Consider the following 115,343-nt stretch of genomic DNA (forward strand, 5'->3'; position numbering starts at 1 on the left):
CGTGTAGCCGGAGAACTTGTAGAAGATGACAGAAGAGAAGCAAGACAGTCTATGCTCGATGCTTATCCATCTTTACAGAATATGTACTCAGCAGATGATGGAAATACCGAGGTATTCTATTTTAAAAATGCGACAGCTACATTTTCATCATTTACAAATGAGCCGGAAGTAGTGAAGTTTTAATGACTAAGGATGAATGGTACAGACAGTTATTTGAGCGACTGGATAATTCCAAGTTCCGAAGCAGTTTCCATCTGAAGCAGAAAGATATTGATTACATAAATGAAAAGGGACTTGATGTTATCAGACAACATGCAAAGGATTTCATTGCAAAGAGAGAAGCTCCAGCATATATAGCAAATGATGGTAAACAGACACCAATGCGTGGTCATCCTGTATTTATTGCCCAGCATGCAACGGCAACATGCTGCAGGGAGTGCATCCGAAAGTGGCATAAAATTCAGCCGGGAAAGGAACTAAGTCAGGTACAGCAGGATTACCTTGTAGATGTAATTATGACATGGATTCAACGAGAAATGGAGAGGCAGGAACATATAATATGAGTTTGAAAAATGTATTGATTATTGTTGATAACATTGACGAATCAATTGATTTTTATGAAGAATTATTTGGATTGTGTGTGATTACAAGGATGGAAGGAAATGTGATAATGTCTGAGGGGCTTGTATTACAGGATGTAGATGTATGGTATGACAGTACAAAAATACCTACAACTCCACATAACAATATGACAGAACTTTATTTTGAAGATAATGATATAGAAGGTATTATTGAAAAACTGGAGTCTGGCAAGTATGTTGTGAGTTATGTTACGGAATTAATGGAACTTGAAGGTGGACAGAAGCTTGTAAGATTTTATGATCCATCAGGAAATCTTATAGAAGTACGAACACCAGTTAGTTACAACTGAAGAAAGCGGATTTGAAGAAAAATGCAGATATTTGTAGATGCAGATGCGTGTCCGGTAGTGGACATTGTTGAGACAATAGCAGAGAAATACAATATTTCTACCACCTTGTTGTGTGATACGAATCATATTTTGTATTCTGATTACAGCGAAGTGATTGTAGTAGGTGCAGGAGCAGATGCAGTGGACTATAAACTGATCAGCATTTGTCATAAAGGGGATGTAGTAGTATCGCAGGATTATGGTGTCGCTGCTATGGCACTTGGGAAAGGTGCATATGCTATTCACCAATCAGGCAAGTGGTACACGAATGAGAATATAGATCAGATGCTTATGGAGAGGCATCTTAACAAGAAGGCAAGACGAAGCTCTCATAAGTGCCATATTAAGGGACCGAGAAAGCGTACAGAAGATGATGATGTATGCTTTGCACAGTCCTTTGAAAAACTTATACTGATGGCAAAGTCAAAAGAAGGTGCTCAAAGTGGGACTATTTAGAAAAAAGACAGTTACAAAGACATATGATAAAGAGAATAAGAAACCAGTTATCAAGGCGAGCATATGTAATGGCGAGCAGGTTGCAGACTTTAAGGACATTCATACAGGTAAGATAGAAGAGGTTATGCTGATTAAGAACCAGGCAGACCTTGATGCATTCAAGAAAATGTATGGAATAGATGGCGAGATAGAGAAGGAATATTAAACAATGTATTTGATTAAGACGATAAAAGGTGACATAACGAATGTAACAGATGTGCAGGCAATTGTGAATGCAGCAAACAATTCCCTTCTTGGCGGAGGTGGTGTAGATGGTGCGATTCACAGAGCAGCAGGACCAGAGCTATTAGCGGAGTGCAGGACGCTTCACGGATGTGAAACTGGCGAAGCAAAGATTACAAAAGCATATAATCTGCCTTGTGATTATGTAATACATACAGTTGGACCGATATGGTATGGAGGTAGGGATAAGGAAGAGGAACTTTTGGCAAGCTGTTATTTTAATTCGATGAAACTTGCATTAGAGAATGGAATCAGAAAAATTGCATTTCCATCTATATCAACTGGTGTGTATGCATTTCCTGTAGAACTGGCAGCAAAGGTTGCAGTAAAGATAGTTAATAGATTCCTGCAAGATAATCCGGACAGCTTTGATTTAGTCGAGTGGGTGTTGTTTGATGCTCATACTGAGGCGGTATATGAGGCTGAGGTGGATAAGATATATGAATAATAGAAACGAAATGTCTAGTATATCTGTTGATGATTTTGTTTTTGTCGATATAATATATTGTGAGAAATGAAGAAAAGGAGATTAACCAAATGGATAACAATGAAGTAGTAGTAGCAGAAGAAGTGGCAGCAGTTGCTGAAAATAATACAGGTATTGAAATTGAGCCTTTATTTGAAGAGTAGGTTGATTTTGATACATTTTCAAAGTCAGATTTTCGTGTTGTAAAGGTGAAGAATTGTGAAGCAGTTCCAAAGAGCAAGAAGCTTCTTAGATTTACGCTTGATGATGGAACTGAGAATGAGAGAACGATTCTTTCAGGAGTACATGCTTTTTATGAGCCAGAGGAACTTGTTGGAAAGACATTATTGGCAATCGTAAATCTTCCACCACGTTCTATGGTGGGAATAGATTCATGTGGTATGCTTCTTTCTGCAATTCACAATGTAAATGGAGAAGAAAAACTGAATCTGGTAATGTTAGATGATGCAATTCCAGCAGGTGCAAAATTGTATTAAGAGTATAAATGTCACATGGTTGTTAATAATTGTGTGGCATTTTATCGTTGTTGTTGATAAGAATGTGAAAAGCAGGAGGAACTACGGAGAGAGGTAAAACATATAAGGTTATTATGTGACTTTGATGATAAAGTAGCATATATCATTGGTTATGTTACATACAAATGAGGTTGCAGATATTAGTGAAAGAATGATTGAGTAGAATAAATTATTAGTATTTTATTAGAAAGGTGGAATATATATGAAACAAGATACTTTAGAGGGCAAAGCAAAAACAAAAAATGGGGTAAAACGGCTGTGTTTTTCCATAATCTGCATTCTTCTGGAAGTGATTTTTATTATTACTATCGTAAAACGCTTGAATGAATATGCAGAAATCATAAATTTATTTACAAGGATTTTGAGTGGAATCTTGGTTTTGGGATTGTACGCATCAAATAAGACATCCTCTATGAAAATGCCTTGGGTCATCTTAATTCTAATTTTCCCAATTATGGGTGTAGGCCTGTATTTGTTGATTGGTTTGAATGGTGGCACACATAAAATGCGTGAGCGATATGCAGAAATTGATAGCAAATTGTTACCAATGCTTCCGGACAGTCAGGAGTGTTTGAGCAGAATAAAAGAAACAATTCCGAAAGCAGGAAATATAGCAAGTTACATACAAAGAAATTCGCAGTATCCAATCTATCAGAATACGGATATTGTGTATTTTGATGAAGCAGTGAAAGGATTAGAGGCACAGCTTAAGGATTTGGAGAAAGCACAGAAGTTTATCTTTATGGAATATCATGCGATAGAAGACGCTGAAGCATGGCATAAGATTCAAGATGTTCTGGAAGAGCGAGTAAAAGCAGGTGTGGAAGTTAGAGTATTCTACGATGATATGGGTTCTATAGGCTTTATTAACACAGATTTTGTGAAAAAGATGGAGGCAATAGGAATTCATTGCCGTGTATTCAATCCGTTTATGCCAGGTTTAAATCTGTTTTTGAACAATCGTGATCATAGAAAAATAACAGTTATTGATGGAAAAGTCGGATTTACAGGTGGATATAATCTAGCAAACGAATATTTTAATTACACACACCCGTATGGACAGTGGAAAGATACAGGTATTCGTTTAGAAGGAGATGCTGTTCAGTCGCTTACGGTGACATTTTTGGAAATGTGGAATGCAGTAAGTGATAAGGATGCTAATGATTCTGATTTTAGTAAATACCTTTTCCACTATGATTATACGGCACAGCAAACTGGGTTTGTTCAACCTTATGCAGACAGCCCTATGGATAATGAGCAAGTAGGAGAAGAAGTTTATATCAGTATGATAAATAAAGCTGAAAAATATTGTTGGTTTATGACTCCATATCTAATCATAACAGATGAAATGACGCATGCGTTATGTCTGGCAGCTAAGCGAGGGGTAGACGTAAGAATTATCACACCTGGTATCCCTGATAAAAAATTCATTTATAATATAACTCGTTCTTTTTATCATGGATTAGTTAAACATGGTGTTCGTGTTTATGAATGGACTCCTGGTTTCTGTCATGCAAAAATGAGTGTGGCAGATGACTGTATGGCAACTTGTGGAACAATTAATCTGGATTATCGAAGTTTATATCACCATTTTGAAAACGGCTGTTTTATGGCAGATTGTCAGGCAGTTGTGGAAATAAAAAATGATCTGATAAGAACGATGGGAGAATGTCGTGATGTGACAGACCAATATCAAACCGGACGAAGTGCATATTTGCGACTGGGACAATTATTTATGAGATTATTTGCTGGATTGCTATAAGAATCTGATGAAACGACCTTTCAAAAAACAGTTGATTTAGAAGTTAACTGTTTTTGAAAGGCCGTTTTTGCTATATCTAACAGTCTGTTGTACAAAGAAGATTTTGCATGGATGAAAAAACAAACCTTGTTGAGGTTAAATTGAGATTGACTTTGTATTGTATAAGTATGAAATAAAAAGGAATCAGGTGATGTACAATGATAAAGCATAAAATATGTAAAATCCTTCTTGTTATACTGGCAATTTTTTTATGTGTGGCTTTTTATGAATTGCTCGGAATCTGCGTTGCATATAAAAAGCAGCCGGAAGTGTCCAATACAACCAAAAAAGAAACAAAAAATGGGTCATGGAACGAATGCAGTGAAAATACAGAACGGGCAGTAATCATAGAAAAGAATCCAGAAGCGCTTTTACAAAGAGTGCGTTTGATCAAGAATGCAAAAAAGGAAATTATTCTTTCTACTTTTGCATTTCAATCCGATGAAAGTGGAAAATTGATTTTAGGAGCACTGCATGATGCGGCAGACAGAGGTGTACATATTCGTCTGTTAGTAGATGGAATGGAGAGCTGGATTGATATGGAAGGAAATCCGTATTTCTATGGATTATCTTCCCATGAGAATGTTGAAATTAAACTATATAATAAGGCCAATCCGTTGAAACCATGGAAGATGATGGGTAGAATGCATGATAAATATTTGATTGCAGATGGAAAGAGATATATTCTTGGGGGAAGAAATACACACAATTATTTCCTGGGTGATTTTCCGGGACATAAGAACTATGACAGAGACGTGTTAGTGGTTTGCGATGAACCTGAGAAAGAAAATTCAGTTAACCAGTTGTTAGAGTATTTTGAAACCATATGGAATCAGGAAGACAGTGGTTATTTTCATGACAATAAAAAACTGGCAAATAGAAAATCTGTAAAGAACGCAGTTTTAGAGTTGCAGAACGGCTATCAGAAATATTTTGAAGAGAATAAGGAAAGAATCTGCGATACCGATTACACGGACGAAACTTTTGAGACAGAAAAGATTGCATTAGTGTCAAATCCTATTCACACAGGTTCCAAAGAACCAGTAGTGTGGTATCAGTTGGGAGAATTGATGAAAAATGCAAAAAATCGTGTGAAGATCCACACGCCATATATTATCTGTAATGATAAGATGTATAATACATGGGAGGAGATTGCAGAGAACGTTTCAGATTTTTCTATCATGACAAATTCAGTTGCGAATAATGGGAATCCATTTGGGGCTGCCGATTATGCGAAAAACAGAAATAGAATCTTAAGTACAGGAATTAATATCTGGGAATATGAAGGCGGTTATTCATACCACGGAAAAAGTATTCTGATTGACGATGATCTGTCTGTAATCGGTTCCTTTAATATGGACATGAGAAGTGCATATCTGGATACGGAACTGATGCTTGTAATTCGCAGTAAAGATATTAATAAACAGTTGGAAGAGGGCATGATGGAATATGAAAGAGTGTCCCGCCAGGTATTGGAAGATGGAACCTATCGTGATCCATATCATGTAGAGCCAATCGAATTAACAAAGAAACGTCAGAGAAAAATATTTTTGGTACAGCATCTGCTTGGATGGGCAAGGTATCTGTTTTAATAAGGAGGAAGGAAAACGTGTTTCAAATATTGATTGTAGAAGATGATAAAGAATTAAGCCAGCTATTCCAAAAAGTGCTTGAGAAGAATGGATATCAGGTCAAAAGTGCATCGGATGGAGCACAGGCATTAGAAGTATTGGATAAGGAATATATTGATCTGATCATTTCTGATATTATGATGCCGGTTATGGATGGCTATGAACTGGTGTCAGAACTTCGTTCAGCAGGATATCAGATACCAGTGCTTATGATCACTGCGAAAGGTTCCTTTGATGATATGCGTCAGGGATTTCTTTCGGGAAGTGACGATTATATGGTAAAACCGGTAAATGTGAATGAAATGGTTTTAAGAGTTGGAGCACTGCTTCGCCGTGCACAGATACTGAATGAACACAAAATTGTGATCGGTTCAACAGAGTTTGATTATGATGCAATGACGGTTACAACTGATAAGGAAAGTCTTGTTTTGCCTAAAAAAGAATTCCTGCTTTTATATAAGCTTGCAGCTTCGCCAGGCAGAACATTTACAAAACAACAGTTGATGGATGAAGTATGGGGATACGAGACGGAGGCAGACCCACATACGATAGAGGTACATATAGGAAGAATCAGAGAGCGTTTTAAAGATAACCCTGATTTTGAAATCGTAACAATGCGTGGAATTGGATACAAGGTGGTGAAAAAATAATGGAACAAAAGAAAGAAAAAGGATTGCGGATCCGATCCTGTCTGACTGGTGCAATCTGGCTGGCACTTGTATTTTCAACAGTCATATCTGCTTTATTATTTGCTTTTTTGAATCATTTTTTTAATCTGCCGGGCAGCATACCTGTGCTTGGCTGGCTTTTGATTTTCAATACATTGATTGCAGGGCTGATCACTTCCTTTATTAATGCAAAGTTACTGGAACCAATTACCAGACTTAGTAAAGCAATGAAGGAAGTTTCTCGGGGAGATTTTGAACAGCATTTGGAAACGAACAGCCGTATAGCAGAAGTTGGAGAATCTTATCAGAGTTTTAATGTGATGACAAAAGAACTTCGTGCAACAGAGGTGCTGCAGATGGATTTTGTATCTAATGTTTCTCATGAGTTTAAGACCCCGATTAATGCCATTGAAGGATATACAATGCTGCTTCAGGGAGAAGAACTGTCTCTGGATCAAGAGGAATATGTAGAAAAAATCTTATTTAACACCCAAAGACTTTCCGGATTGGTTGGAAATATTTTGCTGTTATCCAAGTTAGAGAATCAGAACATACCAATGAAAAAAACAGAATATCGTTTGGATGAACAGATCCGTCAGGCATTTCTTTCCCTGGAGACAAAATGGACAGAAAAAGAAATTGGTTTCCAGGTAGAGCTGGAGGAAGTTAAATATACTGGGAATGAAGGACTTTTTATGCATATATGGATGAATCTTTTAGATAATGCGATTAAGTTCAGTCCTGCAAAGGGGACAATTATGATGTTTCTGAAGCAGGAAAAGGATTCTGTAATGTTTATTCTGGAAGATGAAGGACCGGGAATAGAGGATGATGTGAAAACCAGAATATTTGATAAATTTTATCAGGCAGACGGTTCTCACAAAGCAGAAGGAAATGGTCTTGGCCTTGCACTTGTGAAACGGATCGTAGATAGTGCTGGCGGGACAATCAAGGCAGAAAACCGGGAATATGGTGGATGCAGATTTGTTGTAGAGCTTCCAATACAGAAAGATGAGGCCATATAAGTTTAAGAAAAACAGATAGAGGAGGAATTACATGACATTTTATCAGGAATTGCAGTTAAATCAGGCAGGTTCTAAAAATCTGTTGAAAAAGAGTGAAACAGTGAAAGAAAAATCATATCATATACTGGTATATTTGGTAAAGATAGCTGTTACAATGGCATTTTGTTTTTTATTTGTTACTATTTTCAGTATCTTATTTGGAAATGAGAATAGTATTGTGGGTGTAGTAGTTTTATTATGCCTTATGGTATTTCGGAATGCGGATCTGGGGATCCACACCGGACAATCTACGATGCTTTTGGCTTTGTTCTTTGTAATTATGACTGTATGTCCGCATTTAGCAAATCAGTTTTCACCGGTATTGGGAATGCTGTTAAATATTGCGGCACTGGCTGTGTTGATTCTGTTCGGATGCCATAATCCATTCATGTTTAATCAATCTACATTGGTTCTTGGGTATCTACTGCTATATGGTTATGATGTTACGGGAAAAAGCTATCAGATGCGATTAGTCGGAATGGCTTTAGGTGCGGCACTTACCTGCTTCGTATTTTATCGAAATCATAAAAACAGAACTTATAAAAGAAATCTGAAAGATCTGATACATGAATTTGATATCACTTCTTCCAGAACAAAATGGCAGATATGTCAGATTTTATGCGTACCGATTGTCCTTTGCATTGCAGAACTTTGTAATATGCCACGTGCAATGTGGGCTGGTATTGCGGCCATGTCCGTGATTTTGCCGTTTATGGAAGATATGCACTACAGAGTCCGTAAAAGGATTGTCGGAAATATTGTAGGTGTTATATGTTTTACAGTATTATATTTTCTGCTTCCTTCGTCAATCTATGCATATATAGGAATTCTTGGTGGAATCGGTGTAGGATTTTCAGCACAATATGGCTGGCAGGCAGTATTTAACACATTTGGTGCTTTAGCCATTGCTGCAGAGACTTATGGACTACAAGGAGCGGTTAGTCTTAGAGTGATTCAAAATGTTTTTGGTGTTGTGTTTGCTTTAGCATTTTGTGTTATATTTTATTGGTTTATGTCTAAAAAAAAGGAAAGTGAGGTGACCGTACATGCAGAGTGAAGTGAATCAGGAAGAAAATTTGAATAGAATTATTACGATTCCTAATCTTCTTTCTTTTTTTCGGTTTTGTCTGATTCCGGTAATTATATGGAGTTATTGTGTAAAGAAAAATCCTCTGTTAGCTGGTGAAATCTTATTGCTGTCTGGTCTTACGGATCTTGCTGATGGATATATCGCAAGAAGATTCCATAGGATTAGTAATTTAGGAAAAATACTTGATCCGGTGGCTGATAAGCTGACACAGGCAGCGATGTTAATCTGTCTGTTTACTCGCTTTCCGCATGTGCTTCTTTTAATCGTAATAATGGCAGGTAAGGAGCTGTATATGGTAGTCAGTGGATGTCTTGTGATACGAAAGACAGGAAAAGTACATGGTGCAGACTGGCATGGAAAGATAGTAACCTTTTTATTATATGGAACTGCAGCGGTGCATATTATATGGTTCCACATTACACCGATGGTATCAGATCTGTTGATTGGTTTGTGCGCTATAATGATGGTCATATCGGTCGCTCTGTATATTATCCAGAATACCAGGACTCTTAAGGGAGAGACTGTATAAGCAATTTTATATTGCAATGACTAGAAAAACATTTAGGAGAAGATAGATATAAACAGTAAGTCAAACACACAAACTATGGAGTCTTTAGTAGGTTTAATAAAATTTTAGATAGAAAATAAATCATTCAATTTCATTTAGATAAGGTTTTTTATGACAAAAAGACAGATTACTTATCTGCCTTATAATGGTAACGAGATTTATGCAACCCGATACATGAAATCCCTATTTTTCTTTGGACGGAGGTGGATAGGATATTTTCGATTGTACCTGACAGGTGTCAGATACTTTTGTATGAGAAGCATGGACTCTGTTTCGTTACCACCGTGTTTGAGATATGCCCTGCATATGTTTACTGCATTTGAAACGGATTTACTCTGCATCTGGAGCATAAACTGAATATACTCGCGGAAAGAAAGTTTGCGGTTCCTGGTAAAATCACTTTCCGGATTACGGCAGAACATGGAGTGAATTTCATCAAGTTCTGTGATGCAGTTGTCGAGTGTGGATTTTAAATTAGATAAGAAAAAATCAGCCATAATGAGCCTCCTTGAAATATGTTTATAATCAAGGCTTGCACAACATATATTGGCTTACTTGTCAACTGTTTTTTGTAATATTTTTAAAGTTTTTAGGCATAAAAACAGTGGCTTTCTATGACAGAAAACCACTAAAATGATGCTTAACTGAATGGCATTGCTTTATCACCACTTTAAAAATGGTTGTTTTATGGCAGATAGACAAGCTAAATGCACTTGTGGGGAAATATGTGAATCTGGAATATCAACTGCCAAACGGACAAAAAGTGAAATTCCTTGATGATCAGAAAACCTATCTGGGGAATCAACTGGGATCTGAATTCGGAGGAGACAGATGTTTTGGCATTCTGGCAGGCATGGATTTTATTCTGGTATGTACATATGAGAAGGATGGGGAAAATCCGGAGCTGTTGCTTTATAAAAAGAGATAGTATAAGCAAAAAGAAAAACCTTGACAAATAAACGACCGTTTACTATCATTAAGATGTAAACGGTCGTTTATTTGTCGTGGAGGGAATGTGCATGGGTAATAGGAAAGAGGAAATATTAATTGTGGCACTGCATCTGTTCGCCAGAGATGGTTACGAGGCTGTCTCAGTCAGCCAGATAGCAGGAGAACTTGATATGACAAAAGGGGCATTGTACCGTCATTACAAAAGCAAAAGAGATATTTTTGACTGTATTGTGCAGCGTATGGAGCAGCAGGATGGTGAACAGGCAACAGAATATGATATGCCACAAGAGAATAAAGAGAAAATGCCTGAAAAGTATGAGGAAGTATCATTTGATGATTTTGTGGGATACAGCAAGTCTATGTTTGAATACTGGACAGAGGATGATTTTGCATCATCGTTTCGGAAGATGCTGACAATAGAGCAATTTCGCAGTGAAGAGATGCAGAATTTATATCAGCAATATCTGGTATCCGGACCGGCAGAATACGTGAAGGATCTGTTCAAAAATATGGGAATAAAAAATCCGGAAGAGAAGGCAGTTAAATTTTATGCAAATATGTTTTTCTATTATAGCATGTATGATGGAGCAGCAGACAAGACGAAGGCAAAAAGGCAGTTTGAACAGATGGTGGATAAAATTGCAGAGGAAATAAAACAGTAACATAAGAGAGGATATAAAAGAAGTGGAAAACAGTAATATTAGAGTAATTATGGTTGTGAATTATCTAAAATGTATATGGAGGTTAGCTGATATGGTTTTGTGAGGAAAATGCTGTATGATAAAGAAAAAGAATTTATTGAATTATTGTGGATTACTTGGAGCAGATGATAAGAGCTGGGTGGTAAAGCTTCTGGAAGAACATATGGATCATTTCCTACAGGAAATGCAGGCAGGCTGAGAGAATGAAGCATTGTGAATGATGTATCAAGGCAATTACAAAGGAGGTAAATACGGACATGGGTACATTTGAACATGATCTTACAAAAGGGAATATATGGAAACAGCTTGTGAAGTTTGCTGTGCCATTCTTTATTAGTAATTTGATCCAGTCTTTATATAGTCTGGTTGACCTGATCATTTTAGGACATTTTGGTGGAACAAATTCTATATCAGCAGCAAATATTGGAGGACAGGTACTTGTGATTCTGACAAATCTGGCAGCAGGTTTGGCAGGAGGGGGAACGGTGATGATCGGAAATTATCTGGGCTCTAAGCAAAAAGATAAAATTAATGGGACAATTAGTACATTACTTATTACATTGATGGTTATGGCAGCAGTATTTATGGTTTTGTTATTTATATTTGAACACCCCTTACTGCGTCTGCTGGATACTCCGGATGAAGCGTATGGTCAGGCAGGGCAATATATGTTTATTTGTTCTATCGGTCTATTGTTTATTTATGGATATAATGCATTGAGTGCAATTATGCGTGGACTTGGCGACAGTCGTACTCCGATGATATTTGTTATAATTGCCTGTGCGATCAACATTATACTGGATCTGGTTTTAGTGGCCGGATTTCATATGGGAGCAGGTGGTGCGGCATTTGCAACTATATTTGCACAAGGCTGCTCGATGCTGTTTTGTATCCTATATTTGAAAAGGCATGATTTCATGTTTGATTTCAGAGCTTCATCGTTTCATTTTGTAAAAGAAGAATTTCATACTTTGCTTCGTTGCGGCCTTCCGCTTAGTATTCAGATGGTAGGAACCAATTTTTCGTTCCTGATTCTGACAACATTTATTAACAGGGCAGGAGGTGTAGATGCATCAGCAGCTGCCGGAATTGTTAATAATTTCAATGGATTTGCAATTTTGCCACAAGCAGCATTTAGTTCTGCTGCGGCAGCAATGATCGCCCAAAACATGGGAAAGGGAGATATAAAACGATCGGAAAAGACTATGCATTGTTGTCTGGTACTCTGCCTTGGCGTATCGGTAATTGTTTTTGCATTGATGCACATCTTTCCAGAGCAGATATTTTATCTGTTTGGTGTAAAAGCTGATGTTCTGGCTTATGGTCTGCCATATATTTATGCTTTTTCATTTGAATATATCGGATTGCCATTTATCATGTCATTTAATACAGTATCAACTGCAACCGGAAATGGGTGGATTACACTGGTTGCCAATTTGACATCAGCATTTTTAGTTCGTATTCCGCTAGCATATTTTCTGGCGTTCGTGAGGGGATATGGTGTAAGCGGAATAGCAGCAGCCATACCGTTGGCTACAATTGTCGGGGCAATAATTTCATTTGTATTTTATTTGAGCGGCATTTGGCGAAAACATGTCATGTTATGAAAAAATACTGGAAGAAGCTTTGCATGGATATTACGAAAGCTGTATTGCTACAATTGAGGATAATCAGATTGAGATCACAGTATAATTTGAAATGCAGGCATTTGAAAGGACAAAAACATGGCTTCAAGCAAAGAATATTTACATTTTATATTAGAGCATTTATCTGATTTGGAAGAAATTAATTATCGTGCAATGATGGGAGAGAAGGCGCTGAAGGCGGTAATAGTTCCCAAATAAATGAAAACTTTTCCAAAATGTTCTTTAATATTATAAAATTAAAGAACGATATTTACAAATGTTCTTTTGAATGATAAAATTAAAGAACGCTTTGAGAAAGGCAGGTGATAGATATGGATTATTATATTGATCATATTAAGTTACTTATTGAACAAAATGGTGGAATTGTTTCTGCACAGGATATTCAAAATGCAGGAATAGACAGAGCTTTGATTTATGACAGTCTGGCTAAAGGAATTATTTTGAAAGAATCTCATGGAAATTATGTATTGGCAGCTGATAAACCTGATGAGTTTAGAATTATTCAGAGTAGATCTGATAAGCTTATTTTCTCGCATGGAACAGCACTGTTTTTACATGGAATGTCTGATCGTGTTCCTCATATATTGGATATAACTGTGCCTCAAGGTGACAATGTGTCGAGGATAAAGAAAAACTATGAGCATACTAAGTTTCATTATTGCAAAAAAGAATTATGGAATTTGGGAATTGTTACGATAAAGACTCCTCAAGGCTATGATGTAAAAGCCTATGATTTGGAAAGGTGCATATGTGATTTAATCAGAGATAAAAAAGGCATTGATGCACAGATTTATACGCAGGCATTGAAAGAGTATTTTGGTGGTAAGTGTAATCCAAGAAAAATAATTAAATATGCCAGACAATTTAATTTGGAGCCAAAGGTAAGGACATATATGGAGGTGTTAGGATGAAAGAGAGAACTCCAGAGCAGTTGAAAGGACAGATACGTAGCTTTGCTGTAAAACGTAATCTGCAATCGCAGGAAGTGCTACAGATGTTTTTGCTGGAACGTGTGTTGGATAGGTTATCCAAATCGAAATACAAAGACAATTTTATCTTAAAGGGTGGACTGCTTATTTCCTCAATGATAGGAATTACTGAAAGAACAACCATGGATATGGATACTACAGTAATTGGAATCAATATGGAGGAGACGGAAATTGAAAAAATTATTCGTGAGATTTTATTGATTGATGTATTTGATGGAATAGAGTTTACATTTGAAAAGCTTGAGCCTATCCGAGAAGACGATGATTATAATAATTTCAGAGCATACTTTGTTGCACATTACGGTAAGATCGCAAATAAGATGAAGATTGATATCACAACTGGAGATGAGATTACACCTGGAGCGATTCGGTATTCTTATAAGACCATTTTGGATGATGATGAAATTGGAGTAATGGCATACAATATAGAAACTATTATTGCTGAAAAGTATGAGACCATCATCCGTAGAAATATTGGAACCTCAAGAGCAAGAGATTTCTATGACCTTCATGTGTTCTATAATCTGTATAAAGACTCAATTAATTTGGAAATTTTGAAACTTGCAGTGACTAGGACTGCAAAGAAAAGAGAGTCGTTAGACACAATGGCTGAGTGGAAAGAAATCATTGAGGACATGAAAATGGATACAGCGATTAAGGAGCTTTGGAAAAATTATTGTGAGAACAATACATATGCGTCTGAAGTTAGTTTTGAAAATGTAATGGAAACAACCTTACATATAGCTGAAATGCTGGGATTCTAATTATTATGTAACTATATGTCACTATTAGTCAGTGCGCATAGTGTGATACTATAATATTAACAATAGAACAGCAGGTGCAATCTTATGTAGATGCAGGAAGGACATAGTATATATTCAAAAAGGTATTCTCGTTTGGCCAAAAGTGGGATAAGAAGGAGTCAAGATGAGTTTGTTCGTTTTGCAAATCATACGTTTTGATGTTTGTCGTAAAACATGATCTCATCAGCTGGAGGAAGATCAAAATGAATATTCACAAAAATAAGATGCTATGGTATAATGCAAGGTATTGTATTAGGGCTTCTTATGAGAGAAGCCAAAGTATGGAATACTGTTGCAGTGCAAAGGAGTGGCGTATCGGAGAGCCAAAGAGTAAATCAGGTTACCGTACGATACCCTCAACAGAAGAAGCGGTTACTATACTAAAAAAAGAAAAGAATAAGAAGATTTCAGAAATTTCAACAGGATGGGAAGGATTTGTGTTTCTGTGTCTAAAAGGAACACCGGTCAAGAACAGTACATATGATATAACGCTGTTTAAAATCTGTGATAAAGCAAAACTCCAGGATTTTCGATGCATATCCCGAGACATACTTTTGCTGCCAGATGTATTGAAGCAGGAATGAACCCCAAAACACTTAAAAATAAGTATGCTGAAATCCCTTGAAATCAAAGGATTTATAGGAGGAAATATATAAAAATGAAATTAGGAATCGTAGGACTCCCTAACGTAGGAAAAAGTACATTGTTCAATTCCATAACAAAGGCAGGAGCAGAGTCAGCCAACTATCCATTCTGTACAATAGAGCCAAACGTAGGTGTTGTGGCAGTGCCGGATGAGAGACTTGAGAAGCTTACAGAGATGTATAACTCAGCCAAGACAACTCCGGCAGTTATAGAATTTGTTGACATAGCAGGACTTGTTAAGGGCGCATCGAAGGGCGAGGGACTTGGAAATCAGTTCCTTGCAAATATCAGAGAGGTGGACGCCATAGTCCACGTGGTAAGATGTTTCGAGGATCCTAACGTAATACATGTAGATGGTTCTGTAGATCCTATAAGAGATATTGAGACTATAAATATAGAGCTTATCTTCTCAGACCTTGAGGTTCTTGAGAGGAGAATCGCCAAGACTGTAAGAGGGGCCAGAAATGATAAGACTCTTGCCAAGGAGCTTGATCTTCAGGAGCGAATTAAGGCACATCTTGAAGCAGGAAAGCTTGCCAAGACATTTGTTACAGATGATGAGGATGAGCTGGCATGGCTTAAGGAGTACAACTTGCTCACATATAAGCCGGTTATCTTCGCTGCCAATGTAAGTGAGGACGATATTGCAGATGATGGAGCAGGTAATGAATATGTTCAAAAGGTAAGAGAGTATGCAAAGGATTTCGACGCAGAGGTATTTGCACTTTGTGCCCAGATAGAGCAGGAACTTGCGGAGCTTGAGGATGACGAGAAGATGGCATTCCTTGAGGAGCTTGGTGCCAAGGAATCAGGACTTGATAAGCTGATCAAGGCAAGCTACTCACTTCTTGGGCTTATAAGCTACCTGACCTCAGGACCTGACGAGACAAGAGCATGGACCATCACCAAGGGAACAAAGGCACCTCAGGCAGCAGGTAAGATCCACACAGATTTTGAACGTGGATTTATCAAGGCAGAGGTTGTTGCCTACAAGGATCTTATGGAGTGTGGCAGCATGGTGGCAGCTAAGGAAAAGGGACTTGTAAGACAGGAAGGAAAAGAATACGTGGTTGAGGATGGAGACGTTATCCTCTTTAAATTCAACGTATAATCGTATCCGGTATTTTGAGATATAAATGCAGCCCGGTATTTTGACATACGAGTGGAGCTTCGCTGGTAAGTGGGCTTCAGTGGGTTGAAATACAAAGTGGCGCCCGGTGGGTAATAAGGGCATTAAAGTGGCATTTAGTGCCTGATATATATAAAATATAGGGAAAATAAGTGGGAACGATAGGCCTTAAGTGGTTATCGCTCCCACTTTTTGCTTATTGTAATGATGTCTGAGACATCGTTACACTGCAGCAACCCTCGCCGTAGGCGATTTCTAATGGTTGCTGCTCAACTGATCTTTAATATGAAAAAATCTGGGATTTGCCTCCACCAAATATTTACATTGATTATGTAAACTATAAATAGCCTATATTTTGTGCTTTATTAAATAAAGATACAAGGTATAGGTTATTATTTTTTTGCTGAAAACGGCATAAATACAATGAAAAATGCATATAAATCCAGTGAATATAAAATAATTAAAAGTATTTCAATAAATAGCCATTAAGGGGTTGCATTTTAAATACTTGTAAGCTAAAATAAGCGTATGTGGCGACAAAATGGTGATTTGTGAAACTAAGTGGGACGATGTGGGGATCACCGGGAAATTCATTCGAAGGAGGGAAAAGCAATGGCAAGATGTCTTACAGGCGAATATGAACATAAGCTTGATGCTAAGGGCAGATTAATAATGCCATTGAAACTCCGTGAAGAATTAGGATGCACATTTATGGTCACAAAGGGTCTTGATGATTGTCTTTTCGTTTATCCAAATGACGAATGGGAGAGATTCGCAGCAGAGCTCAATGAGCTGCCTTTACTTAATACCAAGGCAAGAGCATTGAAGAGACGTTTCAATTCAGGTGCTGTCAAGTGTGATACCGACAGCCAGGGAAGAATACTCCTTCCACAGACATTAAGGGATTTTGCAGGGATAGATAAGGAAGTAGTCATAATAGGAAACGGAGAGAGAGCCGAGATCTGGAGCAAGGAGAGCTGGGAAGCAGTAAATTGCGATGAAGGAATAGATATGGACGCAATAGCTGCAGAGCTTGATACACTTGGCTTCAAATTATAGGAGATGAGCAAAGCTCAAAAATGGTAGTTTAAATGGAATTTGTACATAAGTCAGTTTTACTTAATGAGACAATAGAAAATCTGAACATAAAACCTGATGGGATATATGTTGATGGCACCCTTGGGGGAGCCGGTCATTCTTATGAGATATGTAAGAGGTTGTCAGACCGGGGAAGACTGATCGGTATAGATCAGGATAAGGACGCCATAGCGGCGGCAACGGAGAGGCTGAAGCCGTTTTCCGACAGAGTTACTATTGTAAGGAACAACTACTGTAATTTTAAAAGTATATTAGACGAGCTAAATATAAGTGCAGTGGACGGAATGCTCCTGGATTTGGGAGTGTCCTCCTATCAGCTCGATAATGTGGATAGGGGATTTACATATCGGGCTGATGCACCACTGGACATGAGAATGGATGACAGGCAGGATAAGACGGCAAAGGATATCGTAAATGGTTATTCTGAGAGGGAATTGTTCAGGATTATACATGAATTTGGCGAGGACAAGTATGCTAAGAGCATTGCCTATCATATCTGCCGATACAGAGAGAACAAGACGATAGAGACAACAGAGGAGCTTAACGATATAATCAGAGGCTCCATACCGGCAAAGGCGAGAAACGGAAAGGGACATCCTTCAAAGCAGACCTTTCAGGCAATAAGGATAGAGCTTAACAAGGAGCTTGAGGTACTGACCAATTCCATAGACGATATGATAAAGAGCCTTAAACCGGGTGGCAGATTATGTATAATCACGTTCCATTCCCTTGAGGACAGGATAGTGAAAAATGCATTCAGAAAGAATGAAAATCCATGTATATGCCCTCCAAACTTTCCGGTATGTACATGTGGAAGAGTTTCCCTTGGACATGTTGTCACAAGGAAGCCGATAGTTCCGGGAGAAGAGGAGCTGGAGGAGAATTCAAGAGCCAAGAGCTCAAAGTTAAGAGTATTTGAAAGAGTATAGTTGATAACTGATAAATAGCAGCGTGAGGTGATTTTATGGCAGCAAACAGAAGATACTACATTGATGGTAGTACAGTAAGAAAAATTGAAGATATGCCAGAAAAGCAGGTAAGGAGAACTTCAGATGAAGTGAGGGGCAATACCGTAAGAAAAGCATCTGCATTACCGGCTGAACCTGAACGCAGGAAACCTGTTCGCAAGGCAAGACCGAAGACAAGAAAGAAGAGGAGCAGGCTTTTCAGAAGAAACCAGGATGTGTCCTTTAGACGCGAACTTGGATACAGCGTATTTTCATTGGTGATAGTTGGAATAATGGTATTGGCAGGATACAATTATCTCAGCCTGGCAGCAGATGTGCGTGCAGATAAGAGTGAGATATCCGCATTGCAGAAGGAACTTACCAATCAGAAGAACGCCAATTCTGAATATAAGTCAAGACTTGAAGCGTCAGTAGATCTTGATGAAATATATAAGATTGCTACACAGGAACTTGGAATGGTTTACTCAAAGCCGGGACAGACGGTTTACTATTCAAAGAACAGTGAAGACTATGTAGTGCAGTACAAGGATATTCCTGAGACTAAGTAGGCCTCAGGAATAACTTTTATTAATGGTTATAATATTTTTTATACGGAGAAGAGATAGATATGTCGAGACAGAGAAAGCGTTTTCTTGAGAGAATGAAGAAAAAACTATTTGTGGTGTTCCTTATAGCAATGCTTGGATTTGTAGCACTGATCATAAGAGTTGCCTATCTGGAGATTGCCAAGGGTAAGAATTACTCCGAGCAGGTTCTGTCACAGAAGCAGTACGAGAGCCTGGAGATTCCTTATGAGCGAGGCGAGATCGTAGACAGGAACGGTAATGTGCTTGCCACAAATGAAAAGGTATACAATCTCATAATAGAGCCTAAGAATATATTAAGCTCAGACAAAGGAAGAGAAGCAACATATACAGCTCTCAATAAATTCTTTGGGATAGACAAGGAAACCTATGATTCGTATATGCAGAGAAATGATTCTCTCTATTGTCTGGTAAAGAAGGAGATCGCTTATGCAGATGTCCAGGCATTCAGAGAGTACTGCGATACAAATGCAGGAAAGGATGTTGTAGGTGTATGGTTCGAGGATCAGTATAAGAGAACCTATCCTAATAACAGTCTTGCATGTCATATACTTGGTTACACCGTAAGTGGTAACGTGGGACAGGGTGGTATCGAGGGATATTACAACAGCTACCTTAATGGTACAAACGGTAAGACCTACGGATACCTGACAAATGACAACACAGTTCAGTCGGTAACTGTTCCGGCTGTGGACGGTTATACGGTAGTATCCACAATAGATCTGAACATTCAGAAAATAGTTGAAGATAATATAAAGCAGTACATGCAGGAGACCGGTGCCAAGAAGATCGGTGTTGTAGCCATGGATCCTGACAACGGAGAAGTTCTTGCCATGGCTTCATCATATTCATATGATCCGAATGATCCTATGGATACGTCAAAGCTTAGGAACATGACAGTTAATGTCTCAAATCCTGCGAAGCGTCAGGATACCACAGAGGAGGCATCCACAGAGGACGCGTCTACGGAAGATGGCAGTACTGAGGAAGAAAGCTCGGAGGAGACCTCGGAGGAGACCTCTGAGGAAGATACATCAGAGGATGGAAGCACTGAGGAAGCTTCCACAGAAGAAATACCGGAAGAGCTGGAATATGATTTCTCACAGATGACAGATGCAGAGTTCAAGAGTACGCTGGACAGCTTTGACAGCACCCAGTTGTATGAGGCTTTGAATTCTCTCTGGAGAAATTTTTGTATAAGTGATAACTTTGAGCCGGGTTCAACTTTTAAGCCGTTTACCGTTGCGGGAGCCATTGAAGATGATGTGGTACAGGACGGGGATACATTTTACTGCGATGGATACCAGCAGATTGGAGAGGACAGGATCTATTGCCATAACAGAAGCGGTGATGGTATGCTGACAGTAAGACAGGCCCTTGAGCAGTCCTGTAATGATGGCCTTATGCAGATTGCAGCCAAGGAGGGAGCAAGCACATTTGACAAATATCAGGAGCTGTTCGGAATAGGAAGCTACACAGGTATTGATCTGTATGGTGAGTCGGTTGGCGCCAAGTTTGACGCAGATAAGCTTAATCCCACAGAGCTTGCAACTTCATCATTCGGACAGGGTGTTAATGTTACAATGATACAGATGGCAGCGGGCTTCTGCTCAATAATAAACGGTGGAAATTATTACACACCACATGTGGCAAAACAGATCCTTGATAATGACGGAAGCATAATTGAGGCGGTGGAGCCTGAGCTTGTGAGAAAGACTATTTCCAAGAGTACATCAGATCTTCTCAAGAGTTATCTTGCAGGAGTTGTAACAGACGGTACAGGTAAGAGGGCAGCAGTTGACGGCTACACCATCGGTGGTAAGACGGGTACGGCAGAGAAGCTTCCGAGAGGAACAGGAAGATACATTCTTTCGTTCATAGGATTTTCGCCGGTTGAACATCCCCAGATCATGGTTTATGTAGTGGTTGATGAACCGGATGTGGAGAGTCAGTCAACATCGGGTGCAGGTGCATTACTGTTCCACGCTATCATGGAGGATCTTCTTCCATATATGAACGTGTATCAGAGTAGTGATGAGACAATAGTTCCGGACGGAAATGATGAGCCTATCGGTTCTGCCTTTGACGAGACAGGGGATACAACCGGTACGGGTGATGGTACAGAACCTGGAAGCGAGGCGGGAACAGATACCACCACAGAAACTACCACAGAGGCAGGCACAGGTGATGGGACAGGCAATTACGTTGATCCTGTAACTGGGCTTGACGAGTAATTAAAAATGAATAAAGATATTTTCAATTTAATATAATGTATGGATAAAATATTAAGGGATGACTGATGTTTTTCCATAGCTATAATAGACGTAAGACAGCAGGGATACTAGTATTCCTGCTGTGTCTGATGTTAGTGTGTATTTGCAGGCTGGGATATCTGATGCTATATAAGGGAGAGTATTACACGGACATTGCTGACGCTCTTCATGAAAGGGAGAGGGAGGTTAAAGCACCAAGGGGCAAGATTCTTGACAGAAATGGAAATGTACTGGCGGATAACCAGATTGTATGCCAGGTGTCGGTGGTACACAGCCAGATCGAGGACGAGGCTGCTGCAGTGGAGGCATTGGTCCGGTACACAGGCGCTGATGAGGCAAAGATAAGAAAATCCGTAGAGAAGAATTCTTCCAGGGAGATCATTAAAAAAAATCTGGACAAAGAGTCCGGAGAAAAGCTTGAAGCCCTTGGAATAAAGGGAATAAAGGTTGACTGGGATTATAAAAGGTATTATCCTTATGGAAGCCTTTTATCGAAGGTTATGGGATTTGCCGGAAGTGATAACCAGGGAGTCCTGGGACTTGAGGTCACATATGATGATGTGCTTAAGGGCATCAACGGAAGTGTTAATGAAGTTACCGACGCCAAGGGAAATGAGCTTTCGGAGTCACCGGAGACCATTACGGAATCCATACCCGGCAATAATCTTGTAACTACAATAGATATAAATATACAGAAGTATGCAGAGAGAACCGCTGATAAGATCCTTGAGGAAAAGAATGCCAAGAGGGTAAGTATCATTGTCATGAATCCTAAAAACGGTGAGATTTATGCAATGGTGGATGCTCCGGAATATGATCTGAACAATCCCTATGAATACATAGGAAATGATGCTATAACCTCTGAAAACGAAACTGAATTACTGAACCGTATGTGGAGAAACTACCTTATAAGTGACACCTATGAGCCGGGTTCCATCTGCAAGATAATAACTGCCTCGGCTGCCATAGAAAAGGGCGTTGTGTCGGATTCGGATATGTTTTACTGTCCCGGATACAGGATTGTGGAGGACAGAAGGATAAGGTGCCATAAGACCACAGGTCATGGCAGTGAAACCTTTGAACAGGCATTGATGAATTCCTGCAATCCTGCATTTATGGATATCGGCAGCAGGGTAGGGGCAGAATATATGCTCACCTATTATGAACAGCTTGGACTGTACAGTAAAACAGGTATTGATCTTCCCGGAGAGGGAAACTCCATCATGCATAAGCTTCAGGATATCGGAGAGGTAGAGCTTGCTACCATGTCATTTGGCCAGTCCTTTCAGATTACACCAATACAGTTTGTGACTGCCATTGCCACAGTTATAAACGGCGGCAGCAGGATTACTCCTCATATTGGTATGGAAATTACAGATAATTGTGGTAATATAGTGATGGATTGCCAATATAAGGCTGAAAATGGTATTATATCCCCGGAAACCTCCGAGAAAATGCGGCAGATGCTTGAGAAGGTCGTGTCTGAGGGCGGTGGAAACAAAGCGTACATAGAAGGCTACAGGATTGGCGGCAAAACAGCCACCAGCGAGAAGTTCCCCAGAGGAACAGGAAAATATATAGCTTCATTTATGGGATTTGCCCCGGCTGATGATCCACAGGTAATGGCAATGATCCTCATAGATGAACCGGAAGGTGCATACTACGGTGGAGTTATAGCGGCACCGGTTATAAAGGATCTTTTTCTTAATATCCTGCCGTATCTTAATATTCCTGCCGTTCAATAATAAACTGCCTGAACATCAGGCTGATAAGGAGTAATAATATGAATACTGGTAATTTACAAATCATCACACCTGTTTTTATTGCCTTCGCAATAAGTGTAGTTCTTTGTCCGATACTTATCCCATTACTTAAGAGATTGAAGTTCGGACAGGAGGTAAGAGATGACGGACCTAAGACTCATCTTAAGAAAGAGGGAACACCTACAATGGGTGGCGTTGTCATCCTCATTGCCATTGCTGTAACATGTCTCTTCTATATGAAGGATTATCCGGAGATACTTCCGATACTTTTCGTAACCATCGGCTTTGGTCTTATCGGTTTCCTTGATGACTTCATCAAGATAGTCATGAAGCGTTCGCTGGGACTGCGTGCATGGCAGAAGATGTTATTACAGATAGTGGTTGCAGGGGTATTTGCGTACTATGTTGTAAATTACACAGATCTTAATAATGAAATAATCATTCCGTTTACAGGTAAGATAGTGACACTTAGCAACTGGGCATATGTGCTGCTTCTTATGTTTGTTGTGGTTGGTACTGTAAACGGTTCTAATTTCACAGACGGACTTGATGGTCTTGCGTCATCGGTAACTGCCCTTATTGCAACATTCTTCACAGTAGTAGCAATAGGAACAGGCTCGGGAGTTGCTCCTGTTACCTGTGCAGCCGTAGGCGCGTTGCTTGGATTCCTTGTGTTTAATGTATATCCTGCCAAGGTGTTCATGGGAGACACAGGCTCACTGGCACTGGGAGGTTTTGTGGCAGCAACAGCATATATGCTTAAAATGCCACTGTTTATAGTTATAGTTGCTTTCATATATCTTGCAGAGGTTCTTTCTGTTATAATCCAGGTTGTATCATTTAAGACAACAGGCAAGAGAGTATTTAAGATGGCACCTATACACCATCATTTTGAATTGTGTGGATGGCCTGAGAGCAAGGTCGTTGCCATATTTGATATAGTTACAGCTTTATTGTGTGTATTAGGTCTTATAGCACTGTAATGCTGCGATAGTGGAATGGAGGAAGATCCGAGATGGAAATTAAAAATGCAATAGTAGCAGGAACAGGAAAAAGCGGAATAAGTGCTGCTAATCTTCTCACAAAGCATGAAGTAAATGTAGTTCTATTCGATGAGAACGAGAAGAGGGATGTGCAGCAGGTAAAGGAGAAGTTACATAATCCGGAGCTGGTGGATATCGAACTTGGAAAGCTTTCAGACAAGGCATATTCTGAGGCTGAGCTTATGGTTATAAGCCCTGGAATACCCGTTGACGAACCATTTGTAGATGAGGTGAGAGCCCATGATATACCGGTGTGGAGCGAGATAGAACTTGCATATAATTATGGTAAGGGAATGATTGCAGCCATTACGGGGACGAATGGCAAGACTACCACAACTGCACTGGTCGGAGAGATCGCAAAGGCGTACAATGACAGCACTATAGTCGTTGGAAATATAGGAATACCATATACAGAGTTAGCAGATACAACAACAGACGACAGCTTCACAGTGGCTGAGATAAGCAGCTTTCAGCTTGAGACTATCATTGATTTCCATCCACATGTAAGTGCAGTGCTTAACCTTACACCGGATCATCTCAACAGACATTATACATTTGAGAATTACGGAAATGTCAAGAAATCAATAGCAAAGAACCAGACAGCAGATGATTATATGGTCCTTAACTATGATGATGAGTATACAAAAAAGATGGCAGAGGGCTACGCTGTTAAGCCTATATTCTTCAGCAGAAAGGAAAAGCCTGCAGGAGGCGTATATGTTGAGGACGGAAGCATAGTACTTGAGGATAAGGGTGAGAAGCTACATATACTTGATCTCAAGGATCTTATACTTCTTGGAGACCATAACGTAGAGAATGTTCTTGCGGCATGTGCCATTTCATATTATATGGGAATACCGGTACCTGTTATAGAGAAGGTTGCCACATCATTTAAGGCAGTGGAACATAGAATAGAATATGTGGACACCATTGACGGAGTTGACTATTACAATGACTCAAAGGGTACTAATCCGGACGCTGCAATAAAGGGTATTAAGGCTATGGTTAAGCCTACTTACCTTATAGGCGGAGGCTATGACAAGGGCTCTGAGTATGATGAATGGATAAATGCTTTTGATGGTAAGGTTAAGGAACTTATACTTATAGGCCAGACTGCAGATAAGATAGAAGCCTGTGCACATAAGCTTGGATTTATGAATACAGTAAAATTAGATAATCTTGAAGAAGCAGTTAAGCATTGCCATGATAAAGCTGAAAACGGAGATGCGGTGCTTCTTTCACCGGCATGTGCCAGCTGGGGACAGTTCGACAATTACGAACAGCGAGGCAGAATGTTTAAGGAGTATGTATTAAGCTTTAAGGAGTGATGCCGTTGAGTAATAGCACAACCCAGGTTGTTTCAGGAAAACAAAAGAAGAAAAAAACGGATTTTGTATTGATCACAGCACTGGTATTGATACTTGCCATAGGCTTTGTTATGGTATACAGTACCAGCTCCTATAAAGCAGTGGAGATGTATGGCGACAGCTTTTATTTCCTAAAGAGACAGTTGATATTTTCACTGGTGGGAATGGTCATCATGTTTATTATTGCAAAAAAAGATTATGAGGTGCTGTATGAGTACTCAAGAGTTATACTCATAGTATCAATGGCGCTTCTGTGTCTTGTGTACATAATCGGAAGTGCCAGCCATGGTTCTTCCAGATGGCTCAATATAGGTCCTTTCAGATTTCAGCCGTCAGAATTTGCCAAGCTTGCGCTTATTATCTATACAGCGGCCGTATGTACTGCGAAGACAAAGGAACTGGCGAAGTTTAAGAGCTTTCTTAAGGCTATGATACTGCCTTTTACGGCTATCGTTTTGATCGCCATAGAAAACCTGAGCACAGCAATCATATGTCTTGTTATTGTTGCGGCAGTAACTTTTGTGGCAAGCCCTAAGAACTGGTATTTTGTGGTTCTTGGATTGATGGTGGTGGTGTTCTGCGTGCTGTTTATTGCATTTGCAGGCTACAGAGCCCAGAGGATAAAGGTGTGGCTTCACCCGGAGCAGTATGATAACGGATATCAGACCCTGCAGTCCTTATATGCCATCGGTTCCGGAGGCCTGTTCGGAAGAGGACTTTTTAAGAGCATACAGAAGATGGGATTCATACCTGAGTCACATAACGATATGATCTTCTCTGTAATATGTGAGGAGCTTGGATTCATAGGAGCGGTGATGATAATAGCTCTGTTTGTGATAATAATAAAGAGATGTGCGGTGGTGGCAATGAACAGCCGTGACCGTTTCGGAGGCCTGTTGGTAGTGGGCGTAATGGCACATATAGCTATTCAGGTGCTTATAAATATATGTGTGGTTACCAATACTATACCGCCTACAGGGGTACCGCTTCCGTTTATCAGCTACGGAGGAAGTTCTATGGTATGCACGCTTATGGAACTTGGAATAGTATTTTCCGTGGCATCACACAGGGAGCAGATGACTCCCGACATGGAAGACAAGAAGAATGCCAACTGATTATAGGTGACAGATATGGATAGAGAAGAGAAGTTAAGGGAAAAGAAAAATACGAAAACTTCATCAGAACGACAGGAGACTGCAGAAAGAAAAAGGGAGAAGAAAAAGATCCCTTTCTTCCTTAAGGTGGTACTTATAGTGCTGGCAGTGATTCTTGTTTTATGTATCGGAGTGGTGGTTTATATCCAGTCAAATTACAAGCTGGATAAGGTACAGGTGGTGGGGAATGTCCATTACACCGAGGAGCAGATAATAGACATTTTCTCCAAGGAAAAAAACATGAACAATACAGTTGTGTTTTATTTTGAGAACAAATGGCATCCTGTTGAAAATGTCACTTTCATAGACAAGTTTGAAATCGAGATGATAGACAAGAATACCGTTACCATTACCGTGTATGAGAAATCCATGGCGGGCTGTGTAATGTATATGGATGAGTATGTTTACTTTGACGATAATGGCGTGGTGCTCGAAACGTCTTCGGAGAAGTTGAGCGATGTTCCCTGCATACAGGGGCTTAATTTCAAGAGGATAGTGCTGGGAGAGAAGCTTCCGGTGACAAATGATGATATGTTCAAACGTATTCTTACCATGACCCAGCTTATAGACAAAAATGATCTTCTTATAGATGAGATACGTTTTAATAAGGATAAGGAGATTATCTTAAGGAAGGATAATATAAAAATTCAGCTGGGCTCAGGAACAAATCTTGAAGATAAGCTCATGAACCTTGGTAACATTCTGGAAAAGATACAAGGAAAAAAAGGTACTCTGGATATGTCAGATTATACTGCAGAAAGTGGAAATGCCATTTTTAAGGAAAATTAAAGAAAATAACTGTTGAAATTTTCAAGGAAAAATCGTATTATGTTAATACGAATGCACTATAGGGGTATAATGCATTTGTATCAAATGATAATCAGACAGTTAGTAAAATAATAAATTAATTAAGGAGGACGTAACCTTGCTCGAAATAAAATCAAACGATGAAAAAACACCAGCAAGAATTCTTGTCATAGGAGTTGGAGGAGCTGGAAATAATGCAGTTAACAGAATGATTGATGAAAATGTTGAAGGTGTGGAGCTTATTGCCATCAATACAGATAAGCAGGCACTTTCATTAAGTAGAGCTACAACAAAGATCCAGATAGGCGAGAAGCTTACAAAGGGTCTTGGTGCCGGCGCAAAGCCTGAGATTGGTGCCAGTGCAGTGGAAGAAAATAGAGAAGAGATTTCAGACATTATCAAGGATGCCAACATGGTATTTGTAACATGCGGTATGGGCGGTGGTACCGGCACAGGTGCTGCTCCTGTAGTTGCAGAGATGGCAAGAAATCTTGGTATACTTACAGTCGGTGTTGTAACAAAGCCTTTCAGCTTTGAAGGTAAGCCTCGTATGAAGAATGCTCTCGAAGGTATAGAGAGACTTAAGCAGAATGTAGATACACTTATTGTTATCCCTAACGATAAGCTTCTTCAGATTTGTGATAAGAGAACAAGTATTCCTGAAGCCCTTAAGAAGGCAGATCAGGTTCTTCAGCAGGGTGTCCAGGGTGTTACAGACCTTATTAACAAGCCTGGTCTTATCAACCTTGACTTTGCTGATATCCAGACAGTAATGAGAGATAAGGGTATTGCCCATATCGGTATCGGTTCGGCCAGTGGTGAGAACAAGGCTGTTGATGCTATCAAGGAAGCCATGGATTCACCATTACTTGAGACAACTGTTTCAGGTGCTTCAGATATCATTGTCAACTTCTCAGGTAACATTGGTATTGTTGAAGCCTATGACGCTGTTACATATCTTACAGAACAGGCAGGAGACGGAGTTAATATCATCTTCGGTACAGTTGATAATGATAACATGGGTGAGGAGATCAGCATTACAATTATTGCCACAGGTCTTGAGAGATCTTCATCAGCTATTCCTGTATCGGTTGCCCAGACATATGTAGAGCCTGCACACAAGGCTGCTGAGACAGTAAGTCCTGCACCTACATACAACGGTCAGAGACTTGGCTCAGGCATTACAAAGCCATCGTTTATGACAGATACTGCAACATCACAGGCAGCAGTTAAGCCTGCACAGACAACTGCTCCACAGACAGTAGCTGCCAAGCCTGCCGCAACACAGCCGGTAAGACCTACAGTCCAGCCTAATAATGACGGAATAAAGATCCCTGATTTCCTTAAGAAGAGATAAATTCTACATTGGAATATCGGAGATCAGGTTTATAATATTTAATAAAAAGCGGAACACGGATTTTTTCCTGTTCCGCTTTTTTTACTTGCCATACTGTAAAAAAACATATAAACTTATAGATGGATTTTTCTGTAAAAAAATTATCTTTTATGATGATAATATAAAAAGGCAGGAAATACGGATAAGCGGATAATAAGCCATATAGATGAGTGATATGGAGAGGCACAAGTCCGTGTATGAAAGGTTATTTGGAATGGATAAAGATGAAAAGGTAGAACAGGTTGAACAATCAGAGCTTTATGATTACTATAAAGAGATGATGTCCGATGCCCATAAACATATACTGATAGGAACAGACAGTGTTCTGGGAACCAGAGATAACCAGGAGGACGCTGTCATATTTGACTGTGAAGATGATCGCTGCATGGCGGTACTTTGTGATGGCATGGGTGGATTGAATAAGGGTGAGGTGGCCAGTAACACCACTGTAAGTACTTTACTTGAGGACTACAAGGGTGCCCGGCCTATAGAGAATTACCCGGAATTTTTTTATAATGAAGCGGTTAAAATTGACAATATAGTACATTCTCTAACAGATGAACAGGGAGAGCGACTGGAGTGCGGTTCCACAATGGTTGCCGTTGCTATAGATGGCGACAGGCTGTATTGGTTGAGCGTTGGCGACAGCAGGATATATATTATCAGAAACGAGCAGATCATGGTTGTGAACGAAGAACACAATTATGAAACAAAGCTCAATAAGCTTCTTATGGCAGGTCAGATAGACATGGAGATCTACAGCACGGAGATGAAGCGGGGGGCAGCCCTTACAAGCTTTATAGGAATAGGAAATATAAGTCTTATGGATATAAATAATGATCCTTATATCCTTGAGGATGGAGATATAATATTGCTTGCCAGTGATGGTTTGTACAGAAAAGTGAGTGAGGATATCATATTGGATGTGCTTGATAATTCGGGAGCAGATCTTAAACTTGCAGCCACAAGGCTTACATCAAAGGCAACAGAACTTACGGTGAAAAGCCAGGATAACACAACAGTGGCATTGATACTGTATAAGAAGTAGATGAAAACGATATATAACTATTAAGCATGTAGCTTCAGCCCTTTGCCGGAGGAAGCACCAAGTGTCGAAGACACACTTTAAATGGTGCTGACGAACTGCCGCCGAGAGATTGTGCCCATGCGTTTAAAACGCATATTGGCGTTACCTGTAATGCGAGGCGGCAATACCAGGCAGGCAAATTTTAAATGGGCTGATGTTCAATGGATGTGTCAGGTTTTAAAAAAACCTGACATGTAGCTTCAGCCCTTTGCCGAAGGCAAATTTTAAATGGGCTGATGTTCAATAGGAGCGGGGATAAATATGAAATTAGTAAAATGTTCAAATGGTCATTTCTATGATGCCGAAGCAAATGTTACATGTCCTTATTGTGATGATATGGACAAAGATAATAAAACAGTACAGGATGATTCATCAATGATATATGGTGAAAGACATAATGCAATTCCGGGACGGACAGGAATGCCGCAAATGCCAAAGCCGGGTCAGGCATCACAAATGTCTGCTATGCCACAGCCGCCGGTAATGAACAATGTACCGCCGGTACCACCGAATATGCCACATCCGCTGGTAATGAACAATGTACCGCCGGTGCCACCGAATATGCCACAGCCGCCGGTGATGAACAATGTACCGCCGGTACCACCGAATATGCCGCAGCCGCCGGTGATGAACAATGTACCGCCGGTACCACCGAATATGCCGCAGCCGCCGGTGATGAACAATGTACCGCCGGTACCTCCATATATGACCGGGATGACCCAGGCAGCACCGGTTACCCACGCACAGATGGGAAATATATCGAATATGCCGCAGACACCGGTAATGAACAATATACCGAATATGCCGCAGACACCGGTAATGAACAATATACCGAATGTGCCGCAGACACCGGTAATGAACAACGTACCGAATATGCCGCAGACACCGGTAATGAATAACGTGTCGAATGTGCCGCAGACACCGGTAATGAACAACGTACCGAATATGCCGCAGACACCAATGATGAACAATGCGTTGCCGGCAGTTCATCAGACCGCGGAGATTCCCGGCATGCCTGTTACAGGATGGCTGGTATGTATCTGCGGGGAAGCAAAAGGGAAGAGCTACAATATAGTCAGTGGTCTTAACTATGTGGGTAGAAGAAAAGATATGGATATCTGTATTGAAGGCGATATAAGCATATCCAGATACAGACATGCTGTAGTAGAGTACAGTGAAGAGAGAAAAGAATTTTTGCTCAGACTCGGTGAATCAAAGGAAAAGATATATATTACCAGAGACCGGCAGAAGAGAATACTTGAGGGAACCATAAAGCTTGAAGTCTATGATGTGATTACTCTCGGAAGGACAGAGCTGATGTTTGTGCCTTTCTGTGGCGACAGGTTTACATGGTGATATTTGCATATACTAACGTGCATTACAGGAGAGAAAGATCATAATGCAGATTTGTCTTAATTGTTTAAATACATATGAAGAGGGTGTGAAGGTATGCCCTCACTGCGGTCTTGGAAACTGGAAGTATCAGGCTGCAGAGAAGACACTTGAGCTCGGTACAATGTTAAAGAGCAGATATAAGATCGGCACAGTTATCGGTGACGGTGGCTTTGGAATAACCTACAGGGCGGTGGATATGAACACAGGCAAGGGTGTTGCCGTTAAGGAGTTTTATCCAAGAGAGGTGGTTGCCAGAAGCAGTATGGACCATACCACGGTGAAGCTGGTGAACAGGGATAATACAGCACAGTTCCAGAAGGGACTTAATAGCTTTCTGGAGGAGGCAAATGGACTTGCAAGATTTAACAACACCGATAAGATTGTAAATGTATATGACTTTTTTGAGCAGAACGGCACAGCTTACATAGTTATGGAGTATCTTAGGGGAAAACCATTATCCAGATACGCCAAGGATCACGGTGGAAAGATCAGTGTAAGTGCAGCCATTAACGTGATAATGAAAATGTGTGAGGCACTGTCCTATGTTCATGGTGCCGGTATGGTACACAGGGATATAAGCCCGGACAATATATTTGTTGAGAAGACAGGTAAGATAAAGCTTATAGATTTCGGTGCCGCCAGAGAAAGCTATGGTAACGAGGAGAAAACATTATCAATTGTTTTAAAGCCTAATTATGCGCCCCCGGAGCAGTTTCGTAAGAAAAGTCGTCAGGGTCCATGGACAGATGTATATGCTCTTGGTGCCACAGTATACAAGCTTCTTACAGGCAGAACACCCGATCAGGCGATAGACAGGATAATGGAAGATGAAATGCAGGTTCCTTCCAGGTATAATCCGGAGGTTCCATTGTTTCTTGACCGGATCGTTATGAAGATGATGGCACCTAAGATAGAGGACAGATTTCAGAATTGCGATGAAGTAAGAAGAGAGATGCTCAAGCATGTCACATATAATCCTAATGCTGCTTTAGATTATGGACGCAGCAGGGGCGGTGGGGCTTCAGACACCACATCTGTAACAGGAAATTCATACAGCACCGGACAGGTGTCCATGAACAGAAGCTATCAGGCAAACAGTACCGGTAGTAGAAATTATACCGGCCAGAACGGTATGAGTGGCAGCAGGGCTTATACCGGCCAGAATGGTATGAGCGGCAGTAGGGCTTATACCGGCCAGAACGGTATGAACGGCAGCAGGGCTTATACCGGCCAGAACGGTATGAACGGCAGCAGGGCTTATACCGGCCAGAATGGTATGAACGGCAGCAGGGCTTATACCGGCCAGAACAGTATGAACGGCAGCAGGGCTTATACCGGCCAGAACAGTATGAACGGCAGCAGGGCTTATACCGGCCAGAACAGTATGAAAGGCAGCAGAAATTACGCCGCTTCGAATAATGCGAATGGTAACAGGAACTACGTCGGCGGTAATGTGAGAAGCCGGAAAAAAAGCAAATCAAGAAACATTATACTTGGAATTGTTTCCTTTGTGGTGACGGCAGTCCTGGTATTTGTAATAGTTACTGTTATAAGGAATGGCGGTAACAATTCTGGAAGCAGCGGAAGTAAGAAGGGCACCGCAGGAAATACAACATCTACCACAGGTGCAGACACTGAGATGGCATCAACTGAAGCTCCGGCATCAACCGTTGATTATGGAAGATATATTTATGACGAGGACGGGATTTTCTATGTTGATCCTGATATCTTCTATAAGAGCGGCAGCTATGTAACCGGAAACGCGGATGTTACATATGAGGTCGATACTTCAAACCCTGATAACAGCAAGGAGTATCTTGCTTTCATCGACCATGAAAACTTTAACTGTATAGATATTACCGAGGACAGCACAGGTATAAATGAGGTCATGTTTGTGGGAGACTACAGCACCGGCTTTAAGGATAAAGTCTATGCCGCTCTGACAGAAAAATATGGCGAGTATCCGGAAAGTATTGATTCGGGATATTCATGGAATACAGGGAAGATGATTGCTTACATGCTGTATGATGAGACCGATGGATATGTCTCCATATTCTATAGTATTAGTTAGGGAAAATAAAAAAACGATAAAAGAACCTGTAGGGCAGATGACAGGTTTTGTTAAATAAGTTCTGTGAAAGAGGAAATTTATGACACATTGTTTAAATTGTATGAAGGTATATGAGGGAAATTCAGAGTCGTGTCCGTACTGCGGTTACAGATACGGTACGCCGCCTAAGGCAGCATACCATATCACACCGGGAAAGCTGCTACATGAGAGATACGAGATGGGGACAGTTATCGGCGCAGGCGGCTTTGGCATAACATACCACGCATGGGATACATATCAGAATATTCCTGTTGCTATAAAGGAATATTACCCTGTGGGAACTGCCCAGAGAGCAGATAACACACTTTCTATAAGAACCTGTGAGCAGGACAAGGAAAAGGATTATGAGAAGGCTATAGAGAGCTTTCTTAATGAGGGTAGAAGCCTCATGGAGTTTAATAACGAGCCGGGGATAGTTCATGTACACGATTTCTTTGAGGAGAATAACACTGCATATATAATAATGGAGTATCTTGAGGGAAATAATCTCAGTGAGTTTCTCAGACAGCATGACAATTACGTACCGGATGACTTCGCCCTTAAGGTTATGATGTCTTTAATAAGGGCATTGGAAGCCATACATTCCAAGGGAATGATACATAGAGATATAAGTCTTGATAATATCTTTGTGTGTAAAGACTCAATCATAAAGCTTATAGATTTTGGGGCTGCCAAGAGCATGGCATTTGCCTCGGGAAAATCCATATCTGTGGTAGTGAAGCCGAATTATGCACCACCGGAGCAGTTCAACAGCAGAGGAAGTCTGGGACCATGGAGTGATATCTATGCCCTTGGTGCTACCATGTATCGTCTTGTGACAGGAACAATGCCTGTTGAGGCAATATCAAGGCTTATGGGAGATACGCTTGAACCTCCTGTAAGGATTAAGAATGGCGTGAATCCTGTGCTGAGCGATGTGATTATGAAGTGTATGGATCTGAACATAGAGAACAGATATGCTACAGTGATGGATATGAAGCGTGAGCTTATCATGGGCTTGTATGGTGCGTATAACACAGATACCTTAAGACACAGCGAGACCTATGCTGATATTCCTATTGAGCTTATATATAAAATGGGACTAAACTACAACCACCAGAACAGTGCAGCTGCAGTACAGCAGAACCGGAATATACAGCAAAACCAGGGCATGTATCAAAACCAGGGCATGTATCAAAACCAGGGCATGCAGCAAAACCAGGGCATGTATCAAAACCAGGGCATGTATCAAAACCAGAGCATGAGTCAGAATCAGCGAAGGGATCAATCGCCCTTCAGGCTTAAGGGCAGCCAGGGGGCAAATACCAACTCAATGCCGAAGTACAGCCAGCTCAGCGTGAGATTAAACAGCAGTAACGGAAACACGGGAAATAATCCAATGGGAGCAGGCGGCACTGCCATAGTAAACAACAACGGCAGTGGAAATAAGCCCGGCGGACTTTTTGAACGTATGCAGACAAATTATAAACCCAGGCCTAAAAATTCAAATGATGTATGGCCGGTGCATATGAAACCTGATAAAAACATGCAGAACATGGAGGGCAATATGAACACACAGGATAACGACGTAAGACTCTCTCCTGAAGAGATCAGGGAAATGCAGGAAAGAGAGAAAAAGGAAAGAGCCATAAAAGAGGCAAAGGAAAAGAAAATGAGGCTGATCCAGTACTACAGTGCGGCTATTGGCTTTATTGAGAATGCCAAGACTGAGACAGAGCTTGATCAGGCAATAAGGCTGCTTGAGAAATGTGGAGATTACAAGGATTCAAAGCAGCTTATAGACATGGCTCAGGATATGAGAAAAGAATATATGAGCCAGGTCAAGAACTATCGTAAATATATTGAGGATCACAAGGATCTTCTTGAGGCAAGGAAGCGTAATGAGGAGATAAAAAGGCAGGATCGTGAGTATATAGGCGGTATTCTTGCAGAGAAGAGCAAGCTTCTTGATGAGATAAGCAAGGGTGATACATGGGGCAAGAGTCCGGAACGCCATATGAGGAGGATCAGGGAAATAGATAACGAGGTCGCAATGATAAAGGCTAAGTATAAGCAGTAATTTCATATGCGAAAGATTATATAGATCCATTAAAATGAGGACCGGAAGATACCGGTACAGGAGGAAGAAAGAGAAAATGGCAGAATTGGCACACAAGAGCAAAAGGGGAAGTCTCATCATCATGATGAATGGCGAGATCATTACTAAGAAGCTCATAAAGGATAAGACATTTATAGGAAGGATAACCAATTCTCCGGATATTGATATTCAGTTAGACAGCCCGGTTTTGTCCAAGGCTCACGGAGTTATATTCCGGGAGAATGGAAAGTACTACTATGGTGACAACAACAGCACCAACGGATCTATAGTGGACGGGCAGTATATCAAGAACGGGGTAGCTCCGTTAAATGAAAGCTCCGTCATAGAGATAAAGAGCCATAACGAGAATTTTGGAGTGCTTATATTATTCTCAATGTTTGATTATTCAAGACAGAAGTGGCAGTCAAGAAATCTGTATGACGGTTCATCAGATCCTATATATATTGGACGTATGGTAGGACAAAATGACATATCTATACCATCCGTACAGATATCAAGGCAGCACGGTGTATTTACAAGAAACGGAAATGACTGGATATATCAGGATCTCAACAGTAAGAACGGTACATTCATTAACCGTAAGCTGGTGGTGAAGCCTACAGTACTTAGGGAGAATGACATAATCCAGATCGTGAACGTAAAGCTCATATTTGCAAGGGGAATGTTGATATATAATCTTCCGAATGCAGGCTGTGAGTTAAAGGTTGATAACATATCTAAGATGGTCAAATGCCCTAAGACAGATCCGTCATACAAGAAATCACCGAACCATAAGAAGTGCATCCTTGACAGGGTGAATGTAACCATTGAACCGTCAGAGTTTGTTGCAGTGCTTGGAGGCTCCGGTGCAGGAAAGACAACCTTCCTTAACTGCATAAACGGATACGAGGAGGCTACCAGCGGAGCAGTTTATATGGATGGTATCAATCTTTACGAGCACAAGGATTCCTTAAAGAAGCAGATAGGATATGTTCCTCAGGAGGATCTCTTAAGAAATGGCATAAGCGTAAGACAGACTCTTAGATATATCGCCAAGATGAGACTGCCTAAGGACGTTGACAAAAAGGAAAGAGAGAAGAGGATCGACCATACCTTCGACATGCTGGGGCTTGATGCAAAGTGTCAGGCAAGTGATGTGAAGAAGGTCAGCGGTGGACAGAGAAAGAGAGTAAGCATTGCCTCTGAGCTGGTTTCGGATCCGCCTATCCTGTTCCTTGACGAGCCTACCTCAGGTCTCGATCCTGAGACAGAGACCAATCTGATAAAGTCATTACAGGAGCTCGCCCATACTCATGAGAAGACTGTAATAGTTATCACTCATACACTTAAGAATATTGATCTGTTTGACAAGGTGCTGTTCTTCGCACCGGGAGGCAAGTTATGCTTTGCCGGTCCACCGGAGGAGGCATACGAGCTGTTCAAAGTAAGTGACATGACAGATGTATATAAGATCGTCCGTGAGTACACAGATGAATTTGATGCATATTACAGACAGACAAATAATTAAGAAGTTGAGGACAGGATAAATGGGAAAGAAAAATGAAGTGGGTGGTTTCCGTCAGATGAACATCATGATGGCGAGAAATTTCAATCTGATGTTTAACAACAAGATAAAAATGGGAATGATAGTCATATTCCCTGTGGCAATAGGCTTCCTTCTTTCGTATGTTATGAAGAAGAATACCTTTGAGTGCTTCGAGAATACATCATCAGCATTCTTCTCAATAACGAGTGCTGCGGTGTATATAGGAATGTTCAATTCTTTAACTGAGATATGTAAGGAGAGAAGTGTAGTAAAGAGAGAGTACATGACCAATATGAAGATACCTTCATACATAATGTCAATAATGCTGGTACAGGGTATTGTATGTCTCTTCCAGAGTGCCATAATGACGGCAATCTGTTACAAATGTCTCAAGTTCCCTGCATCAGATCTGTTGTTTAAGGGACATTCATTTGTGAAGTATTACATAACTATGTTTCTGATAATGTACGCTGCTGACGCCATGGGTGTGCTTATATCGTCAATAGTAAAGACAAATGAGCTTGCAAATCTCATAGCACCTATTATAATTATAGTTCAGTTAGTATTGTCAGGTGTGCTTTTTGAGCTTAAAGGTGCAGCCGAGAAGGTTTCGTACCTTACCATAAGCCATTGGGGAATGTCAGCCTTCGGTCGTCTGTCAGGGATAAATGATAAGGTTCCGAGAGCGGTATTCGAGGATACAAAGGGTATGCTCACAGCAGATATGCTTCCTGACATTTCAAAGAAATGCTATGAGGCAACAGCTTCGGGACTTGTATCTGTATGGCTGATACTTCTTGGATTTGTTGTAGTATTTGCAATCTTATCAATGCTGTTCTTAAGAAGGATAGAGAAGGATGCGAGATAATATGGAATATCTTGTTACAGCCTGTGAAATGCAGGAGATAGACAGAATAACAATAAACGAGACCGGGATACCCGGTCTTGTACTTATGGAAAGAGCGGCTTACGCTCTTTCGCAGTATATAAAGGAAAAAATAAGCAGGAATGACCGGATACTGTTTGTGGTGGAGACAGGAAATAACGGCGGAGACGGAGTTGCGGCTGCAAGGATCCTGACGCTGCAGGATTATATGGCAGACATATATGTGATCGGCGGATTAAAGAAGGAGACAGACAGCTTCATGACCCAGAGACACATTGCCGAAAATCTTGGCTTAAACTTTCTTACAGAGCTGCCGGAGAACGGATATGATGTTATAGTTGACGGCATATTCGGCGTGGGGCTTAAGAGACCTGTTGAGGGCATATGGAGAAAGGCCATAGAGACCATAAACAACATGGACGGCATGAAGATCGCCATAGACATCCCATCAGGGATAAATGGTGACAACGGTCAGGTTATGGGCTGCGCAGTAAAGGCAGATCACACAGTGACCTTTGGCAATAAAAAGCTTGGAATGGTACTGTATCCGGGAAGCGACTATTGTGGGCACATAGAGGTGTGTGATATTGGATTTCCGGAGTGTAACGTCAAGAAGGTGAGACCTAAGTACTATACTTTAGGTGAGGAGTGCATATCCTACCTTCCGGAAAGGTCAGACAGTGCCAATAAGGGAACCTGCGGCAAGCTTGCCATCATAGCAGGAAGTGCCGACATGGCCGGGGCGGCAGTGTTCTCGGTAAATGCAGCCTACAGAATGGGAGCAGGGCTTGTTAAGCTTGTGACCCATGAAAATAACAGGAACATTGTGGGAAGCCTGGCGCCTGAAGCAGTGGTTTCATATTACAATGACGAGGCATCCGCTGTTTCGGAAGCTGCGGCAGTGATCACCTGGGCAGACGCAGTTCTGGTGGGTCCCGGCATATCAACGGATGATACGGCGGAAGCTCTCATAAGATATGTTATGGCAAATGCCACATGTCCGGTGATAATAGATGCCGATGGCATAAACATCATTGCAAAAGACCGGGATATATTAAAAGACCATAAAGTGCCTGTGATAATAACTCCTCATATGATGGAAATGTCAAGACTTACAGGACGTACCATAGAAGAGCTAAAAGAAAATCAGATTTCCTGTGCAAGTGAGTGTGCAAAGGATTATAATGTTACATGTGTATTAAAGGACGCCAGAACGGTGGTGGCAGGAAGCCTTGAACGGGTATTTGTCAATACAAGGGGAAATAACGGAATGGCAACTGCCGGTTCGGGAGATGTGCTTGCCGGTATCATATCCGGTATAGTGGCAGCGGGGGTGTCAGACGATGCACTGGACTATCAGGACATGGCAGCCTTTGGAGTTACCATACATGCCCTGGCAGGAGACGAGGCAGAGGAAAGACTCGGAGTAAGGAGTCTTATGGCAAGGAACATAGTAGAATCCATAGGGAATGTTCTTAAATGCAGATAATTTGGAGGCATAAAGCAAATGGATAAGGTAAACAGAGTAGAGGCTGATATCAACCTCGATAATATACGGGATAATGTGAAGATGATGAAGGCATGTGTAAGGGAGGATATGAAGCTTCTGGCAGTTATCAAGGCTGACGGATACGGACATGGGGCTGTTACCCTTGCAAGGGCTCTTGATGATCTTGCAGACTTCTATGCAGTGGCATGTATCGATGAGGGAGTGGAGCTTAGAAAAGCCGGAATAGAAAAGCCGATACTCATACTTGGTTATACAGATCCTACATCCTACGAGGACCTTATTAAGAATGACATAAGGACAGCATTTTACGATGTGGACAGGGCGAAGAAATTGAGTCTTGTTGCACAGAAGCTTAATATGACCGCGAAGATCCATATTAAGATTGACACAGGAATGGGAAGGATAGGCTTCCCGTGTGACGAAGCTGGCATGAAGGAGATCCTTGAGATATCAAAACTCCCTAATATAGAGTGCGAGGGAATATTCACCCATTATGCCAAGGCTGATGAATATGACAAGACCTCTGCAAATGAACAGCTTAAGAAATTCAGATGGATGATAGCCCGTCTTAAGGAAAATGGCCTTGATATACCTGTAAAGCATATAGCTAACAGTGCCGGAATAATGGAGATGGACAATGAAGGCTTTGACATGGTAAGGGCAGGAATTGTAATATACGGACTCTACCCGTCAGAGGAGGTAGACAAGAATATTGCGAAGCTTAAGCCTGCCATGGAATTTGTATCAAGAGTCATCCATGTAAAGGATGTGGAGCCGGGAACAGGAATAGGCTACGGCTGGTCATTTATAGCAGACCACCCCATGAAGATAGCCACAGTGTCCTGCGGTTATGCAGACGGATATCCAAGGGCACAGTCCAATATCGGAAGAGTCATAATCCATGACAGATATGCCCCTATAACAGGAAGGGTATGTATGGACCAGTTTATGATAGACGTTACCCACATACCGGATGTTAAGGTGGGAGATGAGGTTGTCCTCTTTGGAAGAAGGGGAGACTGTGAGATCTCTGTGGAAGAAGTGGCAGAGCCTGCCGCAAGCTTTAATTACGAGCTTGTATGTAATATAGGAAGACGTGTTCCAAGGGTATACATAGAAAACGGCAGGAAGACATCCACAGTAAATTATCTCCTGTAGATAAAGTGCACACAACTGAATAAATCTCATTTCGGTGGAGATACTTTTTATAGCGACATACATAAAATATATAAATGCCGCATGATTATGTAATATGAGGTGAGTTTTATTTGGTGATCAGACGAGGAGATATATATTATGCCGACCTAAGTCCCGTAGTGGGTTCCGAGCAAGGGGGAGTCAGACCGGTACTTATAATACAGAATGAAGTAGGAAACAGACACAGCTCAACAGTGATAGTTGCAGCCATAACCAGTAAGATGAAGCCAAAGCTTCCAACTCATGTGGAGCTTCTGGCAAGAAGCAACGAGCTTACAAGGGATTCGGTTATACTGTTGGAGCAGCTCCGTACCATAGATAAGGCAAGACTTAAGGAAAAGGTGTGCCACATAAACGAGGATATACTTAAGAGGGTTGATTCGGCTCTTAAGATAAGTCTTGAATTGATGTAGAAAATACGCTATCTTATATATTTAAAGGAAGGTGATTGGTAAGACAGAAATGTCAGTTATATGAAGATATTTAACAGAAAAGCAGAAGAAGAAAAAGTAGAGGAAGAAATTATTTCCATGGTTAATGAGGGAAATGAACAAGGGCTTATTGAGGATGATGAGAAAGAGATGATAACGAATATCTTTGAGTTCTCTGAGAAGGAAGCCAGGGATGTTATGACACCTCGTACCAATGTGGTTGCATTTGACAAGAGCTGCAGACTTGTTGACATTATGGATGATATGCTGGAGTACAATTATTCAAGATATCCGGTGTATGATGGTGATATAGATAATATTGTGGGAATCGTTTATTTCAAGGATTTTGTCAGAGAGTATCTTAAGCACAAGGAGAGTCTTGTAGAGTCGGTCATGGTGGAGCCTTATTTCGTTCATCCAACCCGAAATATATCCAAGCTGTTTAAACAGATGCAGAATGACAAGATACATATGGCAATCATCACTGATGAATACGGACAGACAGATGGAGTTATCTCCATGGAGGATATTCTGGAAGAGATAGTGGGAAATATATTTGACGAATACGACGACGAGGAAGATGAGGTCAGGCGTGTGGGAAATGACTATGTGGTTGATGGTACTGCGGAGCTTGATGAGATATCAGAGCTTCTGGGCATTGAATTTCCGGATGAGGATTTCCAGACTATCAATGGCTTTCTTTTGTATGAGCTGGGAAGACTTCCCTTTGAACACGAGGATATACAGATAGAGTATCAGGGATACAGGTTCATCACCACAGGTCACAAAAATAAGATGATAGATAAGGTGAGGATTACTAAGGTTGAAAAATCTTCTGTATAGTGTTAATATAGTGGACGGTTGTATTTTATAGCGACATATATATGAGAAAAATAAGAAACATTACAGACAAGTGAGGAGTAATAAAGATGTCAGGACATTCAAAATTTGCAAACATCAAACATAAGAAAGAGAAGAATGACGCAGCAAAGGGAAAGATATTCACAATCATAGGTAAGGAAATCGTTATTGCAGTAAAAGAGGGGGGAGCTAACCCTGAGAATAATAGCAAGCTCCGTGATGTTATAGCAAAGGCAAAGGCCAACAACATGCCTAACGATACCATCAAGAGAGGTATCGAGCGTGCAGCAGGAGATGCCAATTCAGTAAACTACGTTACATGTACATATGAAGGATATGGTCCTAACGGAACAGCCATTATTGTAGATGCACTTACAGATAACAAGAACAGAACAGCGGCGAATGTCCGTAACTGCTTCACAAAAGGCGGCGGAAATGTAGGAACAACAGGCTGTGTATCATACATGTTCGACCAGATGGGACAGATCATCATTGCCAAGGAAGAGTGCGATATGGACGCAGATGACCTTATGATGGCCGCTCTTGACGCAGGTGCAGAGGACGTTGTGGAGGATGACGACAGCTTTGAGGTGCTCACAACACCTGAGAATTTCTCAGAGGTAAGAGAAGCACTTGAGAAGCAGGGAATACCGATGGCTGAGGCAGAGGTTACAATGATACCTCAGAATTATGTAGATCTTACAGATCCTGAGGCAGTGAAGAAGTTCACAAGGATCATTGATATGCTTGACGATGACGATGATGTACAGGCAGTATATCACAATGCAAATCTTCCTGAGGAAGAATAATCGGTATCAGGCGTTTTTACACTGTTTTTTACGTATACGGCTGGTGTTTGTGCCGCTTGGAATATGTTTTGTTGAAGGGCGTTTATGTACGCCCTTTAACGCATTTATATACAAAAAACAGATTATGGAAAAAATACGTACAGGCAAATTTTAAATAGCTGGATTTAAATGGGCTGATGTTTGGGGCATGAGAGGAAAGTAAATGAAGAAGGTTTTATCGTATTTAAAGGGATATGGAAAGGAAACGGTTCTGGCACCCCTGTTTAAGATGTTGGAGGCGTGCTTTGAACTATTTGTCCCTCTTGTTATGGCGAAGATAATTGATGTTGGTATATACAATAAGGATATGGGCTATGTCCTCAGGATGTGTCTTGTTATGGTGCTCCTTGGTGTTATAGGTCTTACCTGTTCATTGACAGCCCAGTACTTCTCGGCCAAGGCAGCAACAGGCTTTGGTACAGGGCTCAGAAGTGCATTGTTTAAGCACATAACTTCATTATCATACACTGAGATAGATACAATAGGAACATCAACATTACTTACACGAATGACCAGTGATATCAACCAGATACAGACAGGTGTCAATCTGGTGCTGAGATTGTTTTTAAGATCGCCGTTTATAGTGTTTGGTGCAATGATAATGGCATTTACCATAGACGTGAAGTCAGCCATGACCTTCGTTGTCACAATACCGGCACTTTCAGTGGTGGTATTCGGTATAATGCTCATTACAATCCCGCTGTTTAAGAAGGTACAGAACAGGCTTGACAGAGTTACCCTTTTAACCAGAGAGAACCTTTCCGGTGCAAGAGTGATAAGGGCCTTTAACAGGGAAGAGAAGGAATTTGCCGAGTTTGACGGAGCTACAGATGAGCTCATGAAGGTGCAGCTATTTGTAGGAAAGATATCAGCCTTCTTAAATCCTGTTACTTACGTGATCATAAACCTTGCCACTGTTGCCATCATATGGATAGCAGGTGGCCAGGCCAATAAGGGTATCATTACCCAGGGGCAGGTTGTAGCTCTTGTGAACTATATGTCACAGATACTTGTGGAGCTGGTTAAGCTTGCAAATCTCATCATAAACATTACCAAGTCCATTGCCTGCGGCAAGCGTATCAGTGCGGTGTTTGACACTGAGCCTTCTATTGTATCAGGAAAAAACGCCACAGAAAATACCTTGGCGGCAGGAAACGGCAAGGAAAACACCGGGGCAGAAGCTACAGACTGCGTAACCTTTAAGAATGTAAACCTTAAGTATAAGGGTTCGGGAGCCGACTCCCTTACAGGTCTTGACTTCACTGTGAGGCATGGAGAGACTGTAGGTATCATAGGCGGTACCGGTTCAGGAAAGAGCTCCCTTGTAAATCTTATTCCGAGATTTTACGATGCCACAGAGGGACAGGTTCTTGTGGATGGAGTAGATGTAAAGGATTATGACCTTAAGGATTTAAGAGCCAGAGTTGGTGTGGTTCCCCAGAAGGCAGTTTTATTTGCAGGAACCATAGCAGAGAACATGAGATACGGCAGGAATGACGCCACAGATGAGGAGATCATGGAAGCTCTTGATATCGCTCAGGCAAAGGAGTTTGTAGAAAGCAAGGATGGCGGCATAGAGTTTAAGATTACCCAGGGAGGTAAGAACCTTTCAGGTGGACAGAAGCAGAGACTTACAATAGCAAGAGCTGTTGTGAAGAAGCCTGAGATACTTATCCTTGACGACAGTGCATCTGCCCTTGACTTCGCAACAGACGCAGCCCTAAGAAAGGCAATATCAACAAGGATAAAGGAAAGTACAGTATTTATCGTATCCCAGAGAGCGTCAACCATAATGGCAGCAGATAAGATCATTGTTCTTGACGATGGTGAGGTGTGTGGAATAGGTACACATAAGGAACTCATAGATCAGTGTGAGGTATACAAAGAGATTTGTATGTCACAGCTTTCAGAAAAAGAGATGGGAAGGTGATACTATGAGCAGCAGAAAATTAGCAAAGCTTGAGAATAAAGATCAGAATAAACAGACACTTAAGAGGATACTTAAGTGCATTAAGAAGTATTCGGTGCTGGTGGTATTTTCGCTGATATGTGCAGCCGTTTCAGTTGTACTTACATTGTATGCGCCTATCCTTATGGGAAATGGTGTGGACAAGATAGTCGGAGCAGGCAACGTTGATTTCGACGGATTAAAGGCGGTGCTTGTGAAGCTGGTGGTGGTAGTTGCCATCACAGCCATTGCCCAGTGGCTCATGAACATAATCAACAACAGGATAACCTACAAGGTTGTAAATGATGTAAGGACAATGGCATTTGACAAGCTGTCAAGGTTGCCGCTTTCATATGTGGACTCACATACTCACGGAGATATCGTCAGCAGGATAATAGCAGACGTAGATCAGTTCTCAGACGGACTCTTAATGGGCTTCACCCAGTTATTTACAGGTGTAATGACCATAGTGGGAACACTGGTGTTCATGCTTTCAATCAACAGGATAATCACAGTGGTTGTAGTAGTTATAACTCCTGTATCATTATTTGCAGCGTCATTTATAGCAAAAAAGACTTACAACATGTTCAAGAAGCAGTCGGAGATAAAGGGTGAACTTACCTCCATAGTAAATGAAATGGTGGAAAACCAGAAGGTTGTAACAGCCTTCTCTATGGAAGATAAGGTAAATGACAGGTTTAACGAGGTAAATGACAGACTTAATGTGGCAGGACTTAAGGCTACGTTCTTCTCGTCAACAACCAATCCTGTAACAAGATTTGTAAACAGCCTTGTGTATACGGGTGTTGGTATAATAGGTGCTGTAATGGCAATAAAGGGACGTATAACAGTAGGTCAGTTATCAAGCTTCTTAAGTTATGCGAACCAATATACAAAGCCATTTAACGAGATCTCAGGCGTCGTTACGGAGCTTCAGAACGCTATGGCGTCAGCAGCCAGAGTATTTGAGCTTATTGACGAGGAGGCAGAGATAGCAGACAAGAGCGATGCGGTAGTACTTAAGGATGTGTCGGGAAGTGTTAAGCTTACAGATGTTGATTTCTCATATGATAAGAGTAAGGAGCTTATCAAGGATCTTAATCTTGACGTTAAGCCGGGAGCAAGGATAGCCATAGTAGGACCTACAGGTTGTGGTAAGAGTACAGTAATAAATCTTCTTATGAGATTTTATGATGTGGATTCGGGAAGCATAGCTGTAAGCGGCCATGATATAAAGGATGTTACAAGGCACAGCCTTAGGGAGAATTACGGAATGGTGCTCCAGGAGACATGGCTTAAGTCAGGTACTATAAAAGAAAATATTGCATATGGAAGACCGGATGCCACAGATGAAGAGATCATAGAGGCAGCGAAGCAGTCCCATGCCCATAGCTTTATAAAGAGGCTTCCGAAGGGATATGATACGGTGATAACGGAGGACGGAGGAAATCTCTCCCAGGGACAGAAGCAGCTTCTCTGTATCACAAGGGTAATGCTTGATCTTCCGCCTATGCTTATTCTTGATGAGGCAACCTCATCCATAGACACAAGAACAGAGATAAGGATTCAGAGAGCATTTAACAAGATGATGAAGGGTAGGACAAGCTTCGTGGTTGCCCACAGACTTTCTACCATTAAGGAGTCTGATGTTATCCTTGTTATGAAGGACGGACATATCATAGAGCAGGGAAATCACGAAACATTGCTTGCAATGAACGGCTTCTATACGAATTTGTATAATTCACAGTTCGCCCATTAATATGCACAGCCTGCAATTAACATGCATGGCTTGATTATTGATCCGCAGGGCTTGATCATTAATCTGTGGAAGTTATGATATAAAATATTAAATTAAAAAACATAAAATGCAAAATTGCAATATAAAAACAAAAAATGTAAAAACAATATGTCAAGGAGGAACAGTCAATGAAGGTCAGTGACACAGGATATACAAGAGAAGAGCTTTTAGAGATGGCGGACACCTATCTTACAGAGAAAACAAGAAGATGGGAGTTCATTGAGGAACAGGGAGACGGCATGTATGTATACGCAGAAAACGGAGACCGTTATCTGGACTTCTTCGGAGGAATTGCGGTAAACAGCACAGGTAACTGTAACAAGAAGGTGGCAGAGGCCATTGCTACCCAGTGTAAGCAGGTAATACATGCTTCAAATTATGCCTATACACTTCCTATGCTCCTTCTTGCCAAGAAAGTGTGCGACACTATCGGAATGGAGAAGATCGTATTCCAGAACTCAGGTACAGAGGCAAATGAAGCTATGATAAAGCTTGCCAGAAAGTACGGAACAGACAACTACGGTCCTGACCGTTACCATATCGTAACAGCAAAGAACAGCTTCCACGGCAGAACCTACGGGGCACTTTCAGCTACAGGCCAGCCTGACAATGCATGTCAGATAGGCTTCAAGCCGATGCTTCCGGGCTTCACATATGCAGAGTACAACAATCTTGAGGACTTCAAGAGTAAGTGTACAAAGGATACAATAGCCATCATGGTTGAGCCTGTCCAGGGCGAGGGCGGCGTATATCCTGCCACAAAGGAATTCCTCCAGGGCTTAAGAAAGTTCTGTGATGAGAACGATATGCTCTTATTATTTGACGAGGTACAGACCGGATGGGGACGTACAGGCGATATAATGGCATATATGGAGTATGGTGTTAAGCCTGACGCAGTATCAATGGCAAAAGCTATCGGCGGCGGTATGCCGATAGGTGCCATGTGTACAACAGAAAAGTTCGCCAGTGCATTTACCCCGGGTGCCCACGGTTCAACATATGCAGCCAATCCTGTATGCTGTGCGGCAGCCCTTGCAGAGATAGAGGAGATCATGGACAACAATCTTGCGGCAAATGCGAAAGAAGTAGGAGCCTACTTCATGGAGCAGCTTAAGGCTCTTCCATGCGTAAAGGAGATAAGAGGTAAAGGCCTTTTGGTAGGTGTTGAATTCAGAGAACCTATTGCCTTTGAGGTGAAGCACCAGGCGGTTGAGAACAGACTTCTCATAACAGCTGTAAGAGACAACATCATCAGACTCGCACCACCGCTTATAGCCAATAAGGAGCAGTGTGACGAGGCAGTCAAGATACTTATCAAGTGTGTTTCGGCAGCTCTTGTGAAGTAGTATGGAGGTTCGTATGAGCAGAGATAAGAGTGAGATGGGAGATATCAGTCTCCTTGGAAATAAAAATGTAGCATACAAGACAGATTACTGTCCTGAGGTTCTTGAGACTTTTATAAATAAGCACCAGGAAAATGATTACTTTGTTAAGTTTAACTGCCCTGAGTTCACAAGTCTCTGTCCTATAACAGGACAGCCGGACTTCGCAACAGTATATATATCTTATGTACCGGATGTGAAGATGGTTGAGAGCAAATCATTGAAGCTGTATCTGTTCAGCTTCAGAAATCATGGAGATTTCCATGAGGACTGCATGAATGTTATTATGAAGGATCTTATAAAGCTTATGGATCCAAAGTATATAGAGGTGTGGGGCAAATTCACTCCAAGGGGAGGAATATCAATAGACCCATATTGTAACTACGGAAGACCGGGAACAAAGTGGGAAGAGGTAGCCTGGAACAGGCTTTCAAACCATGACCTGTATCCTGAGAAGGTAGATAACAGATAATAAATGGCAGGTAAAAAGCAATGCTCAGTTACGAAGAAGCAGTAAAATATATACTTGATATACCCATGTTTGCACAGAAGATTGGCAGGGAGAACCTTGCCGGTCTTCTTGCTCGTTTAGGAAATCCCGAGAAACATCCCCACATAATACATGTGGCGGGAACCAACGGAAAGGGAAGCACCTGTAAAATGCTGGCAACTCTTTTAATGAAGTCGGGCTGCCGGGTAGGATTATTCACATCCCCTCATCTGGTGAAGATAAATGAGAGGATAAGGATAAATGATGAGATAATTTCAGACGAAGATTTTGCCAGAGTGTTCTGCCGGGTGAAGGAAAAGTTCACCGTGCATCCATCCTTCTTTGAAGTAATGTTCGCCATGGCTGCGGTTTACTTTAATGAGCAGAAGGTTGATTATATAATATATGAAACCGGCATGGGAGGAAGACTTGACGCCACCAACATAGTGGAGCCGGAGCTTACCATCATAACCTCCATAGGCTATGACCATATGGAATATCTCGGGGATACACTGGAGAAGATCGCGGCAGAGAAGGCAGGTATCATAAAGCCGGGTGTGCCTGTCATTTATTTCGACAGGGATCCACAGGTGAAGGCGGTAATAGAAAAACAGGCAGAAAGCCGGGGGGCAGCCTTCTATCCGGTCGAAAAAACCAACTATATAATAAACAGTTTGGGACACAAAACCATTGATTTTTCATTTCATAATGGATATTATAAGTATGTTCATCTGAAACTTGGAGCAACGGCACTGTACCAGGTTGAGAATGCCTGTCTGGCAGTTGTTGCATACAGCTTACTGATGAAGAATATAGGTGAAAGAGAGCTTCAGATATTATCTGAAGGGCTGCTTTCCTTTTATTGGGAGGGCAGAATGGAGGAGATACTTCCGGGAGTGTATGTAGACGGAGCTCATAATGTTGAGGCTGTTACATCCTATTGCGATACAATGGAGCGTATGTACAGAGGAGACAGGAAGCTGCTGGTATTCGCTGTAGTTAAGGATAAGGAATACGAAAGTATGATAGATATACTTACAGGCAGGCTGTCCTTTGAACACATTATAGTGACAAATGTATCCGAGCATCGGAAGGCGGATATCCACACCATAGCAGAGCTGTTTAAAAGCAGGACAGAGACCGGGGTTACGGAGGCCGCGGATGTAGCCGGTGCCATGGAGATGGCAATGGATATAAAGGAAAAAAGCGGCTGCAACGTGTATTGTGTAGGATCCCTTTACCTTGTAGGAGAGGTTAAGAAATGGCTTGATAAATGGAGCAGAGTGCATAGGATATAATGATAAAATAACAGGAAGGAAACATGGATCATGATAAATTTTGATGAAGAAGTCAAGAAGTTTCGCCCGATACTTGAGTTAGATCAGGCGGAAGATGCTATATATAACAATGACCTTAAGGATTTCACTGACATCATGCAGGAAATGATGAGAGTCACCAAGGAGAAAGAGGAATAGTATGGCAGATGTTTTATACTGTAAGAGATGTGGCGGACAGATACTTGTTACAGGATACTGCAGTCAGTGTGGCTTAAAGAGCGAGTATGTCAACAAGGCTATCAATACATCTAAATTTTATTACAATATAGGGCTTGATAAAGCAAAGGTCAGAGATATGACAGGGGCGGCAGCAGCACTTACCGTTTCCCTTAAATATGACAAGATGAACATTGACGCCAGAAACCTTCTGGGACTTGTATATTACGAAACAGGTAAAGTGGTTGAGGCTTTAAACGAATGGGTCATCAGCGTCAATCTCTTTGACGGAAGAAATGTTGCCAAGAGATACATAAAGGAAGTAAAGGCAAATCCTCACAAGCTTGAGGCAACCAATAATGTGGCAAGAAAGTACAATCAGGCACTTAACTATGCAAGACAGGGAAGCAAGGATCTTGCATTTATACAGCTTAGGAAGGTGCTTTCGGATAATGGAAAGTTTGTAGATGGGTATCTGTTATTTGCCCTGCTTAACATTGACGCCGGAAGGTATGACAAGGCGAAGAAGGCCTTAAAGAGGGTAATAAAGATAGACAGGACAAATCCTCTTGCGGTAAGGTACTTTAACGAAATGGGAGTGCCGGATTCCGATGTGATGGATTACAGGGATTTTCCTGAAGACGATTATGATGCAGACATTCTTTTCACTACAGACGAGCCTCATGCATATGTGGAGACCGGTAAGCCTCTTGCCAAGGCTGATGACAGTGTAGTTCCTGTGGGACACTATAAGGATATTAATTTCTACAAATACTCCATGGCCTACGTTATTGCCGGAATAGTACTTGGCGTGGCAGTGATGTTTTTTCTCGTAATGCCTCAGAGGCAGAAGAGTAATGACAATACCAGCAAGGAATTGAAGATAACCTTCAGTGAGCAGATAGCTGATAAGAATGTTAAGATCTCGTCTCTTGAGAATGAGGTTAAGTCTATACAGTCTGAGCTTGACCAGGCAAATGCCACCATAGATGACTACAAGGCAAACAGCAAGATACTTTCAAATGAAGATAAGGTAAGTATGCAGCTTGCCGTCAAGAAGTATATAGATGGTGACTATGAGGGGGCTCTTACATCATTTGAGAAGCTTATGGAGACAAATGAGAACTATGACGAGCTTCTGTTCTATGCAGGACTCTGTTATGAGAAGCTCGGACAGTATGAGAATGCAGTTACTGCATTTACAAATCTGACAACTAACTGTCCGGACTCCATATACTACACAGTGGCGTCCACAAAGGCAAAGACCAACAATGCCGCAGGTGACGGAGTTACGGATACTACCACCGAAAACCCTTATTCTGAAGGCGGTACAGGTGATGGCACCGACACGGGAATCGGAGATGGAACCGGTGCCGGAGACGGCGATTCAGTAATACCGGATGATGGATCCGTTGGATAGAGAGAATACAGATGCTGAAAATCAAATATAGATATTGGATTGACAATATCAACGATACTAAGGACAAATGATCAATTTCATTTGTCCTTTTCTTATTATTTACGATCAAAAAAGAAGGGGGAAAAGCAGGTATCATGAATAATTGTGAAAAAATTGGAGATACTGTAATAATAAGACTGCCTTCAGAGGTGGATGATTATGTAGCCACCGGCATTATAGAAAATACCAGGGAGGTGTTCTCAGATAAAAGGGTAAAATACGTGATCTTTGATTTTGAACATACAAGGATGATGGACAGCTCGGGCATAGGGCTTATAACCAGGCGGTTCAGGGATGTCTATGATCGGAAAGGACTAGTTTACATAATTAATGAATCAGAACAGATGAAGAAGATACTTACAATGTCAGGGATATACAGGATCGTGAACCGGGCGGCAGATATTGAGGAGGCATACGCCAAGGCTCACGGCAGTTTTGTTTACCAGACCTGATATGTTTATTTTATTTGGCAAAATCCTTTGAAAAGGAATAAGAAATCTGTAAAAAATATGGATTGGGGAATATGTGAAGTCTATGAATAGAAATGAAATGAGTTTAGAAATAGAAAGTGATCCAAGAAACGAGAGCTTTGCAAGGGTGGTTGTGGCATCGTTTATGACCAGAATCAACCCGACACTTGAAGAGGTGGCAGATGTTAAGACAGCGGTATCAGAGGCTGTTACTAACGCCATTGTACACGGATATGATGAAGGGGAAGGCAGGATAATCATAAAAGCGGTTACAGATGTGGAGGAGCGTACTCTTGAGGTTTGGATAATCGATTGCGGCAAGGGTATAGAAGATATAAAAAAGGCAATGGAGCCAATGTACACCAGCAAGCCGGACAAGGGAAGAAGCGGTATGGGATTTTCATTTATGGAGGCATTCATGGATGAGCTGGCAGTAGAATCAGAACCGGGTAAGGGAACCACGGTAAAAATGAAAAAGAAAGTGGGAAACTCAGACAGGGAGACAGATGGAGAATAATTTGGAATTGTTAGTCAGAGCAAAAGAAGGTGACAAAGATTCCAAAGACAAGCTTGTTATGGGCAACATGGGGCTTGTGTGGAGCATTGCAAGGAGATTTACAGGAAGAGGCTGTGAGCTTGAGGATATAGTATCCATAGGAACAATAGGCCTCATAAAGGCCATAGACAGATTTGACATGAAATACGAAGTGGAGTTTTCTACCTATGCGGTGCCCATGATAACCGGAGAAATCAAAAGATTTTTCAGGGATTCCGGCACCATAAAGGTGAGCCGCAGCCTGAAGGAAATATATGGGAAGATATATGCATACAGGGATACATACATTAAACAAAAGGGCAGGGAGCCGGAGCTGTCGGAGATAGCCGAAGCCCTGAACATAGAGCCTGAGGAGATAACCATGGCTATGGAAGCCGCGAGACCTGTGGAGTCCTTTGACAATCCCGGTGTCATGGAAGTAAAAGGCGAAGACCGGGAAGAGAAGCTTATGGATAAGTTATTGGTAGATGAGCTTATGGCGAACCTTTCAGAGGAGGAATACAGGCTTATAGAACTCCGGTATTTCAGGGAAATGTCCCAGTCAGATACCGGAAGGCGGCTGGGCTTTTCCCAGGTGCAGGTAAGCAGGTATGAGAAAAAAATAATAGAGAAATTAAGAAATATGGTATAAGCCAAAAGAATAAAAATCGGGATCATACAGATAATAAACCTTAATGAAAGATATAGTGATTTAAAATAAAAATCTTCAGAGAGGAAAATTAATATTATGGCTGATCTACTTTATATAAAACCTAAACAGAGCGTAAAAGTAAACGAGAGAAAGGTACTTCTAAAGGACATGGCGGAGATATATTCGGATAATCCAGATATAGCATTTGCCGCAGACAAGATAGAGGTATACAAATTTAAAGAAAAAGGAAAAAAACAACATATAATATCAATTCTTGATGTGGTCACAACCCTCACCTCAATGTTTGCTGATGTAGACATAATCAATCTGGGCGAGCCTGATACCATCATTTATTATGAGGCTTCCGATTCAAATGTGAACGTAAAGGAGATCCTCAAATTCATCGGATTATGTTTCATTGCCTTCTTCGGAGCGGCATTCTCCATAATGTCCTATAACTCTGACGTAAATCTTGTGGGGCAGCTTGAGCTTATGCAGGATCTCTTTGTAGGAGGCGATGAAGCAGGAATATCCATCGCAGGAATGTTCTATTCAATAGGCCTGTTTCTCGGGATAATCATTTTCTTCAACCATGGTGCAGCCAAGAAGTTCACAGACGAACCAACGCCTCTCCAGGTGCAGTTAAGAAAGTACGAGCAGGACGTGAACCAGACTATTATCACAGATATGGACAGGAGACCTGAAAAATGAATCCAGCTTATATTTTATTGGCATTTGCCGCAATGGCAGGTGGTGCAGCCATAGCTGCCGGATATTTTGCATTTATATCCATGATCGGTATATTTCCAAAGCTTTTGAGCAAAATACAGTACAACAGACATTATATGCTCGTGGAAAATCTTCTTGCATACGGAGCAGCCCTTGGAAATGTCATCTATATATTTACCATAAGGATTCCCCTTACTCTTTTTGGGTTTGCTATCCTGGCACTGTTTGGAGGGATATTTGTAGGCTGTCTGGCAGGTGCACTGACAGAGGTGTTAAATGTGTTCCCGATCATATCCAGAAGATTTAAGATCAGAAAATATCTGCCCTATGCCATATATGCACTGGCGGCAGGAAAGACCGCGGGCAGTATAGTCATGGTGATCACCACGTTGGTGTGATTATAAAATAATCTATATCCTAAACAGATTGGCGTAAGAAAGGAGCAATACAATGAAATACGAACCGAAACAGGAAGATTATAATAAATATGTGAATCAGGTGACACCGAAATCCAACTCGGTGAAAAACTGTATCTGGGCCTTCCTTGCAGGTGGCGGCATCTGTCTTGTAGGACAGATAATAAAGCACATCCTCATGGCAAATAACGTGTCTGAGGACGATGCCTATGGCTATGTGTCAATAATACTGGTCCTTGCCAGTGTAGTGCTGACAGGTCTTAATCTTTATAAGGGCTTTGCCAAGTTCGCCGGAGCCGGAGCACTGGTGCCCATAACAGGATTTGCAAATGGTGTGTGCTCCCCTATAGTGGAATTTCAGACCGAGGGAGAGGTGTTCGGTAAGGGAGTCAAGGCCTTCACTATCGCAGGTCCTGTAATAATGTTTGGTATATTTGCATCATTTATCGCAGGACTTATATATTACATTATCGGGCTGTTTTGATCATAAGCTGTAACATTAGAAGGATTTATATTATTTTAGTGTCAGTCATCCACAGGATAATAGATGCCGCATATTGGCAAATATTAATAAAATATGTCGAAAATGTAATTTTATATTAAGTTTGAAAACGGTAGTTGTATACGAAAAACTTTGTGATATAATACACCTGTGCAGACAGACTTTTTTCGAATTTATTTGCATAAATTATTCATAAATAGTATAGAGCATGAAAGGTACAGTTGATGAAAAAGGTATTAAGATCTAAGGTTTTTATTGCATGTGCGGTAGTGGTGGCACTGTTTCTGATGTACGTAGTGTTGTGTTTCGTAATAGATGACCGCACATTCTACCAGAACACCACAATAAACGGAATAGACGTAAGCGGACTTACGGTGGAGGAAGCCTCCGAACAGATAAAAGGCAAGTTCCAGGACACATACAGAACCGCCCAGCTTAACGTAGACTTAAGTGGAGAGAAGTATGTGATAGACGTGTCGGACGCTATTAATCTTAACGTAAATGACGCAGTTGAGAAGAAATGTCTTGAGACCCACTCATTTTTCAAGAGAGGTGTGAACTACGTTGTGGCATTGTTCTCATCCTGTGATTATGCTATTGCCCCTGAGGTACAGAGCAGGGAGAAGCTTCACGAAGCCATTGCCGTAAGTGGTCTTGCAGATCTCCAGAAGGAGAACAAGGACGCCTACAAGATAGATGGTGACAAGCTTGTGGTAGTAAAGGGAAGAGGCATGTTTGCCGTAGATGAAGAAGCACTTGCCGACGAGGTAGAGAAGAGGCTTCTTTCACAGAAATTTGATGAGGTAATAGAGTGCCCGCTGGTTAAGGGAGATGTGGATATAGATAAGCTCCACCATCAGGTATATACAGAGGTTAAGGAGCCTACACTGGATCCGGATAATAACTATGCGGTGGTAGAGGCTGTTACAGGTATGGACTTTGACGTGGCTGAAGCGAAGAAGCTTCTTGAGGCTGCCAAGGACGGCGAGGAGGTTCGCATACCACTTAAGATAACCGAACCTAAGATAAGCACCGAGGAATATACCAGAAACCTTTTTAAGGATGAGCTTGGAAGCTGCACAACGGTTGCCACAGGTACCAGCGGCAGAAAGTCAAATGTCAAGCTGGCAGCAGACTACTGTAACGGTACGATCCTTATGCCGGGAGAACAGTTCTCTTACAACAATGTGGTAGGAGAGAGAACCAGCGACAGGGGATTTTCACCGGCTCCGTCTTATGTAGGCGGCGAGTCCGTTGATTCCATCGGTGGTGGAATATGCCAGACATCCTCAACACTTTACGATGCAGTATTATATGCTAATCTTCAGATAGATGAGAGACATCCTCATCCCTATGTTTCAGGATATATAGGAGCAGGTCTTGACGCTACGGTTGCCTGGGGCGGATATGATTTCAGATTTACAAATACTCTGGAGTATCCGGTCAAGATAGTCACCAGCTTTGAAAATGACAACGTAACCTGCAAGGTCTACGGTACAAATCTAGACGGTATACATGTGGAGTTGTCCACAGAGTTTTTGGGATACGTGGACTACGACACAGAGTACAAAGACGATGACAGCCATGAGGTAGGATACGAAGAGGTTGAGACCTCGGGTATAAGAGGTCAGATATACCAGTCCTACAGAACAGTGTACGACAAGGATGGAAATGTAATCTCAACAACAAAGGAATCACTTAGTGAGTACAGCACGAGAACAGAGGTAATAATCCGAGGTACAAAAGAACCTGAGACGGAAGCCCCTACAACCGAGGCACCTACTACGGAAGCCCCTACAACCGAGGCACCAACCACTGAGGATCCATCAGGTGGTGACGATCCTGCGGTAGATATCCCTGACAGTGTTCAGAGTGTGAGCGGTAAATACGCAAAGAAGGTTTTTTTCTAAACTTTTTTGAAAATACATAGTATAAATGATATAATAGAACCGGTTTTCTGATGTTATATGGCATGGGAAATCCGGTTCTTTTATTTTGAACGATTGTATAAGATTTATTTAAAAAGTTTAAAGCGGGCAGACAATGTAGATTGTTTGATGAACACTGATTACGATTGGATTCGGCTGATATGACAGTAGGGGTGCAGATAAATTATAAAAGAAATATTTTTGGAATTTTAGGAGGAATGGTATGTATTTGATATTTGATATTGGCGGAACATTTTCCAAGTATGCTTTAATGAAAGCAGACGGAACAATAGTTGATAAGGGCAAATTCGAAACCAAGAATAAAGAGGGGGATACGGTAGATGATTTTGTGGACTCTCTGGTGGCAGTCTATGACAATTATAAAACCTATACAGTCATAGAAGGTATATCTATGTCACTGCCTGGACAGATAGACGTGGAAAACGGGATAGTGTATTTAGGTGGGGCACTGCCTTTCTTACATAAGGTGAGATTTGGAAAGCTCATGTCAGACAGATGTGACCATAAGCCTGTTACGCTTGAAAACGATGCAAAATGTGCAGCCCTTGCTGAGATCTGGAAAGGAAACGCATCAGATTGTACTAATGCTGTACTATTCATAATTGGAACAGGAGTAGGCGGCGGTGTCATAATTGACAGAAAGGTTCACCGTGGAAACAGGATGATCGCCGGGGAGTTTTCTTATATATTTGACACCATAACCAGGGAAGAAGCGGAACATAAACTGCTTAATGTTGATGATATGGGACAGCTCGAGAATAAGTATGGTGATGGCATATACAGTCTGTCAAAGACAGCAGCCACTTATTCACTCCGTGTACGTGTGTCCAAAGAGAAGAATATTCCGTTAGAACAGGTGACAGGAGAATTGATATACAAATGGTCAGACGAAGGAGACGAAATATGCAGCAATGCTCTTAAGGACATGTATTTTGCTATTGCCAAGCAGTGTCTTAATATGTATGTTATCCTTAACCCGGATGTGATACTGATCGGTGGCGGCATAAGCTCCGAACCACGATTTATAGAAGGTATCAGATATTATGCGAAGATGTTGAGCAATGCTGCAGAAATGTTTAAGGGATATAAGATTGAACTGTGCAAATTCGGAAATGACTCTAACCTTTTAGGCGCTTTATACAATTTCTTGCAGATGCATGATCTGACAAAATAAATAAATGGGTGAAGTGAAAATCCCTGATAGGATTAAATGTCAAAACACATTAGATGTGAATTGGGCATGCAGTCTTATCAGGGATTTAATTATTTTTACGCTATTACTCGTTATTCATCAAGCTCAGGCTGATCCGCTGAATGTTCATCCTTTCTTGCGGCAGTGTGGACCTCTTTGTTAGTGTAAAGATTAACATAGTGTGGTCTCAGCTTTGAGTATATTATCTTCTGTTCGCTGTATAGACTGTAGTAGCCGGACATCATATAACTGATGGCACAGGCAATGGCAAATAATATCAGTCCATCAGATCCAAACAGCTCAATTCCAAGCAATATGGAAGTGAGAGGACAGTTTACCACCGCACAGAAGAAGCATACCAGACCCACTGCAGCACTGGTTGCCGGATCAAGCCCCATAAGATTTCCCAGCGCACATCCAAAGGTTGAACCGATGAAGAACGCCGGTACGATCTCGCCGCCACGGAAGCCGCAGCCGATTGTGACACAGGTAAATAACATTTTCAGCAAAAATGCATAGGGCTTTGCATCGCCATGGATGGCATTGGTGATTATGCCCATTCCGGCACCGTTGTAATCGGTGCTTCCAATCAGGTGGGTGAGGATAACAATGATCAGACCACCAACAAATATACGCACATACTGATTCTTGAAGAAGTGCTTAAAGAAGTCGGATGCCATATGCATGAGCATACAGAACAATACCGCCAGCACCGCACAGCAAATGCCGAGAACTCCCACCTTAAGCCCGATCTCTATATTTATCTCAGGCACCTGCTTTAATACGAAGTTGGTAGGGGTTATATTGAAGGCACAGGTTATTGCATAGGCAATAATAGCTGAAAGTGCACATGGAACCAGTGCACAGAAATACAAAATGCCTATGCTGATTACCTCCATGGAGAATAATGTAGCGGTAATAGGTGTTCCGAACAACGCAGCAAATACCGCACTCATGCCGCACAGAGTCATTATGTGTCTGTCATCATCAGAAAGCTTGAATAATTTGCCAATGGTAGATCCCATACTTCCGCCTAACTGCAGGGCGGCACCTTCTCGACCGGCAGAACCACCAAACATATGAGTGATGACTGTTGATATGAAGATTAGCGGAGCCATCTTGAAGGGGATGGTAAGGTTCTGATCCCTTATGGAACCGATGACCAGATTGGTTCCCTTATCATGCTTCATACCGCTGACCCTGTACAGGAAAACAATTATCAGACCTGCAAATGGCAGAAAGTTGATTATGAAGCTGTGGTTTTCTCTGACACCTGTAACATATTCAACACTGTAGTGGAAGGCTGTACCGACAGCTCCACACAGGGTACCGATAACCGTGGCAATGATACACCATTTCAGAAAGATCTTAGCATATCGCAGAGACCGCTTCCCACAATTTATCCAATATTCCTTAGTATATTCCATTATATTCTCTCCCATAAAAAATTGGCACCATGTGTAGTGCCTTAAGTCACTCATTTGATTATATCAGTGTGTGAAAAATCTTCAATAGGAAATTATTCTATTTGGAGTTTAAACTGATAGAAAGTTGACTTGCTAAAAGCTCACACTTTTTAAAATTTCACTCAGAAAAAATATAATGCTTTACCAATGATAAATTCATTTAATAATATAAATCTCAGGTTTAATATATCGATAATCGGGCAAAATAAGAAAAATGAACCTTATGAACGAAGTGAGGATTGCTGACATTAAAAAGGGAGGCACGCCATCACTTTGTAAGGTGTGCCAATAAAAAAAGGAGGGATTTATATGGGTGGAAATACTCAGATGGTTGGAAGACAAAGCTTGAAATTCAACAAGCCTGTGTACATTGAAGAGACGGCGGCGGTATGTGGTCCTAAAGAGGGGGATGGCCCTCTTGCAGCATATTTTGATGAGATAAGTGAAGATCCGTTTTTCGGTGCCGATTCATGGGAGGCTGGAGAAAGTGAGATGATCAGCAGAGCTGTAAATATCTGCCTGAACAAGGCAATGCTTAGACCTGATGATATCAGATATGTATTTGCTGGGGATCTTCTCGGACAGCTTATCGCAACAACCTTTGGAATCAAGGATTATGGAATACCATTGTTTGGACTGTATGGTGCATGCTCCACCTGTGGTGAAGCCTTAAGTCTTGGGGCAATGACAGTCGCTGCGGGATATGCTGACAAGGTACTTACTGTTACATCAAGCCACTACGGCAGCGCAGAGAAGCAGTTCAGATTCCCGCTTGAGTATGCGAACCAGAGACCATTATCAACTACCTGGACAGTAACCGGCTGTGGTGCATTTGTCCTTACAGATGCAACGTCAAATACCAGACGTGTAAGAATTACCGCCATAACTACCGGACGGATAAAGGATTACGGAATAAAGGACTCACTTAATATGGGAGCCTGCATGGCCCCTGCGGCGGCAGATCTTATATTTGAGAATTTAAAGGATTTTAATATCAAACCAACCTATTATGACAAGATTATTACCGGAGATCTTGGAATGGTGGGAAAAGATATCCTGATAGACCTTTTGAAGAAAAATAATATAGATATAGAGAAGCAGCATATGGATTGCGGTATAGAAATATTTAACAACCTGGAGCAGGATACACATTCAGGCGGTTCAGGCTGCGGCTGCTCGGCGATAACCATGGCAGGCTATATTATGAATATGTTCAGAGCAGGAGCTGTCAGAAGAATCTTATTTATCCCTACAGGTGCATTACTTTCAACCGTAAGCTATAACGAAGGACAGAACATTCCGGGAATAGCTCATGGTATTGTAATGGAGCTTGAAGAAGATCAGGACAATTAATTTATTATAGAAATTTGCAAATAATGATTTAGCACCATGCAGATAAGGGCTGATTATTATATTTGAAATTTTATGATGGAATATGAATTTGAAATATTAGGAAAAATTTTTTGATTTATATTGAAGCATATATTTTTTTGAAATTTATTTAGAAAGAATATTAAGGAGAAATACAAAAATGGAATATTTAAAGGCGTTTATAATTGGCGGAGTGATCTGTATGTTAGTCCAGATATTGATGGACCATACAAAACTCATGCCCGGAAGAATTATGGTGTTGCTTGTTTGTTCGGGCGTAGTACTTGGGGCAGTGGGCGTATATGAGCCATTCTTGAAATTTGCTGAGTGCGGTGCGTCAGTACCTCTTAGTGGATTTGGTTATAATCTGTGGAAGGGCGTAAAGGAAGCTGTAGATAGTGATGGATTTATCGGCTTGTTCAGAGGTGGATTTAAGATGGCGGCTGTTGGAACGTCGGCGGCATTGATATTTTCATATATAATTTCACTTATATTTAAACCTAAGATGCCTAAATAAGTAATAATGTTATAGCTGGCGGGACATAGTGAGCAGAAGAGACACCATGCTCCGCCTATTTTTTTGTCATTTTTAGCTACTGTAAGTGCATGAAATTACTTGATTATTTTATATGTTTTTCGTATCCTTTAAGTTATAAAAGTAATTAGATACGTAAAAGAAAATGATATTAGAAAACAATGCAATAAAACAACATTAGAAAATGACATTAGAGAACAATATTAAAGAAACAGCAATCGTAAAATATAATACAGGGGCGAAAACGGATTGAAGGATAAAAATACAGAGGAAAAACACCTCACAACAATACATAAAAGTATAAAGCAAAATCAAAAAAACAAATATCCGGTAATAGAGCGGAAAGGGCATAGTACAAAACATGAGACATTCAAGACAACAGAAAAAATTTCTGAGACCAAAGAAGAAAAGCTAAGGATCATACAAAAGACATCGGAGGCTGAACAAGAAATTTCAAATGCCAACCAGAAGGTTTCTATTTCTGAAGCTAGTCAGGATGATCTTCGAAATCCCGGAAATAATTCAGGCAGAAACTACGGCATAGATGCACTAAGGATGTTAGCAATGTTTATGATAGTAATTCTTCATGTGTTGAAACAAGGCGGCGTGTTAGATGGAGCGAGAGCCCTGTCGCCACAGTATGAGGCTGCCTGGCTATTGGAGACGGCAGCATTTTGTGCAGTAAACTGTTATGGGATTATATCCGGTTATGTGGGAGTGGACGGTAAGTATAGGTTCAGTAATATTGCATTGCTATGGCTTAGGGTTGTTTTCTATACATTAGGAATTACCGCTATATTCTGGATATTTGCACCTGAATATGTAGGGGTAAAACAGTGGCGAAATGCAATGTTTCCGGTTATGACAGAGCAGTATTGGTATTTCACAGCGTACTTTGCTATGTTCTTTTTTATGCCGATGCTTAATTCTGCTCTTAGGAATTTGAGCAGAAAAACCATGGGGCAAATGTTGATAGCACTGATTATCATATTTTCTGTTTTGCCGGTAATATTTAATACAGATCCTTTTATCATAAAAGCTGGATATTCGGCTTTGTGGCTTATGATACTATATCTTATAGGCGGTTATATAAAAAAGTATGGATTGTTTGAGAAGTGCAGGACGACATGGTTAGTTGCAGGTTACATAATAATGGCCTTGTGTTCATGGGGCTGCAAATACATATATGAATATTTGCAGGTGGAAAATCCGCAGAAGATAGGAATTTCCCGGGGAGACCGCATGATCAGTTATATTTCGCCTACAATGCTTGTGGCAGCAATATGCCTTTTTATGATATTTAAAAGACTAAATGTAAAAGAGTTTGCTAGAAAGATAATAAAAAAATATTCACCACTATCATTCAGTGTATATCTTATTCATGCTCACCCACTCATCTGGGGATGGATCTTGTCTCAGCTGTTCAGAGATTATGGTCAGTTAGCTTGGTATATTGAAGTCCCGGCAGTTTTGGGAACAGCCGCTGCCATATATGTTATATGCATTATGGTGGATATAGTACGTGAAAGCATATTTGATGTATTTAAGGTAAGAAAGTGCTTACAAAAGCTTGATCGTAGCACAGAAAAAAGTTTGGATAAATAATCATCACTATAGGTCAAAAATTAATGCCCGTAAGAAAAAGTAAGCGGGGCACAGTAGCCGGAAACAAGTCATTATGCCCCGCCCAAAAATAAGAAGACATGCAAGCATGCTGCACTTGACTCGTTGTCGTAACACAAAGCCCCTGAACCATTTTAATGGCTCAGGGGCTTTATTTAATCATTCATTCTATAGCACATTTAAATAAACATATTGTTAATTCTTTTTGATAAGCTTATTCAATATAGAAAATACATTCTCAAACGAATGAACACTGACCGCAGCGGAAGTGCGGCTTTTAGTATTTGTACTTGCTACATACACATCCCTCATCAGTGCTTCTGTTGAGGATTCCGGAATTGACATAGCTTCCGGCGAAGGTTCAACAGTAGGAGTTTCAGTTGATGGTGTTTCAGTGGTTGTATCCTCTGAGCTTGGCGGCTCCGGTGCAGGCGGCTCCTCGGTTGTTGGTGCTCCGCCTCCTGAGAATACTGCCGAAATCGTGTGGTCAGAGGTTACATTCGAGAAGGTGTAGCTTGAAACAGCACCTACGGAAGAACCATCTACATAAACATCAGCTATTGAATATCCGCTGTTTGCCTGAATATAAACTGTATAAGAATCACCCTCACTTACTGTCGTGCTTGGTGAGATAGTACCACCTTCACCGGCAGAAGTAGTAATAGTGAACTTCTTTTTATCATCATCAGAAGATTCGTCCTCTGAGTTCTCCTCTGTATGGATATTGCAGAGGGTAGTGAGGATAGAATTATCATACTGGAAGTCTGCTCCGATAATAGTTATATCACCGGTTTCATCATCTACAATGTATCTGTACTCTGTAGTCTCAGGACAGAACTCTGTGGCCTTAAGATGAGACTCGTTACAAAGAGTGATCCTGTTTCCGTCAGTAGCACCTGTACAATACTTAATAGGAACGGTTCCCTTGGCGAAGTACTCAGTCTTTGTCTGACATCCTTCTATAGGAAGAAGTCCTGACTCCTTACAAACCGTTGCCATGACAATTCCCTCAGGCTTTTCGAAACGCTTCGAAGTATCAAGCTCCTTGACCTCAACGATCTTATCCATTATCTTTCTCCACATTATCTTGTGATAGCTTCCTGCGGAGAACTGGGTATTAACATCATACCCGATCCAGATAGAAGCTGAGTAATAAGGAGTGATACCACAGAACCATGCATCAAAGTTGTTTGATGTAGTACCTGTCTTACCTGCCGCATAAAGACCGCTGTAAGGATTTGCTGTAGTACCTGTACCTGATGTAACAACGTCGTGCATAGCGTCTGTAAGGAGCCATGCATTCTCCTCGGAAATAACTTCCTTGTTCTCAGGTGTCCTGTTATCTATAATAAGATTTCCCTCATGGTCGTAAACCTCTGTGTAGAAGATTGGTTTATTGTACTTTCCGCCATTGGCAATGGTTGCATAAGCAGCAGTGATCTCAAGGTTTGTGATACCGTCTGTAAGACCACCCAGTACTGTTGAAAGGTGTTTGTCAGATACGATAGAACCATCTGACTCGGTTCTCTGGTCAACAAGGGTGGTGAAGCCAAGCTTCTGCAGATATTCAAATCCAACCTCAGGAGTTACCTCCTCGAAACACTTAACCGATACGATATTCTCGGAATCCCTGATGGCGTCTCTTATGGACTGAGGTCCACGATAAGAATCTCCCCACCAGTTTCTTACAGGAGTACCATCCGGGTAGCTGTAAGGCTCATCAACAAATGTTGTTGCAAGGGTCATTCCACATGCCTGAAGAGCAGGAAGGAAACCTGACACAACCTTAAATGCAGAACCCGGCTGTCTTGTAGCCTCTGAAGCCCTGTTGAAGGAACGGCTCTCGGTCTTATCTCCACGGCCTCCCACGATTGCCTTAACCTGACCTGTGGACTGATCCATAAGAGTAAATGAAATCTGTGGCTGAACTGTTACTTTATATGACTCTGCCAGTTCCTTGTAACCTGTCTGGTCAATCATGGCAGCCTTATATACATTCGCAGCTTCTCTGGCGTCCTCAGGAGTAGAGAACATCAGGTCGAAATTACTCTGACCCTGTTCCTCACGGTACCATTCCTGCATCATGTTCTCGCTATAGTTGTATGTGTCACCGTTAGTATCTGTAAGAGTGAGAGCATAGTTCAATTTGTATTCATCGTACGGGTAATTTGAACTGTCGTTTAGAACCTCGTCACATACATCCTGAAGCTCTGAATCCTGACATATCTTAACAGTAAGACCACCGGAGTAGATCATGTTGTCTGCTTCGGCAGTATCCTTGGCATAACCCATACTTACCAGATCTTCCTCAAGCTGGTTGATAGTGGCATCGGTGTAGTATGAATATACTTTTTGTGGTTTGTTTTCACGTCGCTCAGCTAAAGAGTTGATTCTGTCGTATACATTGTCTGCAAGCGCCTCATCATACTGTGCCTTGGTGATGTACCCAAGATCAAGCATTTCCTTTAATACCAGCACACGACGCTCGGCATTGTTATCAGGATTGATTACCGGATCATATCTTGATGGGTTCTGAGGTATTGCAGCAAGTACCGCACACTCAGACACTGTAAGTGCGCTCAGTTTCTTACCAAAGTAATATTCGGCAGCAGTCTGTACCCCATATCGGCTCTGGGAGAGGTAGATAGTGTTGAGGTAGTACTCAACGATCTCTTCCTTGGTCAGCGTCTTCTCCATCTCAATGGCAAGATACTGCTCCTGGATCTTTCGTTCAACCTTTTCAATGAAGGTTGTCTCATTAAGACCTACGTTGAAGATCTGATTCTTAATAAGCTGCTGTGTAAGAGTACTGGCACCCTGGGATGGATCTCTTGTCTTGATGGCTATCATGACAGCTCTTGCAATACCCTGTACATCAATTCCGTTGTGTTCCCAGAAACGTTTATCCTCAATGGCAACAAATGCATTGACAAGGTCCTTAGGAATGTCCTTGTATTCAACGTATTCTCGGTTCGAGTCATAGTTTGAAAGGGTTACTACAGTTTTTCCTGACTGATCAACGAGAGCCGACTGATAACCCTTAGGTATCAGATCTTCGGCTTTGACCTCCGGAGTATCATCCAGGATACCCTTGAGCATACCGAAGCCTGCGCCTACGCCTGCTATCATACACAGCAGCAGCATAACAAGGATAAGCTTAAATACTATGACCTGTACTTTCTTTTTATTTCTCGGCAATCGGGATACCAGCATGTCCTGCTTATTCTCGACGCCTTTCTTCGTGAAATTCATATATAAATTCCTCCTAGTATAAAATACGTCCTGATTCTCCACATTATATCAGATATATATATAATAATAAAGTAGTTTTTTCTTTAGAAAATATTAAGTTTCTGTGTCCTGATGGCATTATATAGTATCTGCATTTCGTACAATTAAATTTATGGATTATTAAGGGATATTTGCAATCTGCAAATTTATAAATTCTTAAGTTTTAATGTGAGCCGGCTTCATGTATAATGTTCATAGTCTGAAAATATTTTGAATGGAGTGAGTGATATGTACGAATCAATAGAAGATGCCATTGAGTGCTGGAATGAAGATTATTCCTTCATCGAAGCAGCGGAGGTCACAGGCTATGATGGCGGTTATCCTGTTGTGAGATTTACCATAAATGAAGCTGCAAAGGATCTTGTGAAATCTCCGAAGCACTTCAAGCATATAGCAAGAAGAGCCGAGATGGAGGGAGGAATAGAAGTCGGGGTGTGCACATGCTTTTATGACACCTGCCATATCAGCTATGAATTTCCTTATCTGACCATATGCGGTTACCCGGAGGTTATCCAGAGAGTCCTGAAATACATCATCGGCCTGTAAGATAGCTTGTCACGACGGGGTTAAGATTATATTCATCATGAGTTGAAAATATATGCTCTGAAAATATTTATCCATAATTGTCTTAAATATAATTGAAAACTTTAATGCCCTGATACATGGTATATAATCTGCCGGTTCAGGGCATTATTTTTTTATGGACAGAAAAACCCAGTAAAACAAACAGAAAATCTCAACACACCCGTACGATGACATAAATTCAAAAAAAGGAAATATTGCTATGGAAAATGTGAATGATATGAATAATCTTAACAGCATGAAGGTGAGGACAGACCTGGCACTGGAGCTTCGGGAGAAGGTTCAGGGGGATTGCAGCGGTATAAGGGTAAAGACCAGGATCAATCAGGATGACAGCATAAAGACCACAATAATAGATATTCTCAACAAGAGAGGGGAGGAAGCTCTTGGCAGGAAAAAGGGAAGATACATCACCATAGAAAGTGCTGCCCTCTGTGAGCCTGATATATCCTATCACAAGGAAATCTGCAGAGAGCTTAAGCTGGGACTGAAATCTATGATAAAGGATCACAAAAATGTGTTGCTTGCAGGTATAGGAAACAGAAACATAACAGCGGACGCTCTGGGACCTATGGTCATAGACAATATCAGTCCGTCACTCCTGTGTACAGATATGGCAATAGATGTAAGTGCCATCTGTCCCGGAGTTATGGCACAGACGGGACTTGAGACCGGAGACATATTAAGAGCAATCGTTAAGGAGAAAAAGGCAGACCTGCTGATCGTATTTGACGCCCTGTCAACCCTTAGCTGCAACAGACTTAATAAGACCATACAGATCACCGATACCGGTATAAATCCCGGGGCTGGCGTGGGCAACAACAGAAGTGAGATAAGCAGCAAGACCATGGGGACAGATGTTATCGCAGTGGGAGTGCCTACTGTCATTGCAGTCCCGGCACTTTTGTCAGACTCCATAGACCGCCTGTTAAATATACTTGACGGAGAAATGACAGATAGGAATATTTCAAATGGAAAAGCCCATAATGACCGGAACGAGGGACATATTACATTCACTGAAAATGAAAAGCTTGGCATTGCCTCCATGGCTGTACCGGAGGAACTTGCTGAGTTTTTTGTGACACCTAAGAATGTGGATGAGATCGTAAAGACAATAAGCTTCACGATTTCCGAAGCTATAAACGATATTTTTACTCCGGAACATATAGAATAAAACAAAAAAATATATCTGCTATCAAAATATTAAAGAATATATTCTGCCACCCCGGCATATTTCACCCACTCCCATCATAAACTGATTGATAAGAACAATGGGGGAATCATGAAGAGACTATGAACAGGCCGGGCAGAAGTAATGCACTAATATTGTTTGTTTTTCTGGTGCTCAGCACCATAGTATATGCTTATGACTTCCTTACGGATGCCGGTGATAGTGTAGGATATGGTAAGTGTCTTGGGGAAAATATTAATGCACAGAACCAGAGTCTTATGATACTTACAGGAACCACCGGGTACGTACCAGGGACAGCTTCAACCGACGGTGGATACGGACAATCTGTTTCTGAAAGCACCGGGGCAGAAAACGACGAGGCATCCGGAGCATCCATAACAGCCGGAGTCTCAGGGGATGGAACCATGCTTTCAGATGTGCCTGTGAATCTTATGGACATAAAAGGCATAAAAAACATGAACCTGGCAGGAAACCTTACAGACTATAACATCCTTACTACAGAATATTACAATATCGACAGCAAGACCTATATCTCAAAGAATGAGTTAAACGGAGAGTATCTGGCGGGAAAGGACATGTCCATAGATATGTCTGAGAATGGGTATCAGGTGCTTATATATCACACCCACGCCAGCGAAGCATTTGCAGATTCGGACGGCAGTATTGAGGACACCATTGTAGGCACCGGGGAATACCTGGCGGAACTTTTGAATAAAAGATACGGGATAAATGTGTACCATGACACTACCGTGTACGACATGGCAGGAGGAACCCTGGACAGGAGTCTGGCATATGATTATGCAAGGGAGGGAGTGAAGAAGATATTGGAGGAGCACCCGGAGATAAGCGTGGTCATTGACCTTCACAGGGATGGCGTGGCAGATGACGTCCATCTGGTTACAGAGGTAAATGGCAAGCCTACCGCCAGGATAATGTTCTTAAACGGTATAAGCCGTACCAGGGAACAAGGTAACCTTGACTATCTGAAGAATACATATATCGAGGATAATTTAGCCTTCAGTCTTCAGCTTTTCCTTACAGCCAAGGCCAATTACGGAGACTACATGAGGAAGCTTATGGTGAAGAGCTACAGGTACAATCTTGACCTCAGGGGACGATCACTTCTTGTGGAGGCAGGTGCCCAGACAAATACCTGTGAGGAGGCGAAGAATGCCATGGAACCCCTTGCCGCCGTGCTATACAAGGTATTGAGCGGAGAGTAAATCTGTGCTATAATGAGCCGATAAAACACAGGAGGACAACGATGGCACACATTGATCAGTCAAAGATAAGAAATTTTTGTATAATTGCACATATAGATCATGGTAAATCCACCCTTGCAGACAGGATCATAGAGAAGACAGGAACCCTGACAGCAAGAGAGATGCAGAATCAGGTTCTTGACAACATGGATCTTGAGAGGGAGAGAGGAATAACCATAAAGGCACAGTGTGTGCGTATCATATATAACGCCAAGGATGGCAACGAGTATATATTTAACCTGATCGACACACCGGGACATGTGGATTTTAATTATGAGGTGTCAAGAAGCCTTGCAGCCTGTGAGGGAGCTATTCTTGTGGTGGACGCCGCCCAGGGAATTGAGGCACAGACCCTTGCAAATGTCTATCTTGCCCTTGATCACGACCTGGACGTAATGCCGGTCATCAACAAGATTGATCTGCCTTCTGCCGATCCCGACAGAGTGGTAAGTGAAATAGAGGATGTAATAGGTCTTGAGGCAGCAGACGCCCCAAGGATATCAGCCAAGAACGGCATAAATATCGAAGAAGTACTGGAGCAGATAGTAACCAAGATACCTGCGCCCGCAGGAGATCCTGAGGCACCTTTAAAGGCACTTATATTTGACAGCCTTTACGATTCATACAAAGGCGTTATCATATTCTGCCGACTCTTCGACGGTTCCGTTAAGAGAGGGACGAATATCAGGATGATGGCAACAGGAGCTGTTGCGGAGGTAGTGGAAGTAGGTATATTCGGAGCAGGAAGATTTGTCCCTTGCGATGAGCTTTCTGCAGGAATGGTTGGATATATCACAGCCAGCCTTAAGGACGTAAAGGATACCACAGTGGGTGATACAGTTACAGATAACGACAGACCTACACCGGAGCCAATGCCTGGATACAAGAAAGCCCAGTCCATGGTGTACTGCGGAATGTATCCGGTAGACGGAGCAAAGTATCCGGATCTCAGGGACGCCCTTATGAAGCTGCAGCTTAACGATGCCTCATTAAGCTTCGAGCCTGAGACCTCCATAGCCTTAGGCTTTGGATTCAGATGTGGTTTCTTAGGACTGCTTCATCTTGAGATAATACAGGAAAGGCTTGAGAGAGAATTTAATCTTGACCTTATAACCACAGCTCCCGGAGTTGTATATAAAGTCCACACAACCGATGGAAATGTCATAGAGCTTACCAATCCGTCTAATCTGCCGGATCCTTCAAATATAGAGTATATGGAGGAGCCGTTTGTTGCTGCGGAGATAATGGTCACCACAGAGTATGTGGGAGCCATCATGCAGCTCTGCCAGGAGCGTAGAGGCGTATATAAGAGCATGGAATACATGGAAGAGACCAGAGCACTTTTAAAGTATGACCTTCCTCTTAACGAGATAATATACGATTTCTTTGATGCACTTAAGTCCAGATCCAGAGGCTATGCTTCATTTGACTATGAGCTTAAGGGATATGTACGCTCCAAGCTTGTTAAGATGGATATATTGATAAATAAGGAAGAGGTGGACGCACTGTCGTTTATCCTCCATGAAGATACAGCCTACGAGAGAGGCAGAAAGATGTGCGAGAAGCTTAAGGATGAGATCCCGAGACATCTCTTCGAGATACCTATACAGGCAGCCATCGGCGGCAAGGTCATAGCCCGTGAGACGGTAAGGGCAATGAGAAAGGATGTGCTTGCCAAGTGCTACGGCGGTGACATAAGCCGTAAGAGAAAGCTTCTGGAGAAACAGAAGGAAGGCAAGAAACGAATGAGACAGGTGGGAAATGTGGAGATTCCGCAGAAGGCATTCATGAGTGTTCTTAAGTTGGATGAAGAGTAAGGCACGCACCATAAAACAGCAGGAACAAAGCAACAGGAACAAAGCACAATAAAAAACGAAATATACAAAAGTAAAAAATACAACAAAAAACACACGAAATATATAAAAATACACAGAAGAAGCAGGGGACAGAGACAGACATGGTAAAGAGGAGACTGGGCATATACATACATATTCCATTTTGCGCAAGAAAATGTATTTATTGCGATTTTCTGTCCTTTGGAGTTGATGCCCAGAATTATGTCAACTGGAACGGCCTGAGAAAGGACTACATAAATGCCCTCTGCATAGAGCTTCTGTCATGCAAGCATTTAAGGGACAGTTATATAGTTGACACAATATTTATAGGCGGTGGAACTCCGTCTATTCTTATGCCCGGAGATATAGAGAAGATAATGGATACTCTCAGGTTGGCATTTTCGGTGTCAAAGAACGCAGAGATAACCATAGAAGCCAATCCCGGCACTCTGACAGAGAGCAAGGCGGCAGAATACATTCATGCAGGTATCAACAGGATAAGCATAGGACTCCAGTCTGCAAATGACGAAGAACTGGCACTTCTCGGAAGGATACACAATTACGATCAGTTCCTTGTGTCCTACGATAATGCCAGGGAAGCAGGCTTTGAAAATATCAACATAGACCTTATATCAGCTGTACCGGGACAGACACTACATACCTATCTGAACTCCCTTGAGAAGGTGATGAAGCTCAAGCCTGCCCATATATCCGCATACAGCCTGATAGTTGAGGACGGCACGCCTTTGGCAGAAAATGACCGCCTGTTAAGGCTGATACCGGATGAGGACACAGACAGAAAGATGTATGAGGCAACCGAGAGACTTCTTATATCAGGAGGCTATAACAGGTATGAGATCTCAAATTACGCAAGACCGGGCTACGAGTGCCGGCATAATATAAAGTACTGGACTCTCAAAGAGTACATAGGCTTTGGCATAGGTGCGTCATCCTTCTTTAATCAGAGGAGATTTTCAAATACACAGGATATGGATGAGTACATCCGCATAATGACAGCTGCGTCAAAATGCGGAAGCTTTGAAGAGGTTTCAGCCTGCGTGAATAATATAAGACATCTTGATGAGGCGGCAGACACCGGACATCTGATGGAAGAATTTATGTTTCTGGGTCTCCGTATGACAAAAGGAGTGTCTGCATCATCATTTCATAAGAAGTTTAACAGATCCATATACGAGGTGTACGGACAGGTCATAGACCGTTATGTAAGCTCCGGACACCTGGTGAATAATAAGGGAATAATTTCATTTACAAAAAAAGGCCTGGATGTAAGTAATTCAATTCTTGCAGATTTCCTGCTTGATTAACCGGACCTGCCGGATGTATATCCGGCACAAATCCCCAATACCCTAAAAAGTGCAGAAAATATAATAAAAAATATAATTAAAATGTTGACAAAATCACCGGCTGGTGTTAGATTAACTTTAGTGGTTAGCACTCGGGCATAATGAGTGCTAACAACATGAAAGGAAATGAGTGAATGGAACTTGACGAGAGAAAAGTCAAAATCCTGAAAGCTATCGTGGCTAATTACCTGGAGACAGGCGAACCGGTGGGTTCAAGAACCATATCCAAGTACACAGACCTTAATCTCAGTTCTGCAACAATAAGAAATGAGATGTCTGATCTGGAGGACATGGGTTATATCTGCCAGCCTCATACTTCCGCAGGAAGGATACCTACAGATGCGGGCTATAGATTTTATGTGGACAGTATCATGGAGGAGAAGCAGGAGGTAGAGACACAGAACGGAACATTGCTTGAGAGAGTAGATAAGATAGAGAAAATGCTCAAGCAGGTTGCCAAGGTTCTGGCGGTGAACACCAACTACGCAACACTGGTAACAATGCCTCAGTACGGCAATACGGTTAAGTTTATACAGTTGTCCAAGGTCAATAACTACAGACTGCTGGCAGTTATAATGGTTGACGGCAACATAGTAAGGAACAAGCTGATCGACACGGATTACGACTTAAAAGATGATGAGATATTGAAATTTAATATATTGCTCAACACATTCTTACAGGGGGCATCCATTCAGGATATTAACCTTGAACTGATACAGACCATGAAGAGTCAGGCAGGAGAATATGCTGAGATACTGGAAGTGATCTTCCAGGGTATTCTTGAAGCCATAAAGGAAGCTGATGATCTTAAGGTCTATACCAGCGGGGCAACCAACATGCTTAAGTATCCGGAACTTATCAATTCCCAGTCGGCGGAGAAGCTGCTTGGAACCTTCGAAGACATAGAAGACAAGGAAGAATTTGTCAAGTATGTGGAGGACGCCATATCGGGAGAGGATAAGGATATTCAGATCCATATCGGTGAAGAAAATCAGTCCGAAGAGCTTAAAGATTGTTCACTTATTACAGCAACCTATAAGATGCCTGAGGGCGCCAAGGGAACTATAGGAATCATAGGACCTAAGAGAATGGACTACAAGAAAGTGGTTACCATGCTAAAGAATCTTACAGGTGAGCTTGACGATATATTCAGTGAAAAGGAACAGGAGGACAGATAATGGCTGATAAAGAGTCTAAGAAAGTAAAAACTGAAGAGAGTGCTTACGATACAATAGTAGGTGAGACTTCAGCGGATATCAAGGAACAGGACGATGCCACAACAGATGTTAATGTGACAGAGACTGTGAATGTGCCGGAGGAAGAGGCTGAAGCAGCCAAACCGAAACCTGTGGCAAAAGATAACAGAAGAGGCAGCAAGGCACTCCGTGATGAGAATGCAAAGCTCAAGGAACGTGCTAAAGATGCCGAAGAGAAGTACAAGAGACTTCTCGCAGAGTGTGAGAACATCAGACAGAGAAATGAGAAGGAGACAGGCAAATATTTTGATATAGGTGCCAAGGATGTTCTTCTTAAGCTTCTGCCGGTTGTTGATAATTTTGAAAGAGCCCTTGCAACTGTTTCAGAAGAAGATAAGGAAAGACCTTTTGAGGCAGGCATGGAGAAGATATACAGAGGATTCCTGACATATCTTGAGTCCGTTGGTGTAACACCAATGAACTGTGAAGGGGAACAGTTTGATCCGACATTCCACAACGCAGTAATGCATGTTGAGGATGAGAGCCTTGGAGAGAATGTGATCCTTGAGGAGATGCAGAAGGGATATATGTATAAGGATCAGGTGCTCAGATATAGTATGGTTAAGGTGGCTAACTAAGGTGGCTGCCCTGACAGTTTTATCAATCAATTAAAATAAAAAATGGAAAAGATTTTGAATTTCTAAATAGGAGGAATTAAAAATGGGTAAGATTATAGGTATTGACTTAGGTACAACAAATTCATGTGTAGCTGTTATGGAAGGTGGTAAGCCTGTAGTTATAGCTAACACAGAGGGTATGAGAACTACACCTTCAGTAGTAGGTTTCTTAAAGACAGGTGAAAGAGTAGTAGGTGAGCCTGCAAAGCGTCAGGCTGTTACAAACGCAGAGAAGACGATTTCTTCTATCAAGCGTCATATGGGTTCAGATTACAAGGTAGATATTGATGGTAAGAAGTATTCACCACAGGAGATCTCAGCAATGATCCTCCAGAAGCTTAAGAGCGATGCAGAAGGATACCTTGGCGAGAAGGTTACAGAGGCAGTTATCACAGTTCCTGCTTACTTCTCAGACGCACAGCGTCAGGCAACAAAGGACGCAGGTAAGATCGCAGGTCTTGATGTAAAGCGTATCATCAACGAGCCTACAGCAGCAGCTCTTTCATATGGTCTTGATAACGAACAGGAACAGAAGATCATGGTATACGACTTAGGTGGTGGTACATTCGATGTATCTATCATTGAGATCGGTGACGGAGTAATCGAGGTTCTTGCTACAGCCGGTGATAACAAGCTCGGTGGTGATGACTTCGATAATGCCATTACACAGTACATGTTAGACGAGTTTAAGAAGGCAGAGGGCATCGACCTTTCAGGCGATAAGATGGCTATGCAGAGATTAAAGGAAGCAGCAGAGAAGGCTAAGAAGGAGCTTTCATCAGCAATGACAACAAACATCAACCTTCCTTTCATTACAGCAAACCAGGATGGACCAAAGCATTTTGATATGAACCTTACAAGAGCTAAGTTCGATGAGCTTACAGCATTCCTTGTAGACAAGACAAAGGTTCCTGTACAGACAGCACTTGATGACGCAGGCCTTACAGCAGCAGATCTTGACAAGGTACTTCTTGTTGGTGGTTCAACACGTATCATCGCAGTACAGGATGAGGTTAAGAGACTTACAGGTAAGGAGCCGTTCAAGGGCATTAACCCTGATGAGTGTGTTGCTATCGGTGCATGTATCCAGGGTGGTAAGCTTGCCGGAGACGCAGGTGCCGGTGATATCCTTCTTCTTGATGTTACACCACTTACACTTTCAATCGAGACAATGGGTGGTATCGCTACTCACCTTATTGAGAGAAATACAACTATCCCTACAAAGAAGAGCCAGATCTTCTCAACAGCACAGGATAATCAGGATGCCGTTGATATAAACGTAGTACAGGGTGAGAGACAGTTCGCTAAGGACAATAAGAGTCTTGGCAGATTCAGACTTGATGGTATCGCTCCTGCAAGACGTGGTATCCCACAGATTGAGGTTACATTCGATATCGATGCAAATGGTATCGTTAATGTATCAGCTAAGGATCTTGGAACAGGAAGAGAACAGCACATCACTATCACATCAGGAACATCACTTTCAGATGATGATATTGAAAGAGCTGTTAAGGAAGCTGCTGAGTATGAGGCACAGGATAAGAAGCGTAAGGAGGGCATCGAAACAAGAAACGAGGCTGACGCTCTTGTATTCCAGACAGATAAGGCATTAAATGAAGTAGGCGACAAGCTTGCTGATTCAGATAAGAACGCAGTTAAGGCAGATCTTGACGCATTACGTGCAATCATCGACAGCACAGACGCTGAGAATATGAGCGACATGGATGTAGAGAAGATCAAGGCTGGTAAGGATAAGCTTATGGAGAGCGCACAGAACTTATTTGCTAAGCTTTATGAGCAGAATGGTCCTGGCGCAAATGCAGGCACAGGAGCAGGTACACCTAATTATTCAGACAGTGATGTAGTAGACGGAGATTTCACAGAGGTTTAATTGTGACCACTATGATGGTGAGCAGTCTATAGTATATCGCGTATGAAAGGTGTAAGTTATGGCAGAAACAAAAACAGATTACTATGAGGTCCTTGGTGTTACCAAGGGAGCCTCAGAGGCAGAGATAAAGAAAGCCTATCGTATAGTAGCCAAGAAATATCATCCGGATGCCAATCCGGGTGATGAGGAGGCTGCTAACAAGTTCAAAGAGGCAGCAGAAGCATATGCAGTTCTTTCAGATCCTGAGAAACGTGCAAAGTACGATCAGTATGGTCATGCGGCCTTTGATCAGAACGGCGGCGACGGTGGCTTTGGAGGCTTCGGCTTTGACTTCGCTGATATGGGAGATATCTTTGGAGATATCTTCGGTGATATGTTTGGCGGTGGAAGCAGACAGAGAAATACCACAGGCCCTATGAAGGGGGCAAGTATTAAGACAACCATAAGAGTTTCGTTTGAAGAGGCAATCTTCGGAACCCAGAAGGAGCTTGAGCTCCCACTTAAGGATGAGTGTGATGTATGTAAAGGAACAGGTTCACAGCCTGGACACCAGCCTGAGATATGCAGCAAGTGTAGCGGTAAGGGCCAGATAGTTACAACACAGCAGTCACTCTTCGGCGTTGTTAAGAATATCCAGACCTGCCCGGAATGCGGCGGAGAAGGAAAGATAATCAAGTACAAGTGTAGTAACTGTGCAGGTACAGGTTATGTGAAGAGCAAGAAGAAGATTCAGATTGCTGTTCCACCCGGAGTTGATAACGGAACAAATATCCGTATCAAGGGTAAGGGTGAGCCCGGACGTAACGGCGGTGAAAGAGGAGATCTTCATGTTACTATCCTGGTAGACCGTCATCCAAAGTTCCAGAGACAGGATTACAACCTTTATTCATCAGAGCCTATAACATTTACACAGGCAGCTCTCGGCGGTACTATCAAGATAAATACCATTGAGGGTGAGATAGATTACCAGATTCCTGCAGGTACTCAGACAGACACAAGGATCAAGCTCAAAGGAAAGGGTGTTCCGAACCTTAAGAATCCTACCCAGAGAGGCGATCATTATGTAACACTTGTAGTTCAGGTTCCTGAGAATCTTACAGAGGAACAGAAGAACATCCTCAATCAGTATGAACAGGCAACTCTTGTAGAGACAAGACCTGCAACAGAGTCAGGCGGTACATTTAACTTCGGAGACCATAAGAGAAGAAAGAAAAAATAGGTAAAGTATATGAAATGGACACAGATCACAGTTGATACAACATGTGAAGCCGTGGACCTTATAAGCGCCTTCCTCACTGAGGAGGGCGTTTTGGGTGTACAGGTGGATGATAATACAGCACTTACAGAAGAGGAAATGGCGGAAATTTACGCGGATCTCCCGCCAGATGACGTGAAGGAGGATGACGGAACTGCCAGAGTATCATTCTTCCTTGATGAGGGACAGAATGAAGAAGAGATAGTAGAGGCAGTTAAGGGCGAGCTTAAGCGTCTTTCAGAGTTCGTAGATGTGGGAATCGGAGAGATACAGGTGTCTACCACCTGTGACGAAGACTGGATCAACAACTGGAAAGCGTATTTCAAGCCATTCAGGATATATGACAACATAGTCATCAAGCCAACATGGGAAGAGAATCCCTCAGATGTAAAGGAAGATGATATAGTTATAGAGATAGACCCGGGAACTGCTTTTGGTACAGGATCCCATGAAACTACAAAGCTTTGCATAGGACAGCTTAAGAAGCATATGAAGAAGAGAGCAGCAGTCCTTGATGCAGGAAGTGGCAGCGGTATATTGTCATTTATCTGCAATAAGCTCGGTGCGTCCCATGTGTATGGCGTGGATATAGATCCTGTGGCAGTTGAGGTTGCCGGAGAGAACAGGGATATCAACAATATACCTGCCGATCAGGTGGAATTTGCCTGTGGCAATATACTGACAGATGATGAATTTGTTGAAAATCTTCAGGGAAGATTTGATGTGGTAGTTGCGAATATTCTGGCTGATGTGATCATACCTCTCTCGGGAAAGGTATCAGAGCTTATGAAGGATGACGGAATATTCATATCCTCCGGCATAATAGATATGAAAGAGGATGAAGTCCGTAAGGCTATTCTTGACAATGGACTTAAGATAGTGGATACTGTTCACATGAAAGAATGGGTCAGCTTTGTGGCAGTTAAGGACGGGAAATAATTATGAACAGATTTTTCGTTGATGATCCCGGGGCATTTTCCGACAGATCGGTGGTAATAACCGGTGAAGATGTGAATCATGTGAAGAATGTTCTCAGGTTAAAAGAAAATGATGAATTGATAGTAAGCGACGGCAGGGGCAGAGATTACCACTGCCGTATTTCTGGTATTACAAATGAAGAAGTAGTTGCAGACATCTGTGATATATGTGATAATTTCTCGGAGCTTTCCACAGAGATAACTCTGTTCCAGGGATTTCCTAAGGGAGACAAGATGGAGCTCATTATCCAGAAGACAGTGGAGCTTGGGGTCACGAGGATAGTTCCGGTCATGACAAAGCGTACTGTTGTGAAGCTTGATGACAAGAAGGCTAAGAAGAAGACGGAACGCTACAATATGATAGCCGAGTCGGCAGCTAAGCAGTCAGGAAGAGGGATGATACCTGAGGTTACCATGCCGGTATCATTTGCAGAGGCTGTATCAATGGCAGAAAAGCTTGATATGAATATAATCCCCTATGAGGAAGCAGAGGGAGTGGAATATTCCAGAAATATCATAAAGAACATAAAGGGAAAGAAAAGCCTTGGTATATTTATAGGTCCCGAGGGTGGATTCGCCCGGGAAGAGGTAGAGAAAGCCTTAGACGCAGGGGTTTCAGCCATAACCCTTGGACACAGGATACTCAGAACAGAGACTGCCGGAATGGCGGTTATTTCAATAATAATGTTTGAACTTGAAGAGGACAGGTAGGAAGATGGAAGCATATTTTGACAATGCAGCAACAACAAAGGTTCTTCCACAGGTAAAAGACCTGATGGTTAAGATAATGGAAGAGGACTTCGGTAATCCCTCATCACTTCACATGAAGGGAGTGGATGCCGAGAAATATGTAAGACAGGGTAGAGAGACTCTGGCAAGGCTGTGGAAGGTGGATAAGTCGGAGATAATATTCACCTCCGGCGGTACAGAATCCAATAATATGGCCATAATCGGAGCTGCAAGAGCCCACGAGAAGGAAGGACACAGGGTCATAACTTCAGCAGTTGAACATGCCTCCGTGGCGAATCCCTTCAAGTACCTTGAGGAACAGGGCTTTGATGTTGTAAGGATCGGTGTTGACGAAAGAGGCATAGTAAAGCTTGATGAGCTTGAGGCTGCGTTGAATGATGACACCATACTTGTGTCAATAATGTATGTGAATAATGAGGTGGGTGCAGTTATGCCTGTTAAGGATATAGCGGACATGGTGCATGACATATGTCCCAAGGCAGTGTTCCATGTGGACGCCATACAGGCATTCGGAAAGTTCCATCTGTATCCTAAGAGAATGGGTATAGACCTTATGAGCGTAAGCGGACACAAGATCCACGGCCCTAAGGGAAGTGGCGCTTTATTTGTGAAGAGAGGGACAAGGATAGTTCCTATAATCCTTGGAGGCGGACAGCAGCAGGGTTATCGTTCGGGAACCGAGAATGTCCCTGCCATAGCAGGCATGTGCCTTGCAGCAGAGATTGCAGACAAGGAGATGGACGAAAGATGTGCCCATATGAAAGCACTTAAGGACAGACTTATATCAGGACTTACAGAGCTTGAGGGTGTGTACAGCAACTCAGGAGAAGCCTGCCATATAGCCAGCATATCATTTACAGGGGTCAGAAGCGAGATAATGCTCCACACCCTTGAGAATAGCGGCATATATGTGTCATCAGGTTCCGCCTGCTCATCAAACAAAACACAGAACAAGAATTTAAGCTCCACACTCCATGCCATGGGATTGTCACCGGAGAGACTTGAGTCAACACTACGTTTCAGTTTCGCCTATGACAACACAGAAGAACAGGTGGATTACGCCATTAATGTTATAAAAAAGGAACTTCCGGTGTTAAGGAAGTATGTAAGAAAATAGAGAATATGAAAGGTGCAGATATGGATTACAAGGCTTTTATGATCAAGTATGCCGAGATAGGCACAAAGGGTAAGAACAGATATATATTTGAAGATATTCTGTGCAGGAACATTAACAGGAAATTAAAGCCCCTGGGAGATTTCTATGTAAGAAAGGAACAGGGAAGGATATTCGTTGAGGCAAACAGCGACTATGACTACGAGGACGTGGTGGAAGCCCTTGGAAAGGTATTCGGAATAGTGGGAATATGCCCTGTTGTGGTACTCAATGAGACAGACTTTGACAGTATAAAGAACGCGGTTATCACTTATGTAGATAAGGCATACAGAAAGCATAACTTTACCTTCAAGGTAAATACCAGAAGAAATGACAAGTCATTCCCTATGACCTCAATGGAGGTCAATTCAGAGCTTGGACACTATCTTCTTGAGGCCTTCCCTGATATGAAGGTAGATGTGCATGAGCCTGAGGAGATCATAAATGTTGAGATAAGAAAGACTGTATATATTTATTCTATTACAATACCGGGTCCGGGAGGACTTCCGGTTGGCACCAACGGAAAGGGTATGGCACTGCTGTCAGGAGGAATAGACAGCCCTGTTGCAACCTATATGATCGCCAAGCGTGGTGTTAAGATGGAAGCCGTATATTATAATGCCCCTCCGTTTACCAGCGAGAGAGCGAAGCAGAAGGTTATCGATCTTGCCACAATAGTTGCGGATTACGCAGGCTCCATAAGACTTCATATAGTTAATTTCGCCGAGATACAGAAGGCCATATATGATAACTGCCCTCATGAGGAGCTTACCATAATCATGAAGAGATATATGATAAAGATCGCTGAGGAGCTTGCAAAGGCAAATGACTGTCAGATTACGGTTACAGGAGAGAGTATCGGACAGGTTTCAAGCCAGACAGTGTTCTCACTGGCAGTAATAAATGATGTGGCAACAATGCCTGTTATGAGACCTTGTATAGGTATGGATAAGCAGGAGATAGTTGATATATCTGAGAAGATCGGTTCCTATGAGACCTCAATACTTCCCTACGAGGACTGCTGTACAACATTTGTTGCAAAGCACCCGGTTACAAAGCCTATACTTTCGGCTATTGAGAAGTCGGAGGCTAAGCTTGAGGGAATAATCGAGCCGTTATATCAGAAGGCGTTGGAGACAGTAGAAGTTATAACCTGCAGAAGCGGCAATAATTAATTGGCTGAGAATAGAGCAGTAACCATTTGAAATTGCCTGCAATGCAACGATGCCACAGACATCAGCAATAATAAAAAATCCCGGAAGAAAATCCGGGATTTATATTACGCACATGCAATGCATGAAGCATATACAGGTATTATTCAGCGATGTAAGGCTTGATGGCTGCTAAAATGTCATCGAGACCTGACTCAGCGTAGATATGTAAATCTATAGGCTGTGAGATATCAAGACTGAAGATACCCATAATAGACTTAGCGTCTATAACGTAACGACCTGACACAAGATCAAACTCTGCGTCAAACTGTGCGATAGTGTTTACGAAACTTTTTACCTTATCGATTGAGTTTAAAGAAATTTTTAAAGCTGTCATATATAATCCTCCTGTTTATTCGGCTGTTAAACTCCAAAAATGATAATCAGAAGTTTTACACCCCCATGTAAAGTTTATACGTTAATAATATATATTTGACCCATAAAAGTCAAGATTTGGAAAGGTAAAAACTATGTTAAGTGGAAAGACTGTAGCTGCCTGTACACTGGGCTGCAAGACCAATCAGTATGAGACTGATGGAATGATAGAAATATTGAAAAAAATGGGAGCTTCGGTGGTGGATTTCGAGGATACTGCCGACGTATATCTTATAAATACATGCTCTGTAACCAATATGGCAGATAAAAAGTCCAGACAGATGATACATCGGGCAAGGAAGAATAATCCGAAAGCACTGGTCATAGCCTGCGGATGTTATGTCCAGGCTGAGAAGGAGAAGCTGTCTCAGGATAAGGACATAGATATAATAATAAGCAACAACAGAAAAAAAGATATAGGACACGTTATCGCAGAGTACTTTAACTCAGGAGAGACGGCCTGTTTCACAGATATTTCAAGAGAGAAGGAATTTGAAGAGCTGGATGTGAACAAGCCGGTATATCATACCAGAGCCTATGTGAAGATCCAGGATGGCTGTAACCAGTTCTGTACCTACTGCATAATACCTTATGTAAGAGGCAGGATAAGAAGCCGTAGTATGGATTCGGTTATTGATGAGATAAGCCGTCTTGCAGAGGCGGGTGTTAAAGAAGTGGTCCTTACAGGAATACATATTTCTTCTTATGGCAGAGATATGGATGGTGATACAGGTCTGGCTGACCTGGTAGAGAATATCTCAAAAATCGAAGGAATAGAGAGAATTCGTCTGGGATCCCTTGAACCGGGTATCATAACAGAAGAATTTGCCCACAGGATTAAGGCGGTAGACAAGCTCTGCCCGCACTTTCACCTGAGTCTCCAGAGTGGCTGCGATTCTGTGCTTAGACGCATGAACAGAAAGTATACCTGCAGTGAATACATGGAAAAATGTGAGCTCTTAAGAAAAGTGTACAAAAATCCAGCCATTACCACAGATGTAATAGTAGGCTTTCCGGGAGAGACAGAGGAAGAGTTTGAGTGTACAAGGAAATACCTTGAAGATATAAACTTATATGAAATGCATATATTCAAATATTCCCAGAGAAAGGGCACACCTGCGGCAACCATGCCTAACCAGGTGGATCCTTCGGTTAAGAACAGCAGAAGTGATGTGCTGCTTGCCATAAGCGAACATAACAAACATGCATATCAGGATCTGTTTGTGGGAACCACAGTTAAGGTGCTGGTGGAAGAATTGGTTGAGAAAAATGGCGAAGAATATATGAGAGGGCATACGGAGAGATACATGGATGTCCACATATCCACGGAAGGCATAACTGATCCTCAGAGCTTTAAGAACAGGATCGTAGAGGTAATGTACGAAAAGACAACCGCAGGAGAATATGTAGGAAAAATAAACCGTGGGTGAGATATAAGGTGTGATCTAAGTTCACAACATTTCATAATATACAATGTATACAATTAATGTAGTTGAATTTTCACCCTGTTTATATTAGAATGTATGGGAGAATGGACTGATGTCCGGAGAGAAGGACGTGAAGAGATGAAGAATGATAATACACAGCATATTGGACAGATAAAGGACAATACAATAGATGTTACTGATATTATCAGACAGGTGTATGAGGCACTTTCAGAGAAAGGATACAATCCTGTAAGCCAGCTTGTGGGATATATAATGAGTGGAGATCCTACTTATATCACAAGCTACAAGAACGCCAGAAGTCTCATAATGAAAGCGGAACGTGATGAGATAATAGAGGTGTTGTTCGAGGACTATATCAAGAATAATCTTGTGTAGCCTTACGGATTTGTATATATCAGATACACAAGAAAGGAGTGACCATCATAAAGCATCGGACAGATAAATGATGGTCGTGTTTTTATGCGCGTAATTGGTCTTGACTATGGTACTAAGACAGTGGGAGTGGCTGTAAGTGACGAGCTTATGCTCACTGCCCAGCCATACGAAACAATAGAAAGAAAATCTCCGGGAAAGCTCAGACAGACACTGGCGGAGATAGAGAGAGTCATAACTGAATATAACTGCGGACGTATTGTACTGGGATATCCCAAGAACATGAACAACACTGAGGGTGAGAGGGTCAGAGCCACAGAGGAGTTCAAGGAATCTCTTGAGAGAAGAACAGGTCTTGAGGTCATATTGTGGGATGAACGCCTTACCACAGTGGAGGCAGAGAGAATACTTATGGAGAGCGGCGTGAGACGCGAGAACAGAAAGCAGTATATTGACAAGATGGCTGCAGCAGTAATCCTGCAGAACTATCTTGATCGTGAGAAGAACAGAACGGAGAATTAGATGGACAACAATGCAATAATATTCACAACTGATGATGGAGAAGAAGTTACCTTTAATGTACTGGAACAGACCACTCTGGGAGGCGTGAACTATCTCCTTGTGGCGGAAGATACAGATGACGAAGAGGATGGATCTTTCCTTATCCTTAAAGAAGACAGAGAGGACGGCGGAGATGATATGGCTGAATTCTCCGTGGTTGAAGATGAGAGAGAGCTTCAGGCAGTTGCGAAGATTTTTAATGAATTGTTAGATGATTTGGATTTGGAGGTATAAAATTGAAAAAAGTAAATAAAAGAGCTGTGAAGATCATTCCCTTGGGCGGACTGGAACAGATCGGAATGAATATAACAGCTATAGAGTATGAAGACTCTATTATAGTCATTGACTGTGGTCTTGCATTTCCTGAGGATGACATGTTAGGTATAGATCTTGTAATACCTGATGTAACATACCTTAAGGAGAATGCAGATAAGGTTAAGGGACTTGTGGTTACCCATGGACATGAGGATCATATCGGAGCTATACCTTATATCGAGAAGGAACTCAATATGCCCATATACACTACGAAGCTTACCATGGGGCTTATTGAGAACAAATTAAAGGAACACAATCTTCTTAACAACACCAGGCGCAAGGTTGTTAAGTGCGGACAGACAATAAATCTTGGACAGTTCAGGATCGAATTTATCAAGACAAACCACTCAATAGCCGATTCAGTGGCACTTGCCATTTTCTCACCTGCCGGAATAATAATACACACAGGAGACTTTAAGATCGATTACACTCCTGTGTTTGGCGAGATGATAGACCTGCAGAGATTTGCAGAGTTAGGGAAGAAGGGCGTGCTTGCCCTCATGGCGGATTCTACAAATGCAGACAAGGAGGGCTTCACTCAGTCGGAGAAGACCGTGGGCAGAACCTTCGACAATCTCTTTAATGAGAATAAAGATCACAGGATAATAATCGCTACATTTGCATCGAATGTAGACCGTGTACAGCAGATAATCAATTCAGCTTACAAGTATGACCGTAAGGTCGTCATAGAGGGAAGAAGTATGGTTAATATAATCAATACCGCTTCCGAGCTTGGATATATAAATATACCTGACAGAACACTCATAGATATAAGTGAGATGAAGAGCTATCCTGACGAGAAGATAGTTCTTATCACCACAGGAAGCCAGGGAGAGAACATGGCTGCACTGTCAAGGATTGCGGCATCTATCCACAACAAGGTTGCCATAGTTCCGGGGGATGTGGTCATATTCAGCTCACATCCGATACCGGGAAATGAGAAGGCAGTGTTTAAGGTAATAAATGAGCTTGAGATGAAGGGGGCCAGAGTAATATTTGAGGATACCCATGTATCGGGACATGCCTGCAGAGAAGAACTTAAGCTTATATATGCACTTACGAAGCCTCAATATGCAATCCCTGTCCATGGAGAGTACAGACATCTTAAGAGACATGCGGAGCTTGCCAAGGAGATGGGTATTCCAAAGGAGAATATCAAGATCCTTAATACGGGAGATGTGTTAAGCGTAGGCGAGCATACATTTGAGGTGGTAGGAAAGGTTCCTGCCCAGGGAATATTCGTAGACGGACTTGGCGTAGGAGACGTAGGAAATATAGTGCTGCGAGACAGACAGATGCTGTCACAGAATGGTCTCATCATAGTTGTGGTAACACTGGATAAGTACAGCAACCAGATGATTGCCGGCCCTGATATTGTATCCCGTGGATTTGTGTATGTGAGAGAATCTGAGAATCTCATGGAGGACTGCAGGGTGGTAGTTGAGGAGGCACTTGAGAAGTGTCTCAGGAGAAATATAAGTGACTGGGGCAAGATCAAGACTACTATAAAGGATTCTCTTGGAGAGTTCCTGTGGAAGAGGACAAAGAGAAGCCCTATGATACTGCCTATAATTACAGAGGTGTAGAGCTATGAAGGATATAATGAAGGTTTCGGAAGAATTGAATAAGATGATCCTTGAATCCGATGTCTATACTATGTATATAAAGGCAAAGGAGAAGCTTATGGAGAGACCGGAGCTCCTTGACAGCGTGCGCCGCTTCAGACAGAGGAGCTATGATATACAGGAGAACTCCAATATAGATAATCCCTTTGATGAGATCAATAACCTTTCAAGGGAATATGATGAGGTGGTACATGATACTATAGTCAGTGAATACATCAGGGCGGAGCAGAGGTTCTGCAAGATGATGAACAGGATGTATGAGACCATTGCTGCGGATATAGATGTGGAATTGTAGGAAAAATGATATTAAACTACGGCTGCATAAGGAGCCTGGGCGGGACTTCCGGAGGACGAAGATGACAAAGAAGGATAAGTGGATTTCGTGGATCATGATCTTAGTTACATTTATATATATTGCGGTGATCTCTTATATTACGCCTTTGTCGTCCACGGATGATCTGAACTTCCTTATGATGAGCAGGAAGACTGACAGCACCATGCTTACAGAAGCATTGCATTATGGAAATGGCAGGCTCTTGGGGAATCTTACAGCTATGCTGTTGAGCAGGTATCTATGGCTCAGAACTATACTTAAACCTGCGGTTGTTGTCGGTATTATAGTCCTTTTATGGAAACTTCTTGATATAAATACAGTCGTGGGAAGATTTTTCATGACCCTTATGTTTTTGCTTATGCCTGCCTCACTGATGGCAGAGACGATTACATGGAACAGTGGATTCGCAAATTATGTTCCACCGGTTCTGGGGCTCCTTACCTGTGGGTGGCTTGTCTGCCGTATTGACGTTATAAGTTCTTCTACAACTACTTCCGAAGGCAGGAGAAGAAAGAACATAAAAAGAACAATAATGTTTACTGCTCTTGGCGTTACAGGCTTTGTTGGACAGTTGTTCGTGGAACACATAAGCCTTGTGGCTATTGCTATGTCCGGAGTACTTGTTATATGCATGAAGAAGAGGGGGAGAAGCATTACCGCCCCTGTGGTGTGGTTTGCTGTTGCCGTTGCAGGCATGTGTCTTATGACATTTATAAGCCTGCACTTTAAGGAATATGCATTTATTCCGGGATACAGACATGTGCCGAAAGATGTATCTACATTTATCGAATATGGATATATTAGTTTGTTTAGATTTACGATACCACTGCTTTCGCAGATGAGACTTTTTTGGGGGACGATTTTGATTGCAGCTTTACTTGTGACGGCAGGAAGTAGAAGAAAAACTGTACGGATTATTACTATGGAAATTGTGATTTTATTAAGTTCCATGGCAGATGGTTTTTCATTGGCGGGTATGGTGATTGAAAGTGTATTTATTGCAGGAATTACTGTACTGCTGGTTATGTTGATTGAAAGTGTTGATTGTGATACGAAATATAAACTTTTTTTTATCCTCCTATCTGGATATGCGGCTACATTTCCACTACAGTTTGTAAGACCATATGGCATAAGATGCATGATGTACCTGTATATGTGTGTATTTGCAGTTGTGGTGACGGCAGTTGACAGATGGCTAGGAAGGAACATGGGCAGATTGCAGATTAAGATAAAAAAAGGAATGGTAGTTTCGGTTGAGTATACTATTTGTTGCACGATGGCTTTGTTCTGTGTTATATATGACAGCTATGCTGTAAGAGAGCTGTTGAGACTTAGGGCTATAAACATTTATAATAAAAGCCAAATAGAACAGGGGATGAAAGAAAATTCGACTGCTATAACGATAAGAAGTGATGAATCTGTTTTTTTTCATGGTATTATTGGCAGCAATCTGGAGAATTACTATTATTACAGCAAGGCGGGGGACATACAGTTCGTTACGGAGGACTCAGATAAGCAGTGACATGGATGAGGTATGATTCGAATCAGCGGTAACTGTAAATACTTTACTTGATAAAACAATGAAACTGTGATATACATTTTATAGAATTGTTGAATTTGTTTGTAAAGATTTTGCAGATTATATCAATTGATATTTCAAGGTTAGGAGATTGATTATGGCATTTGACGGAGCTAAGAGTACAAAGAGAATATTCAGGATGGTTGTCAGATGGATCATAAATATTGTGATCGTGCTGATACTGGTGAAGGCGTTTTCATTTTCCTTTGATTTTATGTATAATGTTTTTTCTTCCGGTGCAAAAAATCCAAGTGATACAAAGGTTCTGACAGTAACCGTTAAGGATGATTCATCGACTTCGGATGTGTGTGCAGCTCTTGAGGATGCAGGAGTTATAAATAATAAATATGCCTTTGTTGTTAAGCTGTGGCTGGATAAGGCGAGTATTAAGCCGGGAGTATATGAGGTATCCCCGAGCTATGGAGCCAAGAAACTTGTCAGTATAATCACGGGTAATGGAGATCCGGATGCCACGGCGACCAAGAGTAGCAAATAGAAAGTATGGCACGCTGTCACTGTGTGGGTCGTGCCGGTAGTGTGAGGAAAGCAGAATATGATAACTGATGAGAGAATTGCGTCATATATAGATTCATTTAATAAAGATTATGCCCCGATCATTATGAGCATCAGGCGGGAAGCAGAAGAGAATGGTGTGCCTATAATTAGAAAGGAAGCCGGGGAATTTATAAAGCTTTTAATGCTTATGAATAAACCGGAGAATATACTTGAGATAGGGGCAGCAGTTGGCTTTTCTGCTATTTTTATGAGCAGGTTTCTGCCACCCGGAGGTCATATAACAACTATAGAAAATTACGAACCCAGGATAAAGGCGGCAAGAGAGAATATAAAGCGGGTACAGGCAGAAGACCTTATAACCCTTATTGAGGGGGATGCCACAGAGGAGCTTAAGAAGCTTTCACCGGGATATGATTTTATATTCATGGACGCTGCCAAGGGACAGTATGGATTATTCTTTGAAGAAGCTATAGGACTTTTGAAGCCCGGTGGAGTGCTCCTTTGCGATAATGTGCTGCAGGATGGTGATGTTTTGGAGAGCAGGTTCGCTGTGACCAGGAGAAACAGGACCATACACAGCAGGATGAGGGAATATCTGTATGCCCTGAAGCATAATGCCGGACTTGAAACCGCCATATTGAATATCGGCGATGGAATGTCCTTAAGTATAAAGAAAAATGAAAAATGGTGATGACATGGAGAACAAGAGAAAGAGAAATAAAGTAGAACTTCTGCTTCCGGCGGGGAATCTTGAAACCCTAAAGGTAGCAATCAGATATGGCGCTGATGCAGTATATATAGGCGGACAGGCATATGGTCTTAGAGCGAAAGCAGATAACTTCAGTATAGAGGATATGAAGGCGGCAGCAGAGTATGCCCATGCCCATGGAAAGAAGGTATATCTCACAGCAAACATATATGCCCATAATTATGATATTGAGGGGGTCAGGAAATATTTTGCCCAGGTGAAGGATACAGGCATTGACGCAGTTCTTGTGTCTGATCCGGGAATGTTTATGCTGGCAAGGGAGGTTATGCCTGATATGGAGCTTCATATCAGTACCCAGGCCAATAATACCAATTATCTCACTTTTCAGTTCTGGAATAAGATGGGAGCAAAAAGAGTGGTTACCGCAAGGGAGCTGTCTCTTAAAGAGATAGGCGAGATCAGGGATAACATACCTGATGATATGGAGATAGAGTCGTTTATACACGGAGCTATGTGCATATCCTATTCCGGAAGGTGCCTGCTCAGTAATTATTTCACAGGACGTGACGCCAACAGAGGCGCCTGCACCCATCCTTGCAGATGGAAGTATCACATTGTGGAGGAGACCAGACCGGGGGAGTATCTTCCTGTGAATGAAGACGAGAGGGGAACCTATATATTCAATTCCAAGGATCTGTGCATGATAGAGCATGTGCCGGAGATGATAGAAGCAGGTATCGACAGCTTCAAGATAGAGGGCAGGATGAAGACTGCGTTATATGTGGCTGCTGTAGCAAGAACCTATAGAAAGGCAATAGATGATTATCTCGAGTCTGAGGAGAAGTACAGGGCGAATCTGGACTATTACAGGACAGAGATAGCAAAATGTACCTACAGGCAGTTCACCACAGGCTTTTATTTTGGTAAGCCGGATGAAACTGCCCAGATATACGATTCCAACACATATCTTAAGAACTGCACCTATATAGGCAACGTGGAACATGTTACAGAGGATGGCATGGCATGCTTTGAACAGAAGAATAAGTTCAGTGTAGGTGAGAATATAGAATGTATGGATTTTGACGGAACCAATATAAATGGCACCGTGGAAGCAATATACGATATTGACGGCAATCCTATGGAAGCGGCACCTCATCCGAAACAGCCCCTTAAGGTTAAGTTCAGCTGCGATGTAAAACCCGGCATGATACTCAGAAGAGTTGAGGATGTGGATAACAGCGTGCGGTAATTAGGGTCGGCAGGTCAGGATGTAGCATTATCAAGAGCTCTGGCAAGTTTTTTCAGGGCTCTTTTTTCTATTCTTGATATATATGATCTTGATATTCCCATTATCTCTGCTACCTGCTTCTGGGTCATGGGCTCTTTGTCCGGTATGCCGTATCTCATGTGTATGATCTGCTTTTCCTTAGGAGACAGGGAGTCTTCTATGCAGCTTTCGAGATTCTGTAACTGGAAATCCTCTATCATCTGTTCTATGGTACTGACATGGTTGCACATTATAACGTCCATAAGATTTATTTCGTTGCCTTCCTTGTCCGTGCCTATGGGTTCATATATGGATATCTCCCTGGAGCATTTCTTCTCCCGGCGCAACATCATAAGGATCTCGTTCTCGATACATCTGGCGGCATAGGTGGCAAAACGGTTGCTTTTTTCGTAGTCGAAGGAATTGCATGCCTTGATGAGACCTATAGTTCCCATGGAGATAAGATCTTCACTGTTTCTTGTGGGTGCGGAGTATTTCTTGGATATGTGTGCCACAAGGCGCATGTTGGCTTCGATGAGGGTGCTCCTGGCGGCAGAATCCCCGGATCTTACCTTCGTCAGAATGAGGGCCTCCTCCTCTTTGGTCAGTGGTTTTCTGAATGCCTTCACAATAATTTACTCCGGCTTTTTATATTATATTATGAGAAAACCCGGTAAATAGTGCATAATCATCAAGAAAAAAATACAAATTGTGACAAGCATATGGAAATATGCAAAAAAAACATATAAAAAAATATACAAAATGTTTAAATTTGAAATATAGTGTGATATAATGACCCAATAGGAAATTGTACAAAATTAATAGGAGGGGATGTACAGATATGCGATTAGGAATGGGACGTAAGAAGATAAGGATAGGCGATGTCCTTATTGCGGCAGGTGCCATAACAGAGGAACAGCTTCAGGAGGCTCTCGATTACCAGAAGGAGAATGGCGGCAAGCTTGGTAATGTGCTTGTGGAACTGGGGTTCATAAGTGACCAGATCCTTATTACACTGCTTACACAGCAGTTGGGAATTGATTACATAAGTCTTAAGGGAGCCAAAATAGAGGACAGCGTTGTTCATCTCGTTCCGGAACCGATGATAGCCAAGTACAGGGTAATGCCTGTTGAGATCGATCCGGATAATCCTAATATTCTTAAGGTTGCCATGTCAGATCCTCAGGATCTTGATGCTATTGATGATATAAGCCTTGTTACGAACCTTCAGGTAGAACCGATGCTTGCCAATGAATCGGATATCAACGATGCTATAGGTAAGTACTACGGCAGCGCCCAGGCTATGGAGGCAGCGGAACAGTACAAGAAGGAACAGGCTGTTTCACTTGGACCTGATGAGAATGAAGAGGGGAACGAAGATATTGATAATTCACCTATCGTTCTTCTTGTTAAGCAGATTATTGAAGGCGGAGTGAGACAGAGGGCATCAGATATACATATAGAGGCTCTTGAGACCGGAGTCCGTGTAAGATACAGGATAGATGGTGCTTTAAAGCAGGTTATGAGCTACGACCTGAGTATCCTTCCGGGTATCACAGCCCGTATCAAGATCATCGGCGGTATGGATATTGCCGAGAAGAGAAAACCTCAGGACGGCCGTATCACCATTATGGTAGACCGTAAGGAGTTTGATGTCCGTGTATCTATTCTTCCTACAGTGTTCGGAGAGAAGACGGTTATGAGACTTACCTCCAAGGACGGACTTACAAAGCCTAAGAGCGGACTTGGTTTCGATGAAGAACAGCTTAAGGTGTTTGACGGAATATTGAGCAACCCACATGGTATCATCCTGGTAACAGGACCTACAGGTTCAGGTAAGTCAACAACACTGTACACATCCTTAAGTGAATTGAATAAAGAAGATGTTAATATTATTACAGTAGAAGACCCTGTCGAGGCTAATATAAACGGTATCAACCAGGTGCAGGTTAATGTTAAGGCAGAGATGACCTTCGCGGCAGCCTTAAGATCTATCCTTCGTCAGGATCCGGATATCATCATGATAGGAGAGATTCGAGACGGTGAGACAGCCAACATAGCAGTTCAGGCGGCTATCACCGGACACCTTGTTGTATCCACACTCCATACAAACTCGGCAGCCTCCACCATTACCCGTCTTGTAGATATGGGGATCGAGGATTACATTGTTGGTGATGCGGTTGTTGGTGTTATTGCCCAGCGACTTGTAAGACGTCTGTGCACAAACTGTAAGCAGCCTAGATATGTAGAAGACGAAGAGAGACAGCTCCTCGGTGTTCCTGAGGATGAGGAGGATGTCATCGTGTATGAGCCGGTAGGATGTCCGCTCTGTAACGATACAGGTTATTCAGGACGAATAGGTGTGTATGAGATGATGCCTGTATCAAGAAGTCTTCAGGCCATCATCGCCTCAGGCGCAACTGCAGATAAGATAGAAAAGCAGGCACTTAAGGAAGGTATGCTGACACTTAGAATGGGTGCGGCGAAGCACGTACTTAACGGTATCACATCTATTGCAGAGATGAAGAAGATAGTACATACAACTCAGGTCGATCTTGATCTTGAGACAACAGATAGATAACGAATCTGACGAACGAAAGAAGGAAACATCGGCCTACTGCCCTTTGGGTGACGATGTTTCTTACAGGGTTCGGGGGAGATAAATTGAAATTATTAACGCATAAATGAAAGGATGGACGAAAACAATGTTAGACATGAAAGAGTTACTGGCATTCTCGGTAGAAGCCAAAGCATCTGACGTTCATATCGCAGTAGGTATTCCGCCTAAGCTTCGTATTAACGGTAAGCTTACAGAGGTAGAGGTTCCACCGCTTACTCCTGCTGACGCAGCAGAGGCTATCGGTGCTACTATGAAGGACAGACATGTAGCAATACTTAAGGACAGAGGAGAAGTGGACTTCTCATTCGATTCACCTGAGACCGGCCGTTTCCGTGTGAATGTATTCATGGACAGAGGAAACATGGCAGCAGCCTACAGACGAGTTGAGACCCAGATCCCAAGACCGGATCAGCTTGGTATTCCAAGAGAGGTAGTTGATCTGTACAAGAGAAAGAGAGGACTTGTTCTTGTAACAGGACCTACAGGTTCAGGCAAGTCAACAACCCTTGCTTCTATTATAAATAAGGCGAATGAGAACCTTACGGATCATATCATCACACTGGAGGATCCTATAGAGTATATACATCATCACAACAAGGCTATTGTGAATCAGCGAGAAGTGGGAATGGATACATTAAGCTATGCTAATGCACTTCGTGCAGCCCTCCGAGAAGATCCTGATATCATCTTGGTAGGAGAGATGAGAGACCTGGAGACTATCTCAACAGCCATCACAGCGGCTGAGACAGGACACCTGGTTTTCTCAACACTTCATACAATAGGTGCAGCCAGTACTATCGATAGAATTATAGATATCTTCCCTACAAACCAGCAGCAGCAGGTAAGAGTACAGCTCGCCATGGTTCTTGAGGGAGTTATATCACAGTCACTGCTTCCTATAGCGTCAGGAAACGGACGAGTAGCAGCTTTCGAGGTAATGCTTGCGTCACCTGCCATAAGAAGCTTGATCCGTGAAGCCAAGACCCATCAGATACAGTCGACCATACAGACCAGCAGGCAGCAGGGTATGATCACCATGGATGACGCGTTATATGACCTGTTCTCGGCAGGAACTATAACAAGAGAGATGGCACTGACCTATGCACAGGATCAGCAGTATCTCAGAAAGAAGATCAATGGTCAGTAAAATATACAAAACACTTAAGCAAAATACACAAAAAGTTCATAATTTCCAATTAAATATTGATTAACATTGCTGTTTATAGTATTATCAATATATTAACATAAGTAGATTGCGTTATTTTGCACCCTTAAGAGGGAGAATTTAAGCGGTTGAAAGTAAAAAATATGATTGGGTCGGAGGAGAGACAATGGCAACATTTAATTACAAAGTTGTTGACAGAGATGGTAAGAATAAAAAGGGTACCATCGAAGCCTCTAACAGGGACGGCGCAGAGAAGAAGCTGAAGGCCGATGGCTATACCATCATGAGCCTTACAGAACAGAGCAGTCCGTTGGCTGGGGGATTTTTTAAGAAAAAAGTAAAATCAAAAGACCTTGCAGTATTCTGCAAGCAGTTCTCGTCTGTAATAAGAGCTGGTGTTACCATTATATCAGCCCTGGAGCTCATGGGAGACCAGATTGAGAACCCTACACTCAGAAAGGCTATCATGGATGCCAAGACATATGTTGAAAAGGGTGGTACACTTTCAGATGCCATGAGGATCAATCCATCGATATTCCCGCCTATTATGATCAACATGGTGGCGGCCGGTGAGATGTCAGGTAACCTTGAGGTGTGTCTTGACAGACTTACAGAGCACTTCGAGAAGGATAATGCTCTTGCATCAAAGATCAAGGGTGCCATGACATATCCTATCGTGGTATTTATAGTAATGATTGCAGTAGTAATCGTAGTTATGGTAATGGTTATTCCTAACTTCACAAGTATGTTTGAGGAGATGGGAACAGATCTTCCGCTTGCTACAAGGATAATGGTTGCATTATCGGATTTTATTATACATAAGTGGTGGCTGCTCATTATCATTGTTGCGGCTATAGTAGTTGGAGTTAAGGCGTTTAAGAGAAGCCCGGTAGGTGAGCAGCTTTTTGCCAATATCGGACTTAAGGCACCTATCTTCGGTAACCTTAACATCAAGTCGGCATGTTCAAGATTTGCAAGAACAATGAGCACACTGATGGCGTCAGGTATCTCGATGATCGATGCAGTAGAACAGGTTGCCAAGATGATGGATAACAAGATCATCAGAGACGGCTTATTAGACGCTAAGACACAGGTTGCAAAGGGTGTTCCTCTTTCAAAGCCTCTTAAAGATATGGAGATGCTTCCACCAATGCTCTCAGCCATGACTAAGATTGGTGAGGAGACAGGCGATATCGAGGAGATGCTTTCAAAGGTTGCCGATTACTATGACGAGGAAGTTGAAGCAGCAACTAATGCTCTTACAGCAGCCATGGAGCCAATGATCATGGTTGTACTTGCACTTATCGTAGGTATGATCGTTGCAGCTGTATACGGACCTATCATGAGCATGTACAATGCCCTTGATGGAGTATAAGATCAAGAACGTAATAATAAAACTTTAAAAATGTTTAATCCCGATATTACGAGGGTATCGGTATTAATAAATGTGCCGGAGGCACAGACAAAACAACAAAGAATATATTAATTAAAAAGGAGAGAATTATTATGAAGAACAATAAAGGTTTCTCATTAGTAGAGTTAATTATCGTTATTGCTATTATGGCAATACTTGCAGGTGCTCTTGCTCCAGCTCTTATTAAGTACATTAACAAGTCAAGAAAGTCAACAGATATCTCAAACGGTGACCTTATCGCTAAGGCTGTAACAACAGCTCTTGCTGAGGAGGCTGGTTTCGAGGCTTGTACAAAGACATCTTACTCATCAACAGAGCTTTGCTCAGATGGAAATGCATTCACAGATGAGACACACTCAACACTTGGTGCTGCAAGCATGAAGGTTAAGTATGGTAACAGCAAGGGTAAGGATTTCACAATCGAAGTTGACAAGGCTAACAACAAGTGTATAGTTTACGCTAACCCAACAAAGAATGCTGACGATCAGGTATATCCAGAGCAGGGTAAGAACTACAAGTAAGATATAAGCCTGAATGTACAAAACATTCCCTCCGGGGAATGTTTGTAAGTCACATCTACAGATGTGATATCAGAGACTTAGAACGGATTATATATGCCTATAGTCCTCGTATAAGGCATATCCGTTCCCCCGGTCTCTGACTTTATTATTTTAAACGGTGCGGATTATGTCCGGAACCGGCTTTTTTGCAGTCAGCGGTTTTTATTGCTGTGCTTTCCCTTCTATATATAATATGACATGCGGAAGGGATTAACGCGACGACATAAAACTCATGGCGGCAACCGGCTTGCTACCAGGCTGGAAACTTATTTTTTAGTATCGGAGTTTTGAACTGCTAACTGGATCGATGGCAGATGACAGATGATGGTACTGCTAAAAGGGTAACAGAATGTTGACCTTTTGATTATATGGGGTGGACAGCTCGTAAGCTGGTACTCAAGCATTTTGGAAGAGTGATTCTTCCGTGAAAAACTACTGATTAGCGAGGGAGGCTATTTAAGATGGCGAGTAATAACAAAGTATTAACTATCGACATTACAAATGAAAGTATTACTATCATTGAAGCAACAGCTTCAGCAAAAAAACAGTCTACTGTACATAATGCCATAATCTTCGAAACACCGGATGATGCTTATGAAGACGGCGTGATCAGAGACAAAGAGAGAATAGCAGATGCTATTAAAGCACAGCTTAGTGCGAACGGAATAACCAATAAGAACGCAGTGTTCGTTCTTACCTCTACAAAGATTGTTTCCAGAGAGGTTCTTGTACCTTTCGTAAAGGAAAACAAAGTAAAAGGAATTATTAATGCGAACTCATCAGAGTATTTCCCTGTTAATATAGAGGATTACGTTGTATCACACTCTATATTAGAGACTGTAACTGACGCTGAGAACAACAAGCAGTTGAGAGTTCTTGCGGTAGCGGCACCACAGAGTATGGTTAAGGCATATTATGATGTTGCCAATATGGTAGGACTTAAGACAGTTACCCTTGATTTCGTAGGTAACGCAATGCTTCAGCTTATCAAGACACAGACCAGTGACAGTATGACAACAATGGTAATCCAGTTAGGAAGTGAGTCTACAGTTCTTAACATTGTAAAGGGAGACACATTACTGTTACAGAGAACTGTTCCATACGGAACAAATGTTGTAGTCAACGAGGTAATGGACGCCAAGGGCGTAGATGCCACAACGGCCATGACATTACTTCAGAATGAAAGACTTATAACCGTGGATTTCGATGATAATGCCATCACAGGTTCATTTAGATACCTCATCAACAATATAGGAAGAGTAATGGATTTCTTTGCTTCAAAGAATCCTGATAAGCCTATTGATGATGTATTCCTTACAGGTGACGGTGCGCTTATCAAAGGAATTGACGGCTTATTTAAGGTTCAGTTAAATGTATCTACCAGAGTTATGGACACACTTTTAAACATCAAATTCGATCCAAAGATTGACTTAAAGATTTATAACCCTGTATATCTTATGGTACCTATCGGTGCTGCATTTGCACCAATGGGCTTTGACATTGCAGACGCTGCATCGGCAAAGGCATCAAACGGCTTCGACCCAACAGCACTTGTTGTTGCTTTCCTGATCCTGGCAGTTATTGTGGCAGGTGCGGTAACAGCTACTTCATACATATTGAAGAATAAGGCACAGTCAGAGCTTGATGATATAAATGCCAAGATTGCCAGCATAAAGGATATTGAAGATATCGTAAATGAGTACAATGATGCACAGAGCACATATGTAGACGCTGCAGCAATGTACGGATATACAGAAAACCTCAATGAAAATGTAGGAACTCTTATTGCAAACCTTGAGGAAGTAATGCCTTCAGGAATATCTGTTACAAGCTTTGACTCTGCTTCAGATGGTGTAACTATCGAGGGATCAACAGTAACATATGAAGACATTGCCAAGTTTGCTATCAATTTAAAGACTATCGAATGCATTGACCAGACATTTGTTGGTTCGATCACAGAGAATGTGGATGATCAGAGTGGCAAGGTTATGTATGATTTTGTTGTAACATGTGTATACAGTCAGCCTGATGTTATAACAGACACTGACGATACAGTAGAAGTACAGTAAGGGAGGATATAGAACATGGATTCAATAACAAAAGGACAGAGAAATTTATTATTATTCATATTAGGATGTGCAATCATATTCTTCCCTATCAAGTATCTTGCAATGGATAACTTCCAGGAGAGAAAGGATCTTATCTCTGAGAGGGATAAGCAGGAAGTATATTACAATGATCTTAACACCAAGAACCAGAACAGACAGACATATATTGATGGCGCAGCACAGTATAAGGCTGATTATGAGGCTGTTCTTGCTGAGTTCCCTTCAGAACTCTACCAGGAGAACATAATCATGTACCTTGAGGGAATCAAGAACGAGTATGATTATGATTTCACAGATGTAACAATGGGCGAGAGTACATTATTCTACACACTTGGTACAGGTGCCGTAGGTGATGTGACAATAGATTCAACAGCAAGCACAAGTACAGATGCTGACACTACAGGGGCTGCAGGCTCAAGTGATGCATATAACTGTTATGTGGCTACATTCCCGGTTTCATACAAGGGATCATACCAGAATGTTAAGAATGTTATTGATTATATCGAGAGCAGCGACTTCAGAATGACAGTAGACAGTATCAACATTGCTTTTGACGAAGAAACTGGTCTTTATGCAGGTGAGATGGTATTCTCAGCGTATGCAGTAAATGGTGGTGACAGAACAACAGATCAGGTTGATGTTAATGTTAAGACAGGCACATCAAATATCTTTGGCAATCCAACTGTGAAAAGAGCTACTACAGATTCAACAACATCAACACAGAACTAGGTATTAGTTCTGATCATGTAACTGCAGGTTTAATTGAACGGAGTGAAAGTTAATGGCAAAGAATAATAATAAAGGCTTTAGCTTAGTTGAAGTAATTGTTGCCATAGCAGTATTTGCAATATTGATCGTTCCACTTACATCGCAGCTTATTGGTGCCATCAGAACCAACGAGACATCTAAGAAGAAGCAGTATGCGATTGAAAAGGCCGAGGAGATAATGGAGCAGTTTAAGGTATGCGATTTCTCAAAGGATATAAGGATACCTGATGGAAACAGCACCGGAGATTATCTTTTTACTCTCAGCAACTCTGAGAAAAAGTCAATGAGTCTTCCTAATGGAAAGACTGTGGATTACAGTATTGATACATATAAGTGTAATCTGTCTTTAGGCGAAGAGTATGAGAAGTATACCTGTGAGGTACAGGTGAACAGCCTTGCATACGCAGTTCTTTCAGGTGGTTATGTATGGGATTCTGAGAAGAATACATTCAAGGAAGACAGTAAAGGAAATCCTGTTCGTGCGTCAGAAGCAACAGGTGATATCAGAAACCTTGACAATGACCAGGCTGCCATAATCTCAGGTGCAACATACCTGGGACAGAACAGTGGAGTGGAAGGCAATAGTCTTGATAATAAAGCATTCCAGTATTTTCAGGATGCCAAGCTTGATATCCTGAAGAAATATGATGTGTACTACAGCCAGTATCTTTCCGGTGCGGACTATTTCGTAAACGACTCTTTCAACAAGTATACTGACATAAAGGTTGAGAAGAAGGCTGGAAAGTATGTGGTGAGCTGTGTTGTTCACTATGAGGACAATACTAAGCTTGGTATTATCAAGAGTGCATATGCCGCAAGTGGTACAAATGTATATTATCCGGATACAATATATGGAAAGGGTGTAGTGTATGAGAAGGAGTATGACATGCTTCCACCTATATACCTCTTATATGTACCGGCTGTCTATAATGGGGCATACTGTCCTGTAGATAATATTTCGGTTGATACATCAGGTCTTGCAGAGGGAGACAAAGCTAAGATCTATGTATTCGAGACAGCTGCAGAGATAGATGATAAGTATAAGGATATCATCTGTAAGCAGTTTGGGGTTGATGATGTAGAGGATCTTGTTTACAAGAATTCAAAATACACATTAAACCAGAAGAATGTAAAAGTAAGAGCTAATCTGGCAGGAGGAACACTTGATAATTTTGATATGTTTGCCAACTTCAAGATAGATCAGGCTAACTCAGACATCCAGGTTAAATCTACTGATGACGACACAAGCGACAATGTATATATGTATGATATCAAAGTTACTCTTACCGACAGTGACAAAAAGAAGACAGAGGTAACAGGAACAAGGGGGAAGAGATAAATGATGGAGAAGATAAAGAGCAAACTCAAGAAGCTCAATGATCGTGGTTCAAGCTTTGTACTCGTTATAGTTTCCACAACATTCCTTGCTGTCCTGATCTCAGCTTTGATATTGGGCGTTCTTCTGGCATATAAGATCAAGTTCTATAGATTAAATTCTATGAACAACTTCTATGCATGTGAGAAGGCAATGGATGAGATATATGCAGGTATCGGTGCTTCAACCAATGAGCATCTGTACGCAGCATATACAACTACAGCAGAGTACGTGGTGACATACGACTCAAAGAAGGGTTATTACATGAACCTTACAAATGAGGAGGCTAATGACCTTTTCAAGAAGCTCTTCATGTTAGGTATGATGGAGGACAGTGGTTACAATGAGATTGATCAGTTAATAACCACTCTTGAGGGTTTTATTACCGATTCAAATGTTAAATTATGTAAGAATAACTTAAAGATAGTATATGTTGATGATGCAGGTAGAAAGAGCTATAAGATCTGCAAGGAGAATGAGGACGGATCCGTAAGTCTTGGCAAGGTAAGAGAGAACGGCTTCAATGAGTCAAAGATCGTGCAGATAGAGTTCGACAATGTTGGTGTTAAGAGAACTATCGAGATCACTAAAGGCGCCAAGGCATCGATGGCTCCGGGCACATATGAGCAGTCTATTACTACAGATATTGTTCTTACAGAGCCGGAGTACAATGTTTCATTTGACATGGCAGGAGCTGACAGCAACAGCCTGTACAACTTCGCATTCCTTGCTGATATGGGATTACAGGTTAATCCGACTACAGCAGGAACATCAGTAAGGGTTAAAGGAAACATCTACACAGCAACAGATTACTACAACAAGGATTACAATGGTTCAACAGACACAAAGGTAACAAATGCGTATGCTGACTCAGTTACAACAAAGTGGGGCTCTGTTGACGAAAGCTTATATTCAGGAATTTATGCTGATGGTGATAACACAGATCTTACACTTAATTCTGATGTTATCATTAATGCCGGTTCATTGTCAGCAATGAACGGTGCACAGATCAGCATTGCAGGAAGAACAAATCTTCTTTCGGAATTATGGACAGATGGTATTGTTATAGCAGGAGACGAAGGCGGTAAGATCAATGCGGCTGCCAATGCTTATGTATATGATGATACAGAGATTAATGCCGAGAAATCAGAGCTTACTTTCACAAAGGGTACATATTATGGTTACAGCTACACAGCGGACGACGTAAGATCAGTAAATCTTCTCAGATCAAGCGGTAATCTTGCTACAGGCTATAAGCTCAGATCACACTTCTCAGACAGTGCCATAATCGTAAACGGTAAAGAATCAACAATCGATATGTCAGGTCTTGACTCAATATATGTAGCAGGTAAGTCATATATCGAGTTCTCAAAGATCGCGGCAGATAAGGTTACAGACAAGGAGAAGGAAGACAAGGAGATAACCGTTGATGAAAATGCAGATGTTGCATATACATCATTAAAGGATTACTCAACAGGTGAGTCCTTCGACGTAAAATCTAACCAGTTAATATTCCTGTCACAGTGGGAGTGTATACCGGACACAGAGGTTACGGATCCTGATACAGGAATTACAACATGCAATCTGAGATTCCCTAAGACATGGACCGCAAGTGCTCCACTTATGGATCTGTACAGCGATTTCCTTACAGATATGAAGGATGGAACATATATCGCCAAGGCGATCAAGCAGGTTGTATCAGGTCATCCATATTATTATCTTTACATCCAGCCGGGTGATAACAATAATAATGATATAGATGACGCAGAGGAGTTTGCTGAGAAGTATTACGATATGTTTAACACATATAATGAGGAGATCACAAAGAGCCTTAAGAATGTTGTTAAGTACGAAGACTTCCCGGTTAAACTTATACTTCCAAGATCAGGTGCAACGGTTGATACATCTAAGATTAAGACAAATGCAGCTCTGACATATCAGAATGCGGACGATTCATTATTCTATAAGAAGTCAACAGAGACTACACTTGACGTATCACAGGCACTGGTTAAAAGTGCTACAGTAAACAATAAGACCTTTACATCACTTATGGGTGTGCAGAATTTCACAGATAATACAGTTATAAATGACACATACAGATCACTTGTGGCAGATGCTGATAAGCTTCAGAAGTCATCCACAGACAAGGAAGAGGGTGTAAGTAACTTCCTTACATACTTATATATCAATATGAGAGATCACCTTTCACTTGAGAATAAGAAGGATGCTGACAAGAAGGATATATCAGCCTGGGAGATCGCAGGATATGACAGCACAGCATCAGGTTATACTTATTCATATAACAAGGCTGATGATAAGTATTCATACGATTACAGTATCACACCACTTAATACATATGTGAATTATGACTATATCTTCAGCAAGAACGTATCAATCAATAAGTCCATATCTGACTCAGTTGTTGTAGTTTCAACTTCTAATGTACATCTTGGAACAAGCAATGCTGACGGATCCCTTCAGGGTATCGTAATATGTGGTGGAAATGTTGGATTTGACAGTTCAGTTAAGTCCTTTAAGGGACTTATCATTGCCGGCGGCAAGGTTATATGTGACAACAGTATCAGCATCTCTGCTGATGCATCATATGTTGCCGGTCTGTTACAGAAGTGTTCAGAGAATGAGGATGAGAACATCAATGTTATAACAAGAGAAATCCTCAAGAACTACACTGCAACGAAGGAAGAAAATAAATCAGAAGTATCTGGCGTTTCTATTTCAGATATCTCTTACGAAGACATTCTTTCATTCAATAACTGGAAGAAGAATGTAGAATAGGAGGAGGATGAATGAAGAAATTAAGAGAAAATAAGGGCTATTCAATGGTAGAGATGATAATATGTCTTGCAATTATCATGATCTTGGCAGGAATGGCAGTTGTAACAATAAGTTCAATAAGCAGTTCGAAGGCAAGTGCATCAAGGGAAACCTTTGATGCAGAGCTTTCGGCTCTGCAGGCAAGAACCAAAAGCCAGAGTCCGGACAATGCTATCAAGCTGGTGAAGAATGGTGATAGGTATGATATTTATTACGGAACCAGCAAGGACGGAACGGACTTCACACCAAATGATGCGTCAAAGCCTGATGCAAAGCTTGAGAAGGTAAGCATCACATATTCATCAGATGGCAGTGCGGGCACAGAGGTTAATGAACAGATTATTAAGTTCAGAAAATCAGATGGCTCAGTTGTTGTTGGTTACGGAGTGTATAGGTTCAATAAGGCAGGAAGTGGTAAGTTGGTTGCCAGAGTCACATTGAACAAGGACACTGGTAATCATTACTATGGAGAATAAGGGGGCCGGAATGATGAAGAAAAATAATAATAAAGGTTTCACCTTTATAGAGTTAGTAATCTATATGGGTATCTTAGGTATCTTCATGGTAGCTGTTGTTACATTCATTGGTTCAACATTGAATGCATACAAGGTAAACAACAGCAGAAAGAAGCTCCAGACTCAGGCTTCTGAGACATACGATATGGTTTCGGATATGCTTATGGCAGGCACAGAGGTGAAGATCGTCGGTTCAGCATATATTAAGGGAACATCAGCGGGTGTTGATACATATACACAGAGAGACGGTTGCTTTGTTGTTCCGGCTGACAAGGAAAAGGTTGACAAGACATCAGGTGCTATTATTGCAGAAGGCGGTCTGGCGGCGAGAACCGAGTCCATAGTAAATGGTGGATCAGCAGCATGCTATGACATTGCGGCAGTGAAACCATTCACATCAACAGATACTCCATCAACAGATAAACAGACCATGATAGATGTTAAGTATCTCTATATAAAGTATACATCGGATCTTACAAATGACGGGGCTAACATATATACTTATTGCACATTGAAATATGATGAGACAGAGAAGAAGTTATATGTATATAAGACTAATTCAAACGATGCAGGCTTTGACGAGGTAGCAGCGTCTAAGATTCATGATAACTCCAGCGCTGGTGACAGCGTTGTATGTAAGAATGTAGAACAGTTCAAGCTTCAGGTTAATCCTGATACAGGAACATTCGCAATTATTCTTGAACTTGATGACCCACAGACATCAGCACAGTACGATATGAATGGTGTTGTAAGTCTGAGAAATTCATTCGTGCTTAAGAAGCATGAGTGGAAATAATTAAGGAGGGAACTATGGTGTTAAAGAATAGAAGAGTTCTACTGTCATCGATAGCTATTGTTCTTACACTTATTGTGTCAGCAATATTCGTGAACTTCACATTGGCCGGTTCGAACAAAGCCGCTGATGATGAGCAGATGACAGAAATACAGGCTTCTAACAGTCTGACCGGATATTCAAACATTGATCTCGCTATTGTAAACTCCAATGATGCAGCAAAGAAAAAGGCTAACGAAGATAAGTTCCGTGTAGTACAGATACTTCCAAACAGTATGTCTGAATATGCTAAGGCTGATCAGGATATAACAAAGATTATTACAGCTTCTGATTATAAGGGAGATGTTTCGAAGGATAGTAAGAATTATAAAACTTCAGATCTTTGGAAGTATGTATATGATGGTGAGTTTTTCAGACTTGCAGTATTTAATGGCTACAAGGAGATGGCTAAGGATGATATGGCTAAGGGAGCCGTACAGCTTACCACATATACAGTTTCTGAATTAACAAAGACAGACGCAGATGGTTCTACATCCATTCCGGATGATGTTAAAGAAGCTCTTTCAAATGCAGATTTCGTATATGTTGCAGCATATAAGAGTAGCGATTATACAGGCAATAATGATATCAGCGAAGATGTATACACATGGTTAAATAACTATGCAACAGTAGACAATCATCCACTTGTTATCGACAGATATGCTCTTGGAGTTGATGATCCAAGTACAATCAAAGGTAATAACGACAGCACAAGAATGGGTGCTATGGCATTCAGAGTGATAACAAAGACTCTGACATCCAGATATGATAATGTATTAGTTACAGAACCTGGCTTCTTTGCAACATTATACAAGGAAGCTGATGACAACAAGCATATTGATCCAATGACACCTACCACTAAGACTATTTCAGACTTTATACTTACTGCTGAGAGAACAGCAGATGAGGGTGGTAATGATTATATCCATAACAGGACATACTATAAGTGGTATCTTTCAGATTCATTTGAGGATTTCACAAGTGGTCATGTTACACATGAGGATTCAGCTTATGCACCTGTTAAGCCTGGTTCATCAGGAAACACAGCGTCAAGAACCTCATGGGAGATGGACAATGCCAATATCCTTGTAATTACAAAGGATAGTGGTGAATACAATGATATTTATAATTATCTTTCAGAAAACAACGACGGAGTTGATCTGAATAAGGATACATACACTTCAGCAGATGCTAACGGTGTATGGCGTGCAAGCACTGATGGCGGACACAACAGTGTGGTAACAACAAATCTCTATGCGAAGGGTATGGCTTCAGTACCAAGTGGTGCCAATATCTATAAGATCTCAGATGCGGATCTTAAGGAAGCAGTAGAGAATCCGGGAGTTCCGTTCCTTGCAGTAGATCCTGCAGCAACATTTAACCCGGATATTGAGACAACTAAGATTGCCGGAACAATTACAACTCATGGTGATCTTGAGCTTGACAACACAACATTACATCTTCTCGTTGATACCGGTGAAGGTGTATACAAGAGAGCTGTAGATGAGAATGGAGACGAGATAACATTAGACATTGATAGCTCGGATTATACAGATGATGGCAATGGAGGATTTGTATATAAGTACGAGTTCCCATTACTTAATCCAACATATTCGTACAAGGTAGTAGCAGAAAATGGTGACGATACACTTGTTGTTGGTGTAAATGGTAATGATTATGAGATCCATGGTAATGGAGTGGATATGGCAGCCGGATACACATATACAGGTGTGGTTGCAACATATCAGCAGTACCTGGACGCAGTAAACAATGGTGACACAGCATATGCTGATGAGACTTCAACAGCAGATTATGTATTACTTGATACAAAAGACAGAGTATATGCTTATGCCAGATCGCTGTATGATACATACTCAGCCAAGTTATCAGCAGAGGCAGGAAATCCAACAACTCCACTTGATTTTTCAAGCTTTGATTTTGTATTCATTGAGTCCGGTAAATACAGCAATGAGATCGAGCAGAACGCATATGATCTTCTTTGTTCAGCAGCGGATCAGAGAACATACTTCATCGTAAGCTCGGAGGCTGGAGACGGAAAAGGTTCAGCAGGCGGCAACGGCGGTGGTGGCAAGAGAGATGATATCATCGTAACATCACCATCAGCTAAGGCACTGGCAGATATAATCAATGCAGGTGTATATAGAAACGGTGCAGATAACAAGTTTAGAGTACTTGAGATCCAGCCGGATTATCCTATTGACCTTGAGGTGGCATCTAAGGCAGCTAATGTAACTACCGCATGGAAGAAGAGAACTGACGGATCAGCTATTACAGGTGATTACTATACAGTACCATCTGATGTAGTTGAGGGTAAGGCTCAGGAAGAGCTTCAGTCACTTACAGAGCAGTATTATGACTTTGATCTTACAAAGGCAAAGCTTGCTTATGCCATAGATGGTTTATCATATGGACAGATAGAGCTTACCCAGGTATCCGGTGAGGCTATAGAGGGTATGACAGCAGATGTTATGGCTACATATGATCTTGTTTACATTGGTGGTGACATCAGTGCATTAGACAGGGATCCATCAGAGGTATATGGCTCATCCAAGTTCGGATGGAACAGTGGTGGTGCGGGAAGCTATATCTTCAAGGCATTACCAACATTCATAATGTACTACCATACAGGTATGCTCACAGAGGTGGCAGGTGCCGGTACATACCACATGGATAGAAATAAAGCTGACGGAACTACGATGCTTGCGGTTCCACAGGTGACACCTAAGACAACAGATAACACATTCCTTGCAGAAAACGGTAATGACCTTACCAACACAAAGCTTGAACAGCTTCAGGAATATGTTAATTCAGGAAGACCTATAATCGTAAGCTCAGAGCTTTCAAAGATATATGACAACATGAATGCTGAGGGACAGCCAAAGCTCAGTGAGTCACAGCTTCTCATGGGTTACTGGTATAATGAAGGTCATGCTGAGCGTACTAACTATTATCTTGATCCATCGTCAAGAATGTATAAGCTTCTCGGACAGATCAAGTCTAAGAGCGACAGCAATAGTGTAGTATGGGGCTTTGATCCATCTAAGGAGATGAAGGTTGATAATTCAGAAAGTAAATATGGAATTACAAACTTTACCTTCTATCATGGCAATATTTATAAGGATGTAGATGCCCAGAAGGAGGCCTGGTATAATAACGATGGCGTAGTTAAATGCTATGCAACCGTATACAATAATGACAACAATGTACTTATAAATGATGCGGTTAAGAAGTCAGCTAAGCGTGCAAGGCTTACAGTTATAACTTCACCTACAGCATATAAGGAAGGCATTGAGTCAACCTATATAAGTACAACGAACCTTTCGTTTACAATCCTTGTAGATGGAGCAAATAAGACATACAACTATAAGCTGTATGTTGATAAGGATAAGAACACAGCTTTTGAGGATGATAAGGACTATGTAACCTCGGGAACAGTTACCTCAAGTGAAGAAAAGACAATAAGTATTGCTCTTGATAATGATTTCTTCGGAGCAGCTTACTGGAAGATCGAGATTACAGACGCTGATGGAAATGTTGTTGCAGTTAAGACCGGTATCAGCAAGATTGTTAATACAACAGATGGTATCAGTGAGATCAATGTTCTTCAGGTTCAGACAATGGCAGAGGGACAGAGTGCAAGTACATGGACAGCAACAGATACATTGTACTTTGATATTGAATCACAGACAGCTCATAAGATTGCCAAGTATAATACATATGCTAATCAGGTAGATCTTGATAACTCTCAGCCACAGCAGTATAGGGCTCTTGGTTTACATGAGAACAGGTTTGGTATCATAGAGTACGATATGGGTGCAGGTCAGGATGATTACTATTCTAACCTTGCAGAGGCTCTTGGGGATGACTATGATATTAATCTTGATATGGTAGTAGCAACTCAGGACAGAGAGAACTTCACTACAGGTGATAATGCGACCAGCTCATATAATTCTCTTGAGAGATGGGTAGCAGAGGCAGAGGAGATCGAGACAACAGGATCTTACAATGGTACTACTAAGGCTGAGTATGAGACTCTTGCAGCTGCAGCGTTAAGCCAGTACAACCAGGCATCAGCTGACTGTGATGCACCTCTTAAGGAGTTACAGACATTTGTTGAGAATGCACTGCTTCGTTCAAAGGGACAGTACTCAGGAAAAGATACAGCTACACTTGACAGCTTCCTTAATAACTTTGGATGTTCAGTATCAGAGAGAAACAAGGTTCTTCAGTATATGATCGATACAGGAGAGTATCACATAATATACTGGCCTAAGTACAACAGGATGAACCATTGCGCAGGCGAGTGGTCAAGCGGAGCTAAGTGGTCTAATGACTTTGGCTCAAAATATGGTGAGTTACTTTATAATTATACAGCAGCTCGCGACGTAAAGATAACAGCATGGAACAACTACAGAACCAATCTTAGAAGATCATATGGTGAGGACTTCTTAAGCAAGATGTATTCAATCCTTATACTTGGTCCTTCGGACTCATTTGGTAACTATCTTGTAAATCCAAATGCTAAGACCTGTGAGTATATTCTTAAGTATGTAGGCAAGGGCGGAGATTTATTCTTCTTCCATGACTCAATGTCAACAGTAGCAGATGCAGGTGCAGTTGAACTCACCAAGACACTGCTTTCAGTAGTTGGAATGAACAGATTCCACGTTGATCTTACAAACCAGGCTAATTCTTACACAGTTAAGGAGGCCAAAGTACAGATACTGAACCCTAACGGTGCAAGCATGAATGGTAAGAAGATCACAGATGTACAGTACAAGTCAAGCAATAAGGATCTGTACTACATGACTCCATATTGTATGCTTGGAGATGTTCTCCTTAACAGTATGAATGACGCATTGTATGCAGACAGACAGGGACAGTGGACACCTGCTCTTGGAGAGGCATATAACATAAGGATAAGTGGTCTTGCCATGACAAACCTGTACTATAACAGAAATAATGGCGGAGCTACAACTACATTACCATATGTATACGCTCAGGAGTCATTTACACAGGCAACATCATGGTCAGGTGCAGCAAACCAGGATCAGTCAGGACTTGCTCAGACGGTTAAGGCGGCTAAGTTAAATGATGGTCTTGTGACAATGTATCCATTCCAGATTGGTGATCAGCTTAATATATCAGGTACTCACCAGCAGGGATTCGCACTTGATCTTGAGTCAGATAAGGTTAATGTATGGTACACACTGGCAGGTTCTAACAACGTAAACAGTGCTAAGACAAGATCTTCACTTTACGCAGCCAGCCCACATGACGCTACAGAGAGTTACTTCATCTATACAACCTCTTACGGCAGTGGTGCTATCACATACTGTGGTGCCGGACATTCATCAGTAACAGGTAAGACAACAAAGAACAATGATGAGAGAAGACTCTTCATCAACGTAATCGTAAACAGTGCCGAGGCAGTAACACCAAAGCCGAAGATTACAATTTATGAGCCTGACACAGATCTGGTTGAAGAGGAAGAGATTGACGAGGAAGTACAGGAGACAACAGGTAAGAAGCTTTACTTAGCTGATTACGACAGTGTAACAGATCCTGGAAAGGTTGATTTCAAGGTAACATTCCCAGAGGGTGTAAAGCTTACATTAGTAAATGTATACTTTGATCTTGATTATGATGACAGTGATTACACTAACAGACCATCTTACAATAATAAGACAGATGTAATGATTAAGTCTTACACAACAAATGATGGACTTGATAAGCTTGCGGCTGACGCTACTGCATTTGGAGCACAGCTTAGAACAGCAAATACAAATGGCAAGGTAGATCTCAAGGATGAGTACTTCGAGCCATACGGTGGAAACTACACATATGTTGTTGTTGAGGCTTATTACCAGGGTGGAAAGAATCCTGTATACGTTATGTATAAGCTTAAGGTTTCAGATCCACTGTTCAATCTTACAGAGATAGACGGAGATATGATCGAATATCTTGACGCTGTAGCAGTTGATAAGAAGGTAATATCATAAATTTAATAAGGTGAAGCTGACATAACAGAGACCTAAAAAGTCAATATTATGGAAGCAAAACCGAAGAGATCATAACATGATAGTTTCAGGGAGCAGATAGTTAATATCTGCTCCTTTTTTTTCGTCTGAAAATATTATATAATCAAACTTGTGGTGTTTTAGAAGATTTATTATTTATAATGCAAGGCTTATATATAATGAGATGAATATAGACAACAAGAAAGATAAAGACTAGGAGAGTATAGAAAATATGGGCATAGATATAGATGGAAAGACAAGATTACTTGGACTTATGGGAGATCCTGTGGAGCATACCCTGTCACCGGTAATACACAATACATTAAGTGAGATCCTGGGACTGAATAACGTGTATGTGCCGTTTCATGTTAAGAAGGAAGGTCTGGCAAAGGCTGTGGAAGGAGCCTTTCAGTTGAATATACTGGGACTTAACGTAACGGTTCCTCACAAAAATGATGTGATAGCAAGTCTCTGCTCGGTTTCTGATGAAGGTCTTGCCATAGGTGCAGTCAACACTCTGGTAAGGACGGAGAATGGTTACAGGGGATATAACACAGATATGCTTGGTCTTACAAGGGAGATTAAGAGCTATGGCATAGAGCTTGTGGGCAGGAAGGTTATAATCCTTGGAGCCGGCGGTGCGGCGAAGGCGGTGGCATATATGTGTATGGCAGAGAAAGCTTCAGATATATATATATTGAACCGTACATTGGAGAAAGCAACGGAGATTGCAGAGCACATGAACAGCTTCTTCGGACGTCAGACCATCCGTGCCATGAAGCTTTCTGACTGGCGGGAGCTTGTAAAAAATAGATCAGATAGAGATAAATCCAGTGAAAATAAAGCCGGTGGAAATAAAGCCGGTGGAAATGGTACTGATGAAATTGTATTTTCAGAAAAATATATAGCCATACAGTCTACATCTATAGGTCTTAAGCCGGACAATGACAGGGCTGTTATAGAGGATGAGGATTTCTATAGAATGATCGATACAGGAGTGGATCTTATCTACAGTCCGTTTGAAACTAAGTTTATGAAGTTATGCCGTAGAAATGGGGCAAAGGCATACAATGGACTTAAGATGTTATTGTATCAGGGGATTATTGCCTATGAGCTGTGGAATGACATAAGCGTGTCTGAGGAAGTGGCAGATCGGGTGTATGAGGTGTTAGAGAAGAACGCAAGGAACAATACAGTTTTAACAGGCTTTATGGGCTGTGGCAAGTCTACAGTGGGAAAGAGGCTTGCTAAGGCTACCGGAAGAGATTTCCTTGATGTAGATAAATATATTGTGGACAAGGCAGGCTGCTCCATCAGCCGGATATTCGCAGAGCACGGAGAGGAATATTTCAGAGCCCTTGAGACAGAGGCATTAAATGAGATATACAACACCGTCACAGGAACGGTCATATCTACCGGCGGCGGACTGCCAATGAGAAAGGTCAACAGGGATATATTAAACAGACTGGGAGAGGTTGTATATCTGGATGTAAGCCCTGATTGCGTGTATGAGAGGCTTAAGGGTGATACCACAAGACCATTGCTACAGTCTGAAAATCCTATGGAACGTATAGAGGAGCTGTTGGGCTTTAGGAGACCTGTATACCTTGATGGGGCAGATAGGACGGTTAATGTGTCCTACAGGACCGTTGAGGACATAATAAAGGATATAATTGATTAGGTGCAGTATGGAGGAAATGAACAAAAGATGTAATAAAAGAAGTGATAAAAGAAGCGGACTGATTACATACATTCTGGTGTTCCTGTTCTCAGTGGCATTATATGTGGTGTTGTTGTGGGTAGACAGGGCTGCACCCTTTGGAAGCAGATCGTTTTTGTATGATGACGCTTATGTACAGTATGACAATATGCTAAGAACCCTCATAGAGTTCATACATTCCCCTGACAAGAATGTCTTTATGTGGAACAAGGGGCTTGGAACGGATTTCTACTTAAATGCCATATATTACATGCTGAGTCCCTTTAACCTTATAGTTACGTTGATGGGAGAGAGCCATGTGGCAGCGTCCCTTACAATGATGATAATATTGAAGTGTTCGCTGATATCTGTTGCAGGAGTATATTATTTCAGAAATACTGTATTTAACAAACTTGATTCGGTGTTTAATTCGGTGGTTATTCCGGCAGTGTTTGGGATTGCCTTTGGCTTCTGCGGATATATCATGGCATACGGACATCATATAATATGGCTTGAGGGGCTTATACTTATGCCGGTCCTTGCCATAGCCATAGAGAAGCTTAATTACGATAAAAAAGTGGTTCCTTATACGCTTCTTCTGGCATTTATTATCATTGTGAATTTCTACTATGCAGTGTATGTGTGTTTATTTGCAGTGTTTTACTTCCTGCTCCTTAACAGGGAGAGCTTTAAGGAATTTCTGCGGTGTGCGGGAAGATTTGCCCTGTGCTCTGTTATAGCGGCAATGATGGCGGGCCTTGTGATAGTGCCTGCGTTTGTCAGCATAAGAAATGCGGGAGCGTCAATGCTTGGACTTGACACCCCGGGAAATAATGTGTGGGGAAGCATTACAGGGTATATCAATTCATTCTTCCCTGCCTGCGACATACAGACAGGATATCTGTACAGCAATAATAATTACTGCGGAAGTATCGCACTGATACTTCTGGGGATGTTCTTTGTATGCGGCTATATGGGCATAAAGGACAGGATAAAGTATGCTATAGAGCTTGGCACGCTGATCCTTGCAGCTAATTTCCTGTATCTTAATTATGTGTTTCACGGATTTGCTGTTCCTCATGGTATGGGAAACAGATTTGCAATAATCCTTACGTTTATAGTTTTAAATGCAGCCTTCAGGGTCATGATCCGCTATGAGGAATTAAGGATGAGAGAAGTGTTGGCAGGCATATTATCTGCAGTGGCATTGCTCGTGGCGGTGCTCATGTTCAATGGCAAGCTTGAGCAGCCAATGGGCTATATTATCTATATTCTCGTGGTGTTCCTTGCGGGAACGGCATTTGTCCTTTACAGGAGAAAAAGTATAAAGGCGGGGGCATTTATTGGACTTATCTCCCTTTTATGGATTGGCGAGATAATTGTGAATACTCTGATAACCATGCCGGATGTTACCAGGGACGAGTCCCTTGACAGCTATATCCTGCTTGACCGGTGGAAGGATGATTATGAAGATCTGACTCTTGCAGATGGTGAGCGTAAGACGGCACTGGTAAATGAGTCCTATACTCCTGCCAGCGAAACCGACTGGTATTCCTCCATGATAAATGGCTACATGACGGAGGCGTATACTACCATGGGATTGTCCCACTTTGATAATGTGCAGTGTATATATGACGGAACAACACCCCTTACGGCTCTTATGTATAATGTAAGATATATCATTAGCAACGGTATTGCTGTAAATGGCGGGTATCATGACATCAAAGAGGGGGACGGTTACACAGTTTACGAGGCGGATATGCTTGCGGGCATGGGCTTCATGGCAGATGAGGATATTGTAAACTGGAAGTGTGACGGCACCCCGGCAGAAAACCAGAATGAATTCGTGGAGCTGGCAACTAATGGACAATGTAAGTTGTTCAAGGAGATAACCGAGGATGACATGCCAGGGCTTCAGGTGTCCTGCAATTCCTGTGAAATAAAGAATACTGGCGATGGAGTATATGAGTACACCACGAATACTACATTTACCCCGAACATAGTGTATGATTTCGTGGCAGATAAGGACATGGACCTTTATGTGTACAGCACCGACACCAGGGAGCAGACTGTCATGGTGAAGGTTGACAAGAAAACTGTTGCGGAGTCAGGATATTTTTCTTCCGGCAATTTTGTCCATGGGGGAATTGTTAAAAAGGGTCAGAGCGTAAGAGTTATCCTGTATGGGGGAGCACCTCTTGGTGAGACCGCAGAAAAGACTGTGAAGTTTTATGACTTTAACAATGAGCTGTGGGATAGCATAAAGGATGGATTTACTGAGCAGACCCTGGAATTTGACGGCTATGAGGGAGATATCTTTAAGGGACATATAGATGTTACCGAGGCAGGAATTTTATATCTGGCGTTCCCTTACAATGAGGGATTTATCCTTAAGGTTGATGGGGAGCCTGCACAAAAGCTCCTGCTTGGCAAGGGCAATATGGGTGTAAGGCTTACCACAGGCCCACATGATATCCGGATCATATACCGCACACCGGGAGTGATGGCAGGAATTATCCTGTCCTGTGTGGGAATCATATTATTTGCGGTACTAGCAAGTATTGGTAAAAAACTCTTGAAATAAATCTTATTATATTATAAAATGTGACAAGAAGTTTATATCTTATTAAGGAGGAAGTTAATTATGGCAGAGATGATCTCAGCTGGTGAATTTAGAAATGGTGTCACAATTGAATTTGAAGGCAATATTTTTCAGATCATAGAGTTTCAGCATGTTAAGCCGGGTAAGGGCGCAGCATTCGTAAGAACAAAGCTTAAGAATATCAAGAGTGGCGGTGTTGTAGAGAAGTCTTTCCGTCCAACAGAGAAGTGCGAGAAGGCTCATATTGAGAGAAAGGATATGGAGT

At 41.7% G+C, this 115,343-nt stretch carries 101 protein-coding genes and 2 pseudogenes (2 of these 103 running past the window's edge); 98 read left to right on the plus strand and 5 right to left on the minus strand.

Annotated features, from left to right (window positions below; all coding sequences use genetic code 11):
- From DXB54_RS07480 to DXB54_RS07540, 13 genes and pseudogenes are all read left to right on the plus strand, one after another.
- Window positions 1-183 carry the end of a pyridoxamine 5'-phosphate oxidase family protein gene (locus DXB54_RS07480; protein WP_118694768.1) on the plus strand. Its footprint begins 210 nt before the window's first position, so 183 of the gene's 393 nt are visible here — the last part of the coding sequence; its start codon lies beyond the left edge, outside the window; the stop codon is at window positions 181-183.
- On the plus strand, window positions 183-563 hold the full coding sequence (locus DXB54_RS07485) for a DUF4186 domain-containing protein (protein ID WP_118694769.1): 381 nt from the start codon (window positions 183-185) through the stop codon (window positions 561-563). Before DXB54_RS07480 ends, DXB54_RS07485 begins: the two co-directional genes overlap by 1 nt.
- Window positions 560-931, plus strand: a complete 372-nt coding sequence (locus DXB54_RS07490) for a VOC family protein (protein WP_118694770.1) — start codon at window positions 560-562, stop codon at window positions 929-931. The genes DXB54_RS07485 and DXB54_RS07490 overlap by 4 nt, the downstream gene beginning before the upstream one ends.
- A 21-nt stretch (window positions 932-952) precedes the next feature.
- On the plus strand, window positions 953-1,426 hold the full coding sequence (locus tag DXB54_RS07495; RefSeq protein WP_118694771.1) for a YaiI/YqxD family protein: 474 nt from the start codon (window positions 953-955) through the stop codon (window positions 1,424-1,426).
- On the plus strand, window positions 1,413-1,631 hold the full coding sequence (locus DXB54_RS07500) for an aspartate dehydrogenase (protein WP_118694772.1): 219 nt from the start codon (window positions 1,413-1,415) through the stop codon (window positions 1,629-1,631). Before DXB54_RS07495 ends, DXB54_RS07500 begins: the two co-directional genes overlap by 14 nt.
- Before the next feature lie 3 nt (window positions 1,632-1,634).
- Window positions 1,635-2,156, plus strand: a complete 522-nt coding sequence (locus DXB54_RS07505) for an O-acetyl-ADP-ribose deacetylase (protein WP_118694773.1) — start codon at window positions 1,635-1,637, stop codon at window positions 2,154-2,156.
- A gap of 89 nt (window positions 2,157-2,245) precedes the next feature.
- Window positions 2,246-2,671 (plus strand): annotated as a pseudogene (locus DXB54_RS07510) (methionyl-tRNA formyltransferase).
- Between the two features lie 241 nt (window positions 2,672-2,912).
- On the plus strand, window positions 2,913-4,472 hold the full coding sequence (cls, locus tag DXB54_RS07515; RefSeq protein ID WP_118694774.1) for a cardiolipin synthase: 1,560 nt from the start codon (window positions 2,913-2,915) through the stop codon (window positions 4,470-4,472).
- A 197-nt stretch (window positions 4,473-4,669) separates the two neighbouring features.
- Window positions 4,670-6,103, plus strand: a complete 1,434-nt coding sequence (locus DXB54_RS07520; protein WP_118694775.1) for a phospholipase D family protein — start codon at window positions 4,670-4,672, stop codon at window positions 6,101-6,103.
- Window positions 6,082-6,792 carry a response regulator transcription factor gene (locus DXB54_RS07525; protein WP_003693048.1) on the plus strand — a complete coding sequence of 237 codons (711 nt, stop codon included), beginning with the start codon at window positions 6,082-6,084 and terminating at the stop codon, window positions 6,790-6,792. The genes DXB54_RS07520 and DXB54_RS07525 overlap by 22 nt, the downstream gene beginning before the upstream one ends.
- A complete protein-coding gene (locus DXB54_RS07530) occupies window positions 6,792-7,835 on the plus strand; it encodes a HAMP domain-containing sensor histidine kinase (RefSeq protein ID WP_118694776.1) in 1,044 nt (347 codons plus the stop codon). The genes DXB54_RS07525 and DXB54_RS07530 overlap by 1 nt, the downstream gene beginning before the upstream one ends.
- 31 nt (window positions 7,836-7,866) lie before the next feature.
- Window positions 7,867-8,931 carry an FUSC family protein gene (locus DXB54_RS07535; protein ID WP_118694777.1) on the plus strand — a complete coding sequence of 355 codons (1,065 nt, stop codon included), beginning with the start codon at window positions 7,867-7,869 and terminating at the stop codon, window positions 8,929-8,931.
- A complete protein-coding gene (locus DXB54_RS07540) occupies window positions 8,921-9,493 on the plus strand; it encodes a CDP-alcohol phosphatidyltransferase family protein (RefSeq protein ID WP_118694778.1) in 573 nt (190 codons plus the stop codon). Before DXB54_RS07535 ends, DXB54_RS07540 begins: the two co-directional genes overlap by 11 nt.
- 197 nt (window positions 9,494-9,690) lie before the next feature.
- Here the strand turns inward: DXB54_RS07540 and DXB54_RS07545 are convergent, their stop codons facing one another.
- Window positions 9,691-10,029: a hypothetical protein gene (locus DXB54_RS07545; protein ID WP_118694779.1), complete on the minus strand. Its 339-nt coding sequence runs from the start codon at window positions 10,027-10,029 to the stop codon at window positions 9,691-9,693.
- A 230-nt stretch (window positions 10,030-10,259) separates the two neighbouring features.
- Between DXB54_RS07545 and DXB54_RS07550 the strand changes: the two genes are divergently transcribed.
- The 45 genes and pseudogenes from DXB54_RS07550 to DXB54_RS07765 all read left to right on the plus strand — a co-directional run bounded on the left by DXB54_RS07550 (window position 10,260) and on the right by DXB54_RS07765 (window position 57,794).
- Entirely contained in the window at window positions 10,260-10,460 is a 201-nt protein-coding gene (locus DXB54_RS07550) for a hypothetical protein (protein ID WP_279220729.1), read from the plus strand.
- Window positions 10,461-10,551: 91 nt separating this feature from the next.
- Window positions 10,552-11,145 (plus strand): TetR/AcrR family transcriptional regulator, encoded by a 594-nt coding sequence (locus tag DXB54_RS07555; protein WP_118694780.1) that lies wholly within the window; start codon window positions 10,552-10,554, stop codon window positions 11,143-11,145.
- Window positions 11,146-11,260: 115 nt separating this feature from the next.
- Complete coding sequence (locus tag DXB54_RS12185) at window positions 11,261-11,383, plus strand: hypothetical protein (RefSeq protein ID WP_279220730.1); 123 nt, start codon at window positions 11,261-11,263, stop codon at window positions 11,381-11,383.
- A 58-nt stretch (window positions 11,384-11,441) separates the two neighbouring features.
- Window positions 11,442-12,791 carry an MATE family efflux transporter gene (locus tag DXB54_RS07565; protein WP_118694781.1) on the plus strand — a complete coding sequence of 450 codons (1,350 nt, stop codon included), beginning with the start codon at window positions 11,442-11,444 and terminating at the stop codon, window positions 12,789-12,791.
- A gap of 117 nt (window positions 12,792-12,908) precedes the next feature.
- Window positions 12,909-12,995, plus strand: a pseudogene (locus tag DXB54_RS07570) (TfoX/Sxy family protein); the annotation flags it as partial.
- A 146-nt stretch (window positions 12,996-13,141) separates the two neighbouring features.
- Window positions 13,142-13,741, plus strand: a complete 600-nt coding sequence (locus tag DXB54_RS07575; protein ID WP_021937544.1) for a type IV toxin-antitoxin system AbiEi family antitoxin domain-containing protein — start codon at window positions 13,142-13,144, stop codon at window positions 13,739-13,741.
- Window positions 13,738-14,583 (plus strand): nucleotidyl transferase AbiEii/AbiGii toxin family protein, encoded by an 846-nt coding sequence (locus tag DXB54_RS07580; protein ID WP_021937543.1) that lies wholly within the window; start codon window positions 13,738-13,740, stop codon window positions 14,581-14,583. The genes DXB54_RS07575 and DXB54_RS07580 overlap by 4 nt, the downstream gene beginning before the upstream one ends.
- A gap of 242 nt (window positions 14,584-14,825) precedes the next feature.
- Window positions 14,826-15,206 carry a hypothetical protein gene (locus DXB54_RS07585; RefSeq protein ID WP_243104780.1) on the plus strand — a complete coding sequence of 127 codons (381 nt, stop codon included), beginning with the start codon at window positions 14,826-14,828 and terminating at the stop codon, window positions 15,204-15,206.
- Window positions 15,207-15,280: 74 nt separating this feature from the next.
- Window positions 15,281-16,378 carry a redox-regulated ATPase YchF gene (ychF, locus tag DXB54_RS07590; RefSeq protein ID WP_118694782.1) on the plus strand — a complete coding sequence of 366 codons (1,098 nt, stop codon included), beginning with the start codon at window positions 15,281-15,283 and terminating at the stop codon, window positions 16,376-16,378.
- Between the two features lie 630 nt (window positions 16,379-17,008).
- A complete protein-coding gene (gene mraZ / locus DXB54_RS07595; RefSeq protein WP_021937540.1) occupies window positions 17,009-17,455 on the plus strand; it encodes a division/cell wall cluster transcriptional repressor MraZ in 447 nt (148 codons plus the stop codon).
- Window positions 17,456-17,487: 32 nt separating this feature from the next.
- Window positions 17,488-18,423 carry a 16S rRNA (cytosine(1402)-N(4))-methyltransferase RsmH gene (rsmH, locus tag DXB54_RS07600; RefSeq protein ID WP_021937539.1) on the plus strand — a complete coding sequence of 312 codons (936 nt, stop codon included), beginning with the start codon at window positions 17,488-17,490 and terminating at the stop codon, window positions 18,421-18,423.
- Window positions 18,424-18,458: 35 nt separating this feature from the next.
- The gene (locus tag DXB54_RS07605) at window positions 18,459-19,010 is read left to right on the plus strand and encodes a cell division protein FtsL (RefSeq protein WP_021937538.1); all 552 of its coding nucleotides are present in this window, start codon (window positions 18,459-18,461) and stop codon (window positions 19,008-19,010) included.
- Window positions 19,011-19,069: 59 nt separating this feature from the next.
- A complete protein-coding gene (locus DXB54_RS07610; RefSeq protein WP_118694783.1) occupies window positions 19,070-21,280 on the plus strand; it encodes a peptidoglycan D,D-transpeptidase FtsI family protein in 2,211 nt (736 codons plus the stop codon).
- 65 nt (window positions 21,281-21,345) lie between these two features.
- Entirely contained in the window at window positions 21,346-23,064 is a 1,719-nt protein-coding gene (locus DXB54_RS07615; RefSeq protein WP_021937536.1) for a peptidoglycan D,D-transpeptidase FtsI family protein, read from the plus strand.
- A gap of 38 nt (window positions 23,065-23,102) precedes the next feature.
- Entirely contained in the window at window positions 23,103-24,065 is a 963-nt protein-coding gene (gene mraY, locus DXB54_RS07620; protein ID WP_021937535.1) for a phospho-N-acetylmuramoyl-pentapeptide-transferase, read from the plus strand.
- A 32-nt stretch (window positions 24,066-24,097) separates the two neighbouring features.
- Window positions 24,098-25,453 carry a UDP-N-acetylmuramoyl-L-alanine--D-glutamate ligase gene (gene murD, locus DXB54_RS07625; RefSeq protein ID WP_118694784.1) on the plus strand — a complete coding sequence of 452 codons (1,356 nt, stop codon included), beginning with the start codon at window positions 24,098-24,100 and terminating at the stop codon, window positions 25,451-25,453.
- A gap of 5 nt (window positions 25,454-25,458) precedes the next feature.
- Window positions 25,459-26,607, plus strand: a complete 1,149-nt coding sequence (gene ftsW, locus DXB54_RS07630) for a putative lipid II flippase FtsW (RefSeq protein WP_243104781.1) — start codon at window positions 25,459-25,461, stop codon at window positions 26,605-26,607.
- Between the two features lie 15 nt (window positions 26,608-26,622).
- Window positions 26,623-27,435, plus strand: a complete 813-nt coding sequence (locus tag DXB54_RS07635; RefSeq protein WP_021937532.1) for a cell division protein FtsQ/DivIB — start codon at window positions 26,623-26,625, stop codon at window positions 27,433-27,435.
- Between the two features lie 136 nt (window positions 27,436-27,571).
- A complete protein-coding gene (gene ftsZ / locus DXB54_RS07640) occupies window positions 27,572-28,810 on the plus strand; it encodes a cell division protein FtsZ (RefSeq protein ID WP_118694786.1) in 1,239 nt (412 codons plus the stop codon).
- Window positions 28,811-29,063: 253 nt separating this feature from the next.
- Entirely contained in the window at window positions 29,064-29,897 is an 834-nt protein-coding gene (locus tag DXB54_RS07645) for a PP2C family protein-serine/threonine phosphatase (RefSeq protein WP_199708743.1), read from the plus strand.
- 300 nt (window positions 29,898-30,197) lie between these two features.
- Window positions 30,198-31,292, plus strand: a complete 1,095-nt coding sequence (locus tag DXB54_RS07650; RefSeq protein WP_118694788.1) for an FHA domain-containing protein — start codon at window positions 30,198-30,200, stop codon at window positions 31,290-31,292.
- A gap of 43 nt (window positions 31,293-31,335) precedes the next feature.
- Window positions 31,336-33,402: a protein kinase domain-containing protein gene (locus DXB54_RS07655; protein ID WP_118694789.1), complete on the plus strand. Its 2,067-nt coding sequence runs from the start codon at window positions 31,336-31,338 to the stop codon at window positions 33,400-33,402.
- Window positions 33,403-33,481: 79 nt separating this feature from the next.
- Window positions 33,482-35,500, plus strand: a complete 2,019-nt coding sequence (locus tag DXB54_RS07660) for a serine/threonine-protein kinase (protein WP_118694790.1) — start codon at window positions 33,482-33,484, stop codon at window positions 35,498-35,500.
- Window positions 35,501-35,576: 76 nt separating this feature from the next.
- A complete protein-coding gene (locus DXB54_RS07665) occupies window positions 35,577-37,046 on the plus strand; it encodes an ATP-binding cassette domain-containing protein (protein ID WP_021939195.1) in 1,470 nt (489 codons plus the stop codon).
- A 19-nt stretch (window positions 37,047-37,065) separates the two neighbouring features.
- Window positions 37,066-37,932, plus strand: coding sequence for an ABC transporter permease (locus tag DXB54_RS07670; protein ID WP_118694792.1), 867 nt, complete (start codon window positions 37,066-37,068; stop codon window positions 37,930-37,932).
- 1 nt (window position 37,933) lies between these two features.
- Window positions 37,934-39,439: an NAD(P)H-hydrate dehydratase gene (locus DXB54_RS07675; RefSeq protein ID WP_118694793.1), complete on the plus strand. Its 1,506-nt coding sequence runs from the start codon at window positions 37,934-37,936 to the stop codon at window positions 39,437-39,439.
- Window positions 39,440-39,457: 18 nt separating this feature from the next.
- On the plus strand, window positions 39,458-40,618 hold the full coding sequence (gene alr / locus DXB54_RS07680; protein WP_021939198.1) for an alanine racemase: 1,161 nt from the start codon (window positions 39,458-39,460) through the stop codon (window positions 40,616-40,618).
- A gap of 110 nt (window positions 40,619-40,728) precedes the next feature.
- Complete coding sequence (locus tag DXB54_RS07685; RefSeq protein ID WP_021939199.1) at window positions 40,729-41,070, plus strand: type II toxin-antitoxin system PemK/MazF family toxin; 342 nt, start codon at window positions 40,729-40,731, stop codon at window positions 41,068-41,070.
- Between the two features lie 60 nt (window positions 41,071-41,130).
- Window positions 41,131-41,931 carry a hemolysin family protein gene (locus DXB54_RS07690; RefSeq protein WP_021939200.1) on the plus strand — a complete coding sequence of 267 codons (801 nt, stop codon included), beginning with the start codon at window positions 41,131-41,133 and terminating at the stop codon, window positions 41,929-41,931.
- 86 nt (window positions 41,932-42,017) lie between these two features.
- Window positions 42,018-42,758, plus strand: coding sequence for a YebC/PmpR family DNA-binding transcriptional regulator (locus DXB54_RS07695; protein WP_021939201.1), 741 nt, complete (start codon window positions 42,018-42,020; stop codon window positions 42,756-42,758).
- Window positions 42,759-42,960: 202 nt separating this feature from the next.
- Window positions 42,961-44,727 carry an ABC transporter ATP-binding protein gene (locus tag DXB54_RS07700; RefSeq protein ID WP_021939202.1) on the plus strand — a complete coding sequence of 589 codons (1,767 nt, stop codon included), beginning with the start codon at window positions 42,961-42,963 and terminating at the stop codon, window positions 44,725-44,727.
- 4 nt (window positions 44,728-44,731) lie between these two features.
- Window positions 44,732-46,504, plus strand: coding sequence for an ABC transporter ATP-binding protein (locus DXB54_RS07705; protein WP_118694794.1), 1,773 nt, complete (start codon window positions 44,732-44,734; stop codon window positions 46,502-46,504).
- 167 nt (window positions 46,505-46,671) lie between these two features.
- On the plus strand, window positions 46,672-47,889 hold the full coding sequence (locus tag DXB54_RS07710) for an aspartate aminotransferase family protein (RefSeq protein ID WP_118694795.1): 1,218 nt from the start codon (window positions 46,672-46,674) through the stop codon (window positions 47,887-47,889).
- 13 nt (window positions 47,890-47,902) lie between these two features.
- Window positions 47,903-48,397: a preQ(1) synthase gene (gene queF, locus DXB54_RS07715; RefSeq protein ID WP_021939205.1), complete on the plus strand. Its 495-nt coding sequence runs from the start codon at window positions 47,903-47,905 to the stop codon at window positions 48,395-48,397.
- A gap of 20 nt (window positions 48,398-48,417) precedes the next feature.
- Window positions 48,418-49,713: a bifunctional folylpolyglutamate synthase/dihydrofolate synthase gene (locus DXB54_RS07720; protein ID WP_118694796.1), complete on the plus strand. Its 1,296-nt coding sequence runs from the start codon at window positions 48,418-48,420 to the stop codon at window positions 49,711-49,713.
- Between the two features lie 30 nt (window positions 49,714-49,743).
- Entirely contained in the window at window positions 49,744-49,890 is a 147-nt protein-coding gene (locus tag DXB54_RS11995) for a hypothetical protein (RefSeq protein WP_199708744.1), read from the plus strand.
- Window position 49,891: 1 nt separating this feature from the next.
- A complete protein-coding gene (locus DXB54_RS07725) occupies window positions 49,892-51,328 on the plus strand; it encodes a tetratricopeptide repeat protein (protein ID WP_118694797.1) in 1,437 nt (478 codons plus the stop codon).
- A 134-nt stretch (window positions 51,329-51,462) separates the two neighbouring features.
- Complete coding sequence (locus DXB54_RS07730) at window positions 51,463-51,819, plus strand: STAS domain-containing protein (protein ID WP_021939209.1); 357 nt, start codon at window positions 51,463-51,465, stop codon at window positions 51,817-51,819.
- Between the two features lie 82 nt (window positions 51,820-51,901).
- On the plus strand, window positions 51,902-52,354 hold the full coding sequence (gene spoIIAB / locus DXB54_RS07735; RefSeq protein ID WP_118694798.1) for an anti-sigma F factor: 453 nt from the start codon (window positions 51,902-51,904) through the stop codon (window positions 52,352-52,354).
- Window positions 52,344-53,024 carry a sigma-70 family RNA polymerase sigma factor gene (locus DXB54_RS07740; RefSeq protein WP_021939211.1) on the plus strand — a complete coding sequence of 227 codons (681 nt, stop codon included), beginning with the start codon at window positions 52,344-52,346 and terminating at the stop codon, window positions 53,022-53,024. The genes spoIIAB and DXB54_RS07740 overlap by 11 nt, the downstream gene beginning before the upstream one ends.
- A 96-nt stretch (window positions 53,025-53,120) precedes the next feature.
- Window positions 53,121-53,735: a stage V sporulation protein AA gene (locus DXB54_RS07745; RefSeq protein WP_021939212.1), complete on the plus strand. Its 615-nt coding sequence runs from the start codon at window positions 53,121-53,123 to the stop codon at window positions 53,733-53,735.
- Window positions 53,732-54,151: a stage V sporulation protein AB gene (locus tag DXB54_RS07750; protein WP_118694799.1), complete on the plus strand. Its 420-nt coding sequence runs from the start codon at window positions 53,732-53,734 to the stop codon at window positions 54,149-54,151. The genes DXB54_RS07745 and DXB54_RS07750 overlap by 4 nt, the downstream gene beginning before the upstream one ends.
- Before the next feature lie 52 nt (window positions 54,152-54,203).
- Window positions 54,204-54,653 carry a SpoVA/SpoVAEb family sporulation membrane protein gene (locus DXB54_RS07755; RefSeq protein ID WP_118694800.1) on the plus strand — a complete coding sequence of 150 codons (450 nt, stop codon included), beginning with the start codon at window positions 54,204-54,206 and terminating at the stop codon, window positions 54,651-54,653.
- A gap of 242 nt (window positions 54,654-54,895) precedes the next feature.
- Entirely contained in the window at window positions 54,896-56,581 is a 1,686-nt protein-coding gene (locus tag DXB54_RS07760) for a VanW family protein (RefSeq protein ID WP_118694801.1), read from the plus strand.
- A 241-nt stretch (window positions 56,582-56,822) separates the two neighbouring features.
- Window positions 56,823-57,794: an ROK family protein gene (locus DXB54_RS07765; RefSeq protein WP_118694802.1), complete on the plus strand. Its 972-nt coding sequence runs from the start codon at window positions 56,823-56,825 to the stop codon at window positions 57,792-57,794.
- A 110-nt stretch (window positions 57,795-57,904) separates the two neighbouring features.
- On the opposite strand, the gene DXB54_RS07770 is transcribed toward DXB54_RS07765, so the two are convergent.
- Complete coding sequence (locus tag DXB54_RS07770) at window positions 57,905-59,239, minus strand: chloride channel protein (protein ID WP_118694803.1); 1,335 nt, start codon at window positions 59,237-59,239, stop codon at window positions 57,905-57,907.
- Between the two features lie 348 nt (window positions 59,240-59,587).
- Here DXB54_RS07770 and spoVAD point away from each other — a divergent pair, with 348 nt between their 5' ends.
- The 3 genes from spoVAD (at window position 59,588) to DXB54_RS07785 (ending at window position 62,789) form a co-directional block, all read left to right on the plus strand.
- A complete protein-coding gene (gene spoVAD / locus DXB54_RS07775; RefSeq protein WP_118694804.1) occupies window positions 59,588-60,631 on the plus strand; it encodes a stage V sporulation protein AD in 1,044 nt (347 codons plus the stop codon).
- Between the two features lie 178 nt (window positions 60,632-60,809).
- Window positions 60,810-61,166 (plus strand): stage V sporulation protein AE, encoded by a 357-nt coding sequence (spoVAE, locus tag DXB54_RS07780; RefSeq protein ID WP_021939219.1) that lies wholly within the window; start codon window positions 60,810-60,812, stop codon window positions 61,164-61,166.
- A 267-nt stretch (window positions 61,167-61,433) separates the two neighbouring features.
- The gene (locus DXB54_RS07785) at window positions 61,434-62,789 is read left to right on the plus strand and encodes an acyltransferase (RefSeq protein WP_118694805.1); all 1,356 of its coding nucleotides are present in this window, start codon (window positions 61,434-61,436) and stop codon (window positions 62,787-62,789) included.
- 213 nt (window positions 62,790-63,002) lie between these two features.
- Here DXB54_RS07785 and DXB54_RS07790 read toward each other — a convergent pair whose 3' ends face one another.
- Window positions 63,003-66,059, minus strand: coding sequence for a PBP1A family penicillin-binding protein (locus DXB54_RS07790; RefSeq protein WP_118694806.1), 3,057 nt, complete (start codon window positions 66,057-66,059; stop codon window positions 63,003-63,005).
- Window positions 66,060-66,326: 267 nt separating this feature from the next.
- On the opposite strand from DXB54_RS07790, the gene DXB54_RS07795 reads away from it, so the two are divergent.
- The 13 genes from DXB54_RS07795 (at window position 66,327) to thiI (ending at window position 81,407) form a co-directional block, all read left to right on the plus strand.
- Window positions 66,327-66,644 (plus strand): hypothetical protein, encoded by a 318-nt coding sequence (locus DXB54_RS07795; protein ID WP_021939221.1) that lies wholly within the window; start codon window positions 66,327-66,329, stop codon window positions 66,642-66,644.
- A gap of 238 nt (window positions 66,645-66,882) precedes the next feature.
- The gene (gene gpr / locus DXB54_RS07800) at window positions 66,883-67,854 is read left to right on the plus strand and encodes a GPR endopeptidase (RefSeq protein WP_021939222.1); all 972 of its coding nucleotides are present in this window, start codon (window positions 66,883-66,885) and stop codon (window positions 67,852-67,854) included.
- Window positions 67,855-67,973: 119 nt separating this feature from the next.
- Complete coding sequence (locus tag DXB54_RS07805) at window positions 67,974-69,095, plus strand: stage II sporulation protein P (protein ID WP_021939223.1); 1,122 nt, start codon at window positions 67,974-67,976, stop codon at window positions 69,093-69,095.
- A gap of 41 nt (window positions 69,096-69,136) precedes the next feature.
- Window positions 69,137-70,951 carry a translation elongation factor 4 gene (gene lepA / locus DXB54_RS07810; protein ID WP_021939224.1) on the plus strand — a complete coding sequence of 605 codons (1,815 nt, stop codon included), beginning with the start codon at window positions 69,137-69,139 and terminating at the stop codon, window positions 70,949-70,951.
- 140 nt (window positions 70,952-71,091) lie between these two features.
- Complete coding sequence (hemW, locus tag DXB54_RS07815) at window positions 71,092-72,294, plus strand: radical SAM family heme chaperone HemW (RefSeq protein ID WP_118694807.1); 1,203 nt, start codon at window positions 71,092-71,094, stop codon at window positions 72,292-72,294.
- A 173-nt stretch (window positions 72,295-72,467) separates the two neighbouring features.
- Window positions 72,468-73,511, plus strand: coding sequence for a heat-inducible transcriptional repressor HrcA (gene hrcA / locus DXB54_RS07820; protein ID WP_118694808.1), 1,044 nt, complete (start codon window positions 72,468-72,470; stop codon window positions 73,509-73,511).
- Entirely contained in the window at window positions 73,511-74,167 is a 657-nt protein-coding gene (gene grpE / locus DXB54_RS07825; protein WP_021939227.1) for a nucleotide exchange factor GrpE, read from the plus strand. The genes hrcA and grpE overlap by 1 nt, the downstream gene beginning before the upstream one ends.
- An 82-nt stretch (window positions 74,168-74,249) precedes the next feature.
- A complete protein-coding gene (dnaK, locus tag DXB54_RS07830) occupies window positions 74,250-76,097 on the plus strand; it encodes a molecular chaperone DnaK (RefSeq protein ID WP_021939228.1) in 1,848 nt (615 codons plus the stop codon).
- A 58-nt stretch (window positions 76,098-76,155) separates the two neighbouring features.
- Window positions 76,156-77,316: a molecular chaperone DnaJ gene (gene dnaJ / locus DXB54_RS07835; RefSeq protein WP_021939229.1), complete on the plus strand. Its 1,161-nt coding sequence runs from the start codon at window positions 76,156-76,158 to the stop codon at window positions 77,314-77,316.
- A 9-nt stretch (window positions 77,317-77,325) separates the two neighbouring features.
- Window positions 77,326-78,291, plus strand: a complete 966-nt coding sequence (prmA, locus tag DXB54_RS07840; protein ID WP_118694809.1) for a 50S ribosomal protein L11 methyltransferase — start codon at window positions 77,326-77,328, stop codon at window positions 78,289-78,291.
- 2 nt (window positions 78,292-78,293) lie between these two features.
- Entirely contained in the window at window positions 78,294-79,040 is a 747-nt protein-coding gene (locus DXB54_RS07845) for a 16S rRNA (uracil(1498)-N(3))-methyltransferase (protein WP_118694810.1), read from the plus strand.
- A 4-nt stretch (window positions 79,041-79,044) separates the two neighbouring features.
- The gene (locus DXB54_RS07850; protein ID WP_118694811.1) at window positions 79,045-80,196 is read left to right on the plus strand and encodes a cysteine desulfurase family protein; all 1,152 of its coding nucleotides are present in this window, start codon (window positions 79,045-79,047) and stop codon (window positions 80,194-80,196) included.
- Window positions 80,197-80,216: 20 nt separating this feature from the next.
- Entirely contained in the window at window positions 80,217-81,407 is a 1,191-nt protein-coding gene (thiI, locus tag DXB54_RS07855) for a tRNA uracil 4-sulfurtransferase ThiI (RefSeq protein WP_021939233.1), read from the plus strand.
- A gap of 139 nt (window positions 81,408-81,546) precedes the next feature.
- On the opposite strand, the gene DXB54_RS07860 is transcribed toward thiI, so the two are convergent.
- On the minus strand, window positions 81,547-81,780 hold the full coding sequence (locus tag DXB54_RS07860; protein ID WP_021939234.1) for an HPr family phosphocarrier protein: 234 nt from the start codon (window positions 81,778-81,780) through the stop codon (window positions 81,547-81,549).
- A 133-nt stretch (window positions 81,781-81,913) separates the two neighbouring features.
- Between DXB54_RS07860 and mtaB the strand changes: the two genes are divergently transcribed.
- The 10 genes from mtaB (at window position 81,914) to DXB54_RS07910 (ending at window position 90,526) form a co-directional block, all read left to right on the plus strand.
- Window positions 81,914-83,248: a tRNA (N(6)-L-threonylcarbamoyladenosine(37)-C(2))-methylthiotransferase MtaB gene (mtaB, locus tag DXB54_RS07865; RefSeq protein WP_118694812.1), complete on the plus strand. Its 1,335-nt coding sequence runs from the start codon at window positions 81,914-81,916 to the stop codon at window positions 83,246-83,248.
- A gap of 135 nt (window positions 83,249-83,383) precedes the next feature.
- Window positions 83,384-83,641 (plus strand): IreB family regulatory phosphoprotein, encoded by a 258-nt coding sequence (locus tag DXB54_RS07870; RefSeq protein WP_021939236.1) that lies wholly within the window; start codon window positions 83,384-83,386, stop codon window positions 83,639-83,641.
- Between the two features lie 84 nt (window positions 83,642-83,725).
- On the plus strand, window positions 83,726-84,160 hold the full coding sequence (gene ruvX / locus DXB54_RS07875; RefSeq protein ID WP_021939237.1) for a Holliday junction resolvase RuvX: 435 nt from the start codon (window positions 83,726-83,728) through the stop codon (window positions 84,158-84,160).
- The gene (locus DXB54_RS07880) at window positions 84,161-84,433 is read left to right on the plus strand and encodes a DUF1292 domain-containing protein (RefSeq protein WP_021939238.1); all 273 of its coding nucleotides are present in this window, start codon (window positions 84,161-84,163) and stop codon (window positions 84,431-84,433) included.
- Window positions 84,434-84,435: 2 nt separating this feature from the next.
- A complete protein-coding gene (locus DXB54_RS07885; protein WP_118694813.1) occupies window positions 84,436-86,100 on the plus strand; it encodes a ribonuclease J in 1,665 nt (554 codons plus the stop codon).
- A gap of 4 nt (window positions 86,101-86,104) precedes the next feature.
- On the plus strand, window positions 86,105-86,434 hold the full coding sequence (locus tag DXB54_RS07890) for a YlbF family regulator (protein ID WP_021939240.1): 330 nt from the start codon (window positions 86,105-86,107) through the stop codon (window positions 86,432-86,434).
- A gap of 61 nt (window positions 86,435-86,495) precedes the next feature.
- Window positions 86,496-87,995, plus strand: coding sequence for a hypothetical protein (locus tag DXB54_RS07895; protein ID WP_021939241.1), 1,500 nt, complete (start codon window positions 86,496-86,498; stop codon window positions 87,993-87,995).
- Window positions 87,996-88,149: 154 nt separating this feature from the next.
- Window positions 88,150-88,548, plus strand: a complete 399-nt coding sequence (locus DXB54_RS07900; protein ID WP_021939242.1) for an endolytic transglycosylase MltG — start codon at window positions 88,150-88,152, stop codon at window positions 88,546-88,548.
- Window positions 88,549-88,605: 57 nt separating this feature from the next.
- Window positions 88,606-89,259, plus strand: coding sequence for an O-methyltransferase (locus DXB54_RS07905; protein WP_118694814.1), 654 nt, complete (start codon window positions 88,606-88,608; stop codon window positions 89,257-89,259).
- Window positions 89,246-90,526 carry a peptidase U32 family protein gene (locus DXB54_RS07910; RefSeq protein WP_118694815.1) on the plus strand — a complete coding sequence of 427 codons (1,281 nt, stop codon included), beginning with the start codon at window positions 89,246-89,248 and terminating at the stop codon, window positions 90,524-90,526. Before DXB54_RS07905 ends, DXB54_RS07910 begins: the two co-directional genes overlap by 14 nt.
- Before the next feature lie 14 nt (window positions 90,527-90,540).
- Here DXB54_RS07910 and sigK read toward each other — a convergent pair whose 3' ends face one another.
- A complete protein-coding gene (sigK, locus tag DXB54_RS07915) occupies window positions 90,541-91,173 on the minus strand; it encodes an RNA polymerase sporulation sigma factor SigK (protein ID WP_021939245.1) in 633 nt (210 codons plus the stop codon).
- Window positions 91,174-91,385: 212 nt separating this feature from the next.
- Between sigK and DXB54_RS07920 the strand changes: the two genes are divergently transcribed.
- The 14 genes from DXB54_RS07920 to efp all read left to right on the plus strand — a co-directional run.
- Window positions 91,386-93,125, plus strand: a complete 1,740-nt coding sequence (locus tag DXB54_RS07920) for a GspE/PulE family protein (protein ID WP_021939246.1) — start codon at window positions 91,386-91,388, stop codon at window positions 93,123-93,125.
- 124 nt (window positions 93,126-93,249) lie between these two features.
- Window positions 93,250-94,311, plus strand: a complete 1,062-nt coding sequence (locus DXB54_RS07925; protein WP_021939247.1) for a type IV pilus twitching motility protein PilT — start codon at window positions 93,250-93,252, stop codon at window positions 94,309-94,311.
- A 184-nt stretch (window positions 94,312-94,495) separates the two neighbouring features.
- Window positions 94,496-95,704 (plus strand): type II secretion system F family protein, encoded by a 1,209-nt coding sequence (locus tag DXB54_RS07930; RefSeq protein WP_021939248.1) that lies wholly within the window; start codon window positions 94,496-94,498, stop codon window positions 95,702-95,704.
- Window positions 95,705-95,835: 131 nt separating this feature from the next.
- Window positions 95,836-96,264 (plus strand): type II secretion system protein, encoded by a 429-nt coding sequence (locus DXB54_RS07935; protein ID WP_118694816.1) that lies wholly within the window; start codon window positions 95,836-95,838, stop codon window positions 96,262-96,264.
- A 500-nt stretch (window positions 96,265-96,764) separates the two neighbouring features.
- Window positions 96,765-98,372, plus strand: coding sequence for a type IV pilus assembly protein PilM (gene pilM, locus DXB54_RS07940; protein WP_118694817.1), 1,608 nt, complete (start codon window positions 96,765-96,767; stop codon window positions 98,370-98,372).
- A 15-nt stretch (window positions 98,373-98,387) separates the two neighbouring features.
- The gene (locus DXB54_RS07945) at window positions 98,388-99,140 is read left to right on the plus strand and encodes a hypothetical protein (protein ID WP_118694818.1); all 753 of its coding nucleotides are present in this window, start codon (window positions 98,388-98,390) and stop codon (window positions 99,138-99,140) included.
- A 52-nt stretch (window positions 99,141-99,192) separates the two neighbouring features.
- A complete protein-coding gene (locus DXB54_RS07950; RefSeq protein WP_118694819.1) occupies window positions 99,193-100,518 on the plus strand; it encodes a prepilin-type N-terminal cleavage/methylation domain-containing protein in 1,326 nt (441 codons plus the stop codon).
- Window positions 100,519-103,350 carry a hypothetical protein gene (locus tag DXB54_RS07955; protein WP_118694820.1) on the plus strand — a complete coding sequence of 944 codons (2,832 nt, stop codon included), beginning with the start codon at window positions 100,519-100,521 and terminating at the stop codon, window positions 103,348-103,350.
- An 11-nt stretch (window positions 103,351-103,361) separates the two neighbouring features.
- Complete coding sequence (locus DXB54_RS07960; RefSeq protein WP_118694821.1) at window positions 103,362-103,865, plus strand: prepilin-type N-terminal cleavage/methylation domain-containing protein; 504 nt, start codon at window positions 103,362-103,364, stop codon at window positions 103,863-103,865.
- Window positions 103,866-103,875: 10 nt separating this feature from the next.
- Window positions 103,876-104,700, plus strand: a complete 825-nt coding sequence (locus tag DXB54_RS07965; protein WP_158578209.1) for a type II secretion system protein — start codon at window positions 103,876-103,878, stop codon at window positions 104,698-104,700.
- 14 nt (window positions 104,701-104,714) lie between these two features.
- Window positions 104,715-110,759, plus strand: a complete 6,045-nt coding sequence (locus DXB54_RS07970; protein WP_118694823.1) for a DUF5057 domain-containing protein — start codon at window positions 104,715-104,717, stop codon at window positions 110,757-110,759.
- 250 nt (window positions 110,760-111,009) lie between these two features.
- Entirely contained in the window at window positions 111,010-112,458 is a 1,449-nt protein-coding gene (locus DXB54_RS07975) for a shikimate kinase (protein WP_243104782.1), read from the plus strand.
- A gap of 16 nt (window positions 112,459-112,474) precedes the next feature.
- Window positions 112,475-115,060 carry a YfhO family protein gene (locus DXB54_RS07980; RefSeq protein WP_158578210.1) on the plus strand — a complete coding sequence of 862 codons (2,586 nt, stop codon included), beginning with the start codon at window positions 112,475-112,477 and terminating at the stop codon, window positions 115,058-115,060.
- A 69-nt stretch (window positions 115,061-115,129) separates the two neighbouring features.
- On the plus strand, window positions 115,130-115,343 hold the beginning of the coding sequence (gene efp, locus DXB54_RS07985) for an elongation factor P (protein ID WP_118694888.1). 344 nt of this gene lie beyond the right edge of the window; 214 of the gene's 558 nt are visible here — the first part of the coding sequence; it begins with the start codon at window positions 115,130-115,132; its stop codon lies beyond the right edge, outside the window.

It is taken from the genome of Coprococcus sp. OM04-5BH, assembly GCF_003482105.1.
GTDB lineage: Bacteria > Bacillota > Clostridia > Lachnospirales > Lachnospiraceae > Coprococcus.

Coding starts and splice junctions, on each gene's coding strand:
- DXB54_RS07485 (WP_118694769.1), top strand. CDS start 183: ATGACTAAGGATGAATGGTACAGACAGTTATTTGAGCGACTGGATAAT.
- DXB54_RS07490 (WP_118694770.1), top strand. CDS start 560: ATGAGTTTGAAAAATGTATTGATTATTGTTGATAACATTGACGAATCA.
- DXB54_RS07495 (WP_118694771.1), top strand. CDS start 953: ATGCAGATATTTGTAGATGCAGATGCGTGTCCGGTAGTGGACATTGTT.
- DXB54_RS07505 (WP_118694773.1), top strand. CDS start 1,635: ATGTATTTGATTAAGACGATAAAAGGTGACATAACGAATGTAACAGAT.
- cls (WP_118694774.1), top strand. CDS start 2,913: ATGAAACAAGATACTTTAGAGGGCAAAGCAAAAACAAAAAATGGGGTA.
- DXB54_RS07520 (WP_118694775.1), top strand. CDS start 4,670: ATGATAAAGCATAAAATATGTAAAATCCTTCTTGTTATACTGGCAATT.
- DXB54_RS07525 (WP_003693048.1), top strand. CDS start 6,082: ATGGGCAAGGTATCTGTTTTAATAAGGAGGAAGGAAAACGTGTTTCAA.
- DXB54_RS07530 (WP_118694776.1), top strand. CDS start 6,792: ATGGAACAAAAGAAAGAAAAAGGATTGCGGATCCGATCCTGTCTGACT.
- DXB54_RS07535 (WP_118694777.1), top strand. CDS start 7,867: ATGACATTTTATCAGGAATTGCAGTTAAATCAGGCAGGTTCTAAAAAT.
- DXB54_RS07540 (WP_118694778.1), top strand. CDS start 8,921: ATGCAGAGTGAAGTGAATCAGGAAGAAAATTTGAATAGAATTATTACG.
- DXB54_RS07545 (WP_118694779.1), bottom strand. CDS start 10,029: ATGGCTGATTTTTTCTTATCTAATTTAAAATCCACACTCGACAACTGC.
- DXB54_RS07555 (WP_118694780.1), top strand. CDS start 10,552: ATGGGTAATAGGAAAGAGGAAATATTAATTGTGGCACTGCATCTGTTC.
- DXB54_RS12185 (WP_279220730.1), top strand. CDS start 11,261: ATGATAAAGAAAAAGAATTTATTGAATTATTGTGGATTACTTGGAGCA.
- DXB54_RS07565 (WP_118694781.1), top strand. CDS start 11,442: ATGGGTACATTTGAACATGATCTTACAAAAGGGAATATATGGAAACAG.
- DXB54_RS07575 (WP_021937544.1), top strand. CDS start 13,142: ATGGATTATTATATTGATCATATTAAGTTACTTATTGAACAAAATGGT.
- DXB54_RS07580 (WP_021937543.1), top strand. CDS start 13,738: ATGAAAGAGAGAACTCCAGAGCAGTTGAAAGGACAGATACGTAGCTTT.
- DXB54_RS07585 (WP_243104780.1), top strand. CDS start 14,826: ATGAATATTCACAAAAATAAGATGCTATGGTATAATGCAAGGTATTGT.
- ychF (WP_118694782.1), top strand. CDS start 15,281: ATGAAATTAGGAATCGTAGGACTCCCTAACGTAGGAAAAAGTACATTG.
- mraZ (WP_021937540.1), top strand. CDS start 17,009: ATGGCAAGATGTCTTACAGGCGAATATGAACATAAGCTTGATGCTAAG.
- rsmH (WP_021937539.1), top strand. CDS start 17,488: ATGGAATTTGTACATAAGTCAGTTTTACTTAATGAGACAATAGAAAAT.
- DXB54_RS07605 (WP_021937538.1), top strand. CDS start 18,459: ATGGCAGCAAACAGAAGATACTACATTGATGGTAGTACAGTAAGAAAA.
- DXB54_RS07610 (WP_118694783.1), top strand. CDS start 19,070: ATGTCGAGACAGAGAAAGCGTTTTCTTGAGAGAATGAAGAAAAAACTA.
- DXB54_RS07615 (WP_021937536.1), top strand. CDS start 21,346: ATGTTTTTCCATAGCTATAATAGACGTAAGACAGCAGGGATACTAGTA.
- mraY (WP_021937535.1), top strand. CDS start 23,103: ATGAATACTGGTAATTTACAAATCATCACACCTGTTTTTATTGCCTTC.
- murD (WP_118694784.1), top strand. CDS start 24,098: ATGGAAATTAAAAATGCAATAGTAGCAGGAACAGGAAAAAGCGGAATA.
- DXB54_RS07635 (WP_021937532.1), top strand. CDS start 26,623: ATGGATAGAGAAGAGAAGTTAAGGGAAAAGAAAAATACGAAAACTTCA.
- DXB54_RS07645 (WP_199708743.1), top strand. CDS start 29,064: ATGGATAAAGATGAAAAGGTAGAACAGGTTGAACAATCAGAGCTTTAT.
- DXB54_RS07650 (WP_118694788.1), top strand. CDS start 30,198: ATGAAATTAGTAAAATGTTCAAATGGTCATTTCTATGATGCCGAAGCA.
- DXB54_RS07655 (WP_118694789.1), top strand. CDS start 31,336: ATGCAGATTTGTCTTAATTGTTTAAATACATATGAAGAGGGTGTGAAG.
- DXB54_RS07660 (WP_118694790.1), top strand. CDS start 33,482: ATGACACATTGTTTAAATTGTATGAAGGTATATGAGGGAAATTCAGAG.
- DXB54_RS07665 (WP_021939195.1), top strand. CDS start 35,577: ATGGCAGAATTGGCACACAAGAGCAAAAGGGGAAGTCTCATCATCATG.
- DXB54_RS07670 (WP_118694792.1), top strand. CDS start 37,066: ATGGGAAAGAAAAATGAAGTGGGTGGTTTCCGTCAGATGAACATCATG.
- DXB54_RS07675 (WP_118694793.1), top strand. CDS start 37,934: ATGGAATATCTTGTTACAGCCTGTGAAATGCAGGAGATAGACAGAATA.
- alr (WP_021939198.1), top strand. CDS start 39,458: ATGGATAAGGTAAACAGAGTAGAGGCTGATATCAACCTCGATAATATA.
- DXB54_RS07690 (WP_021939200.1), top strand. CDS start 41,131: ATGAAGATATTTAACAGAAAAGCAGAAGAAGAAAAAGTAGAGGAAGAA.
- DXB54_RS07695 (WP_021939201.1), top strand. CDS start 42,018: ATGTCAGGACATTCAAAATTTGCAAACATCAAACATAAGAAAGAGAAG.
- DXB54_RS07700 (WP_021939202.1), top strand. CDS start 42,961: ATGAAGAAGGTTTTATCGTATTTAAAGGGATATGGAAAGGAAACGGTT.
- DXB54_RS07705 (WP_118694794.1), top strand. CDS start 44,732: ATGAGCAGCAGAAAATTAGCAAAGCTTGAGAATAAAGATCAGAATAAA.
- DXB54_RS07710 (WP_118694795.1), top strand. CDS start 46,672: ATGAAGGTCAGTGACACAGGATATACAAGAGAAGAGCTTTTAGAGATG.
- queF (WP_021939205.1), top strand. CDS start 47,903: ATGAGCAGAGATAAGAGTGAGATGGGAGATATCAGTCTCCTTGGAAAT.
- DXB54_RS07720 (WP_118694796.1), top strand. CDS start 48,418: ATGCTCAGTTACGAAGAAGCAGTAAAATATATACTTGATATACCCATG.
- DXB54_RS11995 (WP_199708744.1), top strand. CDS start 49,744: ATGATAAATTTTGATGAAGAAGTCAAGAAGTTTCGCCCGATACTTGAG.
- DXB54_RS07725 (WP_118694797.1), top strand. CDS start 49,892: ATGGCAGATGTTTTATACTGTAAGAGATGTGGCGGACAGATACTTGTT.
- DXB54_RS07730 (WP_021939209.1), top strand. CDS start 51,463: ATGAATAATTGTGAAAAAATTGGAGATACTGTAATAATAAGACTGCCT.
- spoIIAB (WP_118694798.1), top strand. CDS start 51,902: ATGAATAGAAATGAAATGAGTTTAGAAATAGAAAGTGATCCAAGAAAC.
- DXB54_RS07740 (WP_021939211.1), top strand. CDS start 52,344: ATGGAGAATAATTTGGAATTGTTAGTCAGAGCAAAAGAAGGTGACAAA.
- DXB54_RS07745 (WP_021939212.1), top strand. CDS start 53,121: ATGGCTGATCTACTTTATATAAAACCTAAACAGAGCGTAAAAGTAAAC.
- DXB54_RS07750 (WP_118694799.1), top strand. CDS start 53,732: ATGAATCCAGCTTATATTTTATTGGCATTTGCCGCAATGGCAGGTGGT.
- DXB54_RS07755 (WP_118694800.1), top strand. CDS start 54,204: ATGAAATACGAACCGAAACAGGAAGATTATAATAAATATGTGAATCAG.
- DXB54_RS07760 (WP_118694801.1), top strand. CDS start 54,896: ATGAAAAAGGTATTAAGATCTAAGGTTTTTATTGCATGTGCGGTAGTG.
- DXB54_RS07765 (WP_118694802.1), top strand. CDS start 56,823: ATGTATTTGATATTTGATATTGGCGGAACATTTTCCAAGTATGCTTTA.
- DXB54_RS07770 (WP_118694803.1), bottom strand. CDS start 59,239: ATGGAATATACTAAGGAATATTGGATAAATTGTGGGAAGCGGTCTCTG.
- spoVAD (WP_118694804.1), top strand. CDS start 59,588: ATGGGTGGAAATACTCAGATGGTTGGAAGACAAAGCTTGAAATTCAAC.
- spoVAE (WP_021939219.1), top strand. CDS start 60,810: ATGGAATATTTAAAGGCGTTTATAATTGGCGGAGTGATCTGTATGTTA.
- DXB54_RS07790 (WP_118694806.1), bottom strand. CDS start 66,059: ATGAATTTCACGAAGAAAGGCGTCGAGAATAAGCAGGACATGCTGGTA.
- DXB54_RS07795 (WP_021939221.1), top strand. CDS start 66,327: ATGTACGAATCAATAGAAGATGCCATTGAGTGCTGGAATGAAGATTAT.
- gpr (WP_021939222.1), top strand. CDS start 66,883: ATGGAAAATGTGAATGATATGAATAATCTTAACAGCATGAAGGTGAGG.
- DXB54_RS07805 (WP_021939223.1), top strand. CDS start 67,974: ATGAACAGGCCGGGCAGAAGTAATGCACTAATATTGTTTGTTTTTCTG.
- lepA (WP_021939224.1), top strand. CDS start 69,137: ATGGCACACATTGATCAGTCAAAGATAAGAAATTTTTGTATAATTGCA.
- hemW (WP_118694807.1), top strand. CDS start 71,092: ATGGTAAAGAGGAGACTGGGCATATACATACATATTCCATTTTGCGCA.
- hrcA (WP_118694808.1), top strand. CDS start 72,468: ATGGAACTTGACGAGAGAAAAGTCAAAATCCTGAAAGCTATCGTGGCT.
- grpE (WP_021939227.1), top strand. CDS start 73,511: ATGGCTGATAAAGAGTCTAAGAAAGTAAAAACTGAAGAGAGTGCTTAC.
- dnaK (WP_021939228.1), top strand. CDS start 74,250: ATGGGTAAGATTATAGGTATTGACTTAGGTACAACAAATTCATGTGTA.
- dnaJ (WP_021939229.1), top strand. CDS start 76,156: ATGGCAGAAACAAAAACAGATTACTATGAGGTCCTTGGTGTTACCAAG.
- prmA (WP_118694809.1), top strand. CDS start 77,326: ATGAAATGGACACAGATCACAGTTGATACAACATGTGAAGCCGTGGAC.
- DXB54_RS07845 (WP_118694810.1), top strand. CDS start 78,294: ATGAACAGATTTTTCGTTGATGATCCCGGGGCATTTTCCGACAGATCG.
- DXB54_RS07850 (WP_118694811.1), top strand. CDS start 79,045: ATGGAAGCATATTTTGACAATGCAGCAACAACAAAGGTTCTTCCACAG.
- thiI (WP_021939233.1), top strand. CDS start 80,217: ATGGATTACAAGGCTTTTATGATCAAGTATGCCGAGATAGGCACAAAG.
- DXB54_RS07860 (WP_021939234.1), bottom strand. CDS start 81,780: ATGACAGCTTTAAAAATTTCTTTAAACTCAATCGATAAGGTAAAAAGT.
- mtaB (WP_118694812.1), top strand. CDS start 81,914: ATGTTAAGTGGAAAGACTGTAGCTGCCTGTACACTGGGCTGCAAGACC.
- DXB54_RS07870 (WP_021939236.1), top strand. CDS start 83,384: ATGAAGAATGATAATACACAGCATATTGGACAGATAAAGGACAATACA.
- ruvX (WP_021939237.1), top strand. CDS start 83,726: ATGCGCGTAATTGGTCTTGACTATGGTACTAAGACAGTGGGAGTGGCT.
- DXB54_RS07880 (WP_021939238.1), top strand. CDS start 84,161: ATGGACAACAATGCAATAATATTCACAACTGATGATGGAGAAGAAGTT.
- DXB54_RS07890 (WP_021939240.1), top strand. CDS start 86,105: ATGAAGGATATAATGAAGGTTTCGGAAGAATTGAATAAGATGATCCTT.
- DXB54_RS07895 (WP_021939241.1), top strand. CDS start 86,496: ATGACAAAGAAGGATAAGTGGATTTCGTGGATCATGATCTTAGTTACA.
- DXB54_RS07900 (WP_021939242.1), top strand. CDS start 88,150: ATGGCATTTGACGGAGCTAAGAGTACAAAGAGAATATTCAGGATGGTT.
- DXB54_RS07905 (WP_118694814.1), top strand. CDS start 88,606: ATGATAACTGATGAGAGAATTGCGTCATATATAGATTCATTTAATAAA.
- DXB54_RS07910 (WP_118694815.1), top strand. CDS start 89,246: ATGAAAAATGGTGATGACATGGAGAACAAGAGAAAGAGAAATAAAGTA.
- DXB54_RS07920 (WP_021939246.1), top strand. CDS start 91,386: ATGCGATTAGGAATGGGACGTAAGAAGATAAGGATAGGCGATGTCCTT.
- DXB54_RS07925 (WP_021939247.1), top strand. CDS start 93,250: ATGTTAGACATGAAAGAGTTACTGGCATTCTCGGTAGAAGCCAAAGCA.
- DXB54_RS07930 (WP_021939248.1), top strand. CDS start 94,496: ATGGCAACATTTAATTACAAAGTTGTTGACAGAGATGGTAAGAATAAA.
- DXB54_RS07935 (WP_118694816.1), top strand. CDS start 95,836: ATGAAGAACAATAAAGGTTTCTCATTAGTAGAGTTAATTATCGTTATT.
- pilM (WP_118694817.1), top strand. CDS start 96,765: ATGGCGAGTAATAACAAAGTATTAACTATCGACATTACAAATGAAAGT.
- DXB54_RS07945 (WP_118694818.1), top strand. CDS start 98,388: ATGGATTCAATAACAAAAGGACAGAGAAATTTATTATTATTCATATTA.
- DXB54_RS07950 (WP_118694819.1), top strand. CDS start 99,193: ATGGCAAAGAATAATAATAAAGGCTTTAGCTTAGTTGAAGTAATTGTT.
- DXB54_RS07955 (WP_118694820.1), top strand. CDS start 100,519: ATGATGGAGAAGATAAAGAGCAAACTCAAGAAGCTCAATGATCGTGGT.
- DXB54_RS07960 (WP_118694821.1), top strand. CDS start 103,362: ATGAAGAAATTAAGAGAAAATAAGGGCTATTCAATGGTAGAGATGATA.
- DXB54_RS07965 (WP_158578209.1), top strand. CDS start 103,876: ATGATGAAGAAAAATAATAATAAAGGTTTCACCTTTATAGAGTTAGTA.
- DXB54_RS07970 (WP_118694823.1), top strand. CDS start 104,715: ATGGTGTTAAAGAATAGAAGAGTTCTACTGTCATCGATAGCTATTGTT.
- DXB54_RS07975 (WP_243104782.1), top strand. CDS start 111,010: ATGGGCATAGATATAGATGGAAAGACAAGATTACTTGGACTTATGGGA.
- DXB54_RS07980 (WP_158578210.1), top strand. CDS start 112,475: ATGAACAAAAGATGTAATAAAAGAAGTGATAAAAGAAGCGGACTGATT.